Origin of the sequence: Methylomonas fluvii (genome assembly GCF_014850975.1) — a bacterium.
Classification (GTDB): Bacteria; Pseudomonadota; Gammaproteobacteria; order Methylococcales; family Methylomonadaceae; genus Methylomonas; species Methylomonas fluvii.
The window spans coordinates 1,557,134-1,672,476 of sequence record NZ_JACXST010000002.1; the positions used below are offsets into that span (position 1 = coordinate 1,557,134).

Sequence of the window (115,343 nt, forward strand, 5' to 3'; positions counted from 1 at the left end):
TGGAGAAATGTTGTCCGGGTAAGTCGGAAAAGCGTTCGACAATCAAGGTACCCAGCACCAGATTCTGCAACTCACGGGTACCGATCATGGTGATGGCTTTGCTAATCGAACTGATTTGGGACGGAAAACCATAAAAAGCACTATTAACTATCTTCAGTAGCTTTACCGCCAATGCCGCATCGGCTTCGATCACTACAGCCGCGTCTTTCGCGGTCTTATTCGGATCTTCGACTATTTTTTTTAACAAAAAATAGGCATTCGGCGGCGAGGCGAGTTGCAAATCACCTCTCAGCAAATCGGCAACAGTTAATGTGGATGGTGAGTAAGCTATCATCAATAATTCTAAAAAATTAAATTTACACCTATACTGAAAACCAATAGCATAGAAATAGCATTAAAGGCTGCGCTTAAACCTAGACCAATTATATGAAAATACAAGCTTATTAAATGCCGCCCTCCTCCTGACCTTATGCCGACAGCTCCCGATTTTATGCCAATACCTGGATGGTATTAGATGATTGCCAATGACGCGCTGAAAGAAAAACTGATTGTCGTTGCGGAGCATAATGAAGTCTCCGCTCAAAAAATCGTTTCTACACTGAAAGCGAAGGGTTTTACCGATATTCGTGTAGCTGAAAATGGCGAACAAATTTACGAGATATTAAAGCCTTACGCCGATCAACCCGACAGGATCGGGCTGATCGTACTGAATGCAAGGCTTCCGCTTTGCCAAGCTCGGGAAATGTGCCAGAGTTTGTCCAGCGCCAATTCGGTATCGGTCATCCCGGTAGTGATTCTGAACGACGACAGCTTCGCCTGCGACCTCGACCATTGCCAGCCGCAACAGGACAATTGTCTAACTTACAAAATCAACACCCCAGTCAACACCCAGGAATTGATACTGGCCGTAAAGTTTTTGCTGAGCCTGAAACAGGAACGCCAATTGCGTCACCGTCAGGAAGAACAATTGATCAATGAATTGGCCGCCAAAAACGTTATCGATGCCAAACTCAAGTTTCTGGTCGCCCACGACGAATTAACCGGCTTATTCAATCGCAGCAGTTTCGAGCGTCAGCTGAGATTGGTATTAAATCACAGCAATAAAACACAAAAAGACGGGTCTTTATTATTCATTGATGTGGACCGCTTCAGCCTGATTAACGAACTGGAAGGCTTTGAAGTAGGTGATCGTTTACTGGTCGAAATGGCCATTCTGGTCCGAAAACTATTACCGGCCGGCAGTTTATTCGCCCGTATCGGTGCCGACGAGTTTTGTTTATTCCTGGAAAACAAAACCAAAAAGCAAGCGCAGATTCTCGCGGAAACCATCAAAACCACCGTGGATAATTTCCGTTTCTTCACCGGTGAAGTGTCTTACAGTGCCTCGGTTTCCATCGGCATTGCCGCGCTGGACAATACCGTTTCCGCATTCCATCCGGGCGAAATGATTTTACATGCCCGCCAAGCCTGCAACTTTGCAAAAAGCACCGGCAGAGACAAAATCTGCGTTTACAACAGCGATGATCTCATCGTCAAAGAAAGACGCCGCGACATTTACTGGGTGCCGCTGATTCGCAAGGCATTACGAGATAATCAGCTATTTCTGGTATTCCAGCCAGTGGTGCAGCTGTCTGATGGCAATGTTTCGCACTATGAAGTGTTATTGCGCATGCGCGGCGAAGGCAATGAAGTCATCACGCCGGATCAGTTTATTCCGGTAGCCGAAAGGACTGGTCTGATTCACGCGATAGATCTTTGGGTCGTGGAAAATGCCATCGACTTTCTGGCGGCACTGCCCACTTATATGTCTTATATTTCCCTGGCCGTTAACCTTTCAAGTACCGCGTTTCAATATCCGGATTTACTATCCACTATTAAGGATAAACTAGAAATGACCTGGATAGACGCTAACCGTTTGACCTTCGAAATTACTGAAACGGCGGCCGTGGACAATTTCGAAAAAACCCGGCACATGATTAACAAAATCAGAGCCTTGGGTTGCAAATTCGCGCTGGACGATTTCGGCGCCGGCTTTTGTTCGTTCAACTATCTCAAAACCTTTCCGGTCGATTACGTGAAAATCGACGGTCAATTCATCAGAAACCTACTCGACAACGAAACCGACCAAATACTCGTCAAATCCATGGTGGAAATTGCCTCAAAACTCGGCAAGAAAACCATCGCCGAATTCGTCGAATCGGCAGGTACCGCGATGAAGCTGAAAGAAATCGGCGTCAATTTCGGCCAAGGCTACGCATTCGGCAAACCCGAGCAGAATCTACTGGATGGCCAGAAAGTTTCGCTGAACCTTTTGCTGGGTAGCAGCCATGTAGCCATGTAGCCAGTTTAATCACTTGAAACGGATTAAACATAATTCGCGAACTTTTCGGCAAATGGGGTATTAGTTTACCGACTTGACTAGCTCTGGTATATTCGCCCGCGGAGTTTAAAACGTGTCATCACATTGTTCTGAATCTTAATAAATAAAACAAACAAAGGGGAAGGGTTATGGCTGAATTGCTTTTTATAGCGACGACTATTTTTGTAGCTTATGTAGTATTTGTAGTGATGGGCGGCAAAAAAGAAAAACCGGAAACAAGTAAACCCGAGCCCGCCAAGCCGGCAATCCAAACCGAACTGGCACCACCTCCTCCCGCAGCTGTAAAAACCACCGCAAAACCCGCTCCAGCCAAAGCCGCCACACCCAAACCCGCCGCCCCCAAAGCCAGTAAATCTGCCCCGGCCAAAAAAGCCGCCGCACCTACGCCAGCAGCACCAGTCGATAGCCTGAAAAATCCAAAAACAGGTGAAGTCGCCAAAGTTCCAGCCAGTTATGCCTTTGCCAAACGTTGGATCAAAGATGCGTTGGTAGAAGAAGGGCTGTTGGACAAAGTGTATAAAAACAACGAATTAGACAATGCCGCAAACGCCAAAATTCAAGCCGCGCTGCAACAATTGAAAGGCATGAGCAAGTATCAATAAGCATGCCTGTGGATATTTAGGCGAGTAGCAGGCCCCTACTCGCTTACAATCTATTTTCTGTTATTCCAGACCCAACTTTTTCAAGCGATACCGCAGCGAACGAAAGCTGAGACCCAAGTATTTAGCTGTGGCGGTTTTGTTCCAACGATTTTCCTCCAGCGCCGCACTCAAGGCTTTTTTCTCTATGTCCTCGAGATAGGCTTCCAGCGACATTTTCTCGGCGTCGAAATCTTCGACAGCTGCCAATTCCATCCCCAAGGGCAAGTTCAGATCGTCGGCTTCAATCACGCCACCATCGTGCAAGGCCAAGGCTCGCTCCAATATATTTTCCAACTCCCGGACATTGCCGGGAAAATAGTAGTGCTTCAACGCATTTAGCGCAGAGTCGCTGAGTTTGGGCAAATCCATACCGTTGGCGTTAGCCAACCCTGCCAATAAGTGCTCGGTAAGCTGAGGAATATCGCCAGGCCGGGCGCGCAGGGGCGGCAAACTCAGTTCGATGACATTGATCCTGTAGTACAAATCCTGCCGAAAACTGCCTTCCTGGACCATTTTGCTCAGATCCTTGTGGGTTGCGCTCAATAAGCGCACATCAACGGCCACCTCCCGCTGCTCGCCAACCGGGCGGACTTTTTTCTCCTGAATTGCCCGCAATAGTTTGACTTGCAAAGGTAAAGGTAAATCGGCCACTTCATCCAAAAACAAGGTACCGCCATCGGCCGCCTGAAACAATCCTTGCTTGTCGGCTACCGCGCCGGTGAAACTACCCTTTTTATGGCCGAAGAATTCGCTTTCCATCAATTCAGGCGGAATCGCACCGCAGTTAATCGCAATAAACGGTTTCTCGCCACGCGGGCTTTGCTGGTGTATCAATCTGGCTACCAACTCCTTGCCGGAACCGGATTCACCGCTGATATAAACCGGCGCCTGGTTGCGCGCCACCTTGTCGATCTTCGAGCGAATAGCGCACATTAATGCCGATTCGCCGAGCAAGATGTCACGGGTGCGCCGCTCCTTGTCGGAAACCCGCGTCAGCGAGGCTTGCAGCGCATGGCTGACCAGCTGCCGCAATACTGCCAAATCGACCGGCTTGGACAGGAAGTCGAAGGCGCCTTTTTTCATGGCTTTGATCGCAATATCCATGCTGCCATGCGCAGTAATCACCGCCACTGGCAACTGCAAACCGGCTAATTGAATGTGATCGACCAAATCCAGCCCATCGCCGTCCGGCAGCTTCATATCGGTGAGACACAAATCAAACACTTCAACGGCCAGTAACTGTTTAGCCTCGGCCAGATTAGCCGCGCAACGGGTTTGAATGTGCATGCGGTTTAGCGTTATTTCAAGTAATTCGCGGATGTCGGGTTCATCGTCGACAACCAGGGTGACAGGCATATTCATATTTCAATGACAGCGTGATCGGCATTTGCCAGCAATAGAGTGAAACAAGGTTTTCCGGAATGGGCGGCGTAACTTAACTCTGCTTGATTCAGTTCGGCCAATTCCCTGGAAATATACAAACCTAAACCGGTACCTTGGTGAGAGGTGGTAAAGAACGGTTCGAACAAATGCTGCCGATGCTCCGCAGCAATTCCGGCGCCATTATCGATAATTTTAATACACGGCACCTCCTGCATCTGCGACACTTCAAGCATGATGTCCCCTAGCTCAGGCTTACCGTATTGCAGGGCGTTGGCGCAGAGATTGTCGAGAATTTGCTTCAAGTGGCCGCTATCAATACAGGCATTCAAGCCTTGCGCTTTAAAAATCAATTTAAAACACTCCGCCCGCTCGCCCAAATTCAATTTCTGATCGTCAAGGTAGGCCGGCAACCACTGGTCCAAAGCGATTTTTTGTTTCTGCGACGGGTTACGGCGAGACAACTTCAGAATGTCCTCGATGATGCTATTTACCCGCTGACAATGGTGCTGGATGATTTCCGTCAAACGCAGCTCTTGCACATCTAAATCCGGTGCTTCGGATAGCAATTGCCCGGCATGGCTAATGGCGCTGAGCGGATTGCGAATTTCATGGGCAATACTGGCGGTCAACCGACCCAGAGACGCCAGCTTGCTCTGCTGTAAGCGTTGGTTATACAAAGCGATGTCCTCGAAAATCAGCATGTACAAGGCTTCGTCATCCATACGCAACTCGGAAAATCGCACTTGCACTTCGCTGCGATTGGCTAACCGGATAATCGCAAAATCCTGATCCCGATTATTCCGCCACAACTCGAAAGCTTGCCTGAGTTCCGGCGCTACCTCGGTCAGTTCCTCCGGATGCAGCACCAGCCCCAGCAAACGCAGCGCGGATTGATTGGAAAGCTGAGTGACCTGTCGTTCATCCACGATCATGATGCCCGATTGCAAATGCTGGATGATATAGCGGTTCAGACTTTCCAGTCTGGCGATGGTCTGCTCGTGCCGTCTAGCTAAAACCGCCGATTGTTCAGCGCGCTGCGCCAAGATCACCGACAAAAACGCGATAGAAAAAAACGACACACCAAGCATGCCGGCATAGGTCAAGGTAGTATTTTCGAAGGCATGTATTTCTATCGCATACACTTCTTCAGCAAGAATTGCCAGACTAGCCAAGGCCGCAAACAACATCGCGCAGCGCCCGCCAATTAATAAGCCACCCGCTGCTATCGAGATAGCCAGCAAGATGCCAATGCCGCTGCCAATGCCGCCGCTGGCATGCATCAGCAAGGTAATGAAGACAATATCAGTGAAAATAAATAACTGTGCCAGACTGGCATAAGCCCAACGGGGTCGAAATGCGACCGGCGCGGCAATCAGCGAAATCCCCAGATAGGCAACACTGGTGAACTGGTACAATGATGCGTCGTAGGAACCCAATAAAGACGGCCCAAAGCGCAAATAAAACAGCATCACAAACAGGCAGGCGGTAACAAACCGATAGAGGGCGAAAATCTTCAACATCAACCATGCTTGCCGAACGGGAATGCCGTACCCCTTGGAAAAAGGGCAGGGATAAATAGTATCGACCGATGAAGAAAGCATTGCCGGTGTTTTTTATGCAGAGTTAGTTAGAATGTTTGTCAGTTCAATCATAGCACCAACTTGAGACGCGATTTAAGCCATCCATGGAGCACTAAATGAATATTCACGAATACCAGGCGAAACAACTCTTTAAAGAGTTTGCGATCCCCGCGCCACAAGGCGCCGTGGCGACCACAGCCGAACAAGCGCAGCAAGCCGCACAGTCCTTAAGCAGCCCTGCCTGGGTGGTAAAGGCGCAAATTCATGCCGGCGCCCGAGGTAAAGCCGGCGGCGTGAAAGTTGCCCGGACCCTGGAGGAAGTAAAGGATTACAGCGCGGCGATGCTGGGTACACGTTTAGTAACGCATCAAACCGATGCCGCCGGCCTACCAGTCAATAGCGTTTGGGTGGAAGAAGCTTCGGCAATCAATCAAGAATATTATTTGAGCCTGTTGCTGGACCGGGAAAGCGAACGGCTAATATTTATTGCCTCCGCTGCCGGCGGTATGGACATCGAAGCAGTGGCTGCCGAAACACCTGAAAACATAGTCAAGGTGCCGGTGCACCCCGCAGCAGGTTTACAACCTTATCAATGTCGCCAAGTAGCCGCTGCACTAGGCTTGGGCAAAGAACAGCAAAGCCAGCTGCAAACCATTATGAGCGGCCTGTATCAACTGTTTTTAGCCAAGGACGCCAGCCAGATCGAAATCAATCCACTGATCCAAACCGATGACGGCAAACTCGTAGCGCTGGACGGCAAAATCAATTTCGACGACAACGCCATCGCCTTACATCCTGACATCGCCGCGATGCGCGATGCCTCGCAGGAAGACGCCAAGGAAGCGGAAGCCAAACAATTCGATCTTAACTACATCACGCTGGACGGCAATATTGGCTGCATGGTCAACGGCGCCGGCTTGGCCATGGCGACGATGGACATGGTTAAACTGAAAGGCGGCGCGCCGGCCAACTTTCTGGATGTGGGTGGCGGCACCAATAAAGACAAAGTGAAAGCCGCTTTTAAATTGATTTTGTCCGACGGTACCACCAAAGCGGTACTGGTGAATATTTTCGGCGGCATTGTCAAATGCGATGTGATTGCGGCCGGGATCCTGGCCGCAGCCGAGGAAATGCATTTGACCATACCGGTGGTGGTGCGACTGGAAGGCACTAACGTCGAACTGGGCAAAGCGATGCTAAGCCAATCAGGACTGGGCTTGGTAGCTGCTGACAATTTAAATCATGCTGCCGAATTGGCGGTAAAACTGGCGCAAGAGGTAGCTTAATGTCTATTTTGATTGACAAACAGACTAAAGTCATTTGCCAAGGCTTCACCGGCAAACAGGGCACGTTTCACTCCGAACAAGCACTGGCTTACGGCACACAACTGGTGGGCGGCATCACACCGGGTCGCGGCGGCTCCACCCATCTGGATTTACCGGTGTTCGACACCGTCGGACAAGCCGTAAAAGCCACCGGCGCCACGGCGACGATGATCTATGTACCGCCATTTTTTGCCGCCGACGCCATTCTGGAAGCGGTCGACGCCGGCATCGAGCTGATCGTCTGCATCACAGAAGGCATCCCGGTGTTGCAAATGCTCAAGGTTAAAGCGGCCATGCAAGGCACGAGCTCGTTACTGGTCGGCCCCAACTGCCCTGGCGTCATCACCCCCGGCCAATGCAAGATCGGCATCATGCCCGGCCATATTCATCTGCCCGGCAAAATCGGCATCGTTTCCCGCTCCGGCACCCTGACCTACGAAGCCGTGCATCAAACCACCCGCGAGGGCTTGGGGCAAAGCACCTGCGTCGGCATCGGCGGCGATCCGATTCATGGCATGAATTTTATCGATGTGTTGAGCCGCTTCCAAGACGACCCGGACACCCATGGCATCGTCATGGTCGGCGAAATCGGCGGTAGCGACGAAGAGCAAGCGGCTGACTTTATCAAAGCCCATGTCAGCAAACCGGTGGTCGGCTATATCGCCGGCCAAACCGCGCCGCCCGGCAAACGCATGGGCCATGCCGGTGCGATTGTCACCGGCGGAGCCGGCACAGCGGCAGGCAAAATTGCGGCGATGCAAGCGGCCGGCGTCAGTATGGTCAGTTCGCCTTCGGATATTGGCGTCGCGATGCGGGATTGTTTTTCCAAAGCATAATGTCGATAAAAATAGCGCTAGCCCAACTGAACTTAACCGTTGCCGACATTCAAACCAACACTGGCAAAATTCTGGCCGCCGCTGAACAAGCCAAACAGCGGCAGGCCGATTTGGTCGTGTTTCCGGAGCTATGTGTCACCGGTTATCCACCTGAAGACTTACTGTTTCGACCCGATTTTATTCAGCAGGCGCAACAAACCGTTGCCGAAATTGCCAAGAAGATTACCGGCATAACGGTAGTGATCGGCTATCCTCGGCAGCGGGATGGCCGGCTTTACAACACCGCAGTGGCATTGCACGACGGCGAAACCCTTGCCGAGTACGATAAACAGGCCCTGCCCAACTACGGTGTATTCGACGAACAGCGTTACTTCAGCTCCGGCGAACACACCTGTCTGTTTACGGTTAAAGACAGTCAGTTGGCGTTGACGATTTGCGAAGACATCTGGCAGCCCGGCATCATTGCCAAAAACCGAGCGGCCGGGGCAGACATTATCCTGACCCTTAACGCCTCGCCGTTTCATGCCGGCAAGATGCAGCAGCGCGAGGACATTATTTGTTCGCAAATTAAAGCCGAGCAGATACCCTTGGTTTATGTGAATCAAATCGGCGGCCAGGACGAGTTAGTGTTCGACGGCGCCTCATTTGTCGCTGATCGTAACGGCGACGTCGTGTTCCGAGCAGCCGAATTTGCCGAGCAACTCAGCATCGTCGAGTTTGTCGATCAACAGCCGCAAATAACCACCATCGCCGACTTGTATCAACCCGTGGTCAGCGAATACAAAGCGCTGGTCTTGGGCATTCAAGACTACGTACGCAAAAATGGCTTTCAAGGCGCGATTCTCGGCTTGTCCGGCGGCATCGACTCTGCCCTTGTGTTGGCGTTGGCGGTTGATGCGCTGGGCGCAGATCATGTCGAAGCCGTGCTGATGCCATCGCGCTATACCCAAGACATGAGCAACCAAGACGCGATCCAGGAAGCCGAAGCCTTGGGCGTGAAATATCACATACTCCCCATCGAGCCGGCAGTCACCGCTTTTGGCGAAATGCTGGCCCCACTGTTTGCCGGCAGCAAAAAAGACACCACCGAAGAAAATATCCAAGCCCGTTGCCGTGGCGTGTTGTTGATGGCAATTTCCAATAAACAAGGCAAACTGCTGCTGACCACCGGCAACAAAAGCGAAATGAGCGTGGGTTATGCCACGCTTTACGGCGACATGGCCGGCGGTTTTGCGCCTTTAAAAGACGTATCCAAATTATTGGTCTACCAACTCGCCGAATACCGCAACACCTTGTCGCCGGTCATTCCGCAACGGGTTATCACCCGCGCACCGTCGGCGGAATTGGCGCCGGACCAAAAGGACGAAGATTCGCTGCCGCCCTACTCTGTATTGGATCCTATACTTGCCTTGTATGTGGAACAGGACAAATCCGCCGCCGAGATCGTGTCACAAGGCTTCGCGGCAACTGATGTGCACAGAGCGATTTCGCTAGTGGATAGAAACGAATATAAACGCCGGCAATCGCCGCCCGGCATCCGCATCACGCCCAGAGCGTTTGGCCGTGACCGCCGCTACCCTATTTCATCCGCTTATCGCGGCACGGCCGCGCTTAATCAACCAGCGCCCGACAACGTTAAGGAGTAAATCATGTCAAAAATGCGTACCCTGTTACTTACCACCGGCCTGCTGCTGACTGCACAGACCAGTATGGCTCGCGAAATTAATATCCCGGTGCCAATGGAGTACGGTTTAATCAAAAGTGTGCTGGTTAGCGAGCTCTACGACGGCCCGAATGAATCGGTAAGAGCCTGGAAAGACGGCAAGCAATGCAGCTTTTTGGACCTGGACCACCCGCAAATCAGCGGCGAGCAGGGACAGGTCAAAATTCAGAATAATGTACAAGCTCGAGTCGGTACCGCACTGGGCGGCAAATGCATGACCTTGATCGAATGGTCCGGCATTTTGCAAACCCTGCAACAGCCGACATTGGATGCATCCGGCAATGTACTGAGCTTCCCGGTCACCCAACTGAATGCGTTTGATCGCAACGGCCAACCGTTGAACATTGCCCAATTGCAATCGCTGATCAAAAAAGCCGCCGAACCCAAACTGGCCGCTCTAAAAATCGACTTAAACCAATCCCGCCCGGACATTACTAAAACCCTGCTTCCCTTCATCGCCGCCGAAGATAGCGAGGAGTTGCACGACACCATCAACAGCCTGCGCTTCAATCAGGTCAAAGCCGATGAGAAAGGTATTTTAATCAACGTGGGCTACAGCGCTACCAACCAAAATGCCGGCGGCTTAAAAGCGGCCCCGATATTGAACGAAGCGGAATTGAAACAATGGCGTAGCCTCTGGCAAGGTTGGCAGGCGTCTTTGGAAAAGAATATTGAGAAAGCCCCTATCGCCACCAACGCTGACGCCAGCCGGGCAAGCTTGCGCGATGTCCTGCAAAAAGCCGGCGTCGCCTTTGAACAAGGTCTGACGGCGGAATATGTGGCGGAAAACGATCCGGTGCGCAAGTTCTTCAACAGTTCCTGGGATGTACTAGCCCCGCTACTACGTGACGCGTCAACGCAGTTGCCGGGCAATAGCAGCCTGCGCTATGTGACGCTGATTGCCGCAACGGACTTGATGTACGAGTTGGAATCGATAGGCTCGCCACTTGGGCTGGAAGTATCCTCCAACGGCTTGCGGAAACTGGCCCGTTCGCTGATCGCCCACGAAAATCCCAAAGGCAAGACCAAAACCAAACGCAAAGGTTAAACCAGACGGGCTTGCCCCATATAAAAAAGGGATACCGGCCGCAAGACCGGTATCCCTGCTTTTTAGGTATAGCCGAATCTAAACCGCGCCAGCCGAGTATGGCCCTAAAGGGTCGGCTCCCAAAGTACCCACCAAAGACTGCAAATATTCCGGCGAAGCCAGCTCCACCAGTTTCTGTTGCGCCTGCCTATGCCGCTCGACCAACTGCAACTCGTTGATCAAGGTTTGGTGGCTGCTTTCTTGTAAGAACCCGCCCAAATAATCGACATGTCGTTGCCATAACGCGATGTCGCGCTGCTGCTTGATATGCAGGCGTTCCCGATACCAATCCGAGGCCAGTAAATAATCGCGGGTAAACATCGCCCGAATCTCCGGATGATGCGCGTCCTTACCCTGATAATGACCGTCGGCCATGATGTGCAGCAAAGCAAACAGCGGCGGACAAGCATCTTCTATGCTGCCGTCTTCGATATATTGCTGCGCCACGCGTTGTTGGGTTTCGACGATATTATTGATACCATCCACAAACACCTCCAAATCCTGGCGCTCCGGCTGCAAAATCTCGTCGGTAAACACCGCATACGGATTATCGAAGATTTTACCCATCAAGCCATGTACGAAATGGCTGGTGATCCGATAACCCAGGCGGCTGGCCAAGACGATTTGCCCCTTGTATTCGAAGTCGCTTAAAGGTTCCAGATAGCCATGTTGCAACAGAAACTTGGGGTGACGCTCTTCCCGCGACAGCCGCGCCCAGATCTCCGGCACCAACAAACTAATGTCGTGATCGACGCGGGTATCCGGACCGATAAATCCCGCCGAACTGGAAAAGCCGGGATAACCGGTCAAAATGAACGAGACCAGCGCGTTGTTCAAATCGGCGGTGCCGCGCAGAGCATTAAATGGTCCTTTAGTCAGCGCCCCTTCACTGCCGGCTCCGGTGGTAGACGGCGACTTGCCGGTCAAGGAACAGACAAAGTCCATAAACAGTTCCGGCAACTCTTGATAATGAATCGGGTTGTAAACCGCTAACGCGCGGATACCCGGTTCGGGCGGATTGTTGCGGCGACCGGTCAATACCGCATCCACCGGATGGCAGAGCGGTTGATTGAGCGGAATCTTACGATGCAAACGCGCGCCCAGCTCGGCTACATACTTGCGCAAGGGTTTCACCACGTCGACGCGGGTTTCCAGGTAACGCGGATTTTTCGACGGTTTGCCGTTCACCAAACGCGGATGCGCGGAACACACCACAAAGCCTTTTCCATCCTGATAAGCGTCAGTTAACAGCTTTTGCATCGGCGCGGTGAATTTGGAAAAAGTCATTACATCTTCCACGATCGCCGACAAATTCTCATGGTCCAAAGGCTCGAAATTGGCCATAAAATTACCCGGCCCGGACATGTTCAGCTCGGTCTGCTTGTCGTAACCCGGAATAATCGCGTCGTCCGGGCGTTGAAACAGTCGATATTCGCAGTTGCTAACCAACTTCAAACTCATTTCATAGCCATCGTCCGGCAGGCATGCGCGTACTGCTTGCTTCGGCACCACCACCGAAGCGCTGATGTCGTCTTCCATCTGCACTTTCTCGCAGGCGATATAGTCTTGCCGCACCTTGAAAGTGCGCCAGCCGCCGTCCAGATCAAAACCTACCCGCAAATAGGTAGCAACGATCTTACGCTGATTCAGTTTCAGCTCATGGCCGGGCGCACCGTCAATCACGTCCACCGATAAATTATCGCGCCAATTGTTACCCCATTCCGGGCGGTAAAAGCGCTTGATCAAAAACACCAAAGCCAGGATGCTGGGCGGGATGGATCGCAGCCAATCATTGAATTCCGGAAGGTGATTGGGAGAAGGCGTCAACAACTTGATCACGGAACCCAGACTGCGTTCCTGACTGAGCACGGTGCGGCTAGGGCCATGGTCATCGCGTTCGAAGCCCGGCAAGAAGCGGCCGGTATAGTCTTTATCGAAAATGGCCTGCACCCGATCCAAATCGTGCTGCAAATCGTCTACAAACAGTGGCCCATAGATCGCCGCGTCCTCGATGGATTTGGAAATCTCCGATTTACCGCCGCCGGACACCGTGCAGGGCTTATGACAAAAAGTGCCTTCCGCGACGGTGCCGATCAAACGCCAGGACGGCGCGCCGGGATGCTTGCACATCTCGATTTTATAGCCGTTGGGCTGCACGTAAATTTTGCCCGGTTGCAAACGAATGCTGTGGCTTTGGCCGTTTCTGATCCAGGTAATTTTCTGCGTCGCCAGACTCATCCGCAAATCCTGCGGCACGTAAATAATTTCCGGAAAATGCCTGTCTACCGCATAACCTTCCGGATGCACATCCATGATCGCGCCGTAGTGATAGGTCATCTCGTCAAAATCGTAGCCCGGTTCACGGGTCAAACTGCCGATACCAAACTCGTCGCCGTGGTTGATGCGCCGAAATGCCAACGCGCCGCCGGCATGCTCTTCCTCCGCCAAGCCGAACAAATTGGCGGCGTAGCTGATCTGGGTTTTGACTTCTTTCTTGCAATAGCCGTAGTAATTGTCGGCCAACAAAGTGACGATCACGCCGCTGCGGTCGCGTGCAGTCAGTTTAAAGGCCTGGCCGTCGTTATAAAATTCTTCGGGATTTTGCCAGCACATGCCATCGGCGCGTTGCCGTTCGGTAGCATCGTCCCAATGCGGCAGACCCAACTGCTTTTTGGTGAGCTTGGTTAAATGCGGCGCCAGAATCACGCAACCGCTGTGCCCGGACCAATGCTCGACATCCAGGGCCGCATCGCATTCCGGCAAAGCAGGATTGCCGCCGTTACCGAAGATACTCTCAACAAAATCCAGATTGCTGACCAGATTGCCCGGCGCAAAAAAGCGAATTTCCATGGATTTTTCCGCGGCAACACCCGGGATTTCCGGACAGACTACCGGCCGCATCAATAATGATGCAAACATGCGTGCCGGCTTGGGTTGATGAGCGGTAAACGGCAGTACCATCAAATCGTCAGGCGGATTTAAAGCCTCACCCAGCATCAAGGCAAAAGTCAGCTTGGGCACCTGCTTCTTATCGCCGGGAACCGGCAGGCCGCCTTCGGCAACATGAAACGAGCCTTGCGTGGTCCGCCGGTCGCTGGCCGGATTGTGCAAAATGCCTTGCTTGACTCGGAAGCTGGAGACGATTTCGGAACGAAATTCATCCTCACCCAAAGGCAACGACAATTCGCGCGCCACGCCGTGCTTATCCAGCTCAAAGGTCATGGTCGGCAAGCTGGGGATTTTGGCAAAGCCCAGGTCCGCGCAATAGCGCTCCAGAAAATCTTGAATCCGTCTGTCGGCAGGATAAAGGGAGGAACTGGCCAACAAGCGGCTTTTTTCCAGATAGCTATTCAGCAAGTCCTGGGCGGTATCCATAAACTGGGCTGACTCGGTATCGATACAAGTCGGCTGCCCGCATGAAGCCAGTTTCAGATTGATATAAAGATGCAACTGTTGCTTAACAGCTTGCTCATCTTGCCCCACCGACCCCAGACCCAGCGCCCTTAGCTTATCCATAATCCTCCCCCTTTAGTTTTAGAAAACGATGCTTCCATGATATAGCAAACTTGGGGCTTGGGTCAGTAGCAATCCAAGCAACGCCCCATCGACCCAGCTTGCTTCCGCTCAACCGAGCTGTCGCTCAGTGCTGCAGACGGATGACTGGTGAGAATCTTCCTGTTGGCAATAGTGTCAATTTTTCTCCAATTCGGCTTCGCCAAGCGTATTTAAAAACCACATTGCTGCGATTTGCTTATGTAAATCGTCGAACTTCGCTTGCAAGCCGTCCAGCACCTGATGCAGTTGCTCCGGGGTAGTCTGCTTAATCTCAATGGCCAATATCTCTTGTTCCAATTGCTCCAATTGTGGGAACAACTCGGTGGCATTCGGCAAGCGCTTGATGCAATAGGTAATCTCTTCGATACAGTGCACGACGGCCCTGGGGAAATCCGGGTTTTTCAGCAGAAAATTCAGCACGTCCTCACCGTTAATACGATTGCGGACGTGCTTGCGGTACATCAACACCGCGCTCAGCGACTTCAAGACGTTGATCCACAAAATGGTTTCGTACTCCCGCATCTTGGTGCTGCGATTTTCCGCCAACAACACGGTACCGAAATCCATGATCCTGCTGGTCATGTCGGCGCGTTCCAGATTACGGCCGATACAGATAAACCGGGCACTATCGCTGCGGCTCATAGACCCGGCCATGAAGCCGGTAAAGCGTTGGCAGCCGGCCATGATTTCCTGTAAGAACAGCGCCCTACCCCGGCGATTGGACAGGCTGTCCAGATTATTGTTGGCGTACAAGTACATCTCGTTGACCTGCTGCCAGGCCTCGTCAGGCATCAGCTCGCGGCTGGTGCGGATATTCTCGCGGGCAAACGACAAAGACGCCAGCAAGGAGCCTTGATTACTCATATCGGCTAATAAAAATCGAGTGGTGTTCTGCTCACTGGGGTTTTTAAAGCGTTGGTAAAACGCCTCTTCCACGCCGCAGATGTTCAGCAAATTGCGCCAGCCCAGTTCCACACCATACGGCAAATCATAGATCAGATGCATCGTGGCACTAATCAAGCGGGCGGTATTTTCGGTGCGCTCCAGGTAACGGGCCATCCAGTACAAGCGTTCGGCGGATCGCGATAACATCTTATTGCTCCCTGTTGATAATCCAAGTGTCTTTACTGCCGCCGCCCTGCGAGGAGTTCACCACCAGTGAACCGGCACGTAGCGCTACCCGGGTCAGACCACCGGCAGTCACAAAGCTGTTCTCGCCTTGCAGAATGAACGGCCGCAAATCGATATGGCGAGGCTCCAGTTTGTCGTTGCATAAGGTCGGGCAAGTTGACAAAGCCAGTGTCGGTTGGGCGATGTAATTGCGGGGATTGTCCTGAATCAGTTTATGGAACTGCTTGATCTCCTTTTGTGTGGCGTGCGGCCCTACCAACATGCCGTAACCGCCGGATTCGTTGGCCGGTTTCACCACCAGTTCCGGCAAATGTGCCAGCACATAGGCACATTGTTCGGGATTGCTGCACAAATAGGTGGGGACATTCGGCAGAATCGGCTCTTCGTTCAAATAATACCGAATCATTTCCGGCACGTAGGCATACACCACCTTGTCGTCGGCCACGCCGGCGCCCGGTGCATTTGCCAGCGCCACATTGCCAGCTTTCCAAGCACGCATCAGACCTTTTACCCCCAGAACCGAATCTTTATGAAACACCTCCGGATCGAGGAACAGGTCATCGATGCGCCGGTAAATCACATCGACTTTTTCTAACCCTTTGATGGTGCGCATATAAACGCAATCGTCGTCTTTGACCAGTAAGTCTCCGCCCTCCACCAGTTCCGCGCCCATTTGCTGTGCCAGGAAGGCGTGTTCGAAATAGGCCGAGTTATAGATACCGGGCGTCAATACCGCAATTTGCGGCGTGTCGTCGGTGTCGGGAGCCAATGACGCCAGCATCTCAAACAACTGAGTCGGATAATCGTCCACCGGCAAAATATTCAGATTTTCCAACAACTCAGGAAAGATACGTTTGGTAATTACCCGGTTTTCGATCATGTACGAGACGCCGGACGGCACCCGCAGATTGTCTTCCAGCACATACAGCTTGCCATCGCCAGCCCGTACCAGATCGCTACCGCAGATATTGGCCCAAGTGCCGAATTTGGGCTGCATGCCTAAGCATTCCTTGCGAAAGTTGCTGGAACTGTTGATCAGATCAGCCGGCACCAAGCCATCCTTGATAATCTGCTGCTGGTTGTAGACATCGTTGATAAAGCAATTCAAGGCTTTCAAACGCTGTTTCAGCCCGGCTTCCACGATTTGCCACTCTTGAAAATCGATCAGCCTGGGAATGATGTCGAAAGGCCAAGCTCGATCAATATTGCCTTCGTCGCTGTAGACGGTGAAGGTGATGCCCATCTCCATGATGGCCGCTTCCGCCGCCGACAGCCGGCCTTTAATAGCGTCCATGCCCAAAGATTGTAAGTATTGACTCAAACTGGCGCAGGCATCGCGCGGCTTACCGCCCGCAGCAATCATCTCGTCGTAAGCCTTATCGGCGCGGTAATCCGCCCAAATTGTTGGTGTGGCCATGCTGTATACATCCTTGAACGTTGCTTTTATGGTGCAGATCCGCGCAGAATTGGTGCAAAAACGACCGCACCATTTCAACGCAAACCGGTTCTCATCAGTTAACTGAAATGAAGCAATAGCGATGCCAAGTTGCGCACCTACGGCTATCAATTGCGCGGCCCCATCCGACTTATCGTGCCCTAGCGCCGGAAAATACCCTTTAGTTCAGAAGCTTGAATCAACCCAATGCTTTATATTGGACGACTCTAGGCAGAGCCACCGAACCCACGCGGTCAATGATGCGCTCGGCTATTCCTGATCGTAACGGCATGCTTCTTGCGGGTTTCTTGGGCTACGCAGTCATCCAAAGTCTCGTCAGAATCAGCATCGGCACTAAGAATCCAGCTTAGAAAACATAAATAAACGAGATTGGCTTTGATAAATTGCGCTATACCCGGTAAACCGGCAAACTAAACCTATGAAAACCTTAAGCACACCAGAAGCTTTCGCGCCGGGATACCGCCTCGATAAGGGCATCCACGACGAAATGCTGGACGAGACTGGCCGGGTTAGACCGCATTGGTCCCACCTGATGCGGGCATTGCAACAGCTCGGCCCCCGCGAAGTGGGTGAACGCCACCAGGAAGCGCTAAGACTGCTGCGCGAGAACGGCGTCACCTACAACGTCTACGGCGACCCGGACGGTATTAACCGCCCTTGGCAACTCGACCCGATACCGCTATTGCTTTCCGGCGACGAGTGGTTCGACATTGAAGCCGGACTGCTGCAACGCGCCGAACTGTTGAACCTGATTTTGGCCGACCTGTACGGCCCGCGCCAGCTCATCAAGAAAAACCTGCTGCCGCTGGAGCTGATCTACAACCACGGCGGCTTTCTGCGCGTTTGCGATCAAGTAAGCTTGCCCGGCCAACATCAGTTGGTATTGTGCGCCGCCGACCTGGCGCGCGGCCCGGATAAAAAAATGTGGGTGCTGGGCGACCGTACTCAAGCGCCATCGGGCGCCGGATACGCATTGGAAAACCGCTTGGCCATGTCGCGGGTCTTGCCCAGCTTGTTTCGCGACACCCACGTCCACCGCCTGGCGCGCTTCTTCCAGTCCTTGCGCGCCGGCCTGAATGCCATCGCTCCCGGCGACGCCGACACCCCGCGGGTGGTGGTACTGACGCCCGGCCCGCTGAACGAAACTTTTTTCGAACACGCCTATCTGGCCTCCTATCTGGGTTACCCGCTGGTGCAGGGCGACGACCTGACCGTTCGCGACGGCTATGTCTGGCTGAAATCGCTGGTCGGCTTGCAGCGGGTGGACGTGATCTTACGACGGGTGGACGACAATTACTGCGACCCGCTGGAACTGCGCGAAGACTCGCGGCTAGGCGTCCCCGGCCTATTGGAAGTGGTCAGACGCGGGAATGTGGCGATTGCCAATCCACTGGGTAGCGGCGTATTGGAAAATCCCGGCATCATGCCCTTCCTGCCGGGTATCGCCAAATACTTCCTGGGCCAAACCCTAAAATTAAATTCGATAGCCACCTGGTGGTGCGGCCAAACCCGCGAGTTAAATTACGTACTGACCAATCTGGAACGCCTGGTCATCAAACCGATATACCGCAAGCCCGGCGAACACTCGGTGTTCGGCCATCAACTGAGCCGAGCGCAACTCGCGGAGTGGCGCGCGCGCATCAAGGCCCGCCCGGCATTTTACGTCGGCCAGGAATACGAAAGCTTTTCCACCGTCCCGGCTTTGGTGGCCGGCGGTTACGAACCCCGCCAAACCGTGCTGCGTTGCTTTATGGTGGCGCGCGCGGACGGTTATACGCTGATGCCGGGTGGTTTGAGCCGTAGCGCGCCGCAATACGGCAATATGATGATCACCAACCAAACCGGCGGCATCAGTAAAGATACTTGGGTGGTCGCTACCGAGCCGCAGCATCCGGCCATTCCGGCCAAGCGCAGCAGCAGCCTGGCCGGCCACGGCAATGCCCTACCCAGCCGCGCCGCGGACAATATTTTCTGGGTAGGCCGCAACGCGGAACGTGCGGAAGGCGGCGTACGCTTGTTGCGGGCCACGATCAAAAAACTGTTCAGCAACCCTGATCGCGATAGCCCCGACTATCAGCTCAGCCTGGAAACCCTGCTGCGCTGCGTCACCAGCATGACCGGTACCTACCCCGGTTTTTTTGCCGAGGATAACGAAAGCTTGCTGCTCACCCCCGAAGCCGAATTACTGGCGGTAGTAGTCGACGAAAGCCGGGCGGGCAGCCTGGCCAACACGGTAAACAGAATGACCCAATCCGGTTACGCGGTGCGCGATTTATGGTCGTCGGATACCTGGCGGGTCATCGATGAAATCGAGGAACAGGTTTCCGAGGCGCGCCGCCTGGGTAAAATCGGTTTGTGGTCGATGCAGGAGCAAATGGATCAGCTGATCACCACGCTCTCAGCATTCAGCGGTTTGGTGATGGAGAGCATGACGCGCGGCAACGGCTGGCTGTTTCTGGATATAGGCCGGCGCCTGGAGCGCGGTTTACAGTTGGTATCGGTGTTGAGAACGGCGTTTGCGATGCCGCAAAGCGAAGCGGCGGAAACCCGTTTGATCGAATCACTGCTGGACACCAGCGACAACCTGATTTGCTACCGCCAACATTACCGCAGCAACCTGGAGTTGGCCTCGTTTTTGGAACTTCTGCTGATGGACCCCAACAATCCCCGCTCACTGGCTTATCAAATCGCCCGTTTGCAGGAGCATGTCGGTAAACTGCCGCGAGAACCCAGCACCCGCCGGATAAGCGCCGAAGAGCGGTTGCTATTAGAGGCTAGTTATCTGCTGAATATCGCCAACATCGACGACTTATTGAGCGTCTCCGAATCAGGCATTCGCGAAGCGCTGGACCAACAACTCAGCAAGATTTACGCCCTGTTGGCCGCGCTGTCCGATACCTTGACCGCCAATTATTTCCGCCACGGGGACGCGCCGCAATCGCTGTCCTAAGGGAGTCACCATGCGTTATCGGGTTACCCATACCACCACCTACCGTTACCAGCAAACCGTAGGCTTGTCTTATAACGAAGTCAGGATGCAGCCGCGGCCTTGCCCGAATCAGCAACTGCTCAGTTCGCAGCTGAAAATTACCCCCTTGCCCTGCGACTATCGGACCCGTACCGATTTTTTCGGCAATCAAGTTGCTTGGTTTTCGATTCGCGAACCGCATCGGGAGTTTGTGGTCACCGCCAGCAGCGAAATACAGATTTTTCCGCAACCGGTGCAGTTGGATTTAAGCCACGGCATGAGCTGGGAATTAGTCAAGGAAGCACTCTGGAACGACAGAAGCGAACCGCTATTGGAGGCGCGGCAATTTGCCTTGGATTCGCCGTTCATTGCCGCCGATGCCGCACTGGCCGCTTACGCGCAAGCCTCATTCACGCCCGGCAAGGCGCTGATCGAAGCGATACACGATCTGATGCAACGCATCCACCGCGATTTTACCTTCGACCCGGAATTCACCAACCTGGCCACCCCACTGACCACCGTGCTGCAACACCGGCGCGGCGTCTGTCAGGATTTCGCCCATCTGGCCATCGGCTGCATCCGCTCGCAAGGCCTGGCGGCCCGCTATGTCAGCGGCTATATCGAAACCCTGCCGCCGCCCGGCAAGAAAAAACTGGTGGGCGCCGACGCCTCGCATGCCTGGTTCTCCGTGTACTTACCGGACCTGGGCTGGATGGACTTTGACCCTACGAACAACCAATTGCCGGGCGACAGGCACATCATCGTCGCTTGGGGCCGCGACTATAGCGATGTCACGCCATTGAAAGGGGTGATTTTCGGCGGTCAAAACCACGAATTGAAAGTGGCGGTGGAAGTTGAAAACCTGGGCGCGTAACCCTACACAGATGCCGAAGAATCACCCGCATGAAAAGCCACCTTTCATCCGTTAGGAATTCCCCGAAATCCCCATACTTAGCTCGTGACAAAACCTTGCATTTCGTGAGATAAACCGAGATATTTGGTTTGTCTCTTCACCCGCATTCAATGCATCAAGGTAATCTCTTGCGCCGTTTTTCGACCTTTTCCACCGCAGAACTAGTCCGCCTTATCGGCTTGGCTGTCGCCTACGCGCTTGTTGCCAAACTGATGTTGATGTTTTTCGCCGCCAACCACGTCGTTTCCATCATCTGGCCGCCCGCTGGCATGGCGTTGGCGGCCTTGTTGTTAAACGGCAAAAAGCTCTGGCCGGGCGTGTTCCTCGGCGCGTTGCTGGGTAATCTGTGGGCGGGCAATCCCTGGCAACAGGCTTTGCCTATCGCTTGCGGCAATAGCCTTGCAGCACTAACCGGCGCCTATTTGCTCCGCGACATTCACAAACTGCAACAACCGCAAGATTACCTACGCATCTTATTTTCCGGCGCCTTGGCTGCGCTCATCGCCGCCGTTATGGGCGCCTCAAGCCTATCCCATTTTGCTGCTATATCGACGCCGCCATGGTCAGCCAATTTCGCATATTGGTGGATGGGCGACGTATTGAGTATCGCGATTATCACCCCCCTAATTCTGGTCTGGCGGCAACCGCCAAGTTTTAGCTGGAACCTGTTACAAGCCTGCCGGGCCTGGTTTTATGCCACGACAGCGTTTCTAGCGGGGCAAATCATTTTCTTGTCGTGGCCGCTGGATCCCGGTGAATACGGCAAAGCGTTCTATATGTTCGCTTTTATAGTTTACGGTGCCCTGCATTTTGGTTTACACGGCACCTTGCTGTTGATCGGCATGGTAATGTTGCAAAGCATGTTCGGTTGGATTTTTCGGGTTGGCTATTTTGCGACTTTCAACGGCGAATCCAGTCTATTGCTGCAATGGTCGTTTTTACTGGTGCTGTCCAGTGTCGGCATTTCCCTGGCGCTGGCTATCGAGCGATACCAACGGTCCGAACAGTTCAGCAAAGCCCTTGGCGATTTCAACAAACACATTCTGAGTTCGGTTCAGGAAGGCGTGATTGTTTACGATCTGCATGGCCGTATTGAACTCTGGAATCGTTTTATGGAAACCCTGACGGGACGGCCGCAAGCCGCTTGCCAAGGGAAAACCCCCATTGAATTATTTCCCTGGCTGGCGCAAACGCCAATCCCTAACGGCATTCAAAAGGCGTTGAAAGGCGAAACCGTCTATCAAGCCCCATTTACCTCCGGCGACGACCGCTGGATCAGTTCGATGCAAATGCCGATACGCGACGACCAGGATCGGATTGTCGGCGTTGTCGAACTGGTCAAAGACGAATCATTAAACGTCGAGTTCGGCAAATCCCTGTCGGTCAGCGAATTGCGCTTTCAAAGCATCCTGGACAATACTCCCACGGTGATTTACAGCAAAGACCTGCAAGGCCAATACCTGCTGATCAACCGCCAATTTGAAAAACTGTTCTCGGTTGACAATGAGACTGTCAGAGGCAAACGGGATATCGATTTATTTCCGGGCGACGCCACCAAACTGCTATGGGAAAACGATTTAGTGGTCGTCAATAGCGGCCAGGCGCAGATTTTTGAAGAAAAACTCGCCCATCAAGACGGTACCATTCATACGTATTTGTCGCATAAGTTTCCGCTACGCAATGCGCAAGGCGAAATCTATGCGGTGTGCGGCATTTCCACGGACATCAGCGAACGCAAACTATCAGAAAAATTATTGCAGGAAAGCGAATTACGCTGGAAATTTGCGCTGGAAAGCGGCGGTGACGGCGTTTGGGATTGGGATTTGACCAATGGTAAAGTGTTTCTGTCGCCGCGCTGCATGGAGATTCTGAACTTCAGCGAACAAGATAGAGACAATGATTACCGCAATTGGGAAGCCACGATACACCCGGAAGACAGCGCCCGGATGATGTCCGACTTGCAAACGCATCTGAAAAACCGCAGCCCACGCTTCAGCAACGAACATCGCGTAAAGCACGGCGACAACCAATGGCGCTGGATTCTGACGCGCGGCCTGGTGATCGACCGCGATGCCCGGGGCAAGGCTTTGCGGATGATCGGCACCCAAACCGACATTACCGAACGCAAACAGCTGCAATGGCTGCAATTGTCCAAGATTGTCGATGGTTCGCCGGAAGCCACGCTTTTAGTCGGAGAAAACGGCGTCATCAAACTCGCCAACCCGCCCGCGGCGAAAACGTTTATCTATACGCTGGATGAGTTGATAGGCCTGACCGTCGAAGCGCTGGTACCGGAACGTGCCCGCGCCAAACACCCGGAACAGCGCGCACGATTTTTAGAAGAGAACAAAGCCCGGCCAATGAGCGCCAGCCGCTCGCTAACCGCAATACGCGGCGACGGCACGGAATTTCCGGTGGAAATCAGTTTGACGCCTATCGATATTGACAACCGGCGCTACATTATCGTCTCGGTGCTGGACATCAGCGAGCGCAAACGCCTTGAACACGAAATGCAGTTAATGGCCATGATTTATCAGGCCATCGGCGAAGCGGTGATGGTCGCGGATGCCGATAACCGCATCATCGCGATCAACGAAGCGTTTACCCGCCTGACCGGCTACACCGCGGAAGACGCGATAGGCTATTCCACCGACATTCTGAAATCGGGCCGCCACGACCCGGATTTTTATCAAACCATGTGGCACTCGCTGTTACAAACCGGCCACTGGCAAGGCGAAATCTGGAATAAACGCAAAAACGGCGATATTTACCAAGAATGGCTGGTCATCAACACCATCTACGGCGAACACGGCGAAGTCGAACGCCGGGTGGCGATGTTCTCGGAAATTACCGAGCAAAAACATGTCGAACAAACCATCTGGCGCCAAGCCAATTTCGACCCGCTCACCGATTTAGCCAACCGGCGCATGTTCCAGGATCGCTTGAACCAGGAAATCAAAAAAGCCCAGCGCGACAAAAACAGCTTGGCGGTCATGCTGCTGGACCTGGACCGCTTCAAAGAGATCAACGATACCATGGGCCACGGCATGGGCGACATTTTGCTAAAAGATACCGCCCGGCGCATCTTGTCTTGCGTGCGGAATGTCGATACGGTGGCTCGGCTCGGTGGCGACGAATTCACCATCATTCTGGGCGAATTAGATTCGCAGACCAGCATAGACCGCGTCGCTCAAGCCATCCTGCACCAGCTTGCCGAACCGTTTCGTTTGGGCGAGGAATTAGCCTACATTTCGGTCAGCATCGGCATTACCTTCTATCCACAAGATGCGCTGGAAGCCGAGCAACTGATCAAAAACGCCGATCAGGCCATGTATTCCGCCAAGCAACAAGGCCGCAACCGCTACAATTTCTTCACCAGCGAGATGGAGCAAACCGCGCAAAACCGCATGCGCCTGACCAGCGACCTGCGCCAAGCGCTGGCCAATCAAGAGTTTTGCCTGTTCTATCAACCGATAATCGAACTGAGCAACGGCAAAATGCATAAAGCCGAAGCCCTGATTCGCTGGCAACACCCCACGCGTGGCATGATCAGCCCGGCGGAATTTATTCCGTTGGCGGAAGAAACCGGACTGATAGTCGATATTGGCGATTGGGTATTTCGAATGGCGGCAAAACAGGTCGCCGAGTGGCGCGCCCAATTTCGCCCGGATTTACAAATGGGTATTAACAAGTCGCCGGTGCAATTTACGCGCAGCAATCTGGGCGACAGCAAATGGATAGACTATTTGCATGAGCTGGGCTTATCCGGCCAATGTGTCGTCATCGAAATTACCGAAAGCCTGTTACTGGATGCCGACAATATTGTCCGCGACCATTTATTTGCTTACCGCGATGCCGGCATCCAGGTGGCTATCGACGATTTCGGCACCGGCTATTCGTCACTGTCTTATCTGAAAAAATTCGACATCGATTATCTGAAGATAGACCAAAGTTTCGTACGCAATCTGGAAGCCGATTCCAGCGACTTGGCGCTGTGCGAAGCGATTATTGTGATGGCGCATAAACTGGGCTTGAAAGTGATAGCCGAAGGCATCGAAACCCATCAACAACTGGAATTGCTAACTGCCGCCGGCTGCGACTACGGCCAAGGCTATCTGTTTTCCAAACCGCTGCCTGCTTCTGAGTTTGCGCAGTTGTTCGATACGGAAAGTCAGCGACCGACACCGCAGCCGGCGCCCGCCTCAAGGGCAACAACGCCGGCAAAACCGGCCGGACGTGGCGACTCCAGTATTTCTAAATTGTTCGGTTCGGACAAATAAACGGCAGGCGGCGATGTACACCAGTTTTTAGAATGAACGCTTTCGGCAATCTGCGGCCCAAAGCCTCATATTTTTTATCAGAATACCTATTTGAAACGGAGCTTTTATGCTGACCCACAAACTGTCTTTCCCCATTATTTTACTGAGTACCGCCGCGCTATTTCAGCAAGCGGCATACGCTCAAGACGCGCCCAGCCCACAGCAAGCGCTACAGAACTTCGGCATCAGCACCGCGCAAATCCCGCCATTGGAACGCGGCGAAATCATCGCTTACGACGTCAGCGAAACCAGCCAAAAAGAACTCGCTATTGGCGTAGCGATGATCATACCGGTAGACTTGCCGCAACTGGCCGATTACATCAAAAAGGGCAAACTCAATGCCGGCGAGAGCGACATCGTCGCCACCGGCATGCTGGGCGATAACGCCAGCATCGATAGTTTTAAGAAATTTGCGTTTACCGAAAAGCAAGTTGACGAAGCCAAAGCCTTTCTGGAAGCGGAAACGGGCGACGAATTCAACCTCTCCAAAGCCGAACTGGACAGTTTGAAAAACTTGCAAGCCGGGTTGGAAGATGCCGACAACAAAACCTTGCTGAAAACCGCTAATCAAAAATACCGCGAATTTTTACTGCAACGTCTGCAAGCCTATAAAAAAAGCGGCTTGGCCGGTATTGCCCCCTACAGCCGCGATGGCGGCACAGCCGACCCGGCCGCGGAACTGCGCAACGACGCGGTGAACAGCAAGGCCTGGGCGCGTTACTTTCCGGAATTGCAACAAGCCTGGTTAAACTATCCTGCCGCATTGCCGGCCAATACCAGCGAACAGTTTTTGTGGTTGAATCGGCGCGTGGAAGACCGCCCCACCGCCGTGCTGAATCATCGTGTCATCGCCATCAGCGAAGGCGGCGGGATTGTGGTTTCCCGGCAATTTTACGTCGGCCACTCCTACAACTCCAGCCAAGTGGTCGCCGGCGGCCTACCGTATAAAGACGGCACGCTAGTGTTTTATTCCATCCGCAGTTCCACCGATCAAGTCGCCGGTATGGGCAGTAGCCTGAAGCACTCGATAGGCCGCGAACAGATGAAAAAAGAAATGATCAAGCGCCTGCAACGGCTGAATAAAGACATGAAACTCAAACCTGCGGCAGTGGCCCCCGAAGAGTAATGTCGACAAACACATGCAACGGCATGTAACGCAAGCCCAATCAGAGACTAGTATTAAGCTTGATTGTCTTGCGGATTGCCCCCATCCTGGTAAATATCCCTATAACCTTATTCCCCAAAGCTACTGAATCTTAGATGAATATAAAACACAAAGCCCACCCCTGGCACGGTATCTCGCCCGGCGACAACACCCCGGACATCGTCACCGCCTTCATAGAAATCGTGCCGTCCGACACGGTGAAATACGAAATCGACAAAGACAGCGGCTATCTAAAAATCGACCGGCCGCAAAAATTCTCCAACATGATTCCTACTCTGTACGGTTTCATTCCGCGCAGCTATTGCGCGGAAAAAATCGCCGAATACGCCGCCGCCCGATCCGGCAAACCGGTCAGCAAAGGCGACGGCGACCCATTGGATATTTGCGTATTAAGCGAACGCAGCGTGACGCACGGCGACATCCTGTTGCAAGCCATCCCCATCGGCGGATTCCGTTTATTAGACGGCGGCGAGGCCGACGACAAGATCATCGCCGTTATGAAAGGCGACGAATTCTACCGGCAATGGCGCGACGTCTCCGACTGCCCGGAATCGTATATCAACCGTTTGAAGCACTACTTCCTGACCTATAAACACTTACCCAGCGAAACAAGCATCTGCGAAATCACCCACGTCTACGGCCGCGAAGAAGCCCATGAAGTCATCAAACGGGCGATGGCGGATTATCAGTATCATTTTGGCTGCCAGGACGACGAGTAGAATCGTTTGAGAAGGGATGCGCCGAGCTAGAGACGGCGCATCCCCAGTAACGCAAATTCAATTGGCGAGCGACATGCACTTTGCGCATTTAGTCTCAGCGCACTTGTTAAGCGAATATTTGTTCGTTGCGTAGAGTAACGGCACCTCTTACACTGCTCCCAATTGGGGAGATAAAACTCTATAATCATGCGGGTCATAGCAAAAAGCACCATCAAGAAATTTTGGGAACAGCCCTCGCATCGCGATGCAAAAGGCCCACTTGAAAGTTGGTACGAAGAAGCCCTGAAAGCCAATTGGCCTTCACCGCAAGCCATCAAGAATCAATATCGTAATGCCAGCATCTGCAATAACAATCGCGTAGTATTTAACATTAGCGGCAACAAATACCGTCTAGTAGTAGAAATGCAATATCGCGCCGGCATTGCCTGGATAAAGTTTGTTGGCACACATGCCCAATACGACCTAATTGACGTGGAGACGGTCAATGACTATTAAGCCAATCCGAAACGACGATGAATTAAAAGCCGCCTTTCAACGGCTGGAAGCCATATTCCAAGCCGCACCGGATACGCCGGAGGCCGATGAAATGGAGGTATGGGTTACGTTGATCGAGGTTTACGAAAACAAACATTACACCATCGCCCCGCCAGATCCTATCGAAGCCATCAAATTCCGTATGGAGCAGCAAAACCTCAGCGCAAAAGACCTGGAAACCTATATCGGTAGCAGCGGCCGCGTATCGGAAGTCCTTAACCGCAAACGCCCTTTAAGCCTAAGAATGATCAAACGCTTACACGACGGCTTGGCGATTCCATACGAGAGTTTATTAGCCGGCTAAATCAGCAACGGCTAGTGCTTTGAGGGGACAAACGGGAAAGATGCGTGATAGACTAAACCAACTCAACTTGGTTTATCGGAGATCTTCGTGCAAACAGTAAATATACACGAAGCAAAAACTCACTTATCTCGATTGGTTGAACAAGCTGCGAAAGGCGAACCGTTCGTGATTGCCAAGGCGGGTAAACAGCTCGTCAAGGTTTCCGCGCTAGACAGCCCAACGGGCGATCAAATCCGACGTTTGGGGTTCCTGAGCGGATATATCAAAGTGCCTGACGATTTCGACAGAATGGGCAGTGAAGAGATTGCGCAGTTATTCGGTGCTGACGATGAAACTGCTGCTTGATACCCATCTGCTGCTTTGGGCGGCTGGCTCGCCAGATTTGCTACCTGAACAAGCTCGCCGGATGCTGGAAGACATGCAAAACCAGCTATTTTTCAGTGCCGCCAGTCTCTGGGAAATCGCCATCAAACGCGGCCTCGGCCGTGATGACTTTCAAGTAGACGCAAGAGTGCTGCGCCGCGGTTTGCTGGACAACGGCTATAACGAAATCCCCATCGGCAGCGATCACGCGGTTTTCATCGAAAGTCTACCACCCATCCACAAAGACCCCTTCGACCGCATCCTGGTTGCGCAAGCCAACGTAGAAGGCATAACGCTTTTAACTGCCGATGCGCTGGTTGCAAAATACCCGGGGCCGGTACGATTGGTTTAATGTTCAAAAACTGGGGCTAATCAGCGAATCACAAAACCCGAAAGGTCGCTGAAAGCCCGCCCCTTCTCCTTCTGGAGAGGGCTGGGGTGAGGAGACGTAAATTGGATTTTTTGGCAAAACAATTGGTATGCGGTGCATATCAGTTACAACCATTAAGCGCTGGTGGTTTGTTATCGAATCCCATGAAAGAGCTTGCGAAAACCATGCTTGTCGAAGCTCTGGAAGGTAAGAAGAAAGGGCAAAGCCCAGCCGATTTAGTTATCGTTATAGACGATGTGGAGCTTGAAAATTTGGGGCGAGAAAACGTCATAGCCGAACACTTTCAGGCTGCGGTGAACAATGCTATCCAACTTAAGGCCAAAGGCATATCTGCCGAAGAATCGAGGATTCGGAGCGTCATTCGTGATAAATGTTCTTTCCATTTGCTCAAGCCTATGGTGGAAGCTTATCTATTTGGTGATACCGTGGCGCTTGGGCTGGCAGGTGTGCCTACAGAAGTAATTCCAAAGCTCGTTCATCAATCGGACGTAGAAAAGTTTGAGACCAATGACCCGAAATGGTTACCTACCTGTCGCATAGAAAACACAAAAAAAGCCAACGATAATAAGCTGTGGTGGCTTCATGAACGTCACCCTAAAGCTTATCTTGATTACTTACTGCCTAAGGAATATTCCGAAACTACTCATGGGTTGCAGGCTCTCATAAAGCTCAATTGGCCACAAGTACCGAAATGTCAGCACGACATTCCCATTTTTGGTTCGCTGTTTCAGGATGTTGCGGACTGGTTCAACATAGCAAATCCAATTACTGGGGCAACTCATCCTGATTTCTATCCCACAAAAACATCGAATCGCGCGAACTTGCTACTTCGGAATATGTAATTCTTTTTCAGCTTGTTTGTCCCGCAGCCAATCCACAGCCTCAATGTCTCCGGACAAAAACCCGGCTTCAGTCTGTTTTAGCTCGGCTTCGTGCCACGCCGGAGGCGGAAGATTGGTCTCGTCTTCGGCTAAGTCATTCCAAAGCGCTTCGATAATCTTGAGTTTTTCGATGGCGGGTAGCTGATGTAGTTCGGTAATAGTCATATTCAAATCCACCTGTTACTTTGTTGGACCGATACTAGCGGGTATTGCGGCCGGATACTAGCGAGGCGTGCAATAAATCACGCCATTCAACAATCACATGAGCAACTGTTCTTCTGGCTTCACCAGATTGACATACTATTCGCACGCAATAATTACGCATGCCTCAAAACTTATATACTTCGCGTAACAATCCATTAGAAGAACTAGATGACCTACACCCGGTTTTTCAATCCAGCAATAGCCTGGCGGCAATGATGACCGCGAAGATACCGTGCCCCAGGAACGCAAGACCCTGTAATGAAAAATTGCTATTTGCCTGACACCAATAGCTGCATTTACATCGCCACAAACATCACTGCTCAAGCATCCCCTTCAACACCGACAATTCAGAATATGTAAACTCAGGACAATCCGAATGAAACATTTATCAATGACGATTCTTTTGTTGGCCGCGTTAGCCGGCTGCACAACAAGCTCCCCCTATACCCAGCCATTAGCCGCAGCCGACCCGGCTCCAACGCCAAAAACCCTATCCACCGCCTCGCTCTACCCACCGGCCTCCACCGAAAAAACCGGTCCGGTGAATGTTTATCTGATTCCGTTGAATGATTTCTCGGAAGATGTTGCCGCGCAAATAGGCAGGGATTTGAGTAAGGAGTTCGGCCTGTGGGTTAAAGGCACGGTGGCGATGGGCACGCAAGGTCTGATGCCGATGCCGGGCAGTCAACAATTCGCGGCGGAAGACATCTTCGAGCAAGCTAAAACCGTGATGCAGCGTTTGCCGGAAGCGGACGGCAACACCTATTTTATTTTTCTGACCAATCGCGACATCAACAGCCGGGCCCGGAATTTTCGGTTCCAGTTTTCCTATCACGACAAGGTCTGCCGCTGTTCGGTGGTTTCGGCAGCGCGCATGCATCCGGAACCGGAAAACTCGCCCGGCGGTCGTCAACAGCTTGAATCCCGATTTATAAAAATGACCAAACGCGCCATCGGCCAGATGGTTTTGGGGTGGGAGCGCTCCAGCGATATTAACGATCTGATGTATTCGCCGATCATGAGCCTGGACGATATAGATCATTTGGGTAATCGGCATCCGGCTATTCCTAAAAAATAAGCCGGCACAAGCAGCCGGCTTTGTGGGTTTTCGCTGGATGTCACGTTGTTTTAACCCGGCCCTTTTTTACAGATACGCCGTTCGGGCTAAACTCTTTGAAGCCCTAGCTGGTGCGCCCTTCGAAAGGCTCACCGCAAACGGTATTTAAGTGCCGGGTTAATAACTCCGGTACGACTTAAGGAATACCGGTTTTAGCCTCGCAATTGGCTGCGGTATCGGTACCGGCGCCGCCGTCGCAGCTATCTGTACCGGCTTCGCCGTTGAGGGTGTCGTTGCCGGCATCGCCTTTCAGCGTATCCTGGCCTAGGCCACCGCAAATGACGTCGTTATCTGCGCCGCCGCTTATGGTGTCGTTACCGCTCAGGCTGTGGATGACGTCGCGGCGTTTCGTACCGACTAAAGTATCCGTACCTGGAGTGCCGACGATGGTGGGCACCAGACCGTTGCACAATAGCGGCTGAACCGCGACCGTTTGCGTGGCGCTGTTATTGAGCGGCTGGCCGTCGGTTTGATCGGCAAGCACGTTCACTTGATTGCTCAACGTAAGCGCAGCACTAGGAATGGCTTTGACGGTGACAGTAGCGCTGGCAGTGTTAGCCAGACCACCCAAATGACAAGTGATCTTACCGCTGGCTAGCGCACTGCAACTACCTTGCGATGCGGTTGCAGAGATTGAGGATAAACCGGAGGCCGGCAAGGTATCGATTAACGTCACACCTGTGGCATCGGCTGTGCCGTTATTCTTAACGACAATGGTCCAGGTCAGGCTATCGCGCACCATCGCCGCGCTTACCGTGCCGCTGACGGCCAAATCCGCCGCTGGCGCAGACTCTAATTCAAAAGCACCAATGTCGCATTGCGGGCCTTGCGGACGAGCCAAGCCGCGTTGATCGACATTGTTTACCGGCACAGTTGCGCACAATAGGTTATCGGCTGCATCAATGGCCCCGCTGCCGGGGATCAATGCCAAGGTTTGAGTCGGACCGCCGTGGTTGGCCAAACTAGCTTCCACCAAAGTACTGGCATCCACGCCGGTGATATTGCCGTTGCTGCCATGCACCGGCAATATCGGGTCAACCCCGTTCCATCGGTAAAACAAGTTGGCGGGAAAGCCGATCAAGTTGTAACTGGCGGTGGTTGGCGAACCGCCGATGTCGGCATCACCCACCGCTGCCGTATTACCGGCGACGATGCTGTTGTGTAGATTCAGCGTACCCAGGTTTTCGATGCCACCGCCGTTGTCTTCCAGCGAACAAAAAAAGCCCGGCGGGCAAACTGGCAACTGCACGCTGTTGCCGACAATGGTGCTGTTAGTGATAGTCGCCGAGATACCGGAGTTTCTAATCGCGCCGCCGAAAACCGAACGGTTGCCGGAGAAGGTACTGTTAACCACCGTCAGATTGCCGCCGGGATTGGCCAGTGTGGTATCAGAGTAGTTGGCGATACCGCCGCCGGTGCGGGTCGCGGTATTGCCGACGAAGGTGCTATTCAAGACAGTGAGGCTACCGAATTGGTTATAAACGCCGCCACCCAGCGGGTCCGCATAACCGTTGGCGACGGTCAAATTCTTTAAAGTCAAACCCGCGCCGGGTGTCACCCAAAGCACGCGCACGGCGTTACCGCCACTTAAGGTGACGCTGCGGCCTAAGCTATCCAGCGTTAGGCCATCGGCATCGCTGATGGTCAGGGTGCTGTTCAACACGGTGGTACCATTGACGCCAAAGGTGATGGTGTCTGCACCGCTGCCGGCCGGGCAATCGCCGCCCGTGGTATCGCTGTCGCTGTTGGCATTGGCGACCGCTTCGCGCAGTGTGCAACTGCCGTCCGCCACTGCTGCCACATCCAATAAATTGGTAACGTTAATGGTGGCAGCCCAGGCGGGCGAACCTAGCAGCGCGGATAACACCGCCAAGGCCATGTAGTGGCCGGATGGACTGATTTTAGAACTATTCATATAAATCCTTTGGTGCTTGGTTTGCCTTGGAACTAGGCTATTGGTGGCCGATCAATCGGCACTGTTTATGGGGGTAATTGTTGTTTTTAACTTATTCGCGTGTTGTCATTTATGCGTTAACCGGTTGAATAAAGAGCATCCCCTTGCCCTTGCATAGTCAAGTCAAGTCAAGTCAAGTCAAGTCAAGTCATACCGGCGGGATCAGATTAACACCGGCCATTTCGTGCAGGGCAATTACCTCGTAAATCACCGGAGATTTGCAAAGGTTCAACACGGATAAAAAATTATTCACCCAGCCCTTAAAGATCACTACTCCCGCGCAGGCTGAAGCGCAGTTGCTACCGAAGTTTCTCTGCTTATTATGAATGGCTCCGGCTTTTGCGGTCATGACGGGCTCGCGGCATTTAATGGCCAGATTAATAAACGCGGTATGCTGTACTTGCCATTTATTAACCCCAATATCCGAGTCGGCTATACTCGGCGCCATGACAACTGGATTTTTAAACATGACTCCCGCAACCTTGCGAAAAACCTGGCTGATAGGTTTACCGCTCCTGCTATTGCTGCTTAGTTCCACCGCCTTCGCCCACGGCGTCGATGTCAATACCGAACGATTTTTGCTGGCCAACCAAGGTGTCGCCATCGGCCCGTTTTTGTACATCGGCGCCAAACATATGCTCACCGGCTACGATCATTTGTTGTTTTTGGTCGGCGTGATTTTCTTTTTATTCCGCACCCGCGACGTGTTGGTCTATGTCAGCCTGTTCACTTTGGGACATAGCTTGACGCTGCTGTTCGGCGTGTTAAGCCACATTTCGGTCAATCCGTTTTTGATCGACGCCATCATCGGCCTGTCGATTGTGTATAAAGGCTTCGACAATCTGGGCGGTTTTCAGCGCCTATTGGGGTTTCAGCCCAATACGAAATGGGCGGTGATGATTTTTGGTTTGTTTCACGGCTTTGGCCTAGCGACCAAATTGCAGGATTTTTCGCTGCCAGAAACCGGGCTTTGGAAGAACTTATTGGCGTTTAATGTGGGTGTAGAGATCGGCCAGTTTCTGGCTCTGCTGTTTATCTTGATCGCGTTGGACTTTTGGCGACGTCACCGCAGTTATTACACCTTTTCCACTGCCACCAACACGCTGTTAATGTCCGGCGGCTTGATTTTATTCGGTTACCAAATCACGGGGTACATCATCAATGGCTAATTCGATGCCAGACCACAATCCGCCAATTCAATCCGTTAAATCGCTAACTATCGCCAGTATGTCGGCAATCTGTTTGGCCGGCGTGATTCTGTTCACCGCCGTATTGCCAGCCGAATATGGCATAGATCCGACCGGGTTTGGAGAAATGGCCGGCTTGACCCGTTTATCGTTGCCAAGCAAAACCGGCAGCGCAGTGAGCGCTTGCGCGGAGCCGGCGGTGAGCGCCGCGCAACCAGCAGCGCCCTCGCAGTGGCAGGATACGGTGAAAATTGTGGTGCCGGCCGGAGAAGGACTGGAATACAAATTCCATCTCGCCAAAGGCGCGACCCTGGAATATTCGTGGTCCACTAATGGCGCGGCGCTGTATTTTGATTTTCACGGCGAGCCGCAAGGCGATAAAACCGGCTATTTCAAAAGCTATAAGGAAACGACCGATAGCCAATCCAGCGGCTCGTTAAGCGCGCCCTTTGAAGGCTCGCACGGCTGGTATTGGGAAAACAAATCCAACGCGCCAGTTACTGTGGTTTTAAACACGAAAGGAGCCTATCGGATTTTGGGTTTGATGTGATCGGATAAAGCCGTTGGCTCAAGGAAACCAAGCTGATTGACATCAAATTAGCGTCAACACTGGAAGAACGAAAACGTTTCAATCTTCCGGCCCAAAGCATTGCGCATAATCTTTACAGACCTCGCAGGACGGCGCCCGGCAAACGTATAAGCCTTCCGCTTCGCACAGTTGTTTGTACAAAAACTTTTTCCACTTCATGTCTTTGCTGTTGCGCACCAGCAATTCCGGAAAGTTGTAGCCCAGCATGGCCGACAAATCGCTGCGGGACCACAAACCCAGATCCTGCCAGAGATGATCACTGCCCAAACAAGCGGCGACGATCAGCGCGATTAGCCATTCGGTTTCCGCGCCGGGATTGGCGGCAAATTGCCCCAGCAGGATTTCCAAATCCTGTTTTTCCAACATGCGGCTGTAATCCAGCTTGCTACCGGAAAAGGCATCCGGCGCCAAGAAATAGCCAGGAAAGTAGCGGTCGATAAGCTGTTCAAATTGTATTGGGTTCAAGCCCAATCTATCGGGAAGCACGCCATCACCAATACACCAACTAGCGATAATTTGCGCCAACCAGACGCTGTTAGGCGACTGGTCGGCACAGGCCAACAGATCCTCATAAATGTGTTGCCGCGACTTCATAACCAAGGGCTCTGCCCTATCATTCGATGCCATGCTAAGTGTGCAACTCATACTCGATTCTCCGGCCTTTTTAACGACGACGCAGATGCTTAATACTCAACGCGAATATCTTCATCCCTAACGATCATCTGACAAGCCAAACGCCATTCCGGCGGCAGGTCGTCAACGATCATTTGCTCCAACTGTTCGGTAGTGACTTTACCGATTTGTTTCAGCAGGGATTTTTCCTTCTCAGTCATCGTGCCACCCATGCGCTCCATTTTTTTGTCGATGCTGGTGACGCGGACCACGCAAGTGCCGCATTCGCCGTCTTCGCATTCGAAATTGATGGGGATCTTGTTTTCCAAAGCCAGCTTCAAAATAGTCTGGGTGTGACTGCCGGCAACGGCGTAGACGGTTTTATCCCGGTATTCGGGACTGGTAAATGTGACTAAAGCCATGTGTTACTCCTTTTGCGTTGCTTAAACTGGTTTAAGGGAAATTTCGCCGCCTAAGACTTGCGCTTGGCAAGCCAGACGGTTGTGTTTGCCGGCCATGTTTTCCCGCAAAATTTTGTCTTCCAGTACGGACGGCTCGGTCAGGTTATTCCAGCCGCCCGTCACTTTCATGATGCAAGTTCCGCAATCGCCTTCCCGGCAACCGTATGTAATCCCGGAACCTACTTTCTCGGACACCTCAATCACCCGGGTGCCGGCGGGGACGGTAACCGTCACGTTTATATCTTCAAATGTAATGGTCGCTTTGGCCATTGTAAAAACTCCATAAGGTTTAAAAGTAATCTCGGCAGCCTCTAATCTGAGGACTCCCGGTTTGGAACCGAAACGATTCCTGATTTTCACCAGCCTTACGGCCGATGAGTTCACCGATGCGTCCGTGGATCGGTTTAGCCTACGAATACCGCTGTAGACTCAATAGCAAGCGTCTGTGTAATCCGGTTTACAGGTCCGCAAAATTAATCACCCGCGACTCTCTGGCCCCGGTCAGCTCTTGGGCCAACTCCAGACCAAAGGCTTTGCACTCGTGTATTTCGTCGTCGGTAGGAATCAGCTTGACGCGCAGGCCTTGAATCGGCACGCGCAGTTTCAAGCCGCGCAAGCGGTCTTCCACCAGGCGCACACCTTCGCCGGTCCAACCGTAAGAACCGAATACGCCGCCGAGTTTGTTTTTCAGATTGACCACCGCCAGCGACGAGAGCAGATCCCAAATGGGCTTGACCGCATCGCCGTTGATGGTGGGCGTACCCAGCACCAGACCGTCGGCTTCTTCGATCAGATCGACGAACGGTGCAACCTCACCGCCTTCCAGGTCGTAAAGCGATACCCGCACGTCCTCAATTTGCATCGCCCCTTGATAAATGGCTTCCGCCATGCGCCGGGTATTGCCGTAGGAACTGATGTAAAAGATCAGCAGAGTTTTTTGATTGGGCCGCAGTTCGTTATGCAGCGCCGGGCTGGATAACTGCCGATAACGTTGGATGTAATGCTGCGGGCGGTCGCGCAAAATTGGCCCGTGAGTGGGCGCAATCAGTTTCAACGGCAAAGGTTCGATCAATTCCAAGGCCCTAACCACATACTCCTTGAACGGCCGCATGATGTGGGCGTAGTAGTACTCAAAGGAAAACCGAAAATCGCCGACCTTATCGTTGTACAAACGGTTGTCGCAAAAATGGCAGCCAAACACATCACCGGAAAACAGCATCGCTTCTTCCGGGGCATAGGTGCATTGGGTGTCGGGCCAATGTAAATAGGGGGTGTGCAAAAACTCTAAACTGCGGTCACCCAAGGACACTTTGTCGCCGGTCACCACCGGGGTAAAGCTCAACTCGTCCTGCTTCAGCAAGCCTTTGAGCATGGACTGGGCTTTTTGGGAAATGAATAACTGTGCTTGCGGCGCCCGTTTCATCAGCTCCGGCAAGGCGCCGGTATGGTCGGGTTCCAAGTGATTGAGGACAATGACTTTGATTTCCGCGTAATCGGCCACGCTTTCCAGGCGGGCGAAAAAGTCGTTGGCAAAACCTTCCTTCACAGTGTCGATCACCGCCACGCCTTCGCTGCCGCGAACCACATAAGCGTTGTAGCTAGTGCCGTTGGCGGTCTTCAGAATGATGTCGAAGGTACGCAGATTTGGGTCCAGCGCGCCAACCCAATGCACACGTTCGGATAAAGCCACGGCAAGCGGTACGCCGTCTTCGCTCTCCAACTGGACACTGTTCATGGCTTGCAGGCCTCGGCGTGCGCCTGCTTGGGACAGGTTTCCAAATCCTTGTTCGACGCCAAGGCCGCCAAACCCAACCAGGCATCGACTTGTTGTTGGTCGAACCCGCAGACGCGTTGTTCATTGACCTCCATCAAAGGCCGCCGAATCAACAACGGCTGCGCCACCATCAACGCTATAGCTTCGTCTGCGCTGACAGCATTTGGATCGACCAACCCTTGTTTGACAGCCGGCGCGCTGCGGTTAAACCAGTCCGCCACCGGCATGTCGCCGAAAAACGAGCGCAGCTTGGCCGGTTCCTTGCCCCAGGGTTGCTGCAACAGGTCGTAAACCACCAGCAAATGGCCGGCGGAACTCAGCAATTGCTTTTGCCGGGTATTGTTCAAGCAGCCCGGCTTTTCATAGAAATGCACGGTGGCCATGGCCATCAATGGGCTTGCAGTTCCGCCATCGCCTCGGCCATTCTTTCCGGCGGGATGCCGGTCAGCGAGCCGGGCGGGTTAATCGGCACACCCAGTGCGTCGAGAATCGCCCCTTCAATCGGGCAAATGCTGGCGCATTGCGTATCTTTAAAATCGCCTTCGCATTCGGTGCATTTTTTCGGGTTGATCCTGAAATGCCCGGTTTTTTCCGACATATAGATCGCCTTGCTAGGGCACAACGGCTCGCAGGCATAACAGTTGACGCAGGATTCGATAATTTGTAAGGCCATGACGTTACCTTTGTATTCTGTGATTTAGCGTTTGGTGGAAATGCCCTTAAGGCAAAACCGATTCGTAACATCGTATGTCCCAACCCAATGGGACAAACTTCCTCTCCTGATGGAGAGGGCTGGGGAGAGGAGAATTACAAAAGCCATTGTTTTGCTTCGTCCTACCCAACCCTCTCACGCAGGAGAGGAAATATCGGATCAGGCAGTCGCCCGTTCTTCTTGTGGTGCAGCCTCGTCCAACTTGCCGGCGGCAGCCATTTCCTTGTAGACAGCCATCACAGCTTCTTCGATAGGCTCCATCGCGTGCTCGCCATTTGGAACGATGCCGGCTTTTTCCAGCAAGTCCCAAGGCTCGTAGCCAATTTTGGAACACAACACCGCTTCGCAGCCGGCCAGGGAACGAATGGTTTGTTGCAACACGCTCTCGCCGTCGCCGCAGGTATCGTCGCCGCCGCAATACAAATCGGTTTTGCGATGACTCATGAAACGCACGCCGTTTGGCGATGCTTCGTAGATCAGGAATTCCTTGGCATGCCCGAAGTGCATATTGATGACGCCTTGGCCGCTGGTGGCGATGGCCATCAGCACCGGACGGGTGTTCAGCTTGGGCTCGTCGGCATGGCTGGCGGCTTTTTCGACCTTCGCGGCGCGCTTGCTGTGCATTTCCTCGGCAATTGCTTCGTGAATGACTTTGCGTTTTTCCATCGCCGATTGGTAATCGATTTCCATCGCCTCGATTTTGTCCATGGTGAACTCGTCGCCACGGTCTTCGCCCAATAGGCCAACCGCGTCGGCGCGGCACTGCCGGCAATGGCGCATCATGTTCATGTCGCCGGAGCACGAGTCTTGCAGGTCCATCAATTCATCTTGAGTCGGACCGCGTTGGCCCATGACGCCGTAGAAAGTGCCATGTTCGGCTTCCGCGATTAACGGCATGACGTTGTGCAGGAAAGCGCCTTTGGCTTTGACGATTTTGCTGACTTCAGCCAAGTGCTTGTCGTTGACGCCGGGAATCATCACCGAGTTGACCTTGACCAAAATGCCTTTGGCCGCCAACATTTCCAGGCCTTTTTGTTGCTGCTCGATCAAAATCTTCGCGCCTTTCACGCCTTTGATGCGTTTGTTTTCCCAGAAAATCCAAGGATAGATTTGCGCGCCGATTTCCGGATCAACGCAGTTGATCGTGATCGTGACGTGGTCGATATTGTGTTTGGACAATTCTTCGACCGACTCCGGCAAGGCCAGACCGTTGGTAGAAACACACAGCTTGATGTCCGGCGCTTCAGCGCTCAAACGGCGGAAGGTTTCGAAAGTACGCTCAGGATTGGCCAATGGGTCACCAGGGCCAGCGATGCCCAACACAGTCATTTGCGGAATGTTGGCTGCCACTGCCATGGTTTTTTTCACGGCTTGGTCCGGCGTCAGCAACTCGGAAACCACACCGGGACGTGACTCGTTGGAGCAATCGTATTTGCGGTTGCAATAGTGGCATTGGATGTTGCAGGCCGGCGCCACCGCCACGTGCATGCGGGCAAAATAGTGGTGAGCGTCTTCCGAGTAACAAGGATGATTTTCTACCTTGGAGCGAATCTCGTCGGACAAATGGCCGAGTTGATCATCACTTGTACCGCAAGAATGGGAGGAGCAGCCGCCTGCGCTGGCTGCTGGAGTTTCGTTGATTACTGGCAGTTCCATATTCTTCACCTCACTTGATTGGTTATGCAGTGAGAAAGCACAGGCCATGCCAGTTATGAAATCAATTTAAAGCATTGATAAATATGTGAATTTTTACAAAAAAACCCCAAACAACCCAAAAAGCGACCCACTAATGTTTGTAACGGCACAATCCCCGCCGGCCGATTGTAAGGATTTGGACAAAGCCGGACGCCTAACACCGCGCAATACCGCAGGCAAACTGCTGTTCAGCAGCGTTCAATACATCCGTTTACGAAATAGCAGTCCGGCGCAGCTCAAACAGAACAGACCGATCAGCGCCAGCGGCCAGTATTGGTCGATTAAATCGGCGATCCCCAAGCCTTCCAGAAATACCCCGCGGATAATGATCAAAAAATAACGTAGCGGATTGACGAACGTCAGCTGCTGCACCAGTTCCGGCATATTCTCGATGGGCGTGGCGTAGCCGGAGAGGATGACGCCCGGCACAATCACCAGAAATCCGCCCAGCAGGCCCTGTTGTTGGGTGACCGATAGCGAAGAAATCATCAAACCGGCGCCGATCACCGAAAACACATACAACACGATGCCGATATACAGCGCGGCCAAGCTGCCCAACAACGGCACCTGAAACCAAAATACCACCATGAAAATACTGAACGAGGCTTCTGCTACGCCGATGATCAGGCCGGGAATGGCCTTGCCAATCAGAATTTCCGCCGGAGTAAACGGTGTCACCAGCAGTTGATCGAACGTGCCCTGCTCCCGCTCCCGCGCCACCGACAACGCGGCTACCGTCATCGTCACCACCAAAGTCAACAAGCCGACGATACCGGGTACGATGAACCAGCGGCTTTCCAGATTGGGATTAAACCAGGCCCTGACGCGCAATTCCGCCGGCGGCCCGGTTTGGTTGTGCTGGCGCGCCCAGTCGCTGTTGAACTGGCTGATCACATTACGGGCATAGCCCAAGGCAATCTGGGCTGTATTGGAATCGCGGCCGTCCAGTAATATCTGCACCGGCGCCAGTTGCCGGCCGCCCAGCAAATCGCGGCTGAATGACTGGCCAATATGCAACACCATCAACACCTGCTTGCTGTCCTGCGCTGCGGCGATTTGCTCCTGGCGCTCGATGCGCAACACTTCCCGAAACGCCGGCGCACCATTGAAGCGGGCAATCAAATCGCGGGCGGCGCTGCCGCGGTCTTCGTTGTAAATCGCGATCGGCAGTTGGTTTAGATCGTAAGTAGCGGCATAGCTGAGCAAAAATAACTGCACCAGCGGCGGTACGATCAAGACAAAGCGGCTTTTTTTATCCTTGAGCAGGCTGAGGAATTCCTTGATCAATAAAGCCTGAATGCGCCACCACATACTCGTCACTCCAGGCGGCGCGGCGCCCGCCATAGGGCCAATGCCAGGAAGGCCGAGGCCATCAGTAACAAGGCCAAAGCGTTCGGCAAAATCACTTCCCAAATATTGCCGGCCAGGAATACGGTCTGCAAAATCGCCACAAAATAACGGGCCGCCACCAGGTGGGTAAACAGTTGCACCGCCCACGGCATGCTGTCGATATTAAAAATGAATCCAGACAGGATAAAGGCCGGCAGGAAGGTGACGACAATAGCGATTTGCCCGGCCACAAACTGATTCTTCGCCGCAATCGAAATCAACAAGCCCATCCCCAGTGCCGCCAGCAAAAATAATGTGCCCGCCACCAGCAACACCCACAAAGAACCGACCAAGGGCACTTGAAACAAAAACACCGCCATGCTTATCGACAGCAACATGCCGCCCATGCCCAGCAAGTAATATGGAATCAATTTGCCTAGCAGCACTTCGCGGACGCTGACCGGCGTCGAAATCAACGCTTCCATCGTGCCGCGCTCCCATTCGCGGGCCATCACCAAAGCGGTCAGCAAGGCACCGATCAAAGTCATGATCACGGCGATCAAGCCCGGCACCAGGAAATTGCGGCTACGCAAGGCGCTGTTGTACCAAACCCGGGCTGCCAATTGCACCGGCTGCGGTGCTTCCTGCCCTTGCCAAGCGGCGCGCGCGTTGAGCCAGGCTTCAAAAACGCCTTGCACATATCCGCTGGTCAGGCGGGCGGTATTGGCATCCACGCCATTGACGATAACCTGAATCGGCGCCGGTTCGCTGCCGGTCAGCCGCTGGTCGAAATCGGCTTGCAAATGCACGATGGCGTTGATTTTTCGGGTCAGCAAGGCCTGCCGGGCCTCACGCATATCGCGGAAGTAATGCGCTTGAAAATAGTCCGAATAATCGAAACCGGCGCTAAAACTGCGCGACGCCGGCGAGACGTGCTCGATGACCAGGCCGATCGGCACGCGGCGGGCGTCCAGCGACACCCCGTAACCAAACAACAACAGCAAGAACACCGGCATCGCAAAGGCAATCGCCAGACTGCTGGGGTCGCGCAGCACTTGTAAAAACTCCTTGCGAATCAGGCCCAGCAGGCGCTGGCTGGCGACACTCATTCGGCCGACGCTCCTGTGAGTTCCAGCAGCCTAATGAAGGCTTCTTCCATCGTCTCGGCCGGCGCTTGCTCGGCGGTTTGGCTACGGCTGCGAATCTCGGCCGGCGTGCCGGCGGCCAGGATGTCGCCCTCGCGCATGATTAACAGCCGGTCGCAATATTCGGCTTCTTCCATGAAATGCGTGGTGACCAATATCGTTACCCCTTGCGCCGCCAAACTGTTGATGCGATTCCAAAACTCGCGGCGCGCCAACGGATCGATGCCGGAGGTCGGTTCATCGAGAAACAAGATTTCGGGCTCGTGCATCAATGCGCAAGCCAGCGCCAAGCGCTGTTTATACCCCAGTGGCAGATCGACGCTATTGGTGTCGGCAAACTCTGTGAGGTCAAACTCTTGAAACGCCCAGGCTATGCGCTGCAGCCGCAGTTTATGGCGCAAACCGTAGGCATGGCTGAAAAACTGCAGATTTTGCCTGACCGACAATTGTCCATATAAGGAAAACTTCTGCGACATATAACCCAGCCGGGCTCTGGCCTGGGCGGCTGCCGTGCGCAGATCCAGGCCGGCCACCCGCAAGCGGCCGTTGCTGGCCGGCAGCAAGCCGCATAACATTCTGAATGTCGTGGTTTTGCCGGCGCCGTTGGCACCGAGCAAGCCGAAAATCTCGCCGTGCCGCACCTCGAAAGACAACTTCTTAACCGCCTGAAAATTGCCGAACCAGCGGTCAACTTGCTCGACTTCAATCACTGCCGGTTGCTCAGTCGCCAAAAACCGCGAACCATTGCCGGATACAAAACAGACGGTTTCCACTGGCAACTTTTCGTCGTGCCGGGCCAGTAGCAACATGATAAAGGCATCTTCCAAACGCGGCGGCACCGAGGTAATTCGGACTTGTTCGGCAGTATCGAATATTGCCATCCAATCCGGCCAAGAAGCGGGTCGCGCCACCGCCCGCACCGCGTCCCCCTGTACCACCGAGTCGATTAGATCGGCATGCATCTGCAAACGTTGTTGCAGCATGCGTTTACCCAGTACCGGACTGGACAGCTGGTAACTGCAAGCCTCGGCCAAGCGATGAAAGCCGGCCGGCGCATCCTGATGCAGAATTTCGCCACTATCCAGCAATACCACCTGCTGGCAACGCTCGGCCTCATCCATGTACGCCGTGCTGAGTAAGACCGTGGTGCCGAATTGCCCTACCAAGGACTCGATAATTTGCCATAGCTCGCGGCGCGACAAGGGATCTACGCCGACCGACGGTTCGTCCAGCAGCAATAATTTTGGCCGATTTAGCAAGGTGCAGGCCAAACCCAGTTTTTGTTTCATACCGCCGGATAGCTGGCCGGCCAGACGCTGATTGAACTTTTGCAGATTGGTCATGCGCATCAGCTCGGCGAAACGCTGTTGCCTGTCCTGCGGCGATATGCCGTAAAGGTCGGCGTAAAGATTGAGGTTTTCCAGCACGCTCAAGTCCTCATAAAGACCAAAACGCTGCGGCATATAGCCGATTAATTGGTGCAATTGGGCGCCGGCGGTGGCCGTATCCAAACCAAAACTGGCTATGCTGCCGCTGTCTGGCAACAACAAGCCAGCCGCCAAGCGTAACAAGGTGGTTTTTCCGGCACCGTCCGGACCGACCAAGGCCGTGACTTGACCTAGCGGCAGACTCAAGGAAACATCCCGCAAGGCCGATACGACCCGGTCACCGGCGGCAAAGCGTTTGCTTACCGACTTGAAAGTCAGCGGCGCCGGAGCGGCATCGGCCGCGATGGCAGTCACGGCGCGGGTTCGCAGCTCGGTTGCGTCATCGGTGCTTGCTGAGTGTCTATCGCCACGGTGACCGGCATCCCCAGCCGTAATTGATCGTCCGGGTCGCAGGCGTAGATCCGCACTTGATAGACCAGGCTGGTGCGCAGTTCGGTGGTTTCCACCGTTTTAGGCGTAAATTCGGCAGTCGGCGACATGTACCCTACCCAGCCCCGATAGCTTTTATCCGGAAAGCTGTCGCTGGCCAAACTAGCCGGCAGACCAACACGCAGTCGTCCCAAATCAGCTTCCGCCACATAGGTTCTAGCCCATAACGGCTCGCGTAAGGCTAACGTCAAAACCGGCTTTTGGGCGCTGGCCATGTCGCCGGGCTCCAGGATGCGGTTCTGGACGACACCATCCTGTGGCGCGTACAAGCGCGCATCGGCTAGGACTTTATCTGCCAGCTGTAACGCGGCCTGATCGGCTTTCAGTTGTGCTTGCGCTGCTTGAATATCTTCCCGGCGCGGGCCGATTTCAGTCAGCGCATATTGCTGTTTCAAGGCTTGCAGACTCTGCTGGGCCGCGTCGTATTGGGCTTTCGCCCGATCCAGGGACTCGGTGGAACTTAGTTTGCGTTTAACCAGCACTTGTAAACGGGCCAACTCTTTCTTGGCCAATACCACAGCCGCTTCCGCCGCTTTGACGTCGTTGCCGGCCTTACCAATTTCCTGCGGCCGCGAACCGTGCAATAGTTTATCCAGCTGATGTTGTTGCACATCCACCTTGGCTGCGGCCTGGTCGCGGCTGTATTGAAACCGCTCCAACGCTTGTGTCGCCAACAATTGACCGCGTTTGACCCGCTCGCCTTCCTGAACCAGGATCTGCTCGACGCGTTCCGGATCGTGAAAACTCAGTTCGACCTGGCGAATATCCATGTTGCCGTATAGGATCAAGGCATCGCTCCGCCGGCTGCCATCCTTGAGATAAAAACCGCTGGCGACAAGCACAACGGCAGCTACTCCAGCAATGAGATACAGGCCTGGTTTATTAATCATCTATGAATTACCCGCCGCTAATTTAAACGTGTCGGCTCAGTATACTGAAAGCCAGCCTCACGGTGTATCAAACAACTTACTCCAACACCCGGCAAGATGCGCTAAATATACAATGGCTGGGTAGGATGCGCCGACGCCAGGAGTTGCATCTGTAGCGTGCCCGGCAAGCCTCAATCCCCCCCGGACCGCAGAGCCTAATCGTGTTTGCAAGTAATCTGCAATTTCGTAATAGCCCAAATCAGCGCGGTCGACCCAGTCACCGTTGGGTGCGGCCCGACTGACATCATCTCCGCAACGCGCACTCCATTGGATGAATGATGCGCGCCGGACAAGCAGCTCTTCCTGTTTGCCGACGATATTTTGGGGGGAGTAGCAAATGTTGTCCGACTAGTTCTGACGCTTAACATTGAATCGGGATTGCCATTGCCCGTGTAAACCAGAAAACTTTGGCGATCCGCCACGAGGTTGCTCGGCACGCCCCCGAGCGACCAATTGAACCGCTACCGTCAAAAAGGGATAAACACCATGGCAATCACGTCGTTACGATAACCATCCTGCACTTTGTACTCGCGGTAGCCCTTGGATACAGCGACGCCAAAAATGTAGCTCGTACCGTTTAGCTGTATCACTTCCGAACTGCGATGACCGGTTTTCAATCCAAAAAATGCTGCATCAACCTCCAGAGTATCCCCTGGCTTGAGTGCGGGATTATTGGCGACGGCAATAATTGTTTGGTTTCGCTGCGCAAACACGCCAAAACAGCCTGCCAACACCTCACCTTGTTTATTGCGCGGCAAAACATCGTTCAGCATCGATTCGAATTGCGGCTCGCTATCAAACACAATGCCTATGCCGCCCAACACCTTGCGCGAATCGTCCAGATCGGTAATCGCGGCGTTATAGATGTAAGTATGCCGATTACTATAGAGACGCGTTTTCTCAAATGCCGAGACCGTGTAGTGTTGTGAATCACTATGTTTTAAAGCCTCGGTCGCGCCGCTTGACTCGTCTAGCTTGATGCCGACTAACATCTGCTGTTGGGGCGCGGAGACCGCCAGAATTCGACCTTGGCTATCGTAGAGATATAGATTGGTGTAAACCGTGTAAAGCGCATTAATGTATTGCAATATCTCGCTGATTTGCCGGGTTTCGGCGAAACTAAGCGCCGTATTGGACAAGCCCCTTCTGAACGCTGAGGTCAGTGCCCACCAACGGCAATCGTTAGCTCGTTCGTATAAATTGCGATCCATAATGTCCACCGCCAAGGACGCTAAAAATCCCGCATTATTGAGATGCGAGGACATTACCGTCACTTCCTGCAAGCTCTTAATCGACGCGTTAAATATGGTGGTAATATCGGAGCCGATTTGTTTGATGGCCTCCAGCACCGGCATAAATTCGGTGGCATTTTTGCGGGCCGATGCAATCTGCCCATTTAACACCAGCAAGCCAAGGTCAGTGTTGATGTCGGAAGATGCCGTATGTATGTCCCGCAATTCCTTCGGAAAAGTACTCGCTTGGTAAATGATCTCGGTATAACTATTGCGGGACAGCAGCATTTCTTCGCGACTAAATGCCTTATCCAGTGCGGTCATCATCTGACCGCGCCAGCCCAGACCATAAAAACCCTGGTAACCGTTGGTCCTGCGCATATTCACAATATAGTCGTGACGCCGATAATTCAGCATCCGCAAGCCCGCATCGCCTTTAAATTCGGTGTTAAGCGGCAACAATTTTTCGTCGCTACTGGCGATCACCTGTCCCTCGCGATCAATAACCGCTATAACCCCAATATCTCCGGGCATCAAGAGTCCATCGAATATGCCGCTCATTTCGTCATCAAAGCGAAAGCACAAACATAAAACCCCCAACACAGGCGAACTCTTATCGTCGGTTTGGGTAATTTTGCAGGAATAGATTAAAGAGTGGCGACGATTGCTTTGTAAATCGGAATATCGAAAGGTTTCGACATAATCTTGCTCTGACTTCAAAGTTGCCGCCAACAAGGCATCGTTGGAATGGCATATTGGATTGGTTTTGTCCAAATGTGCCTTAACGCTCCCTTCGGTATCAAAAACGATGATCTCGTCGTAAACACTGTATTTTTTGACGTATTCGCGGAGCCTGTTTTCAATGAACTGCGTTTGCTCGATGCTGACATTCTCTGAACCAAGAAACACTCTAATATCGTCGTCGGTTGCCAGAAAGCCCACATCCGCTGTGCGTTCGAATAGGTTACGGATCAACAAATCGATAGCCACTTGCGCTTTCGACGAGTTATCCAACACCAGTTTTTGCAGATTCTCGACCAGTAAATTATGGGTCAATTGTTTCTGCAGTTCGCCAAATTTAAGCTGGGTACGACTCATATCGTCCAATATAGTCGTCGCCACGTTATGGCTATTTATTTTGCCTATCAGCGTGATTTTGCCCCACCAATCGTTTAAAGACGCCAATCGCCCCTCAAAACTTTTAACCACCGGCATTGATCCCAACAATTTTGTCGAGTGCGATTGCAAAAATTCGTTCATAAAACTCCTCTTACCAGCATTTGAAAATCGGGGATTTACCCACTCTGTCAGGCAAATCAGCGGCTCGCCTTCACCTACCGACAAACCCCGACGATACCTGCAAAATGGCATTCATCCACCTTCCGTTAAAAACCACTCAAAAATCCATACTGGCTAGACACCCCCGCACCTAGCTTGTTCACTCAAAATAAAAAACGCTTATTACAAGACAATGTGTACCCAAGGTTTGCCGGCAACCCGAAAAACCCTACTAAGTTACTGTTTTAATAATCTTATTCTGAGAACTGCGGTAAACAAGCATAGATTATTCCAAAAAAAACAGTGCCTAGGCTTGTCTCAATTGACGACCGAAAAGTGTCTATTCAGACCTTAGTTGGACAACAAATTGGCAAAATATTGTGACTCCATCCAAGTTTATCGCTGGAATACCGCCCACCTAACGCGACAAACACAGAATTTCGACTAGCTGTTAACACAACTACTTTTGCACCTGAATGATCTCGAAAGCCGGCCATGTCGCATCGTTGTGGTGCAAATACCGAACCACTAACGGCAAGCATAATCAACCACAAGCTAATGCAAGACTTGCCTTGGCCTTTGCCCTGTATCTTTAGTACACTTCGGCCATCCATATATTCAGGCACAGAGCACATGACTTACTGTATTGCTGTATCCCTAAAGGACGGATTGGTCTTAACTTCGGATTCCAGAACCAATGCCGGCATCGACAACGTCAGCATTTATGGAAAAATGCACCCATTTTGTACGGCATCCGATAGGAAGATCGTGCTGCTCAGCGCCGGCAATCTGGCCACCACCCAGGCCGTGATCGACCAGTTGAAGCGCGATATGAAGGAAGAGACCGAAGTTAATCTGGACACGGTCAACTATCTGTCGGAAGCTGCCGCCTATCTGGGACGAATCAGCGTCGAAAAGCAGCGCCGCCATGTGGATGCAGGCCAAAGCAGCTTCAATCCGTCCGCCACTTTTATTTTGGCGGGGCAAATCGGCCAGGAACCGCACGGCGCTTATTTGATTTACCCGGAAGGCAATTGCATCACTACCTCGCGGCAGACCCCTTATCTGCAAATCGGCGAAAATAAATACGGCAAACCGGTGCTGGACCGGTTTTTAAAAATCGATACGTCACTGCACGAAGCCGGGCGCTGCTGCTTGATTTCGATGGACTCGACGATGCGCAGCAATGCTAGTGTCGGCGCGCCGGTGGAGCTGTTGATTTATCACCGGGATACGCTGACGCTGGACGAGTACTATTGCTTCCAGGAAGACAACGAGTACTTAAGCAAAATCCGCAAGATGTGGCACGAAAAGCTGAAAGAAGCCTTTGCCACCTTGCCGCAGTTCAGTAAAGAGGATTCCCGTCCGCTACCGGGCTGCATATAAAGTCCGCACTTCATCCTACCTTAGGACTGGCAGCACACGAAACATAGTTAATTTATGTTGAGCATATCGAATTCCGTTCGCCCTGAGCCTGACGCAGGGTGGACGTGGTTCTGCTCAGCAACTACGCCTGTGTTGCTTTACCTATTGCATCCATGCACGGTTCACAAACGCCTCGACTGATTTTAGGTTTATCGTCGATAACTCGTCACGATAGCCAGTAACCGCTACAATTGCCGCCCCTAATCCAATTCCTGCCCGCCGACCCAGCCATGTTGCAGTTCGGCGATCAGAACCGCAGCTGGCAATGGCACAAACACTAATTCAAAAAATCGATTACGGCTGGCGTTTACTGGCCACAGCGATCAGCTTTATCAGCTTCGGGATCGGCGGAGTGATGCTGTGGCTGTTGGTGTTTCCGCTCTTGGCCATATGGCCGGGCAGCCGCGCCGAAAAAGCCGGTCGCGGCCAATACACGGTACATCTGAGTTTTTATGTCTTTATAGGCTTGATGCACAGACTGGGCGTCATGAGCTATGAAGTGATCGGCCTGGAAAAACTCAATCGTCCCCGCCAGCTGATTGTCGCCAACCACCCGACGCTGGTGGATGTGGTGTTTTTAATCAGCCGAATCAAACAAGCTAACTGCATCGTCAAGGCCAGCCTGTGGCACAACCCGGCGATGCGCGGACCGATTTTAAACGCCGGCTATATCAGCAACGCCGATTCCGAAACGATGGTCAACGATTGCGCGACTTGGCTGCAAAACGGCGGCACTATGATCATTTTTCCGGAGGGCACCCGCTCGGTGCCAGGCCAGCCTTATCGTTTTCAACGCGGCGCGGCGGCCATAGCCTTACAAGCCGATAGTATAATCACGCCGGTAACGCTGACCTGTAAACCCAGCACCCTCACCAAAACTCAAGCCTGGTACCAAATCCCGCAGCGGCGTTTTCATTTGCAAATGATCGTCGGCGAGGATATTGAATTGCAGCCTTTCCGAGAACTGCAGCCGCGTTCGATAGCGGTGCGGCGTTTAACTCAGTATTTACAGGATTATTTTACTCAACAACGAGAACGCCATGAGCGAGATGGAAACTGAAATAAAACACCTGATTATCGACACGCTGGCGCTGGAGGATGTCGATGCGGCGGACATCGACAGCCACGCAGCACTGTTCAACGACGGTCTGGGCCTGGACTCTATAGACGCACTGGAACTGGGATTGGCGATACGTAAAAAGTATCAGGTAAAAATTGATGCCGAGCAGGACGATGTGGTGAAAATCTTCGGTTCCGTGGCAGCCTTGGCGCAATTTATCGAAGCGGCGCGGAGTTGAGAGGGTTTTGACGAGTCGATGCAACCTAATGCTGCGGCGAAAAACTACAGACCTTATTCCGGCCGCTATGTTTAGCTTGATACAAACCCTTATCGGCCAAATTCAGCAAATCGCCGATGCTGCTGTTTTTATCCGTCAGGGTAGCCACACCAATGGATACGGTAAATTGCAATTCCAACCCCGATTCAACCGGAATCACGCTGTCGGCCACCACGCTTCTGAGTCGCTCCGCCACCTCAAGGGCTTTGAGCAAGCCGGTTTCCGGTAGTAAGATCGCAAATTCCTCGCCGCCCATGCGCCCGGGGATGTCGATTTCCCGCAAAACTTCCACCAAAATGCAGCCCAGTTTTTGCAAGGCCTGATCGCCGGCTGCATGGCCGTAGTTGTCGTTGACGGCTTTAAAATAATCGATATCCAGCATCAGTACCGACAAAGGATTGCCGTAACGATCACTGCGCGCCAACTCCGCTTCGCCCTGCTCCATGAAATAGCGGCGATTGGCAATCCCGGTCAGATAATCGATGCGCGCCTGGCGCTCCAGCTCCGCTTGCAGGGCTTTGCGCTCGCTGATGTCGCGCACGAACGCACAGTTATATTCCAGGCCTTCGAAAACCAGATAATTCGCGGCCACTTCCACCGGAATTTCCCGACCGTCTTTACAGCGATGGATGGCTTCGATTTTCAAAGCGCCTTTTTGTTTGACTTCCTGCCAATGCGCCGGCCAATTTTCCACCGTTAAATCCTTATCTATATCCATTACCGAAAATGTTAGCAACTCCTCGCGGCTATAACCCAGTACTTGGCAGGCGGTGTTGTTTACAAATTGGAATCTGGCGTCGGCGGTTATCCAGTACAAACATTCAGTGGCTCTATCTACCGAAAACTGCGTCAGATGCAAGGCCTTTTCCGCCAGCTTGCGTTCGGTAACATCGTTGTAAATCGAGACAATTTCGCCGCCGGGCAATTTATACACATAATTTTCCCGCCAACCCTGAATCCGCTCGTCACGGTAATACGACGGCGGAAAAGCCTCCGGCGTCCCGGTCTTGGCAACTCGCCGCAGCACATCCAACAGCCCGAATTCGAATATCCCCGGAAACATCTCGGTCAGTTTTTTACCTATCAATTCTTTGCGGGTGATTTTTTCGATCTGCTCGGCAGCCTTGTTAAAACCGATGATAATGAAATCCCGGCCGTCGTCGCTGGCCCGGTATACCGCCACGCCGCTACTCATGTGTTTGAATAATGCGGATAAGCGCGCTTCGCTGGCGGCCAGGGCGCGTTTTTCCAGCAACAACTGCTGATTATTCTGAATCAGTTGCTCGGTTCGTTCGTCGACGCGCCGATTCAGTTCGTTATTCAGCTCCGCCAGTTCCGCCGCCGCCTGCTTTTGCCGCAACCGATCCGCACCGTGTTTGGCAAAGGCTTGCGCGAGTTGCGCGTACATTTCCGTGATGATTTCCAGCCGCTGCTTGGCAATGACCGGCACCTTGCTGATGCTTTGCAGATAACTAGCTTCCTCGAACCCATATTGCCTAGCCTGGCTGCGGAAGAATTCCATATCCGGAGGATCAATAAAACATTGACCGGTAAAAATATTGGCGACGTGCTGGCCCTCGACGATAATCGGCATGGCCGAATCCACCAACCCGTTCAGACATTTGTAGATTGCAAACCGCTCACCCTTCAGCATGCTTTCGACCAATGCCGTATCGCTTTCTATGCAGTTAGTGCAGGTGTTGTGGTTAACCCGATGAAATTTTACGCAGGCATCTTGCCGGCCGGCATTGGTGATAACGATGCCGTCGGTATCGATAATGGCATTAGGGATGCCGATCACCCGGTACAAATCATCCATCAGCGTTTGCAGACTGGCAAGATCGACAAGTTGGGCGTATTTGATGGTGTTTTCGGACATCGGCTGGTGTGGAATCGAGCAGTGAAGTTAACAGTCTGTCGTGTGAGCTTGATAATAGCAGCATTCCCGTGAAGCGGAACTGAAAAACACTGGATTTTGGCTAGCGACAAAAGCCTGACAAGCTTTACAGGCATGGCATTGACGCGAATGACTGCTTAGCAAGCGTGCTATGGCGCCCGAGCTCGGACGTTCGCCAACTGGCAAAGTACAGTCATAATCTGTGCGCTTCACTTTGTTCAGCACACGCGATGGCCCTGCGCTATTGGAACAAGCTAACGACACGCTAGCCACTGCGATCAAAAACGCCGGCTTATTTGCCTGTGCCTGGACGAAAAACCGGCTGTGGCCGATCTAAGTTTCGATTGCGATCAACACAACGTCGATGATATTTACGTTGCGTTGAAAAATCGGGAACTGATTAGTTAGTGATGAATTCACCAAGCATTGGTCTTGGCGATATTTAAGAAGGGCGGCGAGGTTCGCCGCCCTTTTTCCAGCCGATTAGTTCAACAAGTCCAGCGCTTTTGCCGCAGCTTTTTGTTTGGCTTTGCCTTTCACGGCTTTAACCGCTTCGCCGGTTGATTTGGGCGCCGCCTCAACCTTACCTTTCAACTCCGTTGCCTTTTCCTTGTTGGCCTTCAAGGTTTCGGCGCCTTGTTTAACTTCCGCGGGTACGGCTTGCTCCAGTTTTTGTTGGGCGGCGTCTTTAACGGCGTCTTGGGCTTGGTCTTTTAGAACGGCTGGCGCATTTTGTACACCTTGCTGAACTTGTTGCACCTGGTTCACCGCCTGCCCAGCCTGTTCGACACCCTTAACCGCGCCAGGGACTACCGATGTCGCCGTTTCCTTTGCAGCTTGTTTGGCGACGCCTTCCAATACCGCCGCCTGAGAAAACGCCGCGCCGGAAACCAATACTAAAGAACTGAATAAAATCGCTTTATGTTGCATGTTGTTACCCTCGTACTTAGTTGTTATCGAGATTAGACAATACTACAAGGAAGCTTAACGGCGGATTAACCGCTAGCCGGCAATCCGTTTTAACGTCAAAGCCACCAACTCTTCCGCGCGCGCCATAGCGTCGGCCTCGGCGTAGCAACGCAATTCCGGCGCATTGCCGGAGGGACGCAGATGCACGATCTCGCCGTTAGCGAAAGTCAAGCGCAAACCGTCAGTCGTATCGCTGTTAACCGGGGCCCCGAGCGAGTCACCCCATAGTCCGCGATAAGCGATCTCATCGGCTTGCAATCGTTCCAGCAAGGCGCGGCTATTAGCGACCGGAAAGTCCTGAATACGGTCGCTGGCGGTGTAGCGTTGCGGCAAGCCTTGCAACAGCCCCGATAGCTTCACACCTTGAGTGCTAGCCATCGCCAGTAACGCCAAGGCCGGCAGCAACGAATCACGAGTCGGCAACGGCGCCAAGGCCTTGCCGTTTACCGACAAACCGTTACCGGCCAGAAAGCCGCCATTGGCTTCAAAACCAGCCACGCCGCCGCTTTGCACCTCTTCCATGCCGGCAATAACGTAAGGCGAGCCGATCCGAGTACGGATCACTTGCTTGAACCAGCCGGAGGCTTCGATGGCGGTATTGCAGCTCACCGGCGTCACCACCGTATCGGCACCCAAAAATTTCGCGCACAGCAAACCCACAATATCGCCGCGTAGCCATTCACCGGTTTCGTCACCGATCAAGGGCCGGTCGCCGTCGCCGTCGGTGGAAATCAGCGCATCAAGTTTGTATTCGGCGGCCCAATTGCGGCCGCGCTGCCGATCCGCCTCGCCGACGGCTTCGGTGTCGATAGGTACGAAAGTATCGGTGCGTTCCAGGCCAATCACCTCGGCGCCCAGCTCCGCCAGTACGTCTTTCAATACATCGCGGGCGGCGCTGGAATGTTCGTAGACGCCAACCCGCCAGCCGTTTAGCAAATCATCAGCGAACAAACTGGTGTAGCGTTGCCGAAATTGCGTCAGTGCCGCCGGATTAACAGCGGGCAGCTCAGCCGTCACTGCTTGCACATCCACCGTTGCACCGGTCATTGCCGCTTCGTCGGCCTTGCTGATTTCACCATCGGCCCGATAAAACTTGATGCCATTACGATCAAACGGAATATGACTACCGGTGACCATGATCGCCGGCAGCCCGTTCGCCAACGCATACAAGGCCAGCGCCGGCGTCGGCAACACCCCGCAAAAATCCACGTCGCAGCCCGCCTGCAGAATGCCGGCCACGCAAGCTTGGGCGATTTCCGGGCTGGATGGCCTCAGATCCATGCCCAGCGCAATTTTTTGGCCGGGCCGTACCAGATTTAAAGCTTGGATAAACGCCAGTGTATAAGCCGCGCAGACTTCGCCAGTCATTTGACTAACCAGACCGCGCGCGCCGCTGGTGCCAAAGGCCACGCCGCTGTCGGCCATCATTTGTTGGATGTTGATTGTTGTCATGGGATATTGAGATAAGTTGAATTTAACGAATTTTTTGCGGTTGAGATAATTCTTCAAAATACGCCAACAATTCATGCAGGCGAGTGCTCGGATTCATTTCGCCGCTATCGAGTGCTTCGGTTAAGACTTTTGGCGCGAAGTGTCTGGCTTCAGGAAACCGGCTTTCCAGGTTCCAGAAAATATTTCGATCACTGCGTTTGTCATAGTCCGCGAAGTCAGGATAAGCGCGCAAGTCCTTAATCAGCGAGTCAGGCGAATGCGGTTTGCGGCTATATCCGAAATGCAGCAGCAACCAAAACTCAAAACAGGGATAGGAAACAATCGCGTCGATCTTTGCCTGGCTTTTCGCTGCGTCCAACGCTTTTTCGAAGTTGGCGTGGTTGTCGCGGTCTATTACGCAGAACACCCGGTCGAACTTGCCTTTTCTGCCAATCGCTTCATTGACAATGCTCAAGGGGTCGGTTTTACCGCAATGGCAAATTTCGACTTGGACTTTTACCCGAAAATACCCACTGGCGTCTTCCAAATAACGCTTACCGGACTTGCTGTCTTCGCAAATCACCAAGACAGTCGGTTGCGGTTTGAAACGCGGCTTGCTCCGATTAAAAGACGCGGCGTTACGAGACATTTTAACTTCGGCGAATTATCGGCAGAGCACGGTAGCGGCCTTCGTAATAGCGTTTTTCCAGATCTTCACCTTCCCTGCCCTCAAAATCGTGAATGGAACGCAGCTGGGTTGCGCCGTTGGCATCGCGCTCGGTTAGCCAGAATTGGTCGCGGCGTAGTAGCTTCGTGTCCATTAAGTGAGTGTCATGGGTGGTGAATATAAGCTGGGCAGACATATCAGACTTCAGATGCTTGTCTACTAAGGACTTAACGATCTCCGGATGAAGACTGCTGTCGAGTTCATCAACAACCAATGTAAAATTTTCTTTCGCATGCCCGGACTGGCTATGAACGCGCCACGGCAACCAAAATCCAATCAAATTTTTAGTACCGTCCGACTCATCATTAAAATCAAACTCGCCTTCTCCAAGTGCAGTTTGATGAACCAAAACCATTTTGCTTTTTGGCTTAGATTCAATCAAAGCTCCCAACAAACCTAGATTGGCAGACTCCAATTTATCAAAACGTATTTTGGTAACTGGAACATCGACATCTTGAAGAAATGAGGATATCTGTTCAGCAAAAAAAGAGTGTTCTTCAGCGAGCTTTTGGCTGGCACTTGCCCATGATTCCATACTTCCAGTAACAACCATCAGCCCTTTTTGCAGCCACCGAAAAGGAAGCCTTAGTTGGGTTAACTCCTCGCTGCTGTTTGCTACTGCTTGCGTAATAAACAATACCTGCGGGCTAGTTGAATTTCTCCAAACCTCATGGAGTCCATCCCCGCCCTCTAAAGAGCTGCCAAATCTATAAGTTTCGCCAGACGTCCGATATAGCCGCTCGTACAACATAGTTTCTTTGCCTGCGGGAAACGAGATTAGTCGTTCCTCCACAATACGGTCCTGCGTCAAAGCTAACTCAAACTGATAACGTTGCTCAGCGTGCACAAAATGCAATTCTATGCGACTAGGCGAAAGCCTAAGCTGAGGATCGAAACGAAATGGAGTGACAGGGAGAGGTATTGGCTGTGCGCTGGGTTGTCGAGAGGCAACTTCTCGAACAACGTCCAACGCTCTTATCAAATTGCTCTTACCCGATGCATTCGGCCCATAAATCGCAGCCACTTTGAGTAAATCTGGCAGTTTTTCTCCCTTGACGGCAGGTTTGAACACATTTTCACGTTTCCGCAATCTGGGTGCCGCAACCATCGAAAAAGTCTGTTTCTCGCGGAAGGAGCGAAAGTTAGTAACGGAAAATTCGATTAACATGCAGAAAACTCGCAATTAGATGGCACTATTCCTCAATACTATAGCCAATCATCAGACCATCTGCAGATAAACTGCATTTTAGCTCTAATATTCCAGATCTATTGATCGATTAAAATCACTGCGGCGAGCAATGCATCCGCCGAATAAAATCCTGCAGCGTTTGCCCCGGATCGTCGGTAAAAGCTTCCTCCAGCACCAACGCCCGCAGGATGCGATCCAGCCGGAAATTACGAAAATCGCCGCGCAGTTCGCACCAGCCCACCAAGGTCCAGACATTGCCCCAAAAATATAAGCCCAGCGGCCTGATCCGCCGTTGGCTGAAGGTACCGTCGGCTCGGCGGTAATCCATGCACAGCAAACGCTTGCCATCCAGCGCCTTGCGGCAAATATCCATGGTCACATCCAAATCTTCACGCTGCGAAAATCGTAGCGCGAACAATTTGCTGCGCTCCAATTGCTCGCGCAATTCCGCCGGCACCACCGCCGTCACCTTATCCAACACCGACTGCGCCGAATGCCCCAGCTCTTTACCGGCCCAGGTTTTCACCATCCGCGCGCCGATGACCAAAGCTTCCAGTTCGGCAGCGCTGAACATGATGGGCGGAATATCCAGACTATGACGCAGCATGTAACCGACGCCGGCCTCGCCTTCGATAGGAATGCCGGACAAGCTTAAAACCTGGATGTCACGGTAGATAGTGCGCTCGGAAACCTCCAGACGCTCGGCGAGCGCCTTGGCGGTAACCATCCGCCGGTTACGCAGGATTTGGACGATTTGAAACAGGCGATCAGCGCGGCGCATGGGCAAGTAGGGCAGTCTAGTTCAGACTGCCCCGGATTTATTGGCCGTTAAGCTTGGGAATACAGGCCAACACGATTACCTTCGCTGTCTAGCAACATCGCAAAGTAACCGCATTCGCCGTCGTGGATGGGGGTTTTCGGCATCAACACGCTGCCGCCGCTTGCCTCTACCTTGGCCAAGGGCTCGCTCAAATCGGCGCCGCCGTTGAAATACACCACCGCGCCGTTAGCGCTGGGTTGATAGTGTTCACCCAATATCAACATACCGCTGACCGAGCCTTCTTCAGCGTCAAAAATCGCCATTTGATAGCCGCTCATTTCCTCTTCCTTGAACGATACATTCAAAATGCTGCGATAAAAACCCTGCGCGCGCGGCATATCGATGACGGGTAATTCAAACCAGGTTGCGACGTTGTTGATCATGATGTTGTCCTCGTTGTGGTTAAAAGAGCCGTCATCCTAAAACAGCCCTCCTGACAGCGTTATGTCAGCAATGTTTTGGGCCTTAGCGCCGGCCGCCCAATAACGAGCCCAACACGCCGCGAATGATTTGCTTACCCACTTCCTGGCCTATGCTGCGCGCGGCACTTTTGGCGGCCGCTTCCAGCACGCTTTGCCCGCTGCTGCGGCCGCACCGAGATTTGGTGGCGTCACCGACACCGCCCAATAGCACTTCACCCCAATTGAAACCGGATCCGGAATCGCCGCTCTCACTGGCAGATTCTGGCGGCGCGACTTTTTCGGCGCGGCCTTTGAGAATTTCGTAGGCCGATTCGCGATCGACCTGCTTTTCGTAATGGCCGGCGATGACGGAAGTATTGATCGATTCCTGCCGCTCGGCCTCGCTGACCGCGCCGACATGGGAGCTTGGCGGCTTGATCATCGCCCGTTGTACCGGCATCGGCGTGCCTTTTGCGTCCAGGAATGACACCAGCGCTTCGCCCACACCCAGTTCGGTGATAGCCGTTTCGACATCCACATCCGGATTGGCTCTAAAGGTTTCCGCCGCCGCTTTCACGGCTTTTTGATCGCGCGGGGTAAACGCCCGCAAGGCATGCTGCACGCGGTTGCCGAGCTGGCCCAAGATCACGTCGGGAATATCCAGGGGGTTTTGACTGACAAAATACACGCCCACGCCCTTGGAACGAATCAAACGCACGACTTGTTCAATTTTTTGCAGCAGCGCGGCCGGCGCGTCATTGAACAATAGATGCGCTTCGTCGAAGAAAAATACCAATTTAGGCTTATCCAGATCACCGGCTTCCGGCAGATTTTCGAATAACTCGGACAACAACCACAACAGCAAGGTGGCGTAGACGCGCGGCGAGTTGTAGAGCGTATCAGCTGCCAGAATATTGATCACACCCCGGCCGCCATCGGTTTGCAGAAAATCGTTGAAATCCAGCGCCGGTTCGCCGAACAGATTCTCGCCGCCTTCGTGTTCCAGTTGCAACAAGCCGCGCTGGATCGCGCCGACACTGGCCGCCGAAATGCTGCCGTATTCGCCGGACAACTCGGAGGCATTCTCGGACGCGTATTGCAGTAAGGCCCGCAAGTCTTTCAAATCCAACAACAGCCAGCCGTTGTCGTCGGCAATTTTAAAGGCTGCGGTGAGCACGCCGCTTTGCACCTCGTTCAAATCCAGCATCCGTGCCAGCAGTAAAGGCCCCATTTCCGACACAGTGGAACGCAAAGGGTGGCCCTTTTTCCCCATCACGTCCCAAAACAGCGTCGGCATCGCCGCATAGTCGGCGGCTAACCCCAACTCAGTCAGCCGCGCCTCGACTTTGGGATTGCCGCCCCCCGCCCTGCTGATGCCGGACAAATCGCCTTTCACATCGGCCATGAATACCGGCACGCCGATTTGCGAAAACGCTTCGGCCAGGGTTTGCAGGGTGATCGTTTTGCCTGTGCCGGTCGCGCCGGCGATCAAGCCGTGGCGGTTGGCCATGCTCGGCAGCAGACACAGTTCGGCAGTTTGGGATTTGGCGATCAACAAGGGTTCGGTCATGGGCGTTTCCTGAAAAAGCGACAAGAATAAAAAGTCGCGCAACCATACCATGACCTGAATTGTTAGGTATAGGTTGGCATTATCGTCCGCCGCGCGTGCTGCTTTGTCTCAAAGAATCGAAGCCTAGCCTTAGGCTCCCGTTACAGCCATCTCTGCCTTGGGAGAATACCTTTGTAATACATTTCTTCAAACCTTCACGGACCGGTAACTGTTTTGACTTAGACAATTCGTACGATTGCGCACCGACTGGAACTCTGCTAGGTCGCTAAGACAAAATTTCTAGGAAGAATACCGATGACTTTGTTTTTATTCGAAGTTTTCTCAATTAAAGACTGAACGTAGGTAGCTGGTAACGGAAGCGGCAACGCATTGAAAAATCTCCAAACACCATGCGGCCAGCACACTTTAACCGACTTTGATAGGTCCTTAGTGAAAGCTAATGGTGCGACTCGAAGTCAACTTGCCTTTTTAAGTTATTAGGGACTTTTATGACCTTTAAATCTTCGCTCCTGGCCGCCGCCGGGGTGCTTTTAACATTAAGTGGGAACGCTTCGGCGGCGTTGGTCTCGCTGGATGGCAATGGTTTTACTGCCATCTATGACGATACGAATTTGGGCTTGTTTGGCGCGCCGACTTTATCGGGCGACGGCAAGAGCGTTTTATTCTCGCCGTTAAATTTTAAAGCCCAAGCAACCGGTACCCAGGGCACGGTCTTCGCCAACAGCAATGTTCAGTTCGACATTAGACCCGATGCGGATCTCAGTTTAAGCAGTGTAAGTCTGGTGGAAAACGGTGATTACCGTCTGGTCAATCGCTCCGGTAGCGTCACCTTGGCACCTTCGGTCGATGCATCAGGTCAATTGCGTTTAACCAATCTGTGGAATGGCGTGGATCATATCGCTACCAACTTTTCCGCCGGTCCGTTGACAGACTCATGCGCCACATCGTCCGGCTGCCCGCTAAGCACTTGGTCGGCTGCCGCAACACTGGATACGCCTATCGCATGGGGTAACGCGGATGTTCGCGTCAGGATTCAAAACGACTTGACCGCCGAATCTTTCAATGTCGGCGACTCCGCACTGATCGAGAAAAAACAATCGACCCAAAGCCTGGTATTTACACCGTTTATTGAAGGTGGAACCACCGCAGTGCCTGTTCCTGGTGCTGTTTGGTTATTTGGCTCTGCATTGGCTGGCCTGATTGGTTTGCGTCGCAAAACAATCGCTTAATACAGTATTGCTACACCCCAGCTTAACGCTGCCTAAACAGCGCGTCAGGCTAGCTAAAAAACGTTAACAATAGACACGGATGTCGCCTTAAGATTTCGTCACAAGCAGTCGCCAGATTTGTAACTGCTTCGTCTAAAGCCCCCTTGCGAAAACGGGTGAGACATTCACCGGCAGCATTGCCCTACGGAGCCCGAACGGGAGCTACAACAACTTGAGAATATCGGTTTCCAGGTCGGGATACGCGCCAAACCTGCATTGGACCAGCAAACCTGATCTATCAACCAAAATATAAGATGGGGTACCCTGTAACTGGAAAAACTCGAAGGTTTCGGCATGATAATCCAGAGTTTGTAAATATTGTTTTACCTGCGCTCGCACATGCGGTTGGCGCAAGCCGATGTCTTGTTCCAAATCGCTCAAGCGTTGGCTGATAAAAGCGTCAATTTCGCTTTCGATACTGCCGAACTCGCGCTTGGTCAATCTATCCATAGCGACCGGAAAATCAATACGATACGGCAACTTGCCATCCTGCAGCAGACCTCGCCCCGTTAATACCCGCAAGGTTTCGCCGATCACCTCGCCGGTTTCGACCAAACGTTTTAGATTTTGCAGATTATTTTTATCGAAGTCCTCAAAGGCGGTAGCCAGCCCCAGCACGGTCAAACCGCGCTCGGCATAACGTTGTTTTAACGCCAACACCTGCGGCAAACACGACAAGAAACAGCCGGGACAGTTGACTTGAAACACCGCCACCAACACGACTTGTCCAAGCAATTGTTCGAAATTGACAGGCTGTCCCTGCACCCATTCGGAAACCGATAGGGGCGGAACTTTTTGACCAATCATTACCGTTTTCATATCGCGCTCCCCCGATAGCTTTAACGAAGTCCCGACCAAATTTATGTCGCTCAGCGTCCGACAACCAACCTCAATAGCTTACCGGACGCCTTGTGCCAACCGGAAGAATTTAACTGAAAATTCCCTGAGGAATCCACATCCGCGAGACCATAGCTGCAACGCCGGACAACCTCGTCGGAGTGATGGCGAGGACTAATCCCGAAAGTTATTGAATTGCAAAGGCTGCTCCAAATCTTCCGTGCGCAACATTTGAATGACTTCCTGCAAATCGTCGCGTTTTTTACCGGTCACGCGCACCTTATCGCCATTGATCGCGGCCTGCACTTTGAGCTTTTTATCCTTGATCAGCTTGACGATTTTTTTCGCCAGATCGCTACCCACACCCTGCTTCAAGGTGATGGATTGCTGAGCGGTTTTGCCGGTGTCCTGAATCTTGCCGCTTTCCAAACTGGAAATATCGATGCCGCGTTTACCCATTTTGGCATACAAAATCGGCAACATTTGTTGCAGCTGAAAGGTCGATTCGGCTTTCATCAGGATGCTGTCTTCCTGCTGCTCGAAACAGGCATTGGAGCCTTTGAAATCAAAACGGGTGGAGACTTCTTTATTGGCCTGGTCCACTGCGTTGGTTAGTTCGTGGCTGTCGAGTTCTGAAACGATGTCGAATGATGGCATAGCATTGATTTACAAGTATAAAAGTGGGGCAACTATAACGGCCTTAGCGGCTTTATTCAACTGCTATATAAGCGCCCAATGCCAATTCATGGCGTACAAACCCTACTTGTCGGTGGCCGGTTTAGCGGGTATCTTAAACTGACGTCAACGGAGATACCGATGAAAAACCCGACCACATTCACACTTGCCCTGATCGCCAGCCTCAGCCTGCTGATAATGTCCGGTTGCGGCCAGGACCAAGCAAAATCAAGCACTCCAGGCAAAACCGCCGTCAAACAAACCCTGCGAACCACATCGTTGCTCGGCACCGTCAGCGACAACACCGGACCGCTCAAAACCGGCACCGTCAGCTTACTGTCCGAAAACGGAAAAACGCTTGCCAGTACCGAGCTCAACAATAGCCAGCGCTATGAAATTCAAGTACCTGCCGGCACCGATCTCCCGGTCGTTCTCAGTTACACGCCTGGCCCCAACGCACCGAAAGACGCGCCGTTAATCAGCGTGGTAATCCACCCCGACGCCAGCAAATACGACATCAACCCCACGACCACAGCCATCGCCAAACAAGCCAAGGCCATGGGCGGTTATACCCATAACAATATGGTGCAAGCAGCGGAAAGTACCGCCCATGTGCCGGATGCCAATAAGACCACAGCCGGTTTTCGCGGCGATCCTACCACTCAGTATGGCGGCTGGCATTAACGCACTACCCCGGTAACAGCGGCAATTGTCGGGCTTACGACAAATCACCGCCAATTCGTACGGTTGTTACTGACATCTCCTACCGCCCGCTCAGGCCACATCTCAAGCACAACGGGGCCTGGAGGCCCATCCGGTTAAATTGGATTGAATTTTGCTTCAGCTAAGCATTACTTTTCATTTAGCTGGGGCCAACCATGTCAAATACGGTATTTTCCGAAATTCTAAGCGGTTTGTACGATAACCAAGTCATTCCCTATCTCGGACCGGGAGCGGTATTCGACGCCAAAAGCAAATTGACGCAAGAGCCGATGCCCGCCGACAGCGACAGCCTGATTTTAGCCATGAACGGCGGCAAACCGATGGCGCCGAAACTGATGTACGAGTTTCCGCGCGCAGCGATGAACCAGGAACTTAAGCGTGGCCGCAACTATGTAACGCAGTTTCTCGACAAGACTTACGGACAAATTCAATACACCCGCGCATCCATGCACGATTGGTTAAAAGAATGGCGGCCCAAATATGTGGTCGACGCGAATCGCGACACTCAATTGCAAGATAGCTATGCCGACGAAGAACACACCTTGATAGTCGGCGTTGCCCGCATCGTCGCCACCGCCTTTCGTTTTAAAATCTATCATTACGACGGCAGTGCCTATTTCGAAATTCCACAGGAACAAGTAGATAAAAACCTGCCGATTTTGTTTAAACCCATGGGCACACCAAAACCGGAATCCAATTACATCGCTTCCGATGCCGATTACGTCGATTACATTACCGAGCTGATGGGCGGCTTCGCAATTCCGGACTTTTTAAAGGATTACCGCAAGGGCAAAAAATACCTTTTGCTGGGCCTGCCGCTCAACCGCGATTCCGAGCGCATGGTGATGAGCGACATCACCTACGGTGCCGACGAACATAGAGGCTGGTTTTTAAGAAAAAACCCTACCGACAAGGAAAAACGCTTTAGCGCGAAAATGGGCTTTGAGCTGATTAACGCCGACTGCCAGGACTTCCTGCAATCGGTGCAAGCTTCGGCTGTCGCTGCTTAAAAAATCCCGCAGCTCGGCCGGTGAGGACACGCGGCCGGGCTAAACGGTCGAATAGCTTCCACGAGCGCCATTTCGACCGCTTTCCTTAGCCAAATACAACTGCCGATCAGCCTCGTCCAGCAACTCGGACGGCAATTGTTGCAGCGCAGGCACCACCACCGCAAAACCGGCGCTAATCGTCACCCAAGGCGAAGCGCTGGAGCGGGTATGCGAAATTTGCTGCGCTTCAACACGCCGACACAGCAATTCAGATACGCGCTGCGCGCCTTCGCTGTCGGTTTCCGGCATCAGCATCACAAACTCCTCCCCACCGTAACGCGCCACCAAATCGCCGGAGCGGCTCACCGAGGCCGCCAATATCGTTGCCACCTGCCGCAAGCAAATATCGCCGGCGCCATGCCCGTGGCAATCGTTGTACGCTTTAAAATAATCGACATCCACCATGACTAAAGCCAACGGCAACTGATTGCGCTGCGCGCGTTTCCATTCATTTTCCAAGACCTGATCGAAGCGCCGCCGATTGGGGATGCCGGTGAGACCGTCCATCCAGGCCATCGCTTCCAACATGTCCGTCATTCGTTTCAGGCGAATATGATTGCGGATCCGCGCCTTAACCACCGGCAAATAAAACGGCTTGGTAATGTAGTCCATCGCCCCCAAATTCAGCCCGTATTCTTCGTTGGTCGCCGCGTTCATCGCCGTCACAAATATCACCGGGATTGCCGCAGTTTGCGGGTCGCTTTTCAGACGCCGGCAGACTTCATAACCGTCCATGCCCGGTATCATCACATCCAACAGGATCAGATCGGGCGGACCTTGCCTGTCAATGGCCTCCAGCGCCGCCTCGCCGCTGACCGCAACCTTGATGCGATACTCATCGATCAAATTTTCCGCCAATACCTGAATGTTGGTTGGCGTATCGTCTACGATCAAAATCAAGGGCTTGGAGATCTCGGTAGTCATGACTATCCTCTGTTCTGTCGCTGTGACGCTATCAAGGCCAGCAACTCCGCCAAGCTCACTCTAGCCTGACCGTAGTCGATATTGCCGACCTGTTTTTCTATTTTTTTTATCAGTAGCCGGGTTTCCGGACAAGGCAGCGCGCTCTTCAATTGCTCGATCAAGTCATTGGGGACAAAATCGCTACCTTCCAACAAGTCGCGTAACTGGCCGGCCAACTCGTTTGCCGCCAGCCAATCGGCGGCTTGGTTCTGTGCCTCGGCAACGGCACCCATAGCGGTGAAATCGGCAATCGTGTTCAGGGTGGCCGCCAGACTGGTCTCACAAGCGGCGAGGCAAGCGTCGAACGGCATACCGACATGCAAAGCTTCCTCCAGGTTCGCCGCGGCCCGGCTGAGTTCCACAGCGCCAAGCACGCCGGCAGCGCCCTTCAAATTGTGCAGCAAATCAACCGCCTGCTCGATTTTTCCGGCGCTATGCAACGCTCTCAGACGTTGCATGGTATCGGCAAACTTATCCCTAAAACACTCGAACAACAGTTGCAATTTATGGCTATCCTCACCAATCATAATCCGAATATACGCCATATCAAATCCAGGCAGTTCACTGGATAAGCAGGAGGCTATAGACTCTGGCTTCGGCACTGCCGGCTCGACCGACACACTGCGTTCGGACGGTTTTATCCAGCGCAACAAAGCCGCCATCAAAGTCTGCGGCAACACCGGCTTGCCAATATGATCGTTCATGCCGGCAGCGTAACAATCGTTGCGCTCGCGCTCCTGCACCGCTGCCGTCATGGCAATGATGGGCAAATCGGCAAACCGCGCATCCTGGCGGATCAGCCGGGTCGCTTCGATACCGCTCATCTCCGGCATTTGTAAGTCCATCAGCACCGCGTCGTAACGGTTTTTCCTGACCGCCTCGACCCCTTCCCGGCCGTTGTTAACCACGGTGACGCGCAAGCCGGAGCTTTCCAGATATTCCCGGGCCACCATTTGGTTGACCTCGTTGTCTTCCACCAACAAAATGCGCGCCCCGCGTATCGAAGCCGCCATACCCGCCAGCAGCGGCCGGCTTTTTTCATTGCCCTGCTCGGGGTTGCCGCCCTGCAAACGTGTCAAGGCTTCCAGCAAGGTGGATGGCATCACCGGCTTGACCAAAATATCATCGGGTACCGCATCGCCGGCCGCACTCAATAATTTCTCGCGACTGAAGGCTGTCACCATAATTACCACCGGGGCGCTCCGAATCTCGGTGCGGCGCACCATCTCCCGAATTTCCCGGGTAACCTGGACGCCATCCAGACCGGGCATTTTCCAATCCAGTAACACCAATTCGAAGTCCCGATTAGCGTCGTTGGCCGCGCGCAGCGCTTCCAAAGCTTGCGCCCCTGATGCCGCTTCCTCGACCTGAAACCCCCAGGCCAGCAAAATATCGCGCAACATCTGCCGGGAAATGTCCAAATCGTCGACGATCAACACCCGCATGCTTTGCAGATGGCCGGGAATTTGTCGAGCTTTCTGCTCGGACGGAAACGGCAGCAGCAGCGTAAACTCGAATAGGCTGCCTTCGCCAAGCTGGCTCTGCACGGCTAAATTACCGCCCATCATTTCCACCAGCCGCTTGCTGATGGTCAATCCCAGCCCGGTACCGCCGAAGCGGCGGGTAATCGAACCGTCGGCCTGGGTAAAGGCATGAAACAAATGCTCAAGCTGCTCCGCAGACATGCCAATACCGGTATCACGTACCGAAAAACTCAAGGTGGAGTAGCCGTGGGTTTTTGCCACCTGCGAAACTTTGATATGAATTTCTCCGGCCTCGGTAAATTTCACCGCATTACCCACCAGATTGTTCAATATTTGCCCCAAGCGCAGCGCATCGCCAATCAAGCGCGGCGGCAAAGCGGAATCCAGTTCCAGCACCAGTTCCAGGCCTTTTTCCTCGGCGCGGACGATGAACAGATTCAGCACATTCTCCAGCACATCCTCCAAACTGAACGCTTCGGTCTGCAATTCCATGCGGCCGGCTTCGACCTTGGAATAATCGAGAATGTCGTTGGTAATCCCCAACAAGGCCAGCGATGAGGTGTGGATTTTCCTTAGATAATCGCGCAGCTTGGGCGACAGGTCGCTGTTCAAAGCCAAATCCGACAAACCGATGATCGCGTTCATCGGCGTGCGGATTTCATGACTCATATTTGCCAGAAACATGCCTTTGGAGCGCGAGGCGGCTTCCGCTTCGTCTTTGGCTTGCAATAATTCTTCGGTGCGCTGCGCTACTTCGGCTTCCAGGCGGTCGCGATGCCCGGTCAGGGTTTCATCGCGTAATTGGATCTCGCCCAACATGGTATTAAAGGCCTGCACCAAATCGCCAATCTCGTCTCGGTCGCGCTGCGCCACCCGCAAGGTGTAATTTTTATCCTCGGCGATAAGCCGCGCGGCCGTAGCCAACTCCTCTATCGGCCTGGAAATGATGCGCTGCAAGCGGATTGCCAACAGATAAACCAATATCAGCGCCAGCCCCGCCGCCCCCAAACTCTTGCCCAAATCGACCAGTTGATCGTTCCATTGCGCCGTGAAATCGGCTTGCAACAGCACATAACCGACCAACTCGGTATTTTTGATCACCGGCGTAAATAGCTCGGCGCGCCGGCTCCAGAAGTTGGTGCGCAGTTCGCGGAACGGTCGGCGAAAGTCGCTGGGTACATCAATATTCGCCGTTCCCCGGCTCCACGAAGCGAGTACGCTACCATCGACGGACACCATCCAGGCCGCATACAGCTCCGGCCGGTCTTTCAACGACTCCAGCAGACGAGTGGCTTCGGATTTATCGGCAAACACCAACGCCGCTTGGCCGTTTTCGGCTAACACGTCCGCCAAACTGGACAATTCGTGCAACACGCTGCGATAGCGGCTCACCACTGAGCTGACCACCATCACGGACAGACTGACGAATAGGCATACCGCACAACTAAACATGATGATGGACACCAGTTTGCGCCGTAGGGACCAGTTGGCAAAATTGGGCAACACGCGCATCACACTATCTCCCGTAAACAATGGCGGCAATATTCAACAGTTGGCCGGGTAAATGCAGCCGGGCGTTACGAATCGGTTCCAGATTCACTTCAAATACCACCTTGTTTTCGCGAAACAGCAAGCTGATACCGCCGCCTTTTTCGGCAAAGTCGTCGATGTCGGATAGAGTCAGCACCGGCGCATCGCGCAGCGCTTTTAAGGTCACCACAAAGTGGGATTTCTCGGAGCTGCCGAGAAACAACAGATGGCACGTAGTCAAGTCGGGATCGGTATAGTTATGTTGGACAAACCGCAAGGTGCGTTCGCCGGCCTTGCGCCCGTCCAGGGCTTGCAACTCGCTGTCCAGCACGCTACTTCCGACCACACAGAGCAAAATGTCCGCACCGGGCGGCAATACCTCGGCGGGCCATTCCACGAATTTGGCAAAATTGTATAGATAGGCGGCTTTGATCTGCGCCTCCGACAGACTGGCGGCCGGCAATACCTGCCAGCCAGGCACCAGCAGGCAAACACAGGCGAAAACCCATTTGCGCGCCAGATAGCGTCCGGATTGCGGCGCGAAAAAACGCTTGCTCAGGTAGTTTTTGACAATACCCCGCATCACGCCCCACGCGTAAGCTAAACGTTTCTGTCCGGCCATTTCGGAATGTATGCGAGATCCTTTTTGCATGGGGTTTTGGTTAAGAACCGTCCGGGTAGCTTTACGACGATGTGGTTTGGCGAGAGCCGGCAATCAAGTTTGTGAAAGTAGAAACGCAAACCCCAGCAGTCTTATCAGGGACCGGTTTGCGTTTCTACGCTTGATGTCGAATGATTTAATAGTTTAACCGCCTCTGCCAGGGCAACGGCAAAAACCGTTCAACTCCACGTAGGCATTACCGGCAGTTGAACCGGCCACGCTGCATGCGCCTTCCCAATATGTAGGCCCCACCCAAAGAGTATGCTGCGCGCGTAATTCCTGATCCTGCACCAAGGGCTGCACGGTAAATTTTTCGCTGCGCACCTCGACTTCCCAACCGGAAGGATAGGTACAGCCGGTATTGGGGCTGGTCCATTCGCCCAGTACAGTAACCGTAAATTCGTGCGCCGCCAGCGTGACGGTTTGTCCTTGGGCATCGGTAATCGAGCCGGATTTTTCGACCGACGTGTCACTGCCCTTGAAATCGAACAACATGATTTGCCGGTTGTCATCGAGTTCGATCGCAAACCATTGCCAACCTTGCAGAATGGCTTGGTAGAGTTCGCCGTATTGTCTGTCGAACCAACTATTACCGGTGACTTGAAAAGTCTGGCCGCCGATACTGATAGTGCCGGTGGTCGCCATTTTCGGCCGCGAGTAATAGTAAGTGTAACCGCCGAAACGGTAAGGATGGGGATCCCCGCCGTAATGCAACGCCGGAGGCTGCGTGGATTTCAGTTCCAGATCCAACACATAATCGCCGACTTGAGCGTGCAAGCGGTCATGACCGTCGCCGCCAACCGCGGTGACTTTATTATCGGCGCCGGAAGTCAGGTTGAAGCCGTTGGGAATGCGCTTGGGCAGATGGAATTCGACGAACTCTTCGAATGAAAAACGCTGGCCATTCACGTCGGTCACCGCCGCCTGCACTAGCTGATCGCGAAAAATCACCAAACTGTCGAATGAGAAAAACACGATTTCGAAGCCGAAGCGGCGGCCGTCGTCGGTAAATAAATGCCCGGTCCAATACCACCACTGCACTTGTTCGCTGGGTAAAAAGGCGTCGTCGGCCGGTAATTCGACCGGACCGATCAGCCCACGGCGCGGCAGGAACAAACACGCGAGCACGGTTAATACCAACAATAGCCAAGGCAATAACGGCGGCATCAGCAGGCCGACAATCAATACAATGCCGGCAATAATCCAGGGCAGTTTTTTCCAAAGCTTACGCATGATCGATACTCTTAAGGGGTTGAAAAATCAAAAGCGCCAGCTGAGTTTGCCGTAGATCGAACGCGGCACTTCCACCGCGCTACTCGGCAAGGACAGCGCGGATGAATCTTTATATTCCGGATGGCTGGGCGAGAATAGGTTTTGGGCGATGACGGCAAACTCCACACCATTGTAGGGCTCGTAAGCCAGTCTGGCATCAAAGGTGGTGTAGGCCGGCACGGCCTGACTGGTGGAATGCAAGCGGCCAACATGCCTTAGGGTAAAGTCGAGCTTGATTTTTTCCGGCAAATCCATCTGCCAGCGCAAAGAGCCGCGATGCCGCGGACTCAGACCGGCGATATCCGGATTGAGCGGATCCTGGGGGATTTCCATTTTCAGATGACTGTAATTGCCGCTGAAGCGCATCCAGTCCAACACATGCCATTCGCTGGCAATCTCGATGCCGCGTGTGGTGAAGTCTTGCTGGGCGTTACTCCAAATCAAGGACTGAGTCAGCCCTACCAACTCGCCGCGGCGGAACAACACCAAGTCGGAATAATGATTGCTGAAGGCGGTAATATCGGTGGAGAATTTTTCGGTCCACTGGGTGCGGTAACCAATTTCGGCGGCAAAGATTTTTTCGGCGCGCAGCTTGGGGTCGGGCTGTGCAATAACTTGAATCTGATCGAACGGCGCCGGCAAACCGGTCGGTACGCCACCCAGCCCCACATTGGCCTGCGCTTCGCCGCGCGCCGGCGTGCGCGATGCCCTGGAAACCGAGGCCCACAGCGAATGCACCTGATCCGGCGTCCACATCAAACGGGCGTTGGGCTGCACTTGCGTGTTACCGAAATGGCTTTCTTCCAACTTGGTACCCAGCGTCAAGCGCAAGGTGTTGTCGATCAAAGTGATGTCGTCCTGCACGAACACGCTGCCGTTGTGGTAACCCAAGCTGTTGGGCGTAAAGGCGATGGCCGAGGTATTGACCGTGGTACTGTGAATGAATCGGTAACTGGCACCCCACATCAAATCGTGGTCGGCATTGGGATGCAGGCGATGCTGAAAGTCGATGTCCACCATATCTTGACTGTCGGACAACGCTGCGGCGCTGAAAGCAACCCGGTCATAATAGCCTTGCAGCATGAATTCAGAACCGTCGCTGAAATTGCCTTCCCAACGCGCCAGCAGGTTGGCGCCGTCGGCATGGTCGTCGAAATTGAATTCGCGGTTGAACGGCGGCAAAACCGTTTGCGGCACCACGGTATTGCCTATGGTCTTGCGGTAAACATCCCCTTGTACCGTGTAGCGGCTGTCGTTGGAGATCCGATCATCGATACGAAAACCGCCCTGCACCGAGCGCCAGTCGTCGTGCAGCCTGTCTCCGGAAGCGTTAACAAAAGTATCGCGTTCAAAGGTTTTGGCATACACCCGGTAACTGCCGTCGTCGCCAATACGGCCACCGTGCCGGTAACCGGCGAAGCCGCGCTCCTGGTTGCCGCCACCGGCCACGAACAAATTGCCTTGGGTGTCCTTGGCTTTCTTGGTGATGATATTGATCACACCGTTTACCGCGTTGGCGCCCCACATCACCGCGCCCGGTCCGCGTATTACCTCGATACGCTCGATGTCTTCCATCAAGGTATCCTGTAAATCCCAAAACACCCCGGAAAATAACGGCGTATAAACGCTGCGGCCGTCCATCAGTACCAGCAACTTATTGGCGTAACGGCCATTGAAACCGCGCGCGGTAACCGCCCAGACACTGGCGTTGATTTGCGCTACCTCAAGGCCGGGCGCCAGGCGAAGTGCATCGGGAATACTGGTGGCGCCTGAGCGGCGAATGTCTTCCTGACTGATCACGAACGCCGCTGCGGCGGTATCGGATACGGTCTGCGACTTTCTGGAAGCCGACGACACTTCCATTTGCATGAGTTCGTTGATGGAAAAATCTTCGATATCCGGAGCGTTGTCGGCCACCGCGCTCCCGAGAATATTCACGTTAAGCGCCATACCGAACAGAAACAGGTTTAATCGATTCGTCGCTTGTATTTGATACCGGCCATTCAGCCATATCGTTGATTTCATTTTTTTATTATCTTGAGGTGACAACCATTTTGACGCGGGGGGCCGTCGGCTATCCATTCAGCGATGCCCGCTCCGGCAAACCGTTTACAAGATAGTCGCTAAATGCCGATAAGGCATCCGTAATACGCCAACATCGACAAATTCATTGCGTTTTTTGAGGGCTATCACATTTCATGCGGCAAAATTGCGCGCCAGCGACAAGTAATCGGCTCGGCGCTAAGGCAGCGCTGATGGCAGCCGATCCGTAAAAGTGAGTAGTAATCCTTACCGGACTATGGAAGTACCCTTGATTTGCACATAGACGGCCATGCCGGGCCGCACATTTAACAACATCGCCGATTTTTGGGTGATATGCGCCAGCAGCACCTCCTCGCCTACCGCCAGTTGCACCACGGTTTGGCCCTGGCCCATTGCGCTGAGCGCCAGCACACTGGCTGGCAGAATATTCAGGATGCTGGACGCTTCCGGCGGTTGTAGGGTAATACTAACGTCGCGGGCGTAAATTCTGATCCGGACCGGGCTGCCGACCGGCATATCCAAATACGGCAAACTCAGACTGCCTCCGGCGAATTCGGCATGGCTGAGATGATACTCGGCTTCGTGGCTGACCAACTTGCCCTGCCAGACGCTGGCCGCTTGCCGATCCAGGGCCATGGGTCCATCCAGCCGAGTCAGGGTTTCCGCCAGCGGCCCGCACGCTACTACTTTGCCGGCTGCCAGCACCAGCAGGTGGTCTGCGAGTTGATTGACCTCCTGTAAGGAGTGGGTGACATACAGAATCGGGATTTGCAGATTCTGATGCAAGCCGGTCAGGTAAGGCAGGATGTCCTGCTTGCGTTGCTCATCCAGCGCGGCCAGCGGCTCGTCCATCAACAACACATCCGGACTGGCGGCCAAGGCCCTGGCTATCGCCACCCGTTGCCGTTCGCCGCCGGATAAACGGGCCGGCAAGCGCGCCAGCAACGGCCCTATCGCCAATAATTCAATCGCTTGCTCCAGGGAAAACAGCCTATCTTTGGTTCGCAAACGCCGCACCGCATAATCCAGATTGCCGCGCACCGAAAGATGCGGAAACAGGTTGGCCTCTTGAAACACGTAAGCCAAATTGCGGCGATGCGTGGGCAGGAAAAAATCGTGTTCGCTGTCTTGCCAAAGCGTTGCACCGATTTTCAAAAAGCCTTGCGTTGGCCGTTCCAAACCGGCGATACAACGCAGCAAGGTGGTCTTGCCGGAACCAGAATGTCCGAAAAGCACCGTCACGCCGCTGGCGGGTAGGTTTAAATCGACATCCAAAGCAAATTGGTCGTAAGCCAAGCGCAGGCGCGCCTGAATGCTGGGCACTGGGGACATAATCATTTCAAGGATTGCGTCAGCGTTTGGGTTTGTTGGCTGCTGTAAAGCAGCAGTAACACCAAGAAAGAAAAGATCAGCAAGCCGCCGGCCAGCCAATGTGCCTGGCCGTATTCCAAGGCTTCGACATGATTGTAAATTTGCACGGATACCACGCGGGTCTTGTCGGGAATATTGCCGCCCACCATCAATACCACGCCGAATTCGCCGACGGTATGGGTAAAACCCAGCACCCCGGCAGTTAAAAATCCTGGTTTCGCCAAAGGCAGCGCCACGCTAAAAAATCGATCCAGCGGCCCGGCGCCCAAAGTCGCGGCGGCTTCCAGCGGCGCATCGCCCATTGCCACGAAGGCGTTCTGCAATGGTTGCACCACAAACGGCAACGAATACAACACCGACGCCACCACCAAACCACCAAAGCTGAACGGTAAAGTGCCGATACCCAGCCATTGGGTGAATTTTCCCACCAGCCCGGCCGGCCCCATCAACACCAATAAATAAAAACCCAATACCGTCGGCGGCAACACCAACGGCAATGCCACCACGCTATTAATGACGCCTTTCCAGCGCGAGCGGCTGCGCGCCAACTTCCAGGCCAGCGGCGTGCCCAATAACAGCAAGAGTAAGGTAGCCAGACTGGCCACGCGAAAGGTCAAAAACAAGGTGTCGAGATCGGCGGCGTTTAGCATGCAAGGCTTGGTCTGAGTGACGGGGAGTCGCTACTAGGCGACGCATCTGCGGTCTATTTTCGCTAATCGGACTGGTAGAACGCCAGCAAAATACACATTGGCTTTTAGAAAAACTGCAGGTACGACGGGTATCGGCAAAATAGGCCGGACTTTCAATCAAACCCTATTGATCACGGGTATGCTGTCGGACTGAGCTTGTCGAATCCTTGGCTGTTGCGCCCGTCGACAGGCTCAGTACCCTCAGGAAGATAAAGGCGACGCTAACAACCAGGGCTTACTTTCCAATAATCTGTAAACGGTTTTCCAGCTTGGCCGCCACCAAGGCATCGTAATGCCGTTGCAGCATCGAATCGGTTGGCCGCGGAAATAAGGTTGCCTCAATCTCGCTTTGCAATTGCGTCAAAAAATGCCGTTTGAGAACCGAATCCTCGGGCAGTCCCGGCACTGAACCACTGACATCGCCTACTGCTTTACTAGAGCCGCTGGATTTACCCGACTTTGTATAAGCCGACAGCATGTAACCCAAGGGCGCGAATGCGCAGGCAGCCACAATCAACATAATCAAACCAACCCATATCACTTCACTCATCTCATCACCTTAATGACATTGCCAAAAAATCGGCGACAGACTTTGGCATGCACCTGCCGCCCTCTTGAAAATCCCAGTGGTTTTCAATTGACCCGCAGCAATATCAATGCCATGGAACGCTATGCCCGCAAGCCTGGAAACACAAGGACTTTCAGGGGTGTGTCACAGTTTGTGTGTATTGTTTTGAGACAGGAATGCAACAAGATTGCAACATTCAGAAAAAATTGTCAGCGATACAATTGCGGAAGTTTTCGTGGGGGCGATACCTTTCCCAGTAGCCGGCCTTTCTGATAAGGCAAAACATCCCGCTAGTACGTTAATGTTTTTCCTTTCGTACTTCACGCATTGCCAGTGCCTCGGCAAATCGGCATGCAAACCCAATACGCACGCCCATTCTGACTCAAGCCTTACCGCTTGTTGTTGAAACCTGATCAACGTCCGAAACCCTTGATTCAGACGAACCAGCCAGCAAATCCTTGACTAAAGCATTAGGGAAACGCCGGCTCGGTGTGATGGCATAAAAACGCTCGCGAATATCCGCGATACGGTAGCGTTCCACCAACAGGCCTTGGCGCAATTCATCCAAAACAACAACCGGCGGCACCAGAGTCAAATGGCCGGATTCGCGGGCCAGCAAGCGCAACATCGCCATGTCATCCACTTCGGCCACCACAATGGGCCTCACACCGGCTTGTTCCAGCAAAAAATCGAACGCAGCCCTAATTTCGCTTTCAATGCTCGGTAACAGCAGTGGTCTGCCATGCAGATCCTGCGGAAATTGAAACGGCAGATTGTCGGCGCTGGGTTTACCGACCAGGCTGACCGGCTGTTCGTCCAACAAATGGCAGTGCCAGTTGGTTTGCGCATCGCGTGGTACCGGCCGGTTGGATAACACTAAATCGATGGTGTGGGTGTGCATTTGTGCCAGCAATTCGCGCAGGCCACCAGAATGCAACACCAGTTCGACATCGCTGCGCTGGACTAAGGAGCGGACCAGCTCCAGCTGAAAATTACGCGACAGCGTAGACACCGCACCAATCCGCAATAACTGCCGTTCGCCAGCCGAACGGCCATGCATCAAGCTGATCAATTCATCCCCGGCGCGAAAGATGGCGTTGGCGTAATCCAAGGCAATCCGCCCGGCTTCGGTTAATTGCAAGCGTTTGCCTTCGCGCTCGAACAACTTTTGCCCAAACGACTCTTCGAGCTGACGCAATTGAATACTCAGCGCCGACTGCGACACATGCAAGCGCTCAGCTGCCCGCGTCAGATTGTTTTCGTTGGCGATCATCCAGAAATAACGCAGATGGTGATAGTTCAGCGAGGCCATTTATACATTAATAAAAAAGAACATTTAGATTAAATACATATATTGGATGAATTAATAGCCGATTGCTAGCATGACCTTACTCTTAACACTTCGGAGATTCTCATGAACCGCACTATCCGCTGGGCAATCTTAGGTATCGAACAACGTAACAACACTACATTGTTAATTAGACAGGAGTTGCTGCCATGACATCGTTGATCAGTTACTTGGCGGTTTCGACTCCGCTGCTGTTGTTTCTATCCGGCACCCCGTCCTCTGCCTGGGCGACGCGCCACCCGCAGCAAATGGGCAAACTGTGCGGGACTTTATCCATCATGGCGGTGCTGACAGCCGGACTTTCCGGCGTCGGCATTTTTTCTCAGGCCTCATTGCCGGCTAGTGTCGCAGATAACGGCTTATACATCGACAGACTCTCGGTCATGATGCTGATGCTGGTGGCGTTCATCGGGGCCGTGGTCATCCGCTATTCACGTCATTACCTGGATGGCGATCCTGGCCAGGGCCGGTTTTTCAAGTGGCTGGCCTGGACTATCGCGGCAGTGATGACCTTAGTCATCGCCGGCCATTTCATACTCTTTGTGCTGGCCTGGATTCTCACCAGCCTGTGTTTGCACAAATTGTTGTTGTTTTATCCGGAACGCCAGGGGGCTCGTATCGCCGCGCGCAAGAAGTTTATCTTCAGCCGCTTAGGCGATGGCGCGCTGATTTTGGCAGGGATTTGGCTGTATCAAGTCTTCGGTACGCTTGAATTCAAAGACTTGTTCGCACTTGCAGACCAACCGGTTGCGGACACCGGCTTATTGAACGCCGCCGCCTTTGCGCTGGTGATTGGCGCGATCATCAAATCGGCGCAGTTTCCATTTCACAGTTGGCTGCCGGAGGTAATGGAAACCCCAACGCCGGTATCGGCGCTGATGCACGCCGGCATCATCAACGCCGGCGGTTTTCTGGTAATCCGCATGAGCCACATCTTGGTCCAGGCGCCCGCCGCGCTGCACCTGCTGGCAGTCATCGGCACCATTACCGCGCTTTTTGGTTCATTGGTGATGCTGACCCAAACCAGTATCAAAAAATCGCTGGCCTTTTCCACCGTCGGCCAGATGGGTTTCATGATGCTGCAATGCGGACTCGGCGCATTTTCCTCGGCGATGCTGCACATCGTCGCCCACGCCTTGTACAAGGCCCACGCCTTTTTATCCAGCGGCAGCGTGGTGGACATTGCCAGGGCCGCCTGGGCGCCGGCACCTCGTGACCATCGCCATCCGGGCGAACTGTTACTAGCATTCATCGCGGCCTTGGCGTTGACGGTTGGCAGTGCCGGCTTGTTCGATCTGACCTTTAGGGAAGAACCCGGCATTGTGCTGTTGGGTGCCATCTTGCAAATGGCTTTGACCTATTTGCTTTGGAATGCCTTGGCCCATCAAACCGGCCCCGCGCAAATCGGCAAAGCGCTGATGGTTGCCGCTGGTGTAAGCCTACTGTATTTCGCCCTGCAAACCGGTTTCTTGCACTTACTGCGCGCTGACATTGCCGGCCAGATGCCGATAGACAGCCTGTTCGATAGTGTATTGCTAACCATCGTCCTGGCAGGCTTTTTTACCATTTTGATGTTACAGATTCAGTACCCCGGCCCGGCGGCGGCCAAGGTTTGGCAAGCAGCCTACGTGCATATCTACAACGGCTTTTACATCAGTACCCTGGCCAACCGCATGATTCAGCGGTATGGGTCAAAATCCGTCAGTCTTAGCCATCGTCACTCTGGAGGAATGCAGCCATGAACTCAGCCGTATTGTCACTTAAAACACCGCACGCATTCGATGATGCCGAGATAGCTGGCGTTGCCGATGGCACGAATCCCTACCAGAACCCGGATATACTTGCCGCCGTTGAAAGCGCCTGCGCCCGCATCGCCCCGTTGTGGCCGTTGCAACAGTTCGTCGCGGTCAATCCGTTTCTGGGGCTAACTGAGCGCGGCTTTGCTGATGCTTGTAAATTCAGCGCACGGATGGGCCAAGGCGAGATGCTGATGCCGGCGAGTTTCTACGCCGACCAATACCGGCTGGGCTACATTCAAGAGGCGGACATCAGCCAGGCATTGCAATTAACCGGCAGCAAATTGTCCCTTAAGCAATGCCTACTCGACTTGCAGGATTTGCCTAACCAGGATACCGCTTTGCCAGGCAATCCCTGCTACACGCTGGCGGAGCATCTCGATGCCCTGCGCGGCACTCAATGGTCGCTATTGATTACCGACGAGATTTCCAAATGGTGCGCGGCTTACTTCGATCAAGGCCAGTCAGCATGGCGCATGCCCTGGCGGGGGCTGCCACTTTATACCGCGTGGCGCCGGGCGGCGGCCTTTGATCGCACGCCGGAATTGGCGGGCCTGTCATCGTTTCGGCAGACGATCAGCGCCTTACCGGAACAAGCCAGCGTAGCCGTCTCACAAATCCTGACCGCGATGGGTTTGCCCGGTGACAGACTGGACGACGTCTGTCATCGGCAATTGCTAACGGTCGCCGGCTGGAGCGCTTGGGTGCGTTACCAACACTGGCAAACCAGCCTGGAACAAAGCCAAGAGGCGTTGCTGCAACTCCTGGCCATACGCCTGAGCTATGACTATGCGCTGTTGTCTGCGCTGGCAAGCCCTCAGGAAATACAGACCTGGCGGAGCCAATGGCAAGACTCGCCGCAATCAAGTACCCATGCCAACTTAGCGCTTGAAGTACGCCATGTTATGCAATGGGCTTACGAATTGGCCAAACAGCGGCCGCTGTTCGACAAACTCGCTTCCGGGATTGCAGCCACAAGTGCCGGTCATGCCGACCGGAAAAACCTGCAGGCGGTATTTTGTATCGACGTGCGTTCGGAGATTTATCGGCGTTCCCTGGAGATGCAATCCAATACCATCGAGACCTTGGGCTTTGCCGGCTTCTTCGGTTTCCCCATCGAATACATCGCGCTGGGGCATCATCACGGCCAGCCGCAATGTCCGGTACTACTGAAGCCTGCATTCCGGATTCGGGAAAGCGTCATCCATGCCGATGTCGGCGAACTACGCGACATCTTGGAAAAACGCTGGCTGCGCAAGCGTTTAAACAGGCTTTGGAAGGGCTTTAAAAATTCCGCAGTGTCTTGCTTCTCCTACGTGGAAATTTCCGGTCTGAGCTTCGCCGGCAAATTGCTCAGCGACAGCCTGGGTTTGACCCGGCCGGTGGTGAAACCAGGTATCGCCGGACTGGACAAAGCCATCGTCCACCGCATCGGCCCGGTCATTACCCGTCAGCGCGGCCGTCTGATTGCCAAGGGACCGGTGGTCGAAACCGGCATTGCTTTGGGTGACCGCGTCGAACTGGCGCGCAAAGCCTTGCTGGGCATGAGTCTGACCGACGGTTTTGCCCGGCTGGTGTTGTTGTGCGGACACGGCAGTACCACCGTCAACAATCCGTATGCCGCCGGTCTCGATTGTGGCGCCTGCGGGGGCATAGCGGCGAAGCCAATGCCCGGGTCGCGGCAGCGGTGTTGAATGATCGCGAGGTCCGTGCCGGCCTGGCCGCGCAGGGATTAACTATCCCGAAAGACACCTGGTTTGTCCCCGGTTTACACGACACAACCACGGATGAGGTGCGGCTGTTCGACCTTGACCAGATCCCGCATTGCTTCAGCGAAGACCTGTTGCTGTTACAGCGCTGGCTAAATCAAGCCTCACAGCTGACGCGCCAGGAGCGCGCGCCGGGTTTGGGATTAGCCGGCCACGATGCCGCTACGCTGCTGAAAGCCATTACCCAGCGCAGCCGGGATTGGTCGCAGATTCGTCCGGAATGGGGCTTGGCGGGAAATACGGCCTTTATTGCCGCACCGAGACAACGCACGTATCACTTTGAGTTGAACGGCCGGGTATTTCTACACAATTACGATTACCGGCAAGACGCGGATACTGCGATTTTGAGTCTGATCATGAGCGCGCCGATGGTGGTGGCCAGTTGGATTAACCTGCAGTACTACGCATCGACCGTGGATAACCGCCGCTTCGGCAGCGGTAACAAGGCCTTGCACAACGTGGTCGGCACGATCGGCATTCTGGAAGGCAACGGCGGCGACTTGCGCAGCGGTTTACCTTGGCAATCGTTACATGACGGTAAAACCCTGCGCCACGAGCCGGTGCGTTTGACCGTGGTTATCGAGGCACCGGCCGAGATGATTGAGCAAGTGTTGGCAAACCACGCCGAGGTTAGGCAATTGGTGGACAACCACTGGCTGCACCTGACACGCATCGACCCATTGGACAACCGCTGCTATCGCTATCTAAAACCGCAGCATTGGCAAGCCGTCACCGATTTTGGCAAGGAGATTTAATATGAACGGGCAAGCAAACAAACCCTTAAACCAGGCACACGCCGCGACGGACCATCTGGACTTACTGGAAGCCGAGGCGCTATTCATCCTGCGCGAGGTAATTGCCGAATGTCGGAATCCGGTGCTGCTGTTTTCCGGCGGCAAGGATTCGGCAGTGCTATTACATCTGGCTTACAAGGCCTTTCATCCCGGGCGCATCGGCTGTGCGCTGCTGCACATCGATACCGGCCATAACTATAACGAGGTGATCGGCTACCGCGACCGCATGGCGGCGCGTTATGACTGCCAACTGTATGTGCGCGGCGTCGAGGATTCGATCCGCAAAGGCTCGGTACGGTTGCGGCATCCTTTGGAATCGCGCAATGCCTACCAATCGGTGACCTTGATGGAAGCGATCGCCGAGTTTGGCTTCGATGCCTGTCTGGGTGGCGCCCGACGTGACGAAGAGAAAGCGAGGGCCAAGGAGCGTATCGTCAGCGTGCGCGACGAATTCGGCCAATGGGAGCCCAAAAATCAGCGCCCGGAGCTTTGGTCTTTGTACAACACCCGCGTGGCGCTGGGCGACCATCTGCGGGTGTTCCCGATCTCGAATTGGACCGAACTGGACGTCTGGCAATACATCCAGCGCGAGGACATCGAACTGCCGGCGCTGTATTTCGCCCATGCCCGGCAAGTCGTGCGGCGTGGCGACATTCTGGTGCCGGTGACGCATCTGACACCCGCCCAAGCCGGCGATACCGTGGAAACCATCAGTTGCCGTTTTCGCACGGTCGGCGATATTTCCTGCACCGCGCCGGTGGCATCGTCAGCCAATAACGTCGCCGACATTATCGCCGAAACCGCGCAATGCCTGCTGACCGAACGCGGCGCCACCCGCCTGGACGACCGCGCTTCCGAAGCGGCCATGGAACAACGTAAAAAAGAGGGGTATTTCTGATGAACGCACTGAGCTATGTGGCACTTGAAAGCCAATTTGACGAAGCGGAGCAAGCCGCTAATTCCGGGCTGCTGCGCTTTATCACCGCCGGCAGCGTGGATGATGGCAAGAGCACGCTGATCGGTCGCTTGTTGTACGACACCGGCAACGTTGCCGCCGATCAATTGGCATCGATTCAAGCTACTTCCCAAAAACGTGGGCTGGCGGCCATCGATTGGTCGCTGTTGACCGATGGCCTGATTGCTGAGCGGGAACAAGGCATTACGATTGATGTGGCCTACCGCTATTTCGCCACCGCGCGGCGGAAATTCATCATTGGTGATGCGCCCGGCCACGAGCAATATACCCGCAACATGGTCACCGCCGCTTCCAGCGCCGATTCGGCCATTTTACTGGTCGACGCCAGGAAATGCGTCACCACCCAGACCCGCCGCCATGCCTATCTGGCGCATTTACTGGGTATCCGCGAGTTAGTGCTGGCAGTGAACAAGATGGATTTGGTGGATTGGCAGCCTGATGTTTACCAAGGCATCGTGGATACCTTCAACGCCTTCGTCAGTGCCTTGGGTCGTCATCATGTGCAAGCCATTCCGCTATCGGCATTAAACGGCACCAACGTGGCGACACGCGCGGAGGCGATTCCTTGGTATAACGGCCCCAGTTTACTGGAATACCTGGAAGCCGTGCCGGCCCGGCGCGATGCCGAGCAGGCCCCGCTAAGGCTGCCGGTGCAACGGGTGGTGCGGGTAATGCTGGGCAATGCCGCCAACGGTGCGAGCAACACGGAGTTTCGCGGTTATCAAGGCACACTGGCTTCGGGACAACTGGAAATTGGCGATGAAGTGGCGGTGTGGCCGAGCGGCCAGCGGGCACGCGTCACACGCTTGAATGTGGCCGAACAGGCATTGGCCGTGGCCAGCGCAGACCGTGCGGTGGTGGTGTCGCTGGATAGTGAAATCGATATTTCGCGCGGCGATATGCTGTCTAGCCCCGTGCAGCCGCCGCAGGTTGTGAAGACACTTACTGCCGATATTTGCTGGCTGTCCGAGCAGCCACTGCAAGCGCGGAGCAACTACCTGATTAAACATACCACCCGCACCGTGAATGTGTTTTTCGAGGAGCTGAGTTACCGGGTTGACGTCAACACGCTGGAACACCAAGCCACCCCAGAAACGGCGGTCATGAACGACATCCTGCGAGTTAAACTGAAATTGCAGCAGCCGCTGTTGGTCGATGCGTATGTCGATAATCGCACCACCGGCAGTTTCATCGTCATCGATCCGCTGTCTTTGCACACGGTAGCGGCTGGCGTGATTATTTAATGCGATAGGGTCTAAAAACAGGAATCCCCCGAATGAATTGGAACGAATATATGCAATTGCTGGCCGGCTTGATTTCGGTAGTCAATCCGATCAGTGCCATGCCGATTTTTCTGTCGTTGACGGCGACCAAATCAGCGGAGCAACGCCGGCAGACAGCAATAAGCACCGCATTTGCCGTGGCGATGGTGTTGTTCACTTCGCTGTTGGCTGGCGAACCTATCCTGAATTTCTTTGGTATCGGCTTGCCGGCCTTTCGGGTCGCGGGGGGACTGTTGCTGCTGTTGATGGGCATATCGATGCTGCGGGTCAGCGATGATCGTTCTCGGCACACGCCGGAAGAAGATGCCGAATCGCACGAAAAATCCTCGGTCGCGGTGGTGCCCTTGGCGATTCCGTTGTTGGCGGGGCCTGGCGCCATCAGCACCACTATCGTCTACGCCCATCGCGATTTGTCCTTGGCGCATTATTTGTTGTTCAGCGGTGTGATCGTATCGGTCAGTGTCATCGTGCTGCTCATCCTGCTGCTGGCACCGCGCATTATCGCCGTGATGGGACAAACCGGCATGAACGTGGTGACGCGAGTGATGGGCTTGTTATTGACCTCCACTGCCGTCGAATTTATCGCCGGCGGCATCACGGAGCTATTTCCCGTTTTGGCGGGAGGCTAAGGATGCCGCTAAAAATAAGGTCCCGAAGCGTCTTGCCCGCCACACTGTTCCTGCTCGACTTGCATGGATGCAGGCACAATTGCCGAAAGCTCAGGCTAAGCGTGAACGGTTTGGACCGAAGGATGGCCGGATTTCCCCGCACATCCTTCGACAGGCTATCTCACGGCGAACGGTTTTTAAGGGCCGGGTTAATAGATTTATCCGGAGCCTGAAAACCACCTCGAGATTAAAACCGGTATTCCACCCCACCGAATACCGAGCGGGTCGCGCCGGGATTGAACTGGTCCAAATCGGCACCATTCGCATTGCCTAGAACCCACACCGACGATGCATAATGTTCGTCGGTTAAATTTCGGCCATCGACGAACAATTTCCAATGTTTGCCGTCGTCCCACCCCATGCGCGCACCCAACAGTGCGTAAGGCTTGGCGGCCAGGGTGTTGGCGAAGTCCGCATAATTGGAACTGACGATGCGGGCATTGGGACCAATATAAAAGCCGCTGGGATGCTGGTACAGCGCTTCGACGAAAGCATTGTGTTCGGGAATGCCGGGCAAGCGGTTATTGCGCAGCGCAGGGTCGCTGTCGAACGTAAAGTCATTCCAGGTGTAGTTGCCGCTGAGCCGCAAATTATCGCCGGATGCCGCCAGATTTAGCGGCAAAGTGGTTTCCAAGCCGAGTTCGACACCACGATGTAGCGTCGTGCTATCGGCGTTGGTGGAGGAAAAGGCCGTTGGATTTCTGGGATTGGAAACAATCAAGTACTCGTTGTTAACCCAGGACTGATAAAAAGCCAAATCCCATTTCAAGCGCTGGGCTTGCCCGCGCGTACCGATTTCCACGGTGCTGGCGGTTTGCAAATTTCGTTTGGGTTGGAGATAAATGTTGGCAAGATCGGCCATTTTTGGCGGTTCGGCGCTGCGGCTGACATTGCCGTAAATCTGCGCTTCGTTGGTGGCTTGCCAGGTAAAGCCCAGCTTGGGGTTAGCCGTGAAGAAATCTTGATTGGCTTGGTTGCTGGGTCTGGCGGCACTAGCCACATATCCTTCGTACCGTTCGTAATTCACATCGCGATAATTCAATTGAATGCCGGCAATCAAGGTAAACCTGTCTGTCAAACTCAATTGATCTTCCATAAACGCTTCGACATTCAGCCAGCGGTCGCGCTCCGCCGTCAACAACGGCCCAAGCTGCCTGCCGACGATGCCGTAGTTTTTATCGTTGATAAATTGCCATTGGGTCAGACCGCCCCAAACTACCCGGTTATTTAAACCCAATAACTGGCCGTTGATCTCATGCCGCCAGTTAAAGCCGACATCCTGCCACTGGTCGTGATTGCCGCTATCGGTATAGTCGTAACGATAGTTATTGATTGAGTAATAACTGCCCACCTCAAAGCGGTCGCCGCCATGCAATTTTACCGAATGCTTTAGATCGAAGCGGTAAGATGAAAAGCCATTCGGCAAGGACCAATCGTTGGGGTTTTGTTGCGGATTTTGGTCGATTTGTCGCTTGCTCAGCGTTGCCGGCCACAAGAAATTATGGTTTTGCGCATCGAAATACAAACGGGTTTCGTGATTTTCATTCCAGCGGTAGCCGACATTGCCATGGCCTAAAAACTGTTCTTGATGATTGTTTTCCCGAGTAGTATCGGTATTCACATAGGAAAATGTGCCGAAAACATCCAATCCGTTTTCAAACGCTTTACCGCCGCTGAAATACGGGCGGTAATAATCGTTGGTGCCGCCGACGATGCCGATTTTCAACCCATTGGCGGTGTACCCGGTCGGCGTGATGTAATTGATAGCGCCGCCTAGATTGCTGCCGCCGTATTCCAAGGCATTCGCGCCTCGATAGACTTCGATATGCTCGATAGCATAAAGATTGAGCGCCTCGACATCGAAAGTCCCGTTGGCGTGAGTAAACGGCATGCCGTTGCGCAGAAATTTTATACCTCGAATCGGCGAAATATCCGAATTGCCGTCCGAACCGCGGATGGAGATGCGCGATCCACCGGTCGCGCCGGCGCTAATATCGCCCACATAAACGCCCGGCGCGGTCGCCAAGGCATCGCTGACCGACAAGGGTGCGCCTTCTTCGATCCGCCTGCCGTCGATCACCGACGTACCGCCCGCCACGCGATTCAGTTTGATTTGCGATTCTTGCATCGATGGTGTCGTCAGGCTAAGGCTTTCGCTTGCTAAGGCTTTACCCGTCACCGTCATAGTCGGCAAGGTGGTCGTACCGGCGGCGGACTGCGGTTCCACCGCCGCCTTTTCCAAGGTGACGGTCTTGCCGTTGCTGAACCGGTACTGCAGCCCGGAACCGCGCAGCAAGTTCCGCAAAGCCTGTTCCGGCGTATAACGGCCGATTAATTCCGGCGCGGTGATGCGCTCGGCAATGTCGCCTTCATACAGCACTTGCAAGCCGGTGAGCGCGGAAAAGCGCGTCAACGCGGAGGACAGCGCTTGGGAGCGAATATCAAAGGTTTGCGCGGTTTGCTCAGCGGCTATGGTCACAGCAGAAGTCAACAGGCCGGCAGTAAGCGCTGCGTAGAATGAGCGCCGGCAATCGGGTGCGGGATATTTCATGCGTCTATCTCCTTCGTCGATGAATGGTGTTACCGACAAAGACGACGCGGGTTCGGGCTTACCCTTAGTGGCGAGAAAAATATTTTTATACGCGTTGGCTCATGGCGCAAGGCGCGCCCATCTATTACGTCAATACAACAACACCCAATCGCCCGGCATCCGCAAGGCCCTGGCTTGAAGCGTGGTGGTCAACGCGGCCAGCACGGCATCGGGGTCGGCGTTGTTGAAGACACCGTTCACCACCCGTTCGGCCAACTGTGGATTGACTGCGACAATCCGACCTCGCCGATAGCGGTTAACTTCCTCCAGAACTTGCGTCAAAGGCTGGCGGTGAAACACGGTTTGGCGTCGCCGCCAGGCCAGTGCATCGTCGTTATCGAGCCGGGCAACGGCTTGCAGCCGGCCTTGACGATACTCGGTTTGCTCGGCCGCGTGCACCAAAGCCTTGGCACTATCGGCGCCGACCTCCACAATGCCCTCGCTGACGAGGACGCGCAGCTCGTCGGCTTGTTTGCGAACGCTGTAGGCGGTACCCACCGCACGCGCGGTTGCATGGCCGCCGTCGACGACGAATGGCCGTTGCTTATTGGGCGCGACTTCGAAATAGGCTTCGCCGCGCAGCAATTCGATCTCCCGCAAGTTGTCGCTGTAACGGACCGCTAATGCCGTATCGGTATTCAAGGTCAGCCGCGAGCCGTCGGCCAATTCAACGCTGAGTTGCTGGCCGGCTGCGGTATGGTAATCGCTATGCCAGTTTTGCCAGTGCTCCGGTATGCGCCAGCCGACCACCAGCAACAACAGCCCCAGACAGACCGACGCAAACCGGAGCAGGTTTCGGCCGCGAGCCGACGGTTGCAAACGACCCTCACCCAGCGCCCTTCCGGTGGCAAAGGTTTCGGTTTTAAATTGGGCGGCATCCGCTTGCAAGCGCTGCTGTACCCGCTCCGCCGGTTGTTTCAGTAAGGCCCATAGCTTGAGCGATTGGTCGTAGGCTGCGGCGTGCCGGGGATCAGCGTGATACCAAATTTCAAATTGGCGACGCGCTTCGTCGCTGACGTCATCCGCGTGCAAGCGGGCAAACCAGGCGAGTGCCTGGTCAGAAAGCGAATCGGAAGACGCGGATTGGAGCTTATCGGACATGGTTAGCTGAGCGAAGCGGTGAGCCGAGACGGGCATGATGCCACGATTTCAGAACAGAGTTAATTTGCATGATACGAGCCAAGGGAAGCATCAAAGGAAATCGATGCGGTCTTTGAAATGCTTCAAGGCTTTATGCATGTGACTTTCCACGGTGCGCGCCGATATACCCAGCTCGACGGCGATTTCTGAATAACGCTTGCCTTCCACTCGGCACAACAAAAACACCTTGCGGCATTGCGGCGGCAATTCGTAGATGAGTGTTTCGAACAATTCCATTTGTTGTTGCCCCTCCAGCGTACTGTCCGGTTGCGGTTGGCCGCAAGCAATGTCCTCGCCCACCAAACCGCCGTCGCGTCGTTCGTGCCGAGCCCGACTGCGCAAATGATCCAAAGCAAGATTGTCGGCGACGCGAAACACAAACGCCCGCTGATTGGCGATCTCGTCGGCAGCGGAATAGTGGGCGATTCGTAAATAGGTTTCTTGAATCAAATCCGCCGCGGTTTCGGCACAATTGACCTTATGCGTCAAAAATTGCTGGAGTTCCTTCTGGTAGCGCAGAAAACTGGCAAGTAAATCGGAATCGGTGATTGCACGCATGAAAACAAAGCCGGAAATGAAACGTCTTCTGCCGATGCAATTTTTAAGCCTCTAACCTCGTAAACCAGTGGCATCAAGGGATTGCGCCATCAGTTGAGGGCATTGAAGGCAAAAATCCTGGACGCTCAGCGCAAAAACTGCGGCATATGACACACTTTCAACCTCGTGCTTCCAGCTTCAACTCGCGACTGGCCCAACGGCAAATTCATACGCCAAGCATCGACCCACCGTTAAGCCCTAGTGGTTATCAGCAGCTAAAAACCAGTCGGTTTCAGCACTTGCGCCTTTGCTGGGCAGTGGCTTTTTGCCGCCAACGAATCACCCCCGTCACAAACAACACCGGGCAAGCCAAGCCGGTGATGAACACCAAAATCCGCCCGGTCATGCCGAAGGCCTGGCCGGAATGCAAAGGCCATTGCCAGTGCGTGAAGACTTCGCCGGCCGTGGCTGCCGGCAGACTGGGATCGTCCAAGTCCAGAATCTTGCCGCTGTAGCGGTCTATCACCGTGCAACGGCGTTGCAGGATACTGCCGGGCGCATCGACGCCATCCTGGCAAACCGTATAGGTTTTAGTGGGTTCGTTGGCGCCGTAAATCCAGTGCGGACGGCCTTGCGGGTATTGTTTGAAGGCAATCGCCACCGCGTCATCCATGCCGATGGCCGGGGCATTTGGATAAGGCGGTTTGGATTGAAACCAGTAGCGGTAAGTCACCGGCGAGAACAGTTCCAGCACCGGCACCACGTTGTGCGGTAGCACCATGTAAATCCCGGAAAACAGTACCGGCACCATCACCAGCAAGGTGTAAAAACCGCTGGTTTTATGCAGGTCGTAATTGAAGCGGACTTTGCCTGCCTTGGCCTTAAAAGTCAGGGCATTGCGCCAATGCCCGGTCAGCGGCCACCAGACGATCAGGCCGGTCAAGGTCGAAATAATCAATAAGGCGGCGGACCCGCCGACTATCGGCTCGCTGATGTCTCCCGGAATCAACAAGGCGAAATGCAATTCAAACATCAAGCCGATAAAAGTACTGGGCAGCCAGTCGCTGGAGCGCCTCTTGAGTTGCTTACCCGTGACATTCGTCGTATACGGATCAACGGCAACTTCCCAATTTTCCAGCGAACCGTTAGCGTCGGCAACTGCATACCGCAGTTTGAAGGCCGCGAATTCGTTGCGCGGATAGGTGGCGAAGTTATGTTTAGCGTTTGGCGGCATCGCCTGCTTGCCGGCCGCGAAAATTTCCGTCAAGGGCCTATATTGGGCATGCTCCGGTGGTTGCACCGTCAGCATCTCGGGGTGCAGCCATTCGTCGATTTCCGCATGAAACACCAAAATACTGCCGGTGATTCCGTAGATAGACAGCAGCAGACCCAGCGTCAACCCCAACCAGAGATGGGCGGTTAGCCAGCGTTGGCGGCGGGCTTTCAAACGGGTCAGGCTCTGGCTTGACGCATGGTGTAGAGGTGTCGCCTTTAGGTAATTGGCATTGCTGTTCATGGCATTAGTCGAAAAAAGTTTGGTCGTGTATGGCAGAGGGAGTTTGTTATATAAGACGTCTGAGCAAAGAGAATCCGCATGCAGACTGTCGTTTGATCGATACTTGGCGGGGCGCAGGCCAAGTGGATTTGAAACGTTTAGGTCCAGGTTGCCAGCCCAGACCTGCTTAATTGTGGCATCTGCCTAACCCGAGCCCGCTAGAACTCCAAGCGTGCCGTTCCCATAGCTGTCGGCGGCGCACCAGGGTAAATGCCGAAGCGCGGCGGCGCATTTTGGAAAGGATCGGTGGATTCGTAGACCATAGATTGGGGTTCGTTACCTCACCCCGACCTATGGTTTTATGCGCGCTGTACCTCAGCCCCCAACATTAACAAGTCAGGCTTTGACGTGGTCCATTCTCCGAGCGGTATTGGTTATTGAACCCGACAATAAAAGGGATTCAAGCTTAAAACTCCACCTTGATCGACCCTAGCAAAGAGCGCGGCGTGCCGATGGTACGCGTACTGCTGGCACTACTCCAGTAGGCGTCCGGAAAGTAGGTTTTGTCGAGCAGATTGTTGACGTTTAACTGGACGGTGATTTTGGATTTTTCCACTTTCCAGGCATACGCGGCCAGCAGATCGACTGTCGCATAGCCGGCGGTTTGATAGCCATTGCGGGAGCCGTCGGTGGCGCCGTCGCGCATGCTGATACCACCGCCGACTTTTAATCCGCGTAAATCGCCTTGCCGGAAATCGTAGGTCGACCATAAACTGCCGACGTTTCTAGGTACTGCGAAAAGCCGATTGCCTTCCAGGCCATTATTATCCTTGCTGACGCGGGTATCGAAATTGGCGTAGGTGGCGATCAGATTCCAACCCGGCAACAGTTCGCCGCGAATATCGACTTCAGGTCCCTTGCTGCGCACTTCGCCGGCGGCTATCGAAAAATTGCCGGTAACGTCAGAGGGGTCACGGGTGACGACATTTTGTTTAGTGATGTCGTAGTAGGCCAGTGTCGCGCTGAGTTTGCCGTCGAAGAACTCGAATTTGCTGCCCACTTCCCATTGTTGCCCGCTTTCCGGCGGTAGCGGCTTGCCGGTGAGGGTCGTAGCCCACTGGTTGGAAACACCGAAGTTTTCGATGTAGTTACCATAGAGGCTCAGCCAATCTTGGGCTTGCCACAGTACGCCCACTCGCGGCGTGACCTCATCGTCGGCCGGCTGTTCGGTGTGGTTCAGGTTATCCCATTGCTTGACGTACTGGTAACGAAAACCGCCCATCACATTTAAACCATAAGGCAGCTTGATTTGATCCTGGGCATACAGGCCGACAAAATCCGCACTGTTGCTGCTGGCCCAGCCGGCCGGGCTAAAAGGTGTGATTGGCGAGGAATTGTGCACCGGATTGTAAATATTGATCGGCGCCAGCTCGGCGGTGTAAGGATCGCTGATGTTGTCGGTGCGGTAATAATCGCCGCCCATCAATAGCGTGTGCTCCAAAGGGCCGGTGCCAAAATGGCCGGTAACATCCAGCGTCGTGTAATAGGTATTGTTTTGAGTGGGGACGAAAGTGACACTGCGCGAAACCATATTGTCCGGGTCTGGGGTATCCACTGATATGCCCGGCCAGTTTTGGGCCGTATCCAACAAGTCGGCCACAAAGCGCTGCTTAATAGCCCAATTATCGTTGAACTGATGCGACCAGTTCAAACCGATCAGTTTTTCCTCGACGTTTACTTTCCCGGCAGCTCCCGAAAAGTTACGGGAACGCGGCATATCAATGAATCGTCCGTCAACAAACGGCCAGTTGTTGGGATCGTCCATCAAATTGTCGTGCCGGTATTCCATTTCCAGGCTGACTTGAGTACGGGGGCTTATATTCCAAGTAACGATCGGCGCTAAAAATGTGCGTTCGCTGTTGACGAATTCGCGAAACGAGCCGCTGCTCTCGAACGAGCCGTTAAAGCGGTACAACAAGGTGTCATCCTGGGTCAGCGGGCCGGTGGCATCCAGCGTGGTTCGGTAAAGATCGTAAGAACCGAACTGCTGTTGCAGTGCGTAATAGGGTGTGGCCAGCGGAGTTTTGGTAACGACGTTGACCATGCCGCCCGGCTCCATGCGGCCGTACATAATGGCAGCCGGCCCCTTGATCACTTCCAGGCGTTCGACATTGGCCATTTGCCGGTTACCGATCGATGCATATTGGCTGTCGATACGAAAACCGTTGCGAAAATATGTTGAGCTGCGAAAACCACGCAGGAAAATATCGTCGGACAGGCCGCCGGATCCGTGGCTGACCGTTGCGCCGGCGACATTTTTTAACGCTTCGGTCATCTGGATGGTTTGCTGATCGTCGAGCACCGCCTTCGGTATGACCTGAATATTGACCGGCGTTTCCATCAGCGGGGTATCGGTTTTGGTGGCCGTCTCGGTCACCCTTCGGGTGTAGCTGGGATTGTAAGGGTCGGTATCCGCGTAAATCTCCAAGCCGGTCACGGTGATACTGGGCAAGGTGGCGGCATTCGACTGCGGCTCTAGCGCCGCCGATTTATGCAGTGTCACGGTATTACCGTTATTGAATTGATAGGAAACTTGCGAGCCTTGTAACAAGCGTTTCAAAGCACCTTCCAATGAATAATTGCCAATAACGCCCGGCGAATCGATGCCCTTGACCAACTCCGAGTTGTAAACAAACTGCACGCCGGACTGTTCGGCCAGGGCGCTCAGTGCGGAATACAAGGGCTGCGCGGCGATGTTGTAGTTGCGACTTTCGCCATTGGCGCTAGGGCTTTCGGCCTGAACCGTCGGCAGCGTTGCAGCGGTTATCAAGCCCAGACAAAGCGGCAATGCGCCGATTGCGGATGAGCCTTTAGTGCGGTTTTTTCGCGTCCCGCGTGGGTTTCCGGTTATTCTCATGATGTGTCCTCAGCAAAGATATGTTCTAGCTGAGAACGATTGGCGGCTGGCTGAGCCGTACTAAAAGATGTGTGGCAAATTGTCGCAGGCAGCAAAGCCGGCCATCAGGACTGCAAAAACACCAGCGGCCCGGCATGGATGACTTTAACCGGCAAGGTCTGTTGCAGCGCTTCCAGCCAGGCATCGATTTGCTTGATGTCCACGGCGATGTTGACTTCCCGCTCCGCCAATTCGTCATCGAGCAGCCGGATTTGGCCACGCCGATAGCGGTTGATTTCGGCGATAACCTGTTTTAACGGTACGAAATTCATCAACAAGCGGCCGCGGCGCCAGGCGTCGGCGTTGCTTAATTCGACTGCTTGCGGCACGCCCAGCATCTCGGCATTGAAGGTGAGTTGTTGGCCGGGTTGCAACGTGGCGCTATCGGCTTGCGCGCCGTGCGCGGACGGCCGACTGCTGCGAATTTTGCCTTGCAATAGCGTAACCGCGCCGGCTTGGCCGTCGTAACGGACGATGAAGCGGGTACCCAACGCTTCTGTGGACATAGAACCGGATACAACCCGAAACGGCTTGTGCTCATCATGCGCCACGTCAAATTCGGCCTCGCCGCGCAGCAATTCTATGCGCCGCTCATTGGCATTGATTGATACATCGATGGCGGTATCGGTATTCAGATGCGCGATGCTGCCGTCGGCCAGCGTAATTGAGGTCTGCTCGCCGATGCGGGTACGGTAGTCTGCCAGCGGATGCTGCAGGTAATCCGGATAAAAACCACCCATCACGCTCAGCAGCAGCGCAGCGGCCGCAGCCACGCCCAATCCGCGCTTTAGCCTACGCACTCGGCACTGCCTTGCCGCCAGCGCGCGGCGGCGTTGCCGATCAGCGAGCAGCGGCTGCGGCAGCTGTTGCCAAAGGGTCTCCACATCACGATAGGCTTGCTCGTGTTCGAGGGTTTGCGACCGCCAGTTTTCGAACTCAGCCAATACCGTCTCATCGGCAGCGCCGGACTTTAGGCGCACGAGCCAGGCAACGGCTTGTTGCTGCAAAGCTGCTCGGCGAGTTGAAGAAGTTTCGTTCATTTCTGCATCGTCTGGAGCGGGAACTTTACTATAACGAGCCACGGAGCTTAAAGCCACACTAAGCTCATTGGCTATCAACAGCCTGCCGGCAGTGCAGCAAGGCTTTTGCCAGCTGTTTTTCCACCCAACTGGTGGAGATCTTCAGTTGCTTGGCAATTTGGACATGGCTTAAACCTTCGATACGGCTTAAATATAAAATCTCGGCGCATTGATCAGGCAAATCGGCCAGAGCTGTCTGAATGTGCTGCAATTGTTCTTGCGCTTCTGCAGTCCGTTCCGGCGCTGCCGAAGCATCGATATCGGTTTCGTCGCCCAGATATTGATCAAGCAATTCATAGCGGCGTTTTTGCGTGCGCAGATGATCGAGAGATAGATTGGATGCCACTTTAAATAGCCAGGCCTGGACTTCGATCTCACTGGCGGGAGGCGGCTTCAACAACGTCAATCTCAAAAAAATGTCTTGAATCAGATCGGCCGCAGTGTCGTCGCAACGGATGCGGTGTCGCAAAAAACGCTGGATTTGCGGGCGGGTACTTAAAAAAATTCGGTAAATATCGTGGTCAGAAAATGCCATGCGCGAAGCCAGGCCATGCTGGAGTTAATCGTGGCATTTGGCGCTGCAAAGTTTACGCCATGACTGGATTCACAGACTTAAACGCCTGGGATTAAGGACTTTGTGTTGGCTCGAAAAAAATCTGAGGCTTGGCAGTATTCATAAAACTGCGTGAAATGCCACACCGCCCTCGGCATTTCACGCGGTCGTATTTTTTGGTTGCCTCGAAGTGCTTAATCCGCAAAACGGAATAAACAGGGGACTACTAAATCCTGGTCATTATTTTGAACAGAAACCATAGGAGCCTTTGTTACGGCTGACACTCCGGCATCAAGGAACTGCGCCAATACTGGTCTTCCTTTTCGAACAAACGGCGGCTTTCTTCCGGTCCCCAGGAACCGGCCGGATAGGTGGCAATATAGTCCCGCTCGGTCACCCAATTTTGCAGAATGGGATCGACGATGCGCCAGGCGTATTCCACTTCGTCGAAACGCAAAAATAGCGAACGGTCGCCCTTCATCACATCCAATAACAAATCTTCGTAAGCATCCACGCGGCGTTCGTCGGGATTGCGGAAGCTGGCGTCCAGGCTGGTAGTGCGGGTACGCATTTCCAGACCCGGCTCTTTAACGGTCATTTCGATACGGATGCATTCTTCGGGCTGAATCCCCAGCAATATCCAGTTTGGCGTCATGCACTGCACATGTGTATCACGGAAAAACTGAAACGGCGGGTGGCGAAAGCAGATCGAAATCGAGGATTGGCCCTTGGCCATGCGCTTGCCGGTGCGCAGATAAAACGGCACGCCACGCCAGCGCCAGTTGTCGATCAATAATTTCATGGCTGCATAGGTTTCGGTACTGCTGTCGGCGGGAATATTGGCTTCTTCTAGGTAGCCGCCCACTTTTTGACCTTCGATATTGCCGCGGGCATATTGGCCGCGAAAGGCATGCGCGTGTACGGCCGATTTCGGGATCGGCCGGATCGACTTCAGCACTTTGACTTTTTCGTCGCGCAGAGACTCGGCATCCATCGATACCGGCGGTTCCATCGCCACCAAAGTCAAAAGCTGTAACAGGTGGCTTTGCAACATGTCGCGCATCGCCCCGGCGCTATCATAGTAATCGCCACGGCTACCTATGCCCAGCTCTTCGGAGTGGGTGATCTGCACGTGGTCGATGTAATTGCGATTCCACAGGGGTTCCAGCATGACGTTGGCGAAACGAAACACCAAGACGTTCTGCACCATGCCCTTGCCCAGATAATGATCGATGCGATAAATCTGGTCTTCGCTCAAATAACGGCTCAGACGCTTTTGCAAGGCCTGCGCACTTTCCAGATCGTAACCGAACGGCTTTTCGATCACTACTCGTCGCCAGCCGTATTCTTCGTTTAGCAATTCTACTTGGCTCAAGGACTCGATGACGTTGCCGAAATCGCTGGGACCGATGGCCAGATAGAAGGCCATATTGCGGGAAAATCGCGGCTGAGCGTTTAGCGTTTCCGCCAGGGATTTATAGCATTCCGGCTGATCAAGATCGCCGCGATGGTAATCCAGCCGTTCGCTGAACCGGTTGAATACGGCCTCGTCCAGCGGCGTATTGGCCTGCTCAAGTAGCAAGGCCTTCACTTCCGCCAACCAGGTCGCTCTATCCCAGGGACGGCGGCCCACCGCCAGGATACGGGTACCTTCCGGCAATTTTTTTTCCAGTTCCAGATGATAGAAGCCGGGCATGAGCTTCAAGCGCGCCAAATTGCCGGTAGCACCGAAAATGACGTAAGTGCAGGGGTCTGTATTCATAAAAGCCACCTTGTCTTTACTTTGCAATATAGGGTGCAGTTTGCATCATTTGCGCGGGCGCGTCGAACTGGAAAACCTGGCGGCCGATAAAAGTGGCCAAGTCAGAACAAGGCGATATTCACCTTGGTCATAGTATGACGTCATCGTCACTCAGACATTTCAGAACTTGATCCTGGTTATCCAATAGCCTAATCAGCTTAATTTTCATTGTATTAAAGCGCTGTCGCGCCAACTCTGCGTCGGCTTGTGCCAATGCTTTTTGCAAGTTCTCGACGACCGCCAGGCAATCGGCAAAATCGTAAAAACAAAAAGTGCCATGCAATTTATGGTTCAGCTCCCACGCCTGTTGCAGCAACCCATTGTCCAAGGCCCGCTCGATGTCGAGTATTAATCCCGGCAACTGCTCAAATAATTTGCCCATCAAGACTTGGCTCAACTGCCGGTTATGCTGGGCTTTGCGCAAAAGCTGACCGGCATAATACTCGGCGTTCACTGCCTCATGCTGCCGCCAACGCACCAGCAATTGCTCCAACTGGTAAAGGCGGACCGGCTTGACCAGACATTCGTTGAACCCGGCGGCAATTGCCCGTTCCTGCTGCTGATTTTGCGCGTGAGCCGTGACGGCGACTGCCGGTGTTTGTCGATTGTAATTTTCGGTGCCGCGCAAATTTGCGGCGACATCGAAACCACTTAAAAACGGCATGTTCACATCCAGGAAGATGAAGTCGTAGCGGCGTTCTTGCAACAATTGCCAAGCCTCCCGCCCGTCTTTTGCCGAGGTGATATTCGTCGTCCAGTATTCCAACTGTTCGCGCAACAACCATAGATTGATTTCATTGTCGTCGGCAATCAGAATCGAAAAATCGTTGGTCATGGTCAATAGCTTCTAGCTGTGAATAATTTGCTGATGCCGTTATCGAATGTTTCGCGGCAAAAATCAATCTATGACGCGGCAATCCATCGTAAACCGTTCCACACCAAAAGCGCCCGGCAATAAAAAACCCCGGCACCTTGCGGCAACCGGGGTTTTCAGGCCGAGGCCAAACGGCGATTACATCATGCCGCCCATACCGCCCATGCCGCCCATATCAGGCATTGCAGGGGCTTTGTTGTCAGCTGGTGAATCGGCGATCATGACTTCGGTAGTGATCATCAGACCAGCAACAGAGGCCGCGTTTTGCAGCGCGGAACGGGTTACTTTCGCAGGGTCCAAAATACCCATGGCGATCATGTCGCCGTATTCGCCGGTTGCCGCATTGTAACCGAAGTTACCGGTGCCTTTTTTGACTTCGTTCAACACCACAGAGGCTTCGTCGCCGGCGTTGCTGACGATTTGACGCAAAGGCTCTTCCATCGCGCGGCGCAGGATGCTGACGCCCACGTCTTGGTCGTGGTTGATACCTTTCAGGCCTTCCAGCGCAGACAAGGCGCGGATCAGCGCGGTACCGCCACCGGCAACCACACCTTCTTCAACCGCGGCGCGAGTTGAATGCAGCGCGTCTTCAACGCGAGCTTTCTTCTCTTTCATTTCCACTTCGGTCGCAGCACCGACTTTGATCACCGCTACGCCGCCAGCCAGTTTGGCCAGACGTTCTTGCAGTTTTTCACGGTCGTAATCGGAAGTCGCTTCGTCGGCTTGAGCGCGGATTTGCGCGACGCGGCCTTTGATTTGATCTTCGTTGCCAGCACCGTCGATGATGGTGGTGTTTTCTTTGTTGATTTGGACGCGTTTTGCAGTACCCAATTGGCTGATGTCGGCTTTTTCCAAAGACAAACCGACTTCTTCAGAGATCACCACACCGCCGGTCAGCACCGCGATGTCTTCCAGCATGGCTTTACGACGGTCGCCAAAGCCAGGGGCTTTAACAGCAGCGACTTTAACGATACCGCGCATGTTGTTAACAACCAAAGTTGCCAGAGCTTCGCCTTCAACATCTTCAGAAATGATCAACAAAGAACGACCGGACTTAGCCACGCCTTCCAGGATTGGTAACAATTCGCGGATGTTGGAGATTTTTTTGTCGTACAACAAAACGAATGGGTCGTCCAGTTCTACGCTCATGCTTTCTTGTTTGTTGATGAAGTATGGGGACAGGTAACCGCGGTCGAACTGCATACCTTCAACCACATCCAGATCGTTTTCCAGACCGGTGCCTTCTTCAACGGTGATAACACCTTCTTTACCGACTTTTTCCATCGCTTCGGCAATGATTCTACCGACAGACTCGTCAGAGTTTGCAGAGATAGTACCTACTTGAGCAATCGCTTTATTGTCGGTGCAAGGGGTTGAAGCGTTTTGAATAGCGGCTACCGCTGCGGTTACTGCCAAGTCGATACCGCGTTTCAGGTCCATTGGGTTCATGCCCGCTGCGACTGATTTCAAACCTTCGTTAACGATAGCCTGCGCCAGAACGGTCGCAGTCGTGGTACCGTCGCCGGCTACGTCAGAAGTTTTTGAAGCCACTTCTTTAACCATTTGCGCGCCCATATTTTCGAATTTGTCTTTCAATTCGATTTCTTTGGCTACCGATACACCGTCTTTGGTGATGGTTGGTGCGCCGAAGCTTTTATCCAATACGGCGTTACGGCCTTTAGGACCCAAAGTCACTTTTACTGCATTTGCTAGAACGTTAACGCCTGCCACCATCAGTGCACGCGCGTCGCCACCAAATTTTACGTCTTTTGCTGCCATTTCTTATTCCTGAGATATTGGTTAATTGAAAAAGAGTGTGTCGAACGAATTGGGATTAACCCAAAACACCCATGATGTCTTCTTCGCGCATGACGATGTATTGCTCGCCATCGACTTTAACTTCGGTGCCGGAATATTTGCCGAACAACACGCGGTCGCCAACTTTAACTTCCAGGGCACGTACTTGGCCGTTGTCTAACGGTTTACCTGAACCCACTGCCAAAACTTCGCCTTCGCTAGGTTTTTCAGCAGCGGAACCCGGCAGCACGATGCCGCCCGCGGTTTTGGTTTCTTCTTCAACGCGTTTTACGACGATACGGTCATGTAACGGACGAATTTTCATCAATGTCTCCTTAATGTAGATAAAGTTAAAGGTTAAAAACTTAATAAAGCTATTTAAAAAACAGCTACCCCTTACGGAAGAAGCGAGCTTTTAAGCGGCCTCAAGTTTATTAGCACTCTCTAGCAACGAGTGCTAATAATATCCGGCTTTTGCACTCTGTCAAGCTCTTTGGCATCATCTGCGCCTCACCCAAGCCATACACACTATGAACGACGAACAATTACTCCGTTACAGCCGGCAAATCATGCTGCCGCAAATCGATATTGCCGGTCAGCAAAAACTACTCGATGCCAAAGTATTAATCGTCGGTGCCGGCGGTTTGGGCTCGCCCGCCTCCATGTATCTGGCGGCAGCTGGCGTCGGCCAGATCACCGTTTACGACGACGATCAGGTCGATTTGACCAATTTGCAACGCCAGATTGCGCACAACACAGCCGATATAGGGTTGGATAAAGTTATTTCAACCCAACAGACCTTGGAAAAAATTAATCCTGGCGTAAAAGTGTTGGCCCGCAAGCGACACTTGGCCGGCGAACAATTGCTTGCAGAAGTGGCTGACGCCGATGTGGTGCTGGATTGCAGCGATAATTTCGCCACTCGGTTTGCGATAAATAAGGCTTGCGTGGACAAGCAAACCCCACTGGTATCCGGCGCAGCGATCCGCTTCGAGGGCCAGGTCAGTGTGTTTACGCCGGGATTGAACGATAGTCCGTGCTATAACTGCCTTTATCAAAGCGACGGCGAGGAATTGCAAAATTGCGCCCGCAACGGCGTAATTGCGCCGATCACCGGCATTGTCGGCAGCATTCAGGCCTTGGAAACGATCAAACTGCTTGTCGGCACCGGCACCACATTAACGGGCCGCTTGCTGCTGCTGGACGGCCTCAGTATGGAATGGCATAGCATGCGCTTGAAGAAAAATCCAAATTGCCCAAGCTGCGGTGAGAAATAAGCCAATCCGCATAAAAAAGCCGGGCTAATCCCGGCTTTCTATCGCTGGCAAATAAGGCGTTTTAATTTTTTCCCAGTTTGCCTTTAACCATCAGAATGGCTTTGCTGACATTTCTCAATAGCGCTGAATCGCTATCGCCGTGCGGCTCGATGTCGCCGAACGGCTCGCCGTTCTTCATGGTGTACATGTAAATGAAATACCCCAACGGTGCGAAAGCGAAGATGGCAATAATCAACATCAACACCACTAATTCGATAACTCCGCCCATAAATACCTCCAACTATTTGTTTTTATTTTAATTTAGAATGAGGTCATAGACCTCGGGAATGGACTATAACCCCATACCTTTTAGGGAACAAGTACAAAATACTGTTTGTCAATTCATGGGTTTAGCCCCGGACTTGTTTGGCCTTGGGGCAACTACGCCAACGCCGTTTTCAACTATCAATCTGAGCATATGGACCATTACCCTAAAGCCGACTGGCACAGTCAAACGCCGGAAACCGTATTAACGCATTTTGGCGTAGAACTGGGGCAAGGCCTGCGTGGTGAAGACGCAGAAAAGCGCCTGGCGACACACGGCGCAAACCGTTTGACCTCCCGCCGCGGCAAAGGCCCACTGCTTTTGCTTCTGGCGCAATTTCATCAGCCTCTGATCTACATCCTACTGTTTTCGGCTGCCACCACCGCGTTCCTGGAGGAATGGACTGACAGTAGCGTCATCTTCGGTGTCGTCATTATCAATGCCGTGATCGGCTTCATCCAGGAGGCCAACGCCCTGAAAGCTATCAACGCGCTGGCCCAGACGTTGAACATCAGCAGCAACGTCCTCCGCGACGGCCAACGCCGCAGCATCGCCGCAGCCGAGCTAGTACCCGGCGATTTGGTATTCCTGCAATCCGGCGACAAGGTGCCGGCGGATTTGCGCCTGTTGCAAAGCCGCGAATTGAAAATCGATGAATCCGCACTCACCGGCGAATCGGTGCCGGTGGAAAAACAGGCACAGACTCTATCCTCGGCCACCTTATTGGCTGATCGCGCCAATATGGCGTATTCCTCAACGCTGGTCAGTTACGGCAGCGCGCTGGCCGTAGTGGTCAGCACCGGTGACCACACCGAAATCGGCCGCATCAACAAGTTGATCGGCAGCGCCGAACCGCTGGAAACGCCGCTAACCCTAAAAATGAGCCAGTTCAGCCAGTTGTTGCTCTGGGTCATCATCGGCTGTGCGGCGGTCACTTTTGCAGTTGGGGTCTGGCGCGGCGAAACCATGTTGGACATGTTCATGGCCTCCGTGGCGCTGGCAGTTGGCGCCATCCCGGAAGGCCTGCCTGCCGCGCTAACGATTACATTGGCGATTGGCGTCTCGCGCATGGCCAAACGCAACGCCATCATCCGCAAACTGCCGGCCGTGGAAACCCTGGGCAGCACCACGGTGATTTGCTCCGACAAGACCGGCACGTTGACGCAAAACCAAATGACCGTGCAATTCGTGCAGGCAGGCGGTGAAGTATTCGAAGTAAGCGGCAGCGGCTACACGCCGGACGGCGAATTTACCAGCCATAAACAAGCGGTCGACCCGACCAGCAAACCGGCACTATTGGAATGCTTAAAAGCCGGCCTACTGTGCAATGACGCCAGATTACTCGCCGACGCCGACAGCTGGCGTATCGAAGGGGATCCTACCGAAGCCGCCTTGTTGGTAGCCGCCCACAAAGCCGGTCTGCATCAAGCCAGCGTCAGTGGCCGCCATCCGCGCCTGGACGCCATTCCGTTCGAATCGGCATACCAATTCATGGCTACCCTGCATCACAACCTGGCCGAAGATGCCCGGCATATTTATTTAAAAGGTTCCCTGGAAAGCCTGTTACAGCGCTGCGACAAGGCCTTCTCCGCCGATATGCAATTGGTTCCGCTGGATAAAAACGGTCTTAACCAACAAGCCGAAGCCTTTGCCGCACAAGGCTTGAGAGTCCTGGCCTTTGCACGCGCAGAGCATGATGACGATGCCGTTGAACACCGCGAAGTAGGCGGCGGTCTGACCTTTCTGGGCTTGCAAGCCATGATCGATCCGCCCCGCCCGAGGCTGCCCGAGCCATTGCCGCCTGCTATAAGGCCGGCATCTCGGTGAAAATGATCACCGGCGACCACCCCGTCACCGCGCTGGCCATCGCCAAACAGCTGAATATGCGCCATACCGAACGAGTGATCAGCGGCGCCGACTTGCAACACTACAGCGAGTCCGACTATCGCAAACACGTCAAGGACTGCGATGTATTCGCCCGCATCGCGCCGGAGCAAAAGTTGCAATTGGTGCAAGCCTTGCAGGCCAACGGTCACGTGGTAGCCATGACCGGCGACGGTGTCAACGATGCGCCTGCGCTACGACAAGCCAACATCGGCGTGGCGATGGGCATGGGCGGCACTGAAGTCGCCAAGGAAGCGGCGGCTATGGTGCTGACCGACGACCACTTCGCCACCATCGAAGCCGCCGTCGAAGAAGGCCGCGGCGTGTTCGACAATCTGGTGAAATTCATCGCCTGGACCTTACCGACCAATCTCGGCGAGGGTTTGGTGATTACCGCCGCCGTATTCGCCAATGTAGCGTTGCCGATCCCCCCCTGCAAATCCTCTGGATCAATATGACTACCGCTGTGTTGCTGGGTTTAATGCTGGCTTTCGAACCTAAGGAACCGGGTTTGATGCTCCACAAACCACGGAATCCGAAGCAAGCAATCCTCACCAAACGCTTGATGTTTCGCATCTGTCTGGTCGGCCTGTTACTGCTGGCCGGCGCGTTTGGCTTGTTTGAGTGGGAATTATCGCAAAACGCCAGCTTAGCCAAGGCCCGCACCGTCGCTGTCAATGTGTTTGTATTTGGCGAATTGTTCTACCTATTCAACTGCCGCTCGCTAAATTACTCGATGTTCAAGGTAGGCGTATTTTCCAATTTATGGCTAATTTTTGGCGTCATCAGCATGATTTTGCTGCAACTACTGTTTACCTATTGGCCAACGATGCAGGCATTATTCGGCAGCGAGGCCATTGGTCAAGAAGAATGGCTGTTGATTTTGGGGGTTAGCTCAGTCATTTATGTAGCAATAGGCCTGGAAAAACTAATAGTCCGCCGCTTTGGCCGCCGGGGTTAATTCGGCGAAAGCATCCAGCGCCTTTAATAGCGTTTCCAAGCTTTTCAGGGACTGCTTCTCCGCGGCCTCTTGCGCTTCCAACTGCGCCTTGACAATGGCGCCATCTATCGCCACCGCAGCCGCATTCGCCAACTGCTGCCGGTTTGGGCCATCCGGCAACAATTCGGCAATCACCTGCACCATATCCTGTTTGTGCTGATGACAGATTTCCACCACATCGGGCAGCACGCCGCCCAATTCCGCGACGGTGTTGATAAACGCGCAGCCGCGATAAATCGGCTTGCGAAACCATTCCTCCATTGTGGCTACTAGCGGGATTAAGCCTCCGCCTGGCCGGCCACCGTGACGCTGTAAAGCGTCGCTAAACCAAGCCATCCAGCCTTCGTGCCGATAGGCCAAAAACGCCCGGATCAAGTCATTCTTACTGGGGAAATACCGGTAAAAGGTCACCTTCGTCACGCCTGACTCGGCAATTACTTTGTCGATGCCGGTGGCGCGGATGCCGTCGCGATAAAACAAATCGTGCGCGGCCAGTAATATCCGCTCTCGAGGCGGGCGGTCCGACAGCAGTGTGGTGGAATCAGAGATCATGTTTCGATTGTAGACAAGTCTGTCTACAATTGCTACCATCGCTACAAGTAGACAAATCTGTCTACTCAATTTTCCACCCTACTCAGGAGCACAAAGATGGACAGCAAACCGCCTCTACCGCCCTTTACCGCTGAAACCGCCGCACAAAAAGTCCGCATGGCAGAAGACGCCTGGAATAGTCGCGATCCGGATCGCGTCGTGCAGGTGTACACCGAAGACAGCCGCTGGCGCAATCGCGCTGAATTTCCGGTCGGCCGCGCCCAAATTCGTGAATTTTTAGAGCGCAAGTGGGCCAAGGAATTGGACTATCGCCTGATCAAGGAGTTGTGGGCTTATACCGACAACCGCATCGCGGTGCGCTTTGCCTATGAGTGGCATGACGATGTCGGCAACTGGTTTCGCAGTTACGGCAATGAGAATTGGGAATTTAACGAGTATGGGTTTATGCAGCGCCGCTTTGCCAGCATCAACGATATGCCGATTACCGCCGACGAACGCTTATTTCATTGGCCCTTGGGCCGGCGGCCGGACGATCACGCCGGTCTGACTGAATTGGGCTTGTAAAATTTGCCGGTAGGGGCGAATTTACTCGCCCCCTAAATAAAAAAGGGCGGATAAATCCGCCCTTATGATCAAGCCAAAAACTTATTAATGGCTGACGTCGACTTTGCCGCCTTTTTTCTGGCCGATGGCCGCCAGCATTGTGGTGAACCAGTCGGTTTCGATATCGAACGGTTTACCACCTTTGATGCGTGGAAACTCGATAGCGCGCAATACATTGCCGTTATCTTCGTCGTGGCCCATTACCCCGGATTCGCGGCGGAACGCACATTCCACTGCCAAGTCAGCGCATGATTTGATCAGACGCATGTCGTCGACGTTGGCGGCTGCGGCGCGGGCGAAATAACCGGATTTTTGCACCAAGGTTTTTTCCGCACCAATCATTTGCGCAAACTGCTCGCCAAACCATTTACCCGGGTTAACCGCATCCAATTTGATGTGACCGAACGCGTCGCGCGGCACTTCTTGGCCTTTGGCTTGCAGTTCGGCAACGATAGCTTCCACGCCAGCGCCTTCGGACACGAAGATATTCACGCAATCGACTTTGTCCATTACCGCACGTAACCGAGTCGCTTCAGCTTCTAAATCAATCGCCATTTCCGGTACGAAAACTGCGTGTACTTCATAAGACTCGCGGCTCAAGCCCAACTCAGGCAACCAGTCGGCTCGATCCAGCAATTTGCGATATTCCTGCGCTGTCGCGGCAGTCAACCAACCGCAGTTACGGCCCATCACTTCATGGACGATCAGCATGCGTGGGTTGGAATTGTTCTCGGCCACCACGTTCATGAAGTAACGCGCGCCTTGTTCGGCAGCAGTCCAGGCACCCAGCGATTGTTTGATCGGGAATACGTCGTTATCGACGGTTTTCGGCAGACCAATCACGGTCAAGCCGTAGTTGTTTTTGGCCAGAAATGCCGCCAGGTCCGCTGCGGCAGTATTGGTATCGTCACCGCCGATAGTGTGCAGAATGTCGACGCCGTCTTTAATTAACTGGTCGGCCGCGACTTTTTGCGGATCTTCGCCTTCTTTCACCAAACCGCGTTTCACGCAGTCTTTGATATTGGTCAGTTTGACGCGGCTGTTGCCGATCACTGAACCGCCGAAACGTTGCAGCAAACCGGCTTTTTTTCGGACTTCATCGGTCACGACATAGGAGTCACCCAGCAGCAGGCCTTTGTAGCCGCCGCGGTAGCAAATAATTTCGATGCTGGGATCAATTTCTGTGTAGCGTTCAATCAGGCTGCCGATAGCGGAGTTCAGGCAAGGCGCCAAACCGCCGGCCGTGAGGATTGCAACTTTTTTGGGTTTGTTCATGGGCGTTTCAAATAAAAAGTTAAGAAAAAAGTGATGGCTCGGCGTACCAACCATCAGCTATCGCCGCGTCTCAGCGCCGGCGTTGCGATCCCTTTTGCCGCAACACTCGCCAAAACGGTGCAAGCCGCGCGATTCTAACACAAGCTTTTCTTTTATCAGGCAATGTTCGATGATCGCTCAGCTCACCCAACTTAACCGGCTGCGCCACAAACACTACCGCAGCAAAATCCAGCGGCGCGGAGGCACGAATAAAAGCGGAATAGGTTAGCGGCTCGACATCGGTCGTAGTGATACTAACTTTGGTTAATTCGCCGCAGTCGCTTAGCGATAGCGACAAATAATCGCTGAGCCCGTGGTCGGCCTGTGTGAGCAACAAATCCTCAAGCGGCACCGCAAGTTTGCCTTGTTTGATACCTTGAGTGTGTTGATATGAGTTATCTGTCATCTGTTACCGCTCCGCACTGAACTAGCTAAATTGCGGTAGTAAGCTTATCGTCCTTGCAATTTACCGCCAGTGTACCAAGGTTCTAAACCAGCCTAGATCAAACACTTATGCGCTAAGCGGCCAGTAACCAATCATGCACTAGGCGACAAAACGCGTCCGGTTCCTCAACATATAACCAATGGCCGGTATCTGGAATTTTCGCGATATTGGCTTGCGGAAACACTGCATAAATCGCTTCTTCATCCAAGTATTTTGAATTGCCGCCGCCAATAAACAAAACCGGCCTGACGAACCGGCTGTCGCCGACATCCGGAAAACCGACGATGTGATGGGCATTTTTTTGAATAATATCCAGATTGATCCGCCAGTAGTAATTTCCGTCTTTCAGCAGCAGGTTTTGCAACAAAAACTGTCGGTAAGCTAAATCCGGAACCGCCTCGGCTAGCGCCTCTTCCGCTTGCTTTCGGTTGCCGATGCTATCCACCGGCAAACGGCTGAGAGCGTCTACAAGATCGTCAAAGCTATGCTGATAACTTACCGGGGCGATGTCCGCAACGATTAAACCAGCGACCCGCTGCGGATAATGCAAGGCAAACCACATCACTGCCTTGCCCCCCATGCTGTGCCCGAGTAAATGAGCACAGGGAATCTCGTGGCTATCCATAAAAGCCAACAAATCGGCGGCCATACTGGGATAATCCAGCACATCGGCATGCGGCGAGCTGCCGTGATTGCGCATATCCAACACATAAACATGCCGCTGCTCGGCCAGGCGTTTGGCCACCGAACGCCAGTTACGCGACGCAGCCAGAAAACCATGCACAATCAGTAATGGAGTGTCGCCGGGTTCGCCGAAACTATCGTAAGCCAGCTCGATGGTCGTCATCGTCACTGCTCTCAAGCTAAGCCGAAGATTGCGCCCAACACCCCGCCGAACACGCCACCCCATACCACCAGCCAACCCAAATGTTGCTTGATGATGGATTGCACCATTTCCTTGACCAATTGCGGCGTTAATTCGCTCAAACGTCTGTCGATCACCATTTCGATTTTGCCGGTCAAATCCTCACCAATCTTGTGCGCATTCAATCCTTGCTGCAAAGCGTGCTTAAACCGTTCGGACTCCACCATTTCCGATAAGGTGATGACATGGACTCCTCCTCACCCCTAGCGGTGTCACAATGCACCCGAAAATTTAAACGGGACAAAGAGGAGTCCGAAATGAATCGTAACGTAGTGGGTTTGGATATAGCAAAACAAGTGTTTCATCTGTTCATGATGCTCGAGGGCAAAGCGATCAAGCGGAAACTAAAGCGCTCGGAACTCCTGGAATTCATAGCTCAACTACCACCAAGCCTGATCGCGCTGGAAGCCTGCGGTGGTTCGCACCACTGGGCACGGTCGTTCCAAGCACTGGGTCATGAGGTCGTGCTATTGAACGCCCGTTACGTGAAAGCCTTCGTGGTGGGCAACAAAAACGATTTCAACGATGCCGAGGCGATCTTTACGGCGGCGCGGCAACCGAACAAACGTACGGTGGCCATTAAAAACATGGAACAACAAGACCTGGCCATGGTGCATGGCATTCGCCAAGGCAAAGTCGAGGAGCGTACGGCCTTGATCAATCAGATTCGCGGGCATTTGGCCGAGCGCGGGCTGGTGTTGCCGAAAAGTGCCCATCAGGTCAGAAAACAGTTGCCGTTGATGTTGGAAGATGCCGAGAAGCAACTGTCGACGCTCAGCCGCGCGCTGTTTGCCGAACAGTATCAAGCCCTGGTGGCGATTGATGAGGCCATCAAAACTATGGATCGGCAGATCGAAGCGCTGTGCCGGCAAAATGCCTTGAGCAAACGTCTGATTGCCATTCCGGGCATAGGCCCGCTCACCGCCACTTTGGCCGCCGCCGATGTGGGGGATGGCAAAGGTTATACGTCCAGTCGTGATTACGCCGCCAGTTTGGGCGTGGTGCCCAGACAGCATAGTAGCGGCGACCGCCAAGTCTTGCTCGGCATCAGCAAACGGGGTAATCGGCGCTTGCGCACCTTGTTGATCCACGGCGCCCGGGCGGTATTGAAATACTGCGGCGACAAGAGCGACCCGTTGAGCCGCTGGCTACAAGCCTTAATCGAACGGCGAGGCTTCAACAAGGCCGCCGTGGCCTTAGCTAACAAGAATGCCCGGATTATCTGGGCACTGGCCACTGGCTCTGGCGAATATGCGGCCCAAGTGGCTTGATTGAGTGATGTCCGAGTTGCCCACCCTTTGCCCAACGCCTCCACACGAGAGAAGGGTTCCGGCGTCGGGCAAAGCGTGGACAACTCTCAATCCGGTGATGCAAACGCTATAAACGAGTTCAACAGATTGCGGAGGCAAGTCACTCAAAAGTGATGACATTCAACAGGTCAGACCGGTGCTTTTAAATCCCGTTTAGCGCATAGGTTCTTTAGAAACCGTTAAGGTGTTAGTGGAAAAAGCGCGCGGATAGATTCATCAGGGTCCGAAGGTCAATCAAGCACCTTCATCAAGAGACCGAATATATGGCTGCAATCTCGATCTCTGTTGGAAACATTATTTTTGGGAATCTTGGCTGGCAATTGGGGAGGAGTCCATATATGCGCTAAGCGGCCAGTAACCAATCATGCACTAGGCGACAAAACGCGTCCGGTTCCTCAACATATAACCAATGGCCGGTATCTGGAATTTTCGCGATATTGGCTTGCGGAAACACTGCATAAATCGCTTCTTCATCCAAGTATTTTGAATTGCCGCCGCCAATAAACAAAACCGGCCTGACGAACCGGCTGTCGCCGACATCCGGAAAACCGACGATGTGATGGGCATTTTTTTGAATAATATCCAGATTGATCCGCCAGTAGTAATTTCCGTCTTTCAGCAGCAGGTTTTGCAACAAAAACTGTCGGTAAGCTAAATCCGGAACCGCCTCGGCTAGCGCCTCTTCCGCTTGCTTTCGGTTGCCGATGCTATCCACCGGCAAACGGCTGAGAGCGTCTACAAGATCGTCAAAGCTATGCTGATAACTTACCGGGGCGATGTCCGCAACGATTAAACCAGCGACCCGCTGCGGATAATGCAAGGCAAACCACATCACTGCCTTGCCCCCCATGCTGTGCCCGAGTAAATGAGCACAGGGAATCTCGTGGCTATCCATAAAAGCCAACAAATCGGCGGCCATACTGGGATAATCCAGCACATCGGCATGCGGCGAGCTGCCGTGATTGCGCATATCCAACACATAAACATGCCGCTGCTCGGCCAGGCGTTTGGCCACCGAACGCCAGTTACGCGACGCAGCCAGAAAACCATGCACAATCAGTAATGGAGTGTCGCCGGGTTCGCCGAAACTATCGTAAGCCAGCTCGATGGTCGTCATCGTCACTGCTCTCAAGCTAAGCCGAAGATTGCGCCCAACACCCCGCCGAACACGCCACCCCATACCACCAGCCAACCCAAATGTTGCTTGATGATGGATTGCACCATTTCCTTGACCAATTGCGGCGTTAATTCGCTCAAACGTCTGTCGATCACCATTTCGATTTTGCCGGTCAAATCCTCACCAATCTTGTGCGCATTCAATCCTTGCTGCAAAGCGTGCTTAAACCGTTCGGACTCCACCATTTCCGATAAGGTGTGCTGCATTTTTTCGGTAAAGGGTTGTTTTAGCGGCAATAACGCCTCTTCGCCGCCCATCATCAACAACATGCCACCGAACGAAGAAGCCATAATGGAAGATACCAAGCCTTCGTAAACCTTGTCGTAATCGACAGCGCTTAACAAAGACTGCAAATTCAACACCTTTCCGCCCTGCTGTTCCTCTGTTTCGATGAACTGTTCGATATTTTCCACCGTGAAAAATTGCTGCATCATCAAGGCCTTGATCGATGCCTTAAACTCTTCGAAACGCGCAGGGATAATCCCCGAACCATATAAAAACGGCACCTTTTCGAACAGCATATGGATAGCCAACCAGTTAGTAATTGCTCCGGAAAATGCAAAAAAACCGATCGCTTTCAGTGTTTCCGGATAAAACGGGCTGACATAGCCCGCAGCGATAATCAGCAGGGAGATAAAGTTGGTTAAAAAGCTTTGATTTAGTAATTTTTTCATTATTTTGTTAAGTAACATACGAACAGCAAATTTTGCCAAACACTGTTGCCGTAGGCCAGCATAAATTGGGACTAAATATGAACATTACTATTTCTCCGAATCATAACGGTGAACCCGATAGCCAAATTCGATTTGCAACCGGAATGTGTCCGTTGGGCTGGCTGCTAGTGGCTGTTAAACCAACCGGCGTTTGCGCAATCGCCTTGGGCGATGCTCCGGACAATTTAACCACAGCCTTCCAGGATAAATATCCTGAAGCGGAATTTATAGACGGCTCCCCCGAATTCGAACGCATTTTCGCCGCATTGCGAAAATTTATCGACATACCGGAGCAAGGACTGGAGCTGACATTGGATACAGGCGGAACGCCGTTCCAACAGCGCGTTTGGCAGGCATTAGGGGAAATCCCTGTCGGCGCCACCGCTAGTTACAGCGAGATTGCCCGGCGTATAGGTTCGCCGAATTCGGCGCGTGCGGTGGCAAGCGCTTGCGCCGCCAATCCTGTGGCCATAGCAATACCATGCCACCGGGTATTAAGGATTGACGGGAAATTATCCGGCTATCGCTGGGGCTTGGAACGCAAAGCAGCGTTATTGCGCAGGGAGTTGCTTTACAAAAAGCAAATAATCGAAATCGGATGATAAAACCATAATCCGGAAATTCGCGGCCCACGCCGATGAAAACCCATTTATTCAAGGCCCACTAAATGGCTTGGCAACGTTCCGCAATCATTCTGCCGATGGGAAGTGCTGAAGTCGCGGCCGGTGAAGGCGCATTGCAGACGTGCAGCATGCGCTCGGTCTGCTTAAACAGAAAATCGTGGACGGCCTGGCCTTCATCGGTAACAACCTGAGCACGGATACCCGCCCGGAACGGCAATAAATCTTCAACGCTTAACGACGGGCAATATTTGCGGCATTTCCGAAGGTAAGCCCGTTTGCTCAACGATGTCACCAACTCTTGCAGCGCGTGGTGGCGGTAGCGATAAATCAATTTCCAGAACCCGGGAAATCTTAAAAAATCTGCGCAATCTCGCCGGGAAAACGATAACTTGGGATAGCCTTCTCGGGCGAAACCAATCACCGCGTTCGGCCCCACAGTCACGCTCCCATCTATCATACGGGTCAAGTGGATGCCCAGGAACGGCAGCGCCGGGTCGGGCGCCGGATAAATGAGGTGGTTGACGACCGCGTTTTTGGCTTGCGGCAATTGAAAATATTCGCCGCGGAAGGGCACGATACGAAAATCAACATCCAAGCCTGCCAAACGGGCCAAGCGGTCGGCTTGCAAACCGCCGCAGACGATCAATTGGCCTGCGCGAAAGAGCTCACCGCCGCCCCCGACTTCAACGTAATGAGCACTCTCCTCAATGTGATCCACCTGTAAACCGTAACGCACCAGAGCACCGCCTTGCACCACTTGCTCGGCCATTTTACGGCACACCAAGCCGTAATCGACAATCGCTGTTTCCCGGCTATACAAGGCAGCAACCCCACGAATATTTGGCTCACTGCGTGCAAGCTGAGCTCCGTCGAGGCGTTCCAATTGCAACCCGTTAGCAACCGCGCGGTCGTAAAGTGTATTGATCCGTTCGTGTTCCACGTCATCAGTCGCTACGATCAGCTTGCCGCATTCGTCGTAGGGAATCCCATTCGAGCGGCAAAAAACCTTGGTCGCCACCAAACCCTCCCTACACAGACGCGCCTTCAGGCTCCCCGGCTCATAGTAAATACCTGCGTGTATGACGCCGCTGTTGTGCCCGGTCTGATGTCGGCCGGGCATCCCCTCTTTTTCCAACAACGCAATGCGAGCGTCTGGATGGCGTTCTTGCAGCGTCAGTGCAGTTGCGAAACCGACGATACCGCCGCCTACAATACAAAAATCAAAAAACGTCGTCATGTAGCTCCAGCAAAAAATGCCGCTCGAGAACGGCGCAAGCATCGGCAAGCGAACATATCACCACAGTCGGCCGCGCACTATCGGCATCCTCACCGAGCAATAGCGTCACGCCCACCCCCGCGGCTTTTGCGGCGGCGATATCGGATTCCTTATCGCCCAAAAGCAGGGATCGCGCCAGATCCAAGCCGAGTTCGTCGCGAGCCCGCAACATCATCCCTGGATTGGGTTTGCGCTCGAAAGATTCGCACTTGTATTCGCCCACGCCGTGCTCTGGATGAAACGGACAAAAATACACCGCTGCCAGAGGTGCACCTTCGGCCGCGAAGCGCTCGCTCATCCACGCCGTAAGCTCATGAAATTGCGCTTCCGTATAAAAGCCCCGTCCGATACCGGCCTGATTGGTCACCACCACCAGCACCAAGCCCAACCTGGTTGCCAGGCGGCATAGGTCGAAAATGCCGTCAACGAATTCGAAATCTTCGATACGGTGGACATAATTTTTTTCGACATTGATGACCCCGTCGCGATCTAGGAATAATGCGGGTTTAGCGTAAGTTTTCGTCATAGAACGGCTAACCCATCAAACAAACGGTTTCAGCAAACCGTGAGCGGCCAGTTGCCGGCCCAAAAACCATATCCATAAAGATAAGCGCCAACGCAACGGCAAACCTTTATCTAAAAAAATAAAACGTGTGATATAGCGAGCGACACCCACCATTCCATGAGGCACTGAACTCGGAACACAATCATCCAAAGTGGCCGGCACTGTTTCCTTCTGATTCACTTCAGATAATGCTCTAGCACTATTTGCCCGCATGGTGATTAACGACAAGAAATCACCATCATCTGCAAATCTTCCTCGCTGCCGGTAGGTATCATCCATAGGCGCCTTTCCTGCCCGATAATGCATATGCTCGAATATAAGTTCAGGTAAATAGCGAATACGTTTAAGGCCCAGTTTCTCCAAACGCTTAAAAATATCCATAAGGTGATAATCGATGAAGGCGCCTTTATATACCATTGGAAAAGGCTCTTGTAAAATCTCGCAAGTTTTTCGGGAAAGAATAGGGAATGTGCAAAGATTTCCTTTCTTAAATAAATCGTTTCCATAGGCCAGATAGATACGATCCGGAATACTGTCATGTAATTGGCGTATTATGCTATCCCAACCACAGGTACGAATAATCATATCGTCGTTGGCAAGAACGATAATATCTCCACGAGCCATTTCATAACACGCGGTATTGTATGCGCCCATGGTTGCCCTAGGTCCTATAATACGTTTAATCGTTAACCCGGGGCATTCCATCGAGTGGCTAGCAAAATCATCCTCGTCCAGGTAAACAATAACTTCCACATATTCCGGATACTCGCTATTCTCGAGAACGCTTTGTAAAAAGTCGTTCGCGCGTTGCAAGCGGCCGCGGCTAGGTAATAGTAGGGAAATCAACGCATTTTTCATAACGCCTCGATACCATCTAATTTTTCAAGAAATCCAGCCGAGCTTGAATATGCCATTAAACAAAATTTAAAGTTGACGATCAGATATTCCTCACTTTCCAATTAGAGATTGGATATTCCGTTTTTCCATAAACTAAGGTAGCTTTAGCGCGCAACAATATTTGCACCAAAAGACTTTGCCTTTCGGCAAAATAAACTGAATCATAACAGCCTTAGTTTGACAACACGAGTTGGAATTTGGAATTGTAACTGAATCCTGTATACGGCCAGACTTGAAAACAGATCGCACTTTCTATAGCCAATACCCAATAAAAGCAACCAGATTGATCCCCAACATCAAATATGGACAAATCAAAAACCGAGAGATTGTAAAAAAATCCACCTGCCTTTGCGAAGCCGTTGTTGGAACGCAACCTGTTGGATTGTAATCAGTTTAGACAATTTCGATACTCTTATTGCGAAGGCACTTTCGAAGTACCCTCGGGATTTTGGCTACAGCCTGAATTGGGCAGCAAGAAAAGCGAGGATATCCTTGACAACATATACCTCCCGTAGACGCCTACAGTCGTCAAGAGTAGGACAATAGTCAAAATGTAATTGATCCAGATCGTCGTGGCGGTCCATCGGGAGCCTCCGGTAAAACGGAATGTCACCTCATGGTACCCAGGAGTCAATTCTAAGGCCTTAAAGGCAATATTGGCCGGAAGAATTGGCGCGGCATGACCATCGATCTGAGCTTGCCAGCCTGGATGCAGGCTGTCCAAATAAATCAGGAATCTGTTTGAACCTGCGGGTATCTCAATACTGGCTATCAGTTGGTTGCTACTGAAACGGCGAATTGCAATTACGTCCGCAGAAATGGCAGATGGTGAAGTTGGCATCGCGTCGTACCGCCTTGGATCACTAATCTGGACGACTGGCGTTTCGTACAGAGTCGCCGCAGTATTCACGATATGTCTCGCCTGGGCGTCGTTATCTGTGAGAACCGGTTTACGGGCTAAATAAAGTTTTGGCGTTTCACAGCCAATTGCGGCCATTAGCGCAGTATCGTTTACTACGCTTCCAAGTGTGAAATATTCCTGCGGAGACTGCCCGTCCGTTACGGCAAGACGTGTCCGGATAAGAGAATCAAATGGCGTACTTATCATGTCCACGCGGTGAACAGGAAAACACAGGTCGAGCGACAAGCTTCCATATCCCAAGCTGTTGCGAGCCCCCCATACCTCCATCAGGGATAACCGGTGAATGATGTCCTGCTCAATTTCTCTTCGGCGTATCGGGCTATAAAGCAAGGGACGCACATCGTAGGCGTGACGAAGAGACTGCCAGTGCCTAAACCAATTTGGCGTCATGGCCGGAGCGCGCCACTCCAGCATGAACTTATAACTCATCATTTCCAGCAAAACGCAAACCAGAAGACAGGGGCCCAGTATATCGCGTGCAATGAGCTCAGTCCCAAGCCCAAATGCCACCAGGACAAACAGAAGAAGGATAGCCCACTGCAAGTAGTGAAAGGCGAAAGGTATATCCAGATTGGAATCGGTCGCATAAGCATACCGCCATCCGTGCGTAGCATCGATCATTACAAAAGCGGTACCCAATACAACAGTGAGCGCTGTAAGGGTTAACGTGTTGCGGTTGCGTATGGAGATGCTTTCCAGATAATGATCAATACCAAATCCCGAAGCAACGATAAGCAGAATCTTCGCGACCGGCGTGACAAATCCGATGTGGCGGAACTTATCCATCGCCGGAAAAAACCTATAGGCAATTTCCGCCACTTCCCCCGAGGAGCCTAGAGAAAATAGCAGTACCAACCCTGCTAAAAGCATGAACACCCCAAAGACCTTTGTTCTTGCGTGTACCAGTGCAAATATCAAGAACAGTACGGTGAACAGACCGCAGTAGGCAATAAAAGCAAATCGAACCGGCGCAGCATAGATGAACTCCATAAATTTCACGGGTGATACATATCCCCCATAAGTCAAGAAGATATCTAGCCCGACAGACCCGTTGGCCTGCCGCAGGGAAGTGAAGCTTTGCATGCCGTCGATTACATGCCGGGCAAATTGAACGTTCGTAAAAGCGATGACCAGCGCTACGCAGACGATTACCTGCCCTCCTGGACTGGGAAGCGCGAAGCGTAGAAGTGACGGTATTTGAGGCCGGAATAGAAGCAGCCAGATACAGACGAATGCGCCCAGCGTGGCCGCAATGAATATCTGCGTATAAAAAAGACCGCCCAGGGTCATCACAATCAGCGCAAATGCTAAGTGTTCCAAGCCTTCACCACGCAGATACCGCGCGGTGTGATACAACATCAATGGATACAGATAAATCAGGTGGAAGTTCCAATGAATCTGCGTCCCCCAAGAAACCGACAGCACGCCAGTGATGCCAATGATGATAGGGGT

The 115,343-nt window shown here is 53.3% G+C and carries 99 protein-coding genes and 1 pseudogene (2 of these 100 running past the window's edge); 37 read left to right on the forward strand and 63 right to left on the reverse strand.

Going from position 1 to position 115,343, the window contains the following annotated elements; all coding sequences use genetic code 11:
- Positions 1-334, reverse strand: the start of a protein-coding gene (locus EBB_RS16680; protein WP_192394837.1) for an HDOD domain-containing protein. The gene continues 518 nt to the left of window position 1, outside the view; the window shows 334 of its 852 coding nt (coding positions 1-334); its start codon is at positions 332-334; the stop codon falls past the left edge of the window.
- A 180-nt stretch (positions 335-514) separates the two neighbouring features.
- Here EBB_RS16680 and EBB_RS16685 point away from each other — a divergent pair, with 180 nt between their 5' ends.
- Positions 515-2,341, forward strand: a complete 1,827-nt coding sequence (locus tag EBB_RS16685) for a GGDEF and EAL domain-containing protein (protein ID WP_192394838.1) — start codon at positions 515-517, stop codon at positions 2,339-2,341.
- Between the two features lie 167 nt (positions 2,342-2,508).
- Positions 2,509-2,982 (forward strand): hypothetical protein, encoded by a 474-nt coding sequence (locus EBB_RS16690; protein ID WP_192394839.1) that lies wholly within the window; start codon positions 2,509-2,511, stop codon positions 2,980-2,982.
- Between the two features lie 60 nt (positions 2,983-3,042).
- Here EBB_RS16690 and EBB_RS16695 read toward each other — a convergent pair whose 3' ends face one another.
- Positions 3,043-4,383 (reverse strand): sigma-54-dependent transcriptional regulator, encoded by a 1,341-nt coding sequence (locus EBB_RS16695; protein WP_192394840.1) that lies wholly within the window; start codon positions 4,381-4,383, stop codon positions 3,043-3,045.
- The gene (locus tag EBB_RS16700) at positions 4,380-6,005 is read right to left on the reverse strand and encodes a sensor histidine kinase (RefSeq protein WP_192394841.1); all 1,626 of its coding nucleotides are present in this window, start codon (positions 6,003-6,005) and stop codon (positions 4,380-4,382) included. Before EBB_RS16700 ends, EBB_RS16695 begins: the two co-directional genes overlap by 4 nt.
- 95 nt (positions 6,006-6,100) lie before the next feature.
- Between EBB_RS16700 and sucC the strand changes: the two genes are divergently transcribed.
- Genes sucC through EBB_RS16720 form a run of 4 tightly spaced genes read left to right on the forward strand, consistent with a single transcriptional unit; the run spans position 6,101 to position 10,916 of the window.
- Positions 6,101-7,270 (forward strand): ADP-forming succinate--CoA ligase subunit beta, encoded by a 1,170-nt coding sequence (sucC, locus tag EBB_RS16705; RefSeq protein WP_192394842.1) that lies wholly within the window; start codon positions 6,101-6,103, stop codon positions 7,268-7,270.
- Positions 7,270-8,145: a succinate--CoA ligase subunit alpha gene (gene sucD / locus EBB_RS16710; protein ID WP_192394843.1), complete on the forward strand. Its 876-nt coding sequence runs from the start codon at positions 7,270-7,272 to the stop codon at positions 8,143-8,145. Before sucC ends, sucD begins: the two co-directional genes overlap by 1 nt.
- Positions 8,145-9,791, forward strand: a complete 1,647-nt coding sequence (locus tag EBB_RS16715) for an NAD+ synthase (protein WP_192394844.1) — start codon at positions 8,145-8,147, stop codon at positions 9,789-9,791. Before sucD ends, EBB_RS16715 begins: the two co-directional genes overlap by 1 nt.
- Before the next feature lie 3 nt (positions 9,792-9,794).
- Positions 9,795-10,916: a hypothetical protein gene (locus EBB_RS16720; RefSeq protein WP_192394845.1), complete on the forward strand. Its 1,122-nt coding sequence runs from the start codon at positions 9,795-9,797 to the stop codon at positions 10,914-10,916.
- 78 nt (positions 10,917-10,994) lie between these two features.
- Here EBB_RS16720 and EBB_RS16725 read toward each other — a convergent pair whose 3' ends face one another.
- From EBB_RS16725 to EBB_RS16735, 3 genes are all read right to left on the reverse strand, one after another.
- Positions 10,995-14,471, reverse strand: coding sequence for a PPi-type phosphoenolpyruvate carboxykinase family protein (locus EBB_RS16725; RefSeq protein WP_192394846.1), 3,477 nt, complete (start codon positions 14,469-14,471; stop codon positions 10,995-10,997).
- A 174-nt stretch (positions 14,472-14,645) separates the two neighbouring features.
- The gene (locus tag EBB_RS16730; protein ID WP_192394847.1) at positions 14,646-15,602 is read right to left on the reverse strand and encodes an alpha-E domain-containing protein; all 957 of its coding nucleotides are present in this window, start codon (positions 15,600-15,602) and stop codon (positions 14,646-14,648) included.
- A 1-nt stretch (position 15,603) separates the two neighbouring features.
- Entirely contained in the window at positions 15,604-17,058 is a 1,455-nt protein-coding gene (locus EBB_RS16735; protein WP_192394848.1) for a circularly permuted type 2 ATP-grasp protein, read from the reverse strand.
- Between the two features lie 457 nt (positions 17,059-17,515).
- Here EBB_RS16735 and EBB_RS16740 point away from each other — a divergent pair, with 457 nt between their 5' ends.
- From EBB_RS16740 to EBB_RS16785, 10 genes are all read left to right on the forward strand, one after another.
- On the forward strand, positions 17,516-20,047 hold the full coding sequence (locus EBB_RS16740; RefSeq protein ID WP_192394849.1) for a circularly permuted type 2 ATP-grasp protein: 2,532 nt from the start codon (positions 17,516-17,518) through the stop codon (positions 20,045-20,047).
- A gap of 10 nt (positions 20,048-20,057) precedes the next feature.
- A complete protein-coding gene (locus EBB_RS16745) occupies positions 20,058-20,939 on the forward strand; it encodes a transglutaminase family protein (protein WP_192394850.1) in 882 nt (293 codons plus the stop codon).
- Positions 20,940-21,106: 167 nt separating this feature from the next.
- A complete protein-coding gene (locus EBB_RS16750; RefSeq protein ID WP_192394851.1) occupies positions 21,107-25,258 on the forward strand; it encodes an EAL domain-containing protein in 4,152 nt (1,383 codons plus the stop codon).
- A gap of 106 nt (positions 25,259-25,364) precedes the next feature.
- Positions 25,365-26,423, forward strand: a complete 1,059-nt coding sequence (locus EBB_RS16755; protein WP_192394852.1) for a transglycosylase SLT domain-containing protein — start codon at positions 25,365-25,367, stop codon at positions 26,421-26,423.
- 134 nt (positions 26,424-26,557) lie between these two features.
- Positions 26,558-27,181: an inorganic pyrophosphatase gene (locus EBB_RS16760; protein ID WP_192373343.1), complete on the forward strand. Its 624-nt coding sequence runs from the start codon at positions 26,558-26,560 to the stop codon at positions 27,179-27,181.
- Positions 27,182-27,367: 186 nt separating this feature from the next.
- Entirely contained in the window at positions 27,368-27,676 is a 309-nt protein-coding gene (locus EBB_RS16765) for a type II toxin-antitoxin system HigB family toxin (protein WP_192394853.1), read from the forward strand.
- On the forward strand, positions 27,666-28,019 hold the full coding sequence (locus EBB_RS16770) for a helix-turn-helix domain-containing protein (RefSeq protein WP_192394854.1): 354 nt from the start codon (positions 27,666-27,668) through the stop codon (positions 28,017-28,019). The genes EBB_RS16765 and EBB_RS16770 overlap by 11 nt, the downstream gene beginning before the upstream one ends.
- An 87-nt stretch (positions 28,020-28,106) precedes the next feature.
- Positions 28,107-28,364, forward strand: a complete 258-nt coding sequence (locus EBB_RS16775) for a type II toxin-antitoxin system Phd/YefM family antitoxin (protein WP_192394855.1) — start codon at positions 28,107-28,109, stop codon at positions 28,362-28,364.
- The gene (locus EBB_RS16780; protein ID WP_192394856.1) at positions 28,348-28,734 is read left to right on the forward strand and encodes a type II toxin-antitoxin system VapC family toxin; all 387 of its coding nucleotides are present in this window, start codon (positions 28,348-28,350) and stop codon (positions 28,732-28,734) included. The genes EBB_RS16775 and EBB_RS16780 overlap by 17 nt, the downstream gene beginning before the upstream one ends.
- Positions 28,735-28,835: 101 nt before the next feature.
- Positions 28,836-29,615 carry a hypothetical protein gene (locus EBB_RS16785; protein ID WP_192394857.1) on the forward strand — a complete coding sequence of 260 codons (780 nt, stop codon included), beginning with the start codon at positions 28,836-28,838 and terminating at the stop codon, positions 29,613-29,615.
- Here the strand turns inward: EBB_RS16785 and EBB_RS16790 are convergent.
- Complete coding sequence (locus EBB_RS16790; RefSeq protein ID WP_192394858.1) at positions 29,598-29,819, reverse strand: addiction module protein; 222 nt, start codon at positions 29,817-29,819, stop codon at positions 29,598-29,600. The two genes, EBB_RS16785 and EBB_RS16790, sit on opposite strands and share 18 nt — an antisense overlap.
- 415 nt (positions 29,820-30,234) lie before the next feature.
- On the opposite strand from EBB_RS16790, the gene EBB_RS16795 reads away from it, so the two are divergent.
- Complete coding sequence (locus EBB_RS16795; RefSeq protein WP_192394859.1) at positions 30,235-30,936, forward strand: hypothetical protein; 702 nt, start codon at positions 30,235-30,237, stop codon at positions 30,934-30,936.
- Positions 30,937-31,111: 175 nt separating this feature from the next.
- Here the strand turns inward: EBB_RS16795 and EBB_RS16800 are convergent, their stop codons facing one another.
- Complete coding sequence (locus EBB_RS16800; RefSeq protein ID WP_192394860.1) at positions 31,112-32,890, reverse strand: choice-of-anchor Q domain-containing protein; 1,779 nt, start codon at positions 32,888-32,890, stop codon at positions 31,112-31,114.
- A gap of 187 nt (positions 32,891-33,077) precedes the next feature.
- Positions 33,078-33,398 carry a hypothetical protein gene (locus tag EBB_RS16805; protein ID WP_192394861.1) on the reverse strand — a complete coding sequence of 107 codons (321 nt, stop codon included), beginning with the start codon at positions 33,396-33,398 and terminating at the stop codon, positions 33,078-33,080.
- Here EBB_RS16805 and EBB_RS16810 point away from each other — a divergent pair.
- Together EBB_RS16810 and EBB_RS16815 are read left to right on the forward strand one after the other, a co-directional pair.
- Positions 33,397-34,098, forward strand: a complete 702-nt coding sequence (locus tag EBB_RS16810) for a HupE/UreJ family protein (RefSeq protein ID WP_192394862.1) — start codon at positions 33,397-33,399, stop codon at positions 34,096-34,098. The genes EBB_RS16805 and EBB_RS16810 overlap by 2 nt on opposite strands.
- Positions 34,091-34,666 carry a hypothetical protein gene (locus EBB_RS16815; RefSeq protein ID WP_225587473.1) on the forward strand — a complete coding sequence of 192 codons (576 nt, stop codon included), beginning with the start codon at positions 34,091-34,093 and terminating at the stop codon, positions 34,664-34,666. Before EBB_RS16810 ends, EBB_RS16815 begins: the two co-directional genes overlap by 8 nt.
- A gap of 78 nt (positions 34,667-34,744) precedes the next feature.
- Here EBB_RS16815 and EBB_RS16820 read toward each other — a convergent pair whose 3' ends face one another.
- The 12 genes from EBB_RS16820 to EBB_RS16875 form a co-directional block, all read right to left on the reverse strand.
- Complete coding sequence (locus EBB_RS16820; protein WP_192394863.1) at positions 34,745-35,350, reverse strand: nitrogen fixation protein NifQ; 606 nt, start codon at positions 35,348-35,350, stop codon at positions 34,745-34,747.
- Between the two features lie 38 nt (positions 35,351-35,388).
- Positions 35,389-35,739, reverse strand: coding sequence for a 2Fe-2S iron-sulfur cluster-binding protein (locus EBB_RS16825; protein ID WP_026602163.1), 351 nt, complete (start codon positions 35,737-35,739; stop codon positions 35,389-35,391).
- Between the two features lie 21 nt (positions 35,740-35,760).
- Entirely contained in the window at positions 35,761-36,048 is a 288-nt protein-coding gene (locus tag EBB_RS16830; RefSeq protein WP_192394864.1) for a 2Fe-2S iron-sulfur cluster-binding protein, read from the reverse strand.
- Between the two features lie 187 nt (positions 36,049-36,235).
- On the reverse strand, positions 36,236-37,513 hold the full coding sequence (locus EBB_RS16835; RefSeq protein WP_192394865.1) for an FprA family A-type flavoprotein: 1,278 nt from the start codon (positions 37,511-37,513) through the stop codon (positions 36,236-36,238).
- The gene (locus EBB_RS16840; RefSeq protein WP_306790014.1) at positions 37,510-37,941 is read right to left on the reverse strand and encodes an ArsC/Spx/MgsR family protein; all 432 of its coding nucleotides are present in this window, start codon (positions 37,939-37,941) and stop codon (positions 37,510-37,512) included. The genes EBB_RS16835 and EBB_RS16840 overlap by 4 nt, the downstream gene beginning before the upstream one ends.
- On the reverse strand, positions 37,941-38,225 hold the full coding sequence (locus EBB_RS16845) for a 4Fe-4S dicluster domain-containing protein (RefSeq protein ID WP_036274323.1): 285 nt from the start codon (positions 38,223-38,225) through the stop codon (positions 37,941-37,943). Before EBB_RS16845 ends, EBB_RS16840 begins: the two co-directional genes overlap by 1 nt.
- Positions 38,226-38,423: 198 nt before the next feature.
- Positions 38,424-39,920 carry a nitrogenase cofactor biosynthesis protein NifB gene (gene nifB, locus EBB_RS16850; RefSeq protein ID WP_192394866.1) on the reverse strand — a complete coding sequence of 499 codons (1,497 nt, stop codon included), beginning with the start codon at positions 39,918-39,920 and terminating at the stop codon, positions 38,424-38,426.
- 237 nt (positions 39,921-40,157) lie between these two features.
- Entirely contained in the window at positions 40,158-41,270 is a 1,113-nt protein-coding gene (locus EBB_RS16855) for an ABC transporter permease (protein ID WP_192394867.1), read from the reverse strand.
- 5 nt (positions 41,271-41,275) lie between these two features.
- Positions 41,276-42,397: an ABC transporter permease gene (locus EBB_RS16860; protein WP_192394868.1), complete on the reverse strand. Its 1,122-nt coding sequence runs from the start codon at positions 42,395-42,397 to the stop codon at positions 41,276-41,278.
- On the reverse strand, positions 42,394-44,175 hold the full coding sequence (locus EBB_RS16865; RefSeq protein WP_223146841.1) for an ATP-binding cassette domain-containing protein: 1,782 nt from the start codon (positions 44,173-44,175) through the stop codon (positions 42,394-42,396). The genes EBB_RS16860 and EBB_RS16865 overlap by 4 nt, the downstream gene beginning before the upstream one ends.
- Entirely contained in the window at positions 44,172-45,200 is a 1,029-nt protein-coding gene (locus EBB_RS16870; protein ID WP_192394869.1) for an HlyD family secretion protein, read from the reverse strand. The genes EBB_RS16865 and EBB_RS16870 overlap by 4 nt, the downstream gene beginning before the upstream one ends.
- Positions 45,201-45,706: 506 nt before the next feature.
- Entirely contained in the window at positions 45,707-47,731 is a 2,025-nt protein-coding gene (locus tag EBB_RS16875; RefSeq protein WP_192394870.1) for a cache domain-containing protein, read from the reverse strand.
- A gap of 651 nt (positions 47,732-48,382) precedes the next feature.
- On the opposite strand from EBB_RS16875, the gene EBB_RS16880 reads away from it, so the two are divergent.
- The 3 genes from EBB_RS16880 (at position 48,383) to EBB_RS16890 (ending at position 50,472) form a co-directional block, all read left to right on the forward strand.
- Positions 48,383-49,135, forward strand: a complete 753-nt coding sequence (locus EBB_RS16880) for a proteasome-type protease (protein WP_192394871.1) — start codon at positions 48,383-48,385, stop codon at positions 49,133-49,135.
- Between the two features lie 304 nt (positions 49,136-49,439).
- A complete protein-coding gene (locus tag EBB_RS16885; RefSeq protein WP_192394872.1) occupies positions 49,440-50,234 on the forward strand; it encodes a lysophospholipid acyltransferase family protein in 795 nt (264 codons plus the stop codon).
- The gene (locus EBB_RS16890) at positions 50,215-50,472 is read left to right on the forward strand and encodes a phosphopantetheine-binding protein (protein WP_192394873.1); all 258 of its coding nucleotides are present in this window, start codon (positions 50,215-50,217) and stop codon (positions 50,470-50,472) included. The genes EBB_RS16885 and EBB_RS16890 overlap by 20 nt, the downstream gene beginning before the upstream one ends.
- 25 nt (positions 50,473-50,497) lie before the next feature.
- Here EBB_RS16890 and EBB_RS16895 read toward each other — a convergent pair whose 3' ends face one another.
- The 8 genes from EBB_RS16895 to EBB_RS16930 form a co-directional block, all read right to left on the reverse strand.
- A complete protein-coding gene (locus tag EBB_RS16895; protein ID WP_192394874.1) occupies positions 50,498-52,390 on the reverse strand; it encodes a diguanylate cyclase in 1,893 nt (630 codons plus the stop codon).
- Positions 52,391-52,891: 501 nt separating this feature from the next.
- Positions 52,892-53,338, reverse strand: coding sequence for a hypothetical protein (locus EBB_RS16900; RefSeq protein ID WP_192394875.1), 447 nt, complete (start codon positions 53,336-53,338; stop codon positions 52,892-52,894).
- A gap of 72 nt (positions 53,339-53,410) precedes the next feature.
- Positions 53,411-54,829 carry a phosphomannomutase gene (locus tag EBB_RS16905; protein ID WP_192394876.1) on the reverse strand — a complete coding sequence of 473 codons (1,419 nt, stop codon included), beginning with the start codon at positions 54,827-54,829 and terminating at the stop codon, positions 53,411-53,413.
- Between the two features lie 22 nt (positions 54,830-54,851).
- Positions 54,852-55,457, reverse strand: a complete 606-nt coding sequence (locus EBB_RS16910) for an RloB family protein (protein WP_192394877.1) — start codon at positions 55,455-55,457, stop codon at positions 54,852-54,854.
- Between the two features lies 1 nt (position 55,458).
- On the reverse strand, positions 55,459-56,703 hold the full coding sequence (locus EBB_RS16915) for an AAA family ATPase (protein WP_192394878.1): 1,245 nt from the start codon (positions 56,701-56,703) through the stop codon (positions 55,459-55,461).
- Between the two features lie 115 nt (positions 56,704-56,818).
- Entirely contained in the window at positions 56,819-57,505 is a 687-nt protein-coding gene (locus EBB_RS16920) for a helix-turn-helix transcriptional regulator (protein WP_192394879.1), read from the reverse strand.
- A gap of 47 nt (positions 57,506-57,552) precedes the next feature.
- A complete protein-coding gene (locus tag EBB_RS16925; protein ID WP_192394880.1) occupies positions 57,553-57,927 on the reverse strand; it encodes a VOC family protein in 375 nt (124 codons plus the stop codon).
- 82 nt (positions 57,928-58,009) lie between these two features.
- Positions 58,010-59,515: a helicase HerA-like domain-containing protein gene (locus EBB_RS16930; protein WP_192394881.1), complete on the reverse strand. Its 1,506-nt coding sequence runs from the start codon at positions 59,513-59,515 to the stop codon at positions 58,010-58,012.
- Between the two features lie 488 nt (positions 59,516-60,003).
- Here EBB_RS16930 and EBB_RS16935 point away from each other — a divergent pair, with 488 nt between their 5' ends.
- Positions 60,004-60,744 (forward strand): hypothetical protein, encoded by a 741-nt coding sequence (locus EBB_RS16935; RefSeq protein ID WP_192394882.1) that lies wholly within the window; start codon positions 60,004-60,006, stop codon positions 60,742-60,744.
- Positions 60,745-60,945: 201 nt separating this feature from the next.
- Here EBB_RS16935 and EBB_RS16940 read toward each other — a convergent pair whose 3' ends face one another.
- Together EBB_RS16940 and EBB_RS16945 are read right to left on the reverse strand one after the other, a co-directional pair.
- Complete coding sequence (locus tag EBB_RS16940; protein WP_192394883.1) at positions 60,946-61,602, reverse strand: thioredoxin domain-containing protein; 657 nt, start codon at positions 61,600-61,602, stop codon at positions 60,946-60,948.
- Positions 61,603-61,794: 192 nt separating this feature from the next.
- Positions 61,795-62,277 (reverse strand): YajQ family cyclic di-GMP-binding protein, encoded by a 483-nt coding sequence (locus EBB_RS16945; RefSeq protein ID WP_192394884.1) that lies wholly within the window; start codon positions 62,275-62,277, stop codon positions 61,795-61,797.
- A gap of 159 nt (positions 62,278-62,436) precedes the next feature.
- Here EBB_RS16945 and EBB_RS16950 point away from each other — a divergent pair, with 159 nt between their 5' ends.
- Together EBB_RS16950 and EBB_RS16955 are read left to right on the forward strand one after the other, a co-directional pair.
- Positions 62,437-62,979, forward strand: coding sequence for a hypothetical protein (locus EBB_RS16950; RefSeq protein WP_192394885.1), 543 nt, complete (start codon positions 62,437-62,439; stop codon positions 62,977-62,979).
- 194 nt (positions 62,980-63,173) lie between these two features.
- Positions 63,174-64,028 carry an SIR2 family protein gene (locus tag EBB_RS16955; RefSeq protein WP_192394886.1) on the forward strand — a complete coding sequence of 285 codons (855 nt, stop codon included), beginning with the start codon at positions 63,174-63,176 and terminating at the stop codon, positions 64,026-64,028.
- 39 nt (positions 64,029-64,067) lie between these two features.
- Here the strand turns inward: EBB_RS16955 and EBB_RS16960 are convergent, their stop codons facing one another.
- The 9 genes from EBB_RS16960 to EBB_RS17000 form a co-directional block, all read right to left on the reverse strand.
- Positions 64,068-64,991 carry a diguanylate cyclase domain-containing protein gene (locus EBB_RS16960; RefSeq protein WP_192394887.1) on the reverse strand — a complete coding sequence of 308 codons (924 nt, stop codon included), beginning with the start codon at positions 64,989-64,991 and terminating at the stop codon, positions 64,068-64,070.
- A gap of 2 nt (positions 64,992-64,993) precedes the next feature.
- The gene (locus tag EBB_RS16965) at positions 64,994-68,026 is read right to left on the reverse strand and encodes a response regulator (RefSeq protein WP_192394888.1); all 3,033 of its coding nucleotides are present in this window, start codon (positions 68,024-68,026) and stop codon (positions 64,994-64,996) included.
- A 4-nt stretch (positions 68,027-68,030) separates the two neighbouring features.
- Positions 68,031-68,696, reverse strand: a complete 666-nt coding sequence (locus EBB_RS16970) for a YfiR family protein (RefSeq protein ID WP_225587474.1) — start codon at positions 68,694-68,696, stop codon at positions 68,031-68,033.
- Positions 68,697-68,849: 153 nt separating this feature from the next.
- Positions 68,850-69,938: a lipocalin-like domain-containing protein gene (locus tag EBB_RS16975; protein ID WP_192394889.1), complete on the reverse strand. Its 1,089-nt coding sequence runs from the start codon at positions 69,936-69,938 to the stop codon at positions 68,850-68,852.
- Between the two features lie 27 nt (positions 69,939-69,965).
- On the reverse strand, positions 69,966-72,002 hold the full coding sequence (locus tag EBB_RS16980; RefSeq protein WP_225587475.1) for a TonB-dependent receptor plug domain-containing protein: 2,037 nt from the start codon (positions 72,000-72,002) through the stop codon (positions 69,966-69,968).
- Between the two features lie 264 nt (positions 72,003-72,266).
- Positions 72,267-73,343 carry a molybdenum ABC transporter ATP-binding protein gene (gene modC / locus EBB_RS16985; protein WP_371741589.1) on the reverse strand — a complete coding sequence of 359 codons (1,077 nt, stop codon included), beginning with the start codon at positions 73,341-73,343 and terminating at the stop codon, positions 72,267-72,269.
- Positions 73,344-73,354: 11 nt separating this feature from the next.
- On the reverse strand, positions 73,355-74,041 hold the full coding sequence (modB, locus tag EBB_RS16990; protein WP_101052047.1) for a molybdate ABC transporter permease subunit: 687 nt from the start codon (positions 74,039-74,041) through the stop codon (positions 73,355-73,357).
- 274 nt (positions 74,042-74,315) lie between these two features.
- Positions 74,316-74,630, reverse strand: a complete 315-nt coding sequence (locus EBB_RS16995) for a hypothetical protein (protein WP_192394891.1) — start codon at positions 74,628-74,630, stop codon at positions 74,316-74,318.
- A gap of 400 nt (positions 74,631-75,030) precedes the next feature.
- A complete protein-coding gene (locus EBB_RS17000) occupies positions 75,031-75,960 on the reverse strand; it encodes a LysR family transcriptional regulator (RefSeq protein WP_192394892.1) in 930 nt (309 codons plus the stop codon).
- 185 nt (positions 75,961-76,145) lie between these two features.
- On the opposite strand from EBB_RS17000, the gene EBB_RS17005 reads away from it, so the two are divergent.
- The 5 genes and pseudogenes from EBB_RS17005 (at position 76,146) to EBB_RS17030 (ending at position 83,243) form a co-directional block, all read left to right on the forward strand.
- A complete protein-coding gene (locus tag EBB_RS17005) occupies positions 76,146-77,738 on the forward strand; it encodes an NADH-quinone oxidoreductase subunit L (RefSeq protein WP_192394893.1) in 1,593 nt (530 codons plus the stop codon).
- Positions 77,735-80,316, forward strand: a pseudogene (locus EBB_RS17010) (YbcC family protein). Before EBB_RS17005 ends, EBB_RS17010 begins: the two are co-directional and overlap by 4 nt.
- 1 nt (position 80,317) lies before the next feature.
- Complete coding sequence (gene cysD / locus EBB_RS17020; protein ID WP_192394896.1) at positions 80,318-81,253, forward strand: sulfate adenylyltransferase subunit CysD; 936 nt, start codon at positions 80,318-80,320, stop codon at positions 81,251-81,253.
- Complete coding sequence (locus EBB_RS17025) at positions 81,253-82,575, forward strand: sulfate adenylyltransferase subunit 1 (protein ID WP_192394897.1); 1,323 nt, start codon at positions 81,253-81,255, stop codon at positions 82,573-82,575. The genes cysD and EBB_RS17025 overlap by 1 nt, the downstream gene beginning before the upstream one ends.
- Positions 82,576-82,607: 32 nt before the next feature.
- Positions 82,608-83,243, forward strand: coding sequence for a MarC family protein (locus EBB_RS17030; RefSeq protein ID WP_192394898.1), 636 nt, complete (start codon positions 82,608-82,610; stop codon positions 83,241-83,243).
- Between the two features lie 226 nt (positions 83,244-83,469).
- Here EBB_RS17030 and EBB_RS17035 read toward each other — a convergent pair whose 3' ends face one another.
- The 11 genes from EBB_RS17035 to groES form a co-directional block, all read right to left on the reverse strand.
- Entirely contained in the window at positions 83,470-85,833 is a 2,364-nt protein-coding gene (locus tag EBB_RS17035; RefSeq protein ID WP_192394899.1) for a TonB-dependent receptor domain-containing protein, read from the reverse strand.
- 129 nt (positions 85,834-85,962) lie between these two features.
- Positions 85,963-87,009, reverse strand: a complete 1,047-nt coding sequence (locus tag EBB_RS17040; protein ID WP_225587476.1) for a FecR family protein — start codon at positions 87,007-87,009, stop codon at positions 85,963-85,965.
- A 54-nt stretch (positions 87,010-87,063) separates the two neighbouring features.
- Entirely contained in the window at positions 87,064-87,570 is a 507-nt protein-coding gene (locus EBB_RS17045; protein WP_192394900.1) for an RNA polymerase sigma factor, read from the reverse strand.
- A gap of 271 nt (positions 87,571-87,841) precedes the next feature.
- Positions 87,842-89,065, reverse strand: a complete 1,224-nt coding sequence (locus EBB_RS17050) for a PepSY-associated TM helix domain-containing protein (RefSeq protein ID WP_192394901.1) — start codon at positions 89,063-89,065, stop codon at positions 87,842-87,844.
- Positions 89,066-89,510: 445 nt separating this feature from the next.
- The gene (locus tag EBB_RS17055; protein ID WP_192394902.1) at positions 89,511-91,961 is read right to left on the reverse strand and encodes a TonB-dependent siderophore receptor; all 2,451 of its coding nucleotides are present in this window, start codon (positions 91,959-91,961) and stop codon (positions 89,511-89,513) included.
- Positions 91,962-92,065: 104 nt separating this feature from the next.
- On the reverse strand, positions 92,066-93,040 hold the full coding sequence (locus EBB_RS17060; protein ID WP_225587477.1) for a FecR family protein: 975 nt from the start codon (positions 93,038-93,040) through the stop codon (positions 92,066-92,068).
- A 64-nt stretch (positions 93,041-93,104) separates the two neighbouring features.
- Positions 93,105-93,614, reverse strand: a complete 510-nt coding sequence (locus tag EBB_RS17065; protein ID WP_192394904.1) for an RNA polymerase sigma factor — start codon at positions 93,612-93,614, stop codon at positions 93,105-93,107.
- 289 nt (positions 93,615-93,903) lie between these two features.
- Entirely contained in the window at positions 93,904-95,394 is a 1,491-nt protein-coding gene (gene zwf / locus EBB_RS17070) for a glucose-6-phosphate dehydrogenase (RefSeq protein ID WP_192394905.1), read from the reverse strand.
- 127 nt (positions 95,395-95,521) lie between these two features.
- Positions 95,522-96,268: a response regulator gene (locus EBB_RS17075; RefSeq protein WP_192394906.1), complete on the reverse strand. Its 747-nt coding sequence runs from the start codon at positions 96,266-96,268 to the stop codon at positions 95,522-95,524.
- Between the two features lie 177 nt (positions 96,269-96,445).
- Positions 96,446-98,086 (reverse strand): chaperonin GroEL, encoded by a 1,641-nt coding sequence (groL, locus tag EBB_RS17080; protein ID WP_192394907.1) that lies wholly within the window; start codon positions 98,084-98,086, stop codon positions 96,446-96,448.
- Between the two features lie 55 nt (positions 98,087-98,141).
- Complete coding sequence (gene groES, locus EBB_RS17085) at positions 98,142-98,429, reverse strand: co-chaperone GroES (protein WP_020484651.1); 288 nt, start codon at positions 98,427-98,429, stop codon at positions 98,142-98,144.
- A gap of 205 nt (positions 98,430-98,634) precedes the next feature.
- Between groES and EBB_RS17090 the strand changes: the two genes are divergently transcribed.
- Positions 98,635-99,381, forward strand: a complete 747-nt coding sequence (locus EBB_RS17090; protein ID WP_192394908.1) for a HesA/MoeB/ThiF family protein — start codon at positions 98,635-98,637, stop codon at positions 99,379-99,381.
- Between the two features lie 61 nt (positions 99,382-99,442).
- Here the strand turns inward: EBB_RS17090 and EBB_RS17095 are convergent, their stop codons facing one another.
- Complete coding sequence (locus tag EBB_RS17095; protein ID WP_033156006.1) at positions 99,443-99,649, reverse strand: hypothetical protein; 207 nt, start codon at positions 99,647-99,649, stop codon at positions 99,443-99,445.
- Between the two features lie 189 nt (positions 99,650-99,838).
- Here EBB_RS17095 and EBB_RS25965 point away from each other — a divergent pair, with 189 nt between their 5' ends.
- The 3 genes from EBB_RS25965 to EBB_RS25975 are packed head-to-tail and all read left to right on the forward strand — an operon-like array spanning position 99,839 to position 102,530.
- Positions 99,839-101,512 carry an HAD-IC family P-type ATPase gene (locus EBB_RS25965; RefSeq protein WP_225587478.1) on the forward strand — a complete coding sequence of 558 codons (1,674 nt, stop codon included), beginning with the start codon at positions 99,839-99,841 and terminating at the stop codon, positions 101,510-101,512.
- A 2-nt stretch (positions 101,513-101,514) separates the two neighbouring features.
- A complete protein-coding gene (locus tag EBB_RS25970; protein ID WP_225587566.1) occupies positions 101,515-102,027 on the forward strand; it encodes an HAD-IC family P-type ATPase in 513 nt (170 codons plus the stop codon).
- Positions 102,024-102,530 carry a cation transporting ATPase C-terminal domain-containing protein gene (locus EBB_RS25975; RefSeq protein WP_225587479.1) on the forward strand — a complete coding sequence of 169 codons (507 nt, stop codon included), beginning with the start codon at positions 102,024-102,026 and terminating at the stop codon, positions 102,528-102,530. Before EBB_RS25970 ends, EBB_RS25975 begins: the two co-directional genes overlap by 4 nt.
- Here the strand turns inward: EBB_RS25975 and EBB_RS17105 are convergent.
- The gene (locus EBB_RS17105; protein WP_192394909.1) at positions 102,498-103,121 is read right to left on the reverse strand and encodes a TetR/AcrR family transcriptional regulator; all 624 of its coding nucleotides are present in this window, start codon (positions 103,119-103,121) and stop codon (positions 102,498-102,500) included. The two genes, EBB_RS25975 and EBB_RS17105, sit on opposite strands and share 33 nt — an antisense overlap.
- Positions 103,122-103,217: 96 nt before the next feature.
- Between EBB_RS17105 and EBB_RS17110 the strand changes: the two genes are divergently transcribed.
- Positions 103,218-103,685, forward strand: coding sequence for a nuclear transport factor 2 family protein (locus EBB_RS17110; RefSeq protein ID WP_192394910.1), 468 nt, complete (start codon positions 103,218-103,220; stop codon positions 103,683-103,685).
- 84 nt (positions 103,686-103,769) lie between these two features.
- Here EBB_RS17110 and EBB_RS17115 read toward each other — a convergent pair whose 3' ends face one another.
- The 4 genes from EBB_RS17115 to EBB_RS17130 form a co-directional block, all read right to left on the reverse strand.
- Positions 103,770-104,999: a pyrophosphate--fructose-6-phosphate 1-phosphotransferase gene (locus tag EBB_RS17115; protein ID WP_192394911.1), complete on the reverse strand. Its 1,230-nt coding sequence runs from the start codon at positions 104,997-104,999 to the stop codon at positions 103,770-103,772.
- Positions 105,000-105,069: 70 nt separating this feature from the next.
- Entirely contained in the window at positions 105,070-105,444 is a 375-nt protein-coding gene (locus EBB_RS17120; RefSeq protein ID WP_192394912.1) for a hypothetical protein, read from the reverse strand.
- 112 nt (positions 105,445-105,556) lie between these two features.
- The gene (locus EBB_RS17125) at positions 105,557-106,330 is read right to left on the reverse strand and encodes an alpha/beta fold hydrolase (protein WP_192394913.1); all 774 of its coding nucleotides are present in this window, start codon (positions 106,328-106,330) and stop codon (positions 105,557-105,559) included.
- Between the two features lie 11 nt (positions 106,331-106,341).
- A complete protein-coding gene (locus tag EBB_RS17130) occupies positions 106,342-106,575 on the reverse strand; it encodes a hypothetical protein (protein ID WP_306790015.1) in 234 nt (77 codons plus the stop codon).
- Between the two features lie 90 nt (positions 106,576-106,665).
- Between EBB_RS17130 and EBB_RS17135 the strand changes: the two genes are divergently transcribed.
- Positions 106,666-107,679, forward strand: a complete 1,014-nt coding sequence (locus EBB_RS17135; RefSeq protein ID WP_192392543.1) for an IS110 family RNA-guided transposase — start codon at positions 106,666-106,668, stop codon at positions 107,677-107,679.
- Between the two features lie 382 nt (positions 107,680-108,061).
- On the opposite strand, the gene EBB_RS17140 is transcribed toward EBB_RS17135, so the two are convergent.
- Together EBB_RS17140 and EBB_RS17145 are read right to left on the reverse strand one after the other, a co-directional pair.
- A complete protein-coding gene (locus tag EBB_RS17140; protein ID WP_192394913.1) occupies positions 108,062-108,835 on the reverse strand; it encodes an alpha/beta fold hydrolase in 774 nt (257 codons plus the stop codon).
- A gap of 11 nt (positions 108,836-108,846) precedes the next feature.
- The gene (locus EBB_RS17145; protein WP_192394914.1) at positions 108,847-109,569 is read right to left on the reverse strand and encodes a DUF445 domain-containing protein; all 723 of its coding nucleotides are present in this window, start codon (positions 109,567-109,569) and stop codon (positions 108,847-108,849) included.
- Positions 109,570-109,646: 77 nt separating this feature from the next.
- Between EBB_RS17145 and EBB_RS17150 the strand changes: the two genes are divergently transcribed.
- A complete protein-coding gene (locus EBB_RS17150) occupies positions 109,647-110,210 on the forward strand; it encodes a methylated-DNA--[protein]-cysteine S-methyltransferase (RefSeq protein WP_192394915.1) in 564 nt (187 codons plus the stop codon).
- A gap of 61 nt (positions 110,211-110,271) precedes the next feature.
- On the opposite strand, the gene lhgD is transcribed toward EBB_RS17150, so the two are convergent.
- From lhgD to EBB_RS17170, 4 genes are all read right to left on the reverse strand, one after another.
- Positions 110,272-111,468 (reverse strand): L-2-hydroxyglutarate dehydrogenase, encoded by a 1,197-nt coding sequence (gene lhgD, locus EBB_RS17155; RefSeq protein ID WP_192394916.1) that lies wholly within the window; start codon positions 111,466-111,468, stop codon positions 110,272-110,274.
- Positions 111,452-112,033 carry a D-glycero-alpha-D-manno-heptose-1,7-bisphosphate 7-phosphatase gene (locus tag EBB_RS17160; protein WP_192394917.1) on the reverse strand — a complete coding sequence of 194 codons (582 nt, stop codon included), beginning with the start codon at positions 112,031-112,033 and terminating at the stop codon, positions 111,452-111,454. Before EBB_RS17160 ends, lhgD begins: the two co-directional genes overlap by 17 nt.
- Before the next feature lie 15 nt (positions 112,034-112,048).
- A complete protein-coding gene (locus EBB_RS17165; RefSeq protein WP_192394918.1) occupies positions 112,049-112,930 on the reverse strand; it encodes a glycosyltransferase family 2 protein in 882 nt (293 codons plus the stop codon).
- A gap of 451 nt (positions 112,931-113,381) precedes the next feature.
- Positions 113,382-115,343: the 3' portion of a hypothetical protein gene (locus EBB_RS17170; protein ID WP_192394919.1), read on the reverse strand. The gene runs 402 nt beyond the window's last position; 1,962 of the gene's 2,364 nt are visible here — the last part of the coding sequence; its start codon lies off the right edge, out of view — the gene reads right to left on this strand; the stop codon is at positions 113,382-113,384.

Bases quoted from the DNA above. Each gene is read 5' to 3' on its own strand.
- cysD (WP_192394896.1), top strand. From the start codon at position 80,318: ATGAACGGGCAAGCAAACAAACCCTTAAACCAGGCACACGCCGCGACG.
- EBB_RS16745 (WP_192394850.1), top strand. From the start codon at position 20,058: ATGCGTTATCGGGTTACCCATACCACCACCTACCGTTACCAGCAAACC.
- EBB_RS16685 (WP_192394838.1), top strand. From the start codon at position 515: ATGATTGCCAATGACGCGCTGAAAGAAAAACTGATTGTCGTTGCGGAG.
- EBB_RS16910 (WP_192394877.1), bottom strand. From the start codon at position 55,457: ATGTCTCGTAACGCCGCGTCTTTTAATCGGAGCAAGCCGCGTTTCAAA.
- EBB_RS17115 (WP_192394911.1), bottom strand. From the start codon at position 104,999: ATGAACAAACCCAAAAAAGTTGCAATCCTCACGGCCGGCGGTTTGGCG.
- EBB_RS16905 (WP_192394876.1), bottom strand. From the start codon at position 54,829: ATGACAACAATCAACATCCAACAAATGATGGCCGACAGCGGCGTGGCC.
- EBB_RS25970 (WP_225587566.1), top strand. From the start codon at position 101,515: ATGATCACCGGCGACCACCCCGTCACCGCGCTGGCCATCGCCAAACAG.
- EBB_RS16840 (WP_306790014.1), bottom strand. From the start codon at position 37,941: ATGGCCATGGCCACCGTGCATTTCTATGAAAAGCCGGGCTGCTTGAAC.
- EBB_RS16860 (WP_192394868.1), bottom strand. From the start codon at position 42,397: ATGAGTGTCGCCAGCCAGCGCCTGCTGGGCCTGATTCGCAAGGAGTTT.
- EBB_RS17095 (WP_033156006.1), bottom strand. From the start codon at position 99,649: ATGGGCGGAGTTATCGAATTAGTGGTGTTGATGTTGATTATTGCCATC.
- EBB_RS16730 (WP_192394847.1), bottom strand. From the start codon at position 15,602: ATGTTATCGCGATCCGCCGAACGCTTGTACTGGATGGCCCGTTACCTG.
- lhgD (WP_192394916.1), bottom strand. From the start codon at position 111,468: ATGACGACGTTTTTTGATTTTTGTATTGTAGGCGGCGGTATCGTCGGT.
- EBB_RS17035 (WP_192394899.1), bottom strand. From the start codon at position 85,833: ATGAAATATCCCGCACCCGATTGCCGGCGCTCATTCTACGCAGCGCTT.
- groL (WP_192394907.1), bottom strand. From the start codon at position 98,086: ATGGCAGCAAAAGACGTAAAATTTGGTGGCGACGCGCGTGCACTGATG.
- EBB_RS17005 (WP_192394893.1), top strand. From the start codon at position 76,146: ATGACATCGTTGATCAGTTACTTGGCGGTTTCGACTCCGCTGCTGTTG.
- EBB_RS16695 (WP_192394840.1), bottom strand. From the start codon at position 4,383: ATGAATATGCCTGTCACCCTGGTTGTCGACGATGAACCCGACATCCGC.
- EBB_RS16815 (WP_225587473.1), top strand. From the start codon at position 34,091: ATGGCTAATTCGATGCCAGACCACAATCCGCCAATTCAATCCGTTAAA.
- EBB_RS17045 (WP_192394900.1), bottom strand. From the start codon at position 87,570: ATGCGTGCAATCACCGATTCCGATTTACTTGCCAGTTTTCTGCGCTAC.
- EBB_RS16720 (WP_192394845.1), top strand. From the start codon at position 9,795: ATGTCAAAAATGCGTACCCTGTTACTTACCACCGGCCTGCTGCTGACT.
- EBB_RS16835 (WP_192394865.1), bottom strand. From the start codon at position 37,513: ATGAACAGTGTCCAGTTGGAGAGCGAAGACGGCGTACCGCTTGCCGTG.
- EBB_RS16725 (WP_192394846.1), bottom strand. From the start codon at position 14,471: ATGGATAAGCTAAGGGCGCTGGGTCTGGGGTCGGTGGGGCAAGATGAG.
- EBB_RS16765 (WP_192394853.1), top strand. From the start codon at position 27,368: ATGCGGGTCATAGCAAAAAGCACCATCAAGAAATTTTGGGAACAGCCC.
- EBB_RS17165 (WP_192394918.1), bottom strand. From the start codon at position 112,930: ATGAAAAATGCGTTGATTTCCCTACTATTACCTAGCCGCGGCCGCTTG.
- nifB (WP_192394866.1), bottom strand. From the start codon at position 39,920: ATGGAACTGCCAGTAATCAACGAAACTCCAGCAGCCAGCGCAGGCGGC.
- EBB_RS17140 (WP_192394913.1), bottom strand. From the start codon at position 108,835: ATGACGACCATCGAGCTGGCTTACGATAGTTTCGGCGAACCCGGCGAC.
- EBB_RS17075 (WP_192394906.1), bottom strand. From the start codon at position 96,268: ATGACCAACGATTTTTCGATTCTGATTGCCGACGACAATGAAATCAAT.
- EBB_RS17025 (WP_192394897.1), top strand. From the start codon at position 81,253: ATGAACGCACTGAGCTATGTGGCACTTGAAAGCCAATTTGACGAAGCG.
- EBB_RS16895 (WP_192394874.1), bottom strand. From the start codon at position 52,390: ATGTCCGAAAACACCATCAAATACGCCCAACTTGTCGATCTTGCCAGT.
- EBB_RS16940 (WP_192394883.1), bottom strand. From the start codon at position 61,602: ATGAAAACGGTAATGATTGGTCAAAAAGTTCCGCCCCTATCGGTTTCC.
- EBB_RS16925 (WP_192394880.1), bottom strand. From the start codon at position 57,927: ATGATCAACAACGTCGCAACCTGGTTTGAATTACCCGTCATCGATATG.
- EBB_RS16900 (WP_192394875.1), bottom strand. From the start codon at position 53,338: ATGCAACATAAAGCGATTTTATTCAGTTCTTTAGTATTGGTTTCCGGC.
- EBB_RS17000 (WP_192394892.1), bottom strand. From the start codon at position 75,960: ATGGCCTCGCTGAACTATCACCATCTGCGTTATTTCTGGATGATCGCC.
- EBB_RS16965 (WP_192394888.1), bottom strand. From the start codon at position 68,026: ATGCGCGTGTTGCCCAATTTTGCCAACTGGTCCCTACGGCGCAAACTG.
- EBB_RS16825 (WP_026602163.1), bottom strand. From the start codon at position 35,739: ATGGCTTTAGTCACATTTACCAGTCCCGAATACCGGGATAAAACCGTC.
- EBB_RS16995 (WP_192394891.1), bottom strand. From the start codon at position 74,630: ATGAGTGAAGTGATATGGGTTGGTTTGATTATGTTGATTGTGGCTGCC.
- EBB_RS17135 (WP_192392543.1), top strand. From the start codon at position 106,666: ATGAATCGTAACGTAGTGGGTTTGGATATAGCAAAACAAGTGTTTCAT.
- EBB_RS25975 (WP_225587479.1), top strand. From the start codon at position 102,024: ATGACTACCGCTGTGTTGCTGGGTTTAATGCTGGCTTTCGAACCTAAG.
- EBB_RS16855 (WP_192394867.1), bottom strand. From the start codon at position 41,270: ATGTGGTGGCGCATTCAGGCTTTATTGATCAAGGAATTCCTCAGCCTG.
- zwf (WP_192394905.1), bottom strand. From the start codon at position 95,394: ATGAATACAGACCCCTGCACTTACGTCATTTTCGGTGCTACCGGCAAT.
- EBB_RS17060 (WP_225587477.1), bottom strand. From the start codon at position 93,040: ATGAACGAAACTTCTTCAACTCGCCGAGCAGCTTTGCAGCAACAAGCC.
- EBB_RS16955 (WP_192394886.1), top strand. From the start codon at position 63,174: ATGTCAAATACGGTATTTTCCGAAATTCTAAGCGGTTTGTACGATAAC.
- EBB_RS17120 (WP_192394912.1), bottom strand. From the start codon at position 105,444: ATGACAGATAACTCATATCAACACACTCAAGGTATCAAACAAGGCAAA.
- EBB_RS17150 (WP_192394915.1), top strand. From the start codon at position 109,647: ATGAACATTACTATTTCTCCGAATCATAACGGTGAACCCGATAGCCAA.
- EBB_RS16795 (WP_192394859.1), top strand. From the start codon at position 30,235: ATGAAACATTTATCAATGACGATTCTTTTGTTGGCCGCGTTAGCCGGC.
- EBB_RS17030 (WP_192394898.1), top strand. From the start codon at position 82,608: ATGAATTGGAACGAATATATGCAATTGCTGGCCGGCTTGATTTCGGTA.
- EBB_RS16780 (WP_192394856.1), top strand. From the start codon at position 28,348: ATGAAACTGCTGCTTGATACCCATCTGCTGCTTTGGGCGGCTGGCTCG.
- EBB_RS16810 (WP_192394862.1), top strand. From the start codon at position 33,397: ATGACTCCCGCAACCTTGCGAAAAACCTGGCTGATAGGTTTACCGCTC.
- EBB_RS17105 (WP_192394909.1), bottom strand. From the start codon at position 103,121: ATGATCTCTGATTCCACCACACTGCTGTCGGACCGCCCGCCTCGAGAG.
- EBB_RS16830 (WP_192394864.1), bottom strand. From the start codon at position 36,048: ATGGCCAAAGCGACCATTACATTTGAAGATATAAACGTGACGGTTACC.
- EBB_RS17040 (WP_225587476.1), bottom strand. From the start codon at position 87,009: ATGCCCGTCTCGGCTCACCGCTTCGCTCAGCTAACCATGTCCGATAAG.
- EBB_RS17065 (WP_192394904.1), bottom strand. From the start codon at position 93,614: ATGGCATTTTCTGACCACGATATTTACCGAATTTTTTTAAGTACCCGC.
- sucC (WP_192394842.1), top strand. From the start codon at position 6,101: ATGAATATTCACGAATACCAGGCGAAACAACTCTTTAAAGAGTTTGCG.
- EBB_RS16770 (WP_192394854.1), top strand. From the start codon at position 27,666: ATGACTATTAAGCCAATCCGAAACGACGATGAATTAAAAGCCGCCTTT.
- EBB_RS16960 (WP_192394887.1), bottom strand. From the start codon at position 64,991: ATGACTACCGAGATCTCCAAGCCCTTGATTTTGATCGTAGACGATACG.
- modB (WP_101052047.1), bottom strand. From the start codon at position 74,041: ATGCTAAACGCCGCCGATCTCGACACCTTGTTTTTGACCTTTCGCGTG.
- EBB_RS16755 (WP_192394852.1), top strand. From the start codon at position 25,365: ATGCTGACCCACAAACTGTCTTTCCCCATTATTTTACTGAGTACCGCC.
- EBB_RS16890 (WP_192394873.1), top strand. From the start codon at position 50,215: ATGAGCGAGATGGAAACTGAAATAAAACACCTGATTATCGACACGCTG.
- EBB_RS16820 (WP_192394863.1), bottom strand. From the start codon at position 35,350: ATGAGTTGCACACTTAGCATGGCATCGAATGATAGGGCAGAGCCCTTG.
- EBB_RS16975 (WP_192394889.1), bottom strand. From the start codon at position 69,938: ATGCGTAAGCTTTGGAAAAAACTGCCCTGGATTATTGCCGGCATTGTA.
- EBB_RS16700 (WP_192394841.1), bottom strand. From the start codon at position 6,005: ATGCTTTCTTCATCGGTCGATACTATTTATCCCTGCCCTTTTTCCAAG.
- EBB_RS17160 (WP_192394917.1), bottom strand. From the start codon at position 112,033: ATGACGAAAACTTACGCTAAACCCGCATTATTCCTAGATCGCGACGGG.
- EBB_RS16880 (WP_192394871.1), top strand. From the start codon at position 48,383: ATGACTTACTGTATTGCTGTATCCCTAAAGGACGGATTGGTCTTAACT.
- EBB_RS16935 (WP_192394882.1), top strand. From the start codon at position 60,004: ATGACCTTTAAATCTTCGCTCCTGGCCGCCGCCGGGGTGCTTTTAACA.
- EBB_RS17130 (WP_306790015.1), bottom strand. From the start codon at position 106,575: ATGGTGGAGTCCGAACGGTTTAAGCACGCTTTGCAGCAAGGATTGAAT.
- EBB_RS16805 (WP_192394861.1), bottom strand. From the start codon at position 33,398: ATGTTTAAAAATCCAGTTGTCATGGCGCCGAGTATAGCCGACTCGGAT.
- EBB_RS16875 (WP_192394870.1), bottom strand. From the start codon at position 47,731: ATGAACGAATTTTTGCAATCGCACTCGACAAAATTGTTGGGATCAATG.
- EBB_RS16870 (WP_192394869.1), bottom strand. From the start codon at position 45,200: ATGATTAATAAACCAGGCCTGTATCTCATTGCTGGAGTAGCTGCCGTT.
- EBB_RS16915 (WP_192394878.1), bottom strand. From the start codon at position 56,703: ATGTTAATCGAATTTTCCGTTACTAACTTTCGCTCCTTCCGCGAGAAA.
- EBB_RS16690 (WP_192394839.1), top strand. From the start codon at position 2,509: ATGGCTGAATTGCTTTTTATAGCGACGACTATTTTTGTAGCTTATGTA.
- EBB_RS17125 (WP_192394913.1), bottom strand. From the start codon at position 106,330: ATGACGACCATCGAGCTGGCTTACGATAGTTTCGGCGAACCCGGCGAC.
- EBB_RS17090 (WP_192394908.1), top strand. From the start codon at position 98,635: ATGAACGACGAACAATTACTCCGTTACAGCCGGCAAATCATGCTGCCG.
- EBB_RS16950 (WP_192394885.1), top strand. From the start codon at position 62,437: ATGAAAAACCCGACCACATTCACACTTGCCCTGATCGCCAGCCTCAGC.
- EBB_RS16715 (WP_192394844.1), top strand. From the start codon at position 8,145: ATGTCGATAAAAATAGCGCTAGCCCAACTGAACTTAACCGTTGCCGAC.
- EBB_RS16920 (WP_192394879.1), bottom strand. From the start codon at position 57,505: ATGCGCCGCGCTGATCGCCTGTTTCAAATCGTCCAAATCCTGCGTAAC.
- groES (WP_020484651.1), bottom strand. From the start codon at position 98,429: ATGAAAATTCGTCCGTTACATGACCGTATCGTCGTAAAACGCGTTGAA.
- EBB_RS16790 (WP_192394858.1), bottom strand. From the start codon at position 29,819: ATGACTATTACCGAACTACATCAGCTACCCGCCATCGAAAAACTCAAG.
- EBB_RS17055 (WP_192394902.1), bottom strand. From the start codon at position 91,961: ATGAGAATAACCGGAAACCCACGCGGGACGCGAAAAAACCGCACTAAA.
- EBB_RS16980 (WP_225587475.1), bottom strand. From the start codon at position 72,002: ATGAAATCAACGATATGGCTGAATGGCCGGTATCAAATACAAGCGACG.
- EBB_RS16885 (WP_192394872.1), top strand. From the start codon at position 49,440: ATGGCACAAACACTAATTCAAAAAATCGATTACGGCTGGCGTTTACTG.
- EBB_RS16740 (WP_192394849.1), top strand. From the start codon at position 17,516: ATGAAAACCTTAAGCACACCAGAAGCTTTCGCGCCGGGATACCGCCTC.
- EBB_RS16930 (WP_192394881.1), bottom strand. From the start codon at position 59,515: ATGACCGAACCCTTGTTGATCGCCAAATCCCAAACTGCCGAACTGTGT.
- EBB_RS16970 (WP_225587474.1), bottom strand. From the start codon at position 68,696: ATGCAAAAAGGATCTCGCATACATTCCGAAATGGCCGGACAGAAACGT.
- EBB_RS25965 (WP_225587478.1), top strand. From the start codon at position 99,839: ATGGACCATTACCCTAAAGCCGACTGGCACAGTCAAACGCCGGAAACC.
- EBB_RS17050 (WP_192394901.1), bottom strand. From the start codon at position 89,065: ATGAACAGCAATGCCAATTACCTAAAGGCGACACCTCTACACCATGCG.
- EBB_RS16760 (WP_192373343.1), top strand. From the start codon at position 26,558: ATGAATATAAAACACAAAGCCCACCCCTGGCACGGTATCTCGCCCGGC.
- EBB_RS16735 (WP_192394848.1), bottom strand. From the start codon at position 17,058: ATGGCCACACCAACAATTTGGGCGGATTACCGCGCCGATAAGGCTTAC.
- EBB_RS17110 (WP_192394910.1), top strand. From the start codon at position 103,218: ATGGACAGCAAACCGCCTCTACCGCCCTTTACCGCTGAAACCGCCGCA.
- EBB_RS16800 (WP_192394860.1), bottom strand. From the start codon at position 32,890: ATGAATAGTTCTAAAATCAGTCCATCCGGCCACTACATGGCCTTGGCG.
- EBB_RS16845 (WP_036274323.1), bottom strand. From the start codon at position 38,225: ATGGCCTTACAAATTATCGAATCCTGCGTCAACTGTTATGCCTGCGAG.
- sucD (WP_192394843.1), top strand. From the start codon at position 7,270: ATGTCTATTTTGATTGACAAACAGACTAAAGTCATTTGCCAAGGCTTC.
- EBB_RS16945 (WP_192394884.1), bottom strand. From the start codon at position 62,277: ATGCCATCATTCGACATCGTTTCAGAACTCGACAGCCACGAACTAACC.
- EBB_RS17145 (WP_192394914.1), bottom strand. From the start codon at position 109,569: ATGAAAAAATTACTAAATCAAAGCTTTTTAACCAACTTTATCTCCCTG.